106 protein-coding genes, 2 tRNA genes, 1 other RNA gene and 1 pseudogene (2 of these 110 only partly in view) are annotated in these 113,734 nt (G+C 64.9%); 54 read left to right on the top strand and 56 right to left on the bottom strand.

Annotation, left to right across the window (positions count from 1 at the left end):
- The 6 genes from E3O54_RS12150 to aceE form a co-directional block, all read right to left on the bottom strand.
- Positions 1-5, bottom strand: the start of a protein-coding gene (locus tag E3O54_RS12150; protein WP_104101886.1) for a beta-ketoacyl synthase. 1,231 nt of this gene lie to the left of the window's left edge; only the first 5 of its 1,236 coding nucleotides appear in the window; it begins with the start codon at positions 3-5; the stop codon falls past the left edge of the window.
- Between the two features lie 90 nt (positions 6-95).
- Positions 96-344, bottom strand: a complete 249-nt coding sequence (locus tag E3O54_RS12145) for an acyl carrier protein (RefSeq protein WP_104101888.1) — start codon at positions 342-344, stop codon at positions 96-98.
- Positions 345-408: 64 nt separating this feature from the next.
- Complete coding sequence (locus tag E3O54_RS12140) at positions 409-1,413, bottom strand: beta-ketoacyl-ACP synthase III (protein WP_134401680.1); 1,005 nt, start codon at positions 1,411-1,413, stop codon at positions 409-411.
- A gap of 12 nt (positions 1,414-1,425) precedes the next feature.
- Positions 1,426-2,352, bottom strand: a complete 927-nt coding sequence (locus tag E3O54_RS12135) for an ACP S-malonyltransferase (protein WP_104101893.1) — start codon at positions 2,350-2,352, stop codon at positions 1,426-1,428.
- 105 nt (positions 2,353-2,457) lie between these two features.
- Positions 2,458-3,663: a CdaR family transcriptional regulator gene (locus E3O54_RS12130; RefSeq protein WP_104101895.1), complete on the bottom strand. Its 1,206-nt coding sequence runs from the start codon at positions 3,661-3,663 to the stop codon at positions 2,458-2,460.
- 8 nt (positions 3,664-3,671) lie between these two features.
- Complete coding sequence (gene aceE / locus E3O54_RS12125; protein WP_104101897.1) at positions 3,672-6,398, bottom strand: pyruvate dehydrogenase (acetyl-transferring), homodimeric type; 2,727 nt, start codon at positions 6,396-6,398, stop codon at positions 3,672-3,674.
- A 256-nt stretch (positions 6,399-6,654) separates the two neighbouring features.
- Here aceE and E3O54_RS12120 point away from each other — a divergent pair, with 256 nt between their 5' ends.
- From E3O54_RS12120 to E3O54_RS12085, 9 genes are all read left to right on the top strand, one after another.
- On the top strand, positions 6,655-7,122 hold the full coding sequence (locus E3O54_RS12120; protein ID WP_104101900.1) for a peroxiredoxin: 468 nt from the start codon (positions 6,655-6,657) through the stop codon (positions 7,120-7,122).
- A gap of 71 nt (positions 7,123-7,193) precedes the next feature.
- Positions 7,194-7,266: transfer RNA gene (locus E3O54_RS12115), tRNA-Val, on the top strand.
- An 88-nt stretch (positions 7,267-7,354) separates the two neighbouring features.
- Positions 7,355-7,807, top strand: coding sequence for an S-ribosylhomocysteine lyase (locus tag E3O54_RS12110; protein WP_104171090.1), 453 nt, complete (start codon positions 7,355-7,357; stop codon positions 7,805-7,807).
- Positions 7,804-8,529 carry a 5'-methylthioadenosine/S-adenosylhomocysteine nucleosidase gene (mtnN, locus tag E3O54_RS12105; protein WP_134401679.1) on the top strand — a complete coding sequence of 242 codons (726 nt, stop codon included), beginning with the start codon at positions 7,804-7,806 and terminating at the stop codon, positions 8,527-8,529. Before E3O54_RS12110 ends, mtnN begins: the two co-directional genes overlap by 4 nt.
- A gap of 266 nt (positions 8,530-8,795) precedes the next feature.
- Entirely contained in the window at positions 8,796-9,113 is a 318-nt protein-coding gene (locus E3O54_RS12100; protein WP_134401678.1) for a hypothetical protein, read from the top strand.
- Positions 9,114-9,429: 316 nt separating this feature from the next.
- The gene (locus E3O54_RS17000; protein WP_241972948.1) at positions 9,430-9,690 is read left to right on the top strand and encodes a GAF domain-containing protein; all 261 of its coding nucleotides are present in this window, start codon (positions 9,430-9,432) and stop codon (positions 9,688-9,690) included.
- Positions 9,691-9,867, top strand: coding sequence for an ANTAR domain-containing protein (locus E3O54_RS16995; protein WP_347232360.1), 177 nt, complete (start codon positions 9,691-9,693; stop codon positions 9,865-9,867).
- Positions 9,868-9,946: 79 nt separating this feature from the next.
- A complete protein-coding gene (locus E3O54_RS12090; protein ID WP_134401677.1) occupies positions 9,947-10,285 on the top strand; it encodes a hypothetical protein in 339 nt (112 codons plus the stop codon).
- A gap of 103 nt (positions 10,286-10,388) precedes the next feature.
- Positions 10,389-11,267: a universal stress protein gene (locus tag E3O54_RS12085; protein WP_134401676.1), complete on the top strand. Its 879-nt coding sequence runs from the start codon at positions 10,389-10,391 to the stop codon at positions 11,265-11,267.
- A 43-nt stretch (positions 11,268-11,310) separates the two neighbouring features.
- Here E3O54_RS12085 and E3O54_RS16520 read toward each other — a convergent pair whose 3' ends face one another.
- Positions 11,311-11,901, bottom strand: coding sequence for a hypothetical protein (locus tag E3O54_RS16520; protein ID WP_174720219.1), 591 nt, complete (start codon positions 11,899-11,901; stop codon positions 11,311-11,313).
- Positions 11,898-12,812, bottom strand: a complete 915-nt coding sequence (locus tag E3O54_RS12075; RefSeq protein WP_134401675.1) for a universal stress protein — start codon at positions 12,810-12,812, stop codon at positions 11,898-11,900. The genes E3O54_RS16520 and E3O54_RS12075 overlap by 4 nt, the downstream gene beginning before the upstream one ends.
- A 141-nt stretch (positions 12,813-12,953) precedes the next feature.
- On the opposite strand from E3O54_RS12075, the gene E3O54_RS12070 reads away from it, so the two are divergent.
- The 7 genes from E3O54_RS12070 (at position 12,954) to rnpB (ending at position 17,937) form a co-directional block, all read left to right on the top strand.
- On the top strand, positions 12,954-14,189 hold the full coding sequence (locus E3O54_RS12070; RefSeq protein WP_134401674.1) for a sensor histidine kinase: 1,236 nt from the start codon (positions 12,954-12,956) through the stop codon (positions 14,187-14,189).
- On the top strand, positions 14,186-14,869 hold the full coding sequence (locus E3O54_RS12065) for a response regulator transcription factor (protein WP_134401673.1): 684 nt from the start codon (positions 14,186-14,188) through the stop codon (positions 14,867-14,869). The genes E3O54_RS12070 and E3O54_RS12065 overlap by 4 nt, the downstream gene beginning before the upstream one ends.
- On the top strand, positions 14,866-15,369 hold the full coding sequence (locus E3O54_RS12060) for a DUF427 domain-containing protein (protein ID WP_134401672.1): 504 nt from the start codon (positions 14,866-14,868) through the stop codon (positions 15,367-15,369). The genes E3O54_RS12065 and E3O54_RS12060 overlap by 4 nt, the downstream gene beginning before the upstream one ends.
- Entirely contained in the window at positions 15,366-15,884 is a 519-nt protein-coding gene (locus tag E3O54_RS12055; RefSeq protein WP_241976888.1) for a DMT family transporter, read from the top strand. Before E3O54_RS12060 ends, E3O54_RS12055 begins: the two co-directional genes overlap by 4 nt.
- 4 nt (positions 15,885-15,888) lie before the next feature.
- On the top strand, positions 15,889-16,710 hold the full coding sequence (locus E3O54_RS12050) for a Nif3-like dinuclear metal center hexameric protein (RefSeq protein WP_134342909.1): 822 nt from the start codon (positions 15,889-15,891) through the stop codon (positions 16,708-16,710).
- 68 nt (positions 16,711-16,778) lie between these two features.
- Positions 16,779-17,516, top strand: coding sequence for a zinc ribbon domain-containing protein (locus E3O54_RS12045; RefSeq protein WP_104101937.1), 738 nt, complete (start codon positions 16,779-16,781; stop codon positions 17,514-17,516).
- Positions 17,517-17,560: 44 nt separating this feature from the next.
- Positions 17,561-17,937, top strand: an RNA gene (gene rnpB, locus E3O54_RS12040) — RNase P RNA component class A.
- Between the two features lie 51 nt (positions 17,938-17,988).
- On the opposite strand, the gene ppgK is transcribed toward rnpB, so the two are convergent.
- Both ppgK and map read right to left on the bottom strand, forming a co-directional pair.
- On the bottom strand, positions 17,989-18,741 hold the full coding sequence (ppgK, locus tag E3O54_RS12035) for a polyphosphate--glucose phosphotransferase (RefSeq protein ID WP_304466200.1): 753 nt from the start codon (positions 18,739-18,741) through the stop codon (positions 17,989-17,991).
- 31 nt (positions 18,742-18,772) lie between these two features.
- Entirely contained in the window at positions 18,773-19,639 is an 867-nt protein-coding gene (gene map / locus E3O54_RS12030) for a type I methionyl aminopeptidase (RefSeq protein WP_134401671.1), read from the bottom strand.
- Positions 19,640-19,651: 12 nt separating this feature from the next.
- Between map and E3O54_RS12025 the strand changes: the two genes are divergently transcribed.
- On the top strand, positions 19,652-19,840 hold the full coding sequence (locus E3O54_RS12025; protein ID WP_104101945.1) for an SPOR domain-containing protein: 189 nt from the start codon (positions 19,652-19,654) through the stop codon (positions 19,838-19,840).
- A gap of 18 nt (positions 19,841-19,858) precedes the next feature.
- Here the strand turns inward: E3O54_RS12025 and panB are convergent, their stop codons facing one another.
- Positions 19,859-20,731, bottom strand: a complete 873-nt coding sequence (panB, locus tag E3O54_RS12020; protein ID WP_104101948.1) for a 3-methyl-2-oxobutanoate hydroxymethyltransferase — start codon at positions 20,729-20,731, stop codon at positions 19,859-19,861.
- A 101-nt stretch (positions 20,732-20,832) separates the two neighbouring features.
- Between panB and E3O54_RS12015 the strand changes: the two genes are divergently transcribed.
- Both E3O54_RS12015 and E3O54_RS12010 read left to right on the top strand, forming a co-directional pair.
- The gene (locus E3O54_RS12015; RefSeq protein ID WP_104101951.1) at positions 20,833-22,170 is read left to right on the top strand and encodes a glutamine synthetase family protein; all 1,338 of its coding nucleotides are present in this window, start codon (positions 20,833-20,835) and stop codon (positions 22,168-22,170) included.
- 19 nt (positions 22,171-22,189) lie between these two features.
- Positions 22,190-25,225 (top strand): bifunctional [glutamine synthetase] adenylyltransferase/[glutamine synthetase]-adenylyl-L-tyrosine phosphorylase, encoded by a 3,036-nt coding sequence (locus tag E3O54_RS12010; protein ID WP_134401670.1) that lies wholly within the window; start codon positions 22,190-22,192, stop codon positions 25,223-25,225.
- An 81-nt stretch (positions 25,226-25,306) separates the two neighbouring features.
- On the opposite strand, the gene glnA is transcribed toward E3O54_RS12010, so the two are convergent.
- A complete protein-coding gene (glnA, locus tag E3O54_RS12005; RefSeq protein ID WP_104101957.1) occupies positions 25,307-26,731 on the bottom strand; it encodes a type I glutamate--ammonia ligase in 1,425 nt (474 codons plus the stop codon).
- A gap of 144 nt (positions 26,732-26,875) precedes the next feature.
- On the opposite strand from glnA, the gene E3O54_RS12000 reads away from it, so the two are divergent.
- Positions 26,876-27,316, top strand: coding sequence for an RDD family protein (locus E3O54_RS12000; RefSeq protein WP_134401669.1), 441 nt, complete (start codon positions 26,876-26,878; stop codon positions 27,314-27,316).
- Between the two features lie 22 nt (positions 27,317-27,338).
- On the opposite strand, the gene E3O54_RS11995 is transcribed toward E3O54_RS12000, so the two are convergent.
- The 3 genes from E3O54_RS11995 to lipB are packed head-to-tail and all read right to left on the bottom strand — an operon-like array spanning position 27,339 to position 29,719.
- On the bottom strand, positions 27,339-28,049 hold the full coding sequence (locus tag E3O54_RS11995) for a DUF4191 domain-containing protein (protein ID WP_104101963.1): 711 nt from the start codon (positions 28,047-28,049) through the stop codon (positions 27,339-27,341).
- A 48-nt stretch (positions 28,050-28,097) separates the two neighbouring features.
- A complete protein-coding gene (gene lipA, locus E3O54_RS11990) occupies positions 28,098-29,087 on the bottom strand; it encodes a lipoyl synthase (protein WP_104101966.1) in 990 nt (329 codons plus the stop codon).
- On the bottom strand, positions 29,084-29,719 hold the full coding sequence (gene lipB / locus E3O54_RS11985) for a lipoyl(octanoyl) transferase LipB (RefSeq protein WP_104101969.1): 636 nt from the start codon (positions 29,717-29,719) through the stop codon (positions 29,084-29,086). Before lipB ends, lipA begins: the two co-directional genes overlap by 4 nt.
- Positions 29,720-29,828: 109 nt before the next feature.
- Here lipB and E3O54_RS11980 point away from each other — a divergent pair, with 109 nt between their 5' ends.
- A complete protein-coding gene (locus E3O54_RS11980; protein ID WP_166805250.1) occupies positions 29,829-31,403 on the top strand; it encodes a protein kinase in 1,575 nt (524 codons plus the stop codon).
- Between the two features lie 29 nt (positions 31,404-31,432).
- Here the strand turns inward: E3O54_RS11980 and E3O54_RS11975 are convergent, their stop codons facing one another.
- From E3O54_RS11975 to E3O54_RS11965, 3 genes are all read right to left on the bottom strand, one after another.
- Entirely contained in the window at positions 31,433-32,956 is a 1,524-nt protein-coding gene (locus tag E3O54_RS11975) for a 2-oxo acid dehydrogenase subunit E2 (protein WP_134401667.1), read from the bottom strand.
- A gap of 70 nt (positions 32,957-33,026) precedes the next feature.
- A complete protein-coding gene (gene lpdA, locus E3O54_RS11970; RefSeq protein WP_104101978.1) occupies positions 33,027-34,397 on the bottom strand; it encodes a dihydrolipoyl dehydrogenase in 1,371 nt (456 codons plus the stop codon).
- Positions 34,398-34,496: 99 nt separating this feature from the next.
- Positions 34,497-35,984, bottom strand: a complete 1,488-nt coding sequence (locus E3O54_RS11965; RefSeq protein ID WP_134401666.1) for a leucyl aminopeptidase — start codon at positions 35,982-35,984, stop codon at positions 34,497-34,499.
- Positions 35,985-36,080: 96 nt separating this feature from the next.
- On the opposite strand from E3O54_RS11965, the gene E3O54_RS11960 reads away from it, so the two are divergent.
- The 5 genes from E3O54_RS11960 to E3O54_RS11940 all read left to right on the top strand — a co-directional run bounded on the left by E3O54_RS11960 (position 36,081) and on the right by E3O54_RS11940 (position 41,934).
- Positions 36,081-37,004 carry a proteasome assembly chaperone family protein gene (locus E3O54_RS11960; RefSeq protein ID WP_104101984.1) on the top strand — a complete coding sequence of 308 codons (924 nt, stop codon included), beginning with the start codon at positions 36,081-36,083 and terminating at the stop codon, positions 37,002-37,004.
- Between the two features lie 54 nt (positions 37,005-37,058).
- Entirely contained in the window at positions 37,059-38,393 is a 1,335-nt protein-coding gene (locus E3O54_RS11955) for a nitrate/nitrite transporter (protein ID WP_104101987.1), read from the top strand.
- Positions 38,394-38,624: 231 nt separating this feature from the next.
- A complete protein-coding gene (locus E3O54_RS11950) occupies positions 38,625-39,932 on the top strand; it encodes an RNA polymerase sigma factor (RefSeq protein ID WP_134570218.1) in 1,308 nt (435 codons plus the stop codon).
- 53 nt (positions 39,933-39,985) lie between these two features.
- Positions 39,986-41,209: a MurT ligase domain-containing protein gene (locus E3O54_RS11945; protein ID WP_104101993.1), complete on the top strand. Its 1,224-nt coding sequence runs from the start codon at positions 39,986-39,988 to the stop codon at positions 41,207-41,209.
- Entirely contained in the window at positions 41,206-41,934 is a 729-nt protein-coding gene (locus tag E3O54_RS11940) for a type 1 glutamine amidotransferase (protein WP_134401665.1), read from the top strand. The genes E3O54_RS11945 and E3O54_RS11940 overlap by 4 nt, the downstream gene beginning before the upstream one ends.
- 55 nt (positions 41,935-41,989) lie before the next feature.
- On the opposite strand, the gene E3O54_RS11935 is transcribed toward E3O54_RS11940, so the two are convergent.
- Positions 41,990-42,226: a hypothetical protein gene (locus tag E3O54_RS11935; protein ID WP_104101999.1), complete on the bottom strand. Its 237-nt coding sequence runs from the start codon at positions 42,224-42,226 to the stop codon at positions 41,990-41,992.
- Positions 42,227-42,399: 173 nt separating this feature from the next.
- On the opposite strand from E3O54_RS11935, the gene E3O54_RS11930 reads away from it, so the two are divergent.
- Positions 42,400-44,481 (top strand): type IIA DNA topoisomerase subunit B, encoded by a 2,082-nt coding sequence (locus E3O54_RS11930; RefSeq protein WP_134401664.1) that lies wholly within the window; start codon positions 42,400-42,402, stop codon positions 44,479-44,481.
- Between the two features lie 17 nt (positions 44,482-44,498).
- On the opposite strand, the gene E3O54_RS11925 is transcribed toward E3O54_RS11930, so the two are convergent.
- Positions 44,499-45,197, bottom strand: a complete 699-nt coding sequence (locus E3O54_RS11925; RefSeq protein ID WP_134373796.1) for an SDR family oxidoreductase — start codon at positions 45,195-45,197, stop codon at positions 44,499-44,501.
- Between the two features lie 54 nt (positions 45,198-45,251).
- Positions 45,252-47,735, bottom strand: a complete 2,484-nt coding sequence (locus E3O54_RS11920) for a DNA topoisomerase (ATP-hydrolyzing) subunit A (protein ID WP_134401663.1) — start codon at positions 47,733-47,735, stop codon at positions 45,252-45,254.
- Between the two features lie 91 nt (positions 47,736-47,826).
- Here E3O54_RS11920 and E3O54_RS11915 point away from each other — a divergent pair, with 91 nt between their 5' ends.
- Entirely contained in the window at positions 47,827-48,972 is a 1,146-nt protein-coding gene (locus E3O54_RS11915) for an alkaline phosphatase family protein (RefSeq protein WP_198411485.1), read from the top strand.
- A 20-nt stretch (positions 48,973-48,992) separates the two neighbouring features.
- Here the strand turns inward: E3O54_RS11915 and E3O54_RS11910 are convergent, their stop codons facing one another.
- Complete coding sequence (locus E3O54_RS11910) at positions 48,993-49,589, bottom strand: DUF3043 domain-containing protein (RefSeq protein ID WP_370247836.1); 597 nt, start codon at positions 49,587-49,589, stop codon at positions 48,993-48,995.
- 37 nt (positions 49,590-49,626) lie between these two features.
- Here E3O54_RS11910 and E3O54_RS11905 point away from each other — a divergent pair, with 37 nt between their 5' ends.
- The 5 genes from E3O54_RS11905 (at position 49,627) to E3O54_RS11885 (ending at position 54,777) form a co-directional block, all read left to right on the top strand.
- Positions 49,627-51,048 carry a dipeptidase gene (locus E3O54_RS11905; protein ID WP_134401662.1) on the top strand — a complete coding sequence of 474 codons (1,422 nt, stop codon included), beginning with the start codon at positions 49,627-49,629 and terminating at the stop codon, positions 51,046-51,048.
- A gap of 137 nt (positions 51,049-51,185) precedes the next feature.
- Entirely contained in the window at positions 51,186-51,542 is a 357-nt protein-coding gene (locus E3O54_RS11900) for an iron-sulfur cluster assembly accessory protein (protein ID WP_104102019.1), read from the top strand.
- A 178-nt stretch (positions 51,543-51,720) separates the two neighbouring features.
- Positions 51,721-52,608 (top strand): cytochrome c oxidase subunit II, encoded by an 888-nt coding sequence (gene coxB / locus E3O54_RS11895; protein ID WP_104171124.1) that lies wholly within the window; start codon positions 51,721-51,723, stop codon positions 52,606-52,608.
- A gap of 3 nt (positions 52,609-52,611) precedes the next feature.
- Complete coding sequence (ctaD, locus tag E3O54_RS11890; protein ID WP_104102025.1) at positions 52,612-54,354, top strand: cytochrome c oxidase subunit I; 1,743 nt, start codon at positions 52,612-52,614, stop codon at positions 54,352-54,354.
- Complete coding sequence (locus tag E3O54_RS11885; protein WP_104102028.1) at positions 54,355-54,777, top strand: cytochrome c oxidase subunit 4; 423 nt, start codon at positions 54,355-54,357, stop codon at positions 54,775-54,777. It abuts the gene before it with no gap.
- Between the two features lie 280 nt (positions 54,778-55,057).
- Here E3O54_RS11885 and E3O54_RS11880 read toward each other — a convergent pair whose 3' ends face one another.
- From E3O54_RS11880 to E3O54_RS11860, 5 genes are read right to left on the bottom strand one after another with little or no spacing between them, the layout of a single operon-like run.
- Positions 55,058-55,888, bottom strand: a complete 831-nt coding sequence (locus E3O54_RS11880) for a methyltransferase domain-containing protein (protein WP_134401661.1) — start codon at positions 55,886-55,888, stop codon at positions 55,058-55,060.
- Between the two features lie 30 nt (positions 55,889-55,918).
- Positions 55,919-57,538, bottom strand: coding sequence for a ubiquinol-cytochrome c reductase cytochrome b subunit (locus E3O54_RS11875; protein WP_174720218.1), 1,620 nt, complete (start codon positions 57,536-57,538; stop codon positions 55,919-55,921).
- Positions 57,535-58,608 carry a ubiquinol-cytochrome c reductase iron-sulfur subunit gene (locus tag E3O54_RS11870; protein WP_104102037.1) on the bottom strand — a complete coding sequence of 358 codons (1,074 nt, stop codon included), beginning with the start codon at positions 58,606-58,608 and terminating at the stop codon, positions 57,535-57,537. The genes E3O54_RS11875 and E3O54_RS11870 overlap by 4 nt, the downstream gene beginning before the upstream one ends.
- A 55-nt stretch (positions 58,609-58,663) precedes the next feature.
- Positions 58,664-59,476, bottom strand: a complete 813-nt coding sequence (locus E3O54_RS11865; protein WP_104102040.1) for a cytochrome c — start codon at positions 59,474-59,476, stop codon at positions 58,664-58,666.
- Between the two features lie 22 nt (positions 59,477-59,498).
- Positions 59,499-60,068: a heme-copper oxidase subunit III gene (locus E3O54_RS11860; protein ID WP_241977815.1), complete on the bottom strand. Its 570-nt coding sequence runs from the start codon at positions 60,066-60,068 to the stop codon at positions 59,499-59,501.
- A gap of 204 nt (positions 60,069-60,272) precedes the next feature.
- On the opposite strand from E3O54_RS11860, the gene trpD reads away from it, so the two are divergent.
- The gene (gene trpD, locus E3O54_RS11855) at positions 60,273-61,325 is read left to right on the top strand and encodes an anthranilate phosphoribosyltransferase (protein ID WP_134401660.1); all 1,053 of its coding nucleotides are present in this window, start codon (positions 60,273-60,275) and stop codon (positions 61,323-61,325) included.
- Between the two features lie 32 nt (positions 61,326-61,357).
- Here trpD and E3O54_RS17185 read toward each other — a convergent pair.
- Positions 61,358-62,807, bottom strand: a pseudogene (locus E3O54_RS17185) (FGGY family carbohydrate kinase); the annotation flags it as partial.
- Positions 62,808-62,930: 123 nt separating this feature from the next.
- Positions 62,931-63,695, bottom strand: a complete 765-nt coding sequence (locus E3O54_RS11845) for an MIP/aquaporin family protein (RefSeq protein ID WP_104102049.1) — start codon at positions 63,693-63,695, stop codon at positions 62,931-62,933.
- Between the two features lie 224 nt (positions 63,696-63,919).
- Between E3O54_RS11845 and dhaK the strand changes: the two genes are divergently transcribed.
- Genes dhaK through E3O54_RS11825 form a run of 4 tightly spaced genes read left to right on the top strand, consistent with a single transcriptional unit; the run spans position 63,920 to position 66,613 of the window.
- Positions 63,920-64,921, top strand: a complete 1,002-nt coding sequence (gene dhaK / locus E3O54_RS11840; RefSeq protein WP_134401659.1) for a dihydroxyacetone kinase subunit DhaK — start codon at positions 63,920-63,922, stop codon at positions 64,919-64,921.
- Positions 64,922-64,940: 19 nt separating this feature from the next.
- On the top strand, positions 64,941-65,579 hold the full coding sequence (dhaL, locus tag E3O54_RS11835; RefSeq protein WP_104102053.1) for a dihydroxyacetone kinase subunit DhaL: 639 nt from the start codon (positions 64,941-64,943) through the stop codon (positions 65,577-65,579).
- A gap of 1 nt (position 65,580) precedes the next feature.
- Positions 65,581-66,267 carry a dihydroxyacetone kinase phosphoryl donor subunit DhaM gene (dhaM, locus tag E3O54_RS11830; protein WP_134342891.1) on the top strand — a complete coding sequence of 229 codons (687 nt, stop codon included), beginning with the start codon at positions 65,581-65,583 and terminating at the stop codon, positions 66,265-66,267.
- A 52-nt stretch (positions 66,268-66,319) separates the two neighbouring features.
- Entirely contained in the window at positions 66,320-66,613 is a 294-nt protein-coding gene (locus tag E3O54_RS11825) for a hypothetical protein (protein ID WP_134401658.1), read from the top strand.
- 965 nt (positions 66,614-67,578) lie between these two features.
- Here E3O54_RS11825 and E3O54_RS11820 read toward each other — a convergent pair.
- From E3O54_RS11820 to E3O54_RS11810, 3 genes are all read right to left on the bottom strand, one after another.
- The gene (locus E3O54_RS11820; protein WP_241976887.1) at positions 67,579-69,006 is read right to left on the bottom strand and encodes a site-specific recombinase; all 1,428 of its coding nucleotides are present in this window, start codon (positions 69,004-69,006) and stop codon (positions 67,579-67,581) included.
- A gap of 79 nt (positions 69,007-69,085) precedes the next feature.
- Complete coding sequence (locus E3O54_RS11815; RefSeq protein ID WP_134401657.1) at positions 69,086-69,430, bottom strand: helix-turn-helix transcriptional regulator; 345 nt, start codon at positions 69,428-69,430, stop codon at positions 69,086-69,088.
- Entirely contained in the window at positions 69,427-70,527 is a 1,101-nt protein-coding gene (locus E3O54_RS11810; protein ID WP_241976886.1) for a site-specific integrase, read from the bottom strand. The genes E3O54_RS11815 and E3O54_RS11810 overlap by 4 nt, the downstream gene beginning before the upstream one ends.
- 462 nt (positions 70,528-70,989) lie before the next feature.
- Between E3O54_RS11810 and E3O54_RS11805 the strand changes: the two genes are divergently transcribed.
- Entirely contained in the window at positions 70,990-71,514 is a 525-nt protein-coding gene (locus tag E3O54_RS11805) for an HdeD family acid-resistance protein (protein WP_166805249.1), read from the top strand.
- Positions 71,515-71,572: 58 nt separating this feature from the next.
- Here the strand turns inward: E3O54_RS11805 and E3O54_RS11800 are convergent, their stop codons facing one another.
- Positions 71,573-72,364, bottom strand: coding sequence for an SDR family oxidoreductase (locus E3O54_RS11800; protein WP_233191461.1), 792 nt, complete (start codon positions 72,362-72,364; stop codon positions 71,573-71,575).
- Positions 72,365-72,480: 116 nt separating this feature from the next.
- On the opposite strand from E3O54_RS11800, the gene E3O54_RS11795 reads away from it, so the two are divergent.
- The 4 genes from E3O54_RS11795 (at position 72,481) to E3O54_RS11780 (ending at position 75,137) form a co-directional block, all read left to right on the top strand.
- Positions 72,481-72,951, top strand: coding sequence for an NfeD family protein (locus E3O54_RS11795; RefSeq protein ID WP_174720217.1), 471 nt, complete (start codon positions 72,481-72,483; stop codon positions 72,949-72,951).
- Positions 72,951-73,931 (top strand): SPFH domain-containing protein, encoded by a 981-nt coding sequence (locus E3O54_RS11790; RefSeq protein ID WP_134401654.1) that lies wholly within the window; start codon positions 72,951-72,953, stop codon positions 73,929-73,931. Before E3O54_RS11795 ends, E3O54_RS11790 begins: the two co-directional genes overlap by 1 nt.
- Positions 73,932-73,937: 6 nt before the next feature.
- Positions 73,938-74,681, top strand: a complete 744-nt coding sequence (locus tag E3O54_RS11785) for a glycerophosphodiester phosphodiesterase family protein (RefSeq protein ID WP_134401653.1) — start codon at positions 73,938-73,940, stop codon at positions 74,679-74,681.
- 90 nt (positions 74,682-74,771) lie between these two features.
- Positions 74,772-75,137, top strand: a complete 366-nt coding sequence (locus E3O54_RS11780; RefSeq protein WP_104102069.1) for an RNA polymerase-binding protein RbpA — start codon at positions 74,772-74,774, stop codon at positions 75,135-75,137.
- Between the two features lie 35 nt (positions 75,138-75,172).
- Here the strand turns inward: E3O54_RS11780 and lnt are convergent, their stop codons facing one another.
- The 10 genes from lnt to E3O54_RS11730 form a co-directional block, all read right to left on the bottom strand.
- A complete protein-coding gene (gene lnt, locus E3O54_RS11775; protein ID WP_134401652.1) occupies positions 75,173-76,717 on the bottom strand; it encodes an apolipoprotein N-acyltransferase in 1,545 nt (514 codons plus the stop codon).
- Positions 76,718-76,726: 9 nt separating this feature from the next.
- Positions 76,727-79,180, bottom strand: a complete 2,454-nt coding sequence (locus E3O54_RS11770; protein ID WP_134401651.1) for an RNA helicase — start codon at positions 79,178-79,180, stop codon at positions 76,727-76,729.
- A gap of 9 nt (positions 79,181-79,189) precedes the next feature.
- Positions 79,190-79,942: a twin-arginine translocase subunit TatC gene (gene tatC, locus E3O54_RS11765; protein WP_104102077.1), complete on the bottom strand. Its 753-nt coding sequence runs from the start codon at positions 79,940-79,942 to the stop codon at positions 79,190-79,192.
- Positions 79,943-79,989: 47 nt separating this feature from the next.
- Positions 79,990-80,211: a twin-arginine translocase TatA/TatE family subunit gene (tatA, locus tag E3O54_RS16980; RefSeq protein ID WP_104102079.1), complete on the bottom strand. Its 222-nt coding sequence runs from the start codon at positions 80,209-80,211 to the stop codon at positions 79,990-79,992.
- Entirely contained in the window at positions 80,204-80,551 is a 348-nt protein-coding gene (locus tag E3O54_RS11755; protein WP_134570228.1) for a hypothetical protein, read from the bottom strand. The genes tatA and E3O54_RS11755 overlap by 8 nt, the downstream gene beginning before the upstream one ends.
- Positions 80,552-81,547, bottom strand: a complete 996-nt coding sequence (locus tag E3O54_RS11750) for a YafY family protein (RefSeq protein WP_134401649.1) — start codon at positions 81,545-81,547, stop codon at positions 80,552-80,554. It lies immediately after the preceding gene.
- A complete protein-coding gene (locus tag E3O54_RS11745) occupies positions 81,544-82,605 on the bottom strand; it encodes a YafY family protein (protein ID WP_241976885.1) in 1,062 nt (353 codons plus the stop codon). The genes E3O54_RS11750 and E3O54_RS11745 overlap by 4 nt, the downstream gene beginning before the upstream one ends.
- A gap of 34 nt (positions 82,606-82,639) precedes the next feature.
- Positions 82,640-83,608 carry an FKBP-type peptidyl-prolyl cis-trans isomerase gene (locus E3O54_RS11740; RefSeq protein ID WP_104102087.1) on the bottom strand — a complete coding sequence of 323 codons (969 nt, stop codon included), beginning with the start codon at positions 83,606-83,608 and terminating at the stop codon, positions 82,640-82,642.
- Positions 83,609-83,687: 79 nt separating this feature from the next.
- A complete protein-coding gene (locus tag E3O54_RS11735; RefSeq protein WP_134401648.1) occupies positions 83,688-84,719 on the bottom strand; it encodes a tRNA (adenine-N1)-methyltransferase in 1,032 nt (343 codons plus the stop codon).
- 26 nt (positions 84,720-84,745) lie between these two features.
- Positions 84,746-85,450: an HAD family hydrolase gene (locus E3O54_RS11730; protein ID WP_370247858.1), complete on the bottom strand. Its 705-nt coding sequence runs from the start codon at positions 85,448-85,450 to the stop codon at positions 84,746-84,748.
- A 97-nt stretch (positions 85,451-85,547) separates the two neighbouring features.
- On the opposite strand from E3O54_RS11730, the gene E3O54_RS11725 reads away from it, so the two are divergent.
- Positions 85,548-86,492 carry a proteasome assembly chaperone family protein gene (locus E3O54_RS11725; protein WP_241976884.1) on the top strand — a complete coding sequence of 315 codons (945 nt, stop codon included), beginning with the start codon at positions 85,548-85,550 and terminating at the stop codon, positions 86,490-86,492.
- Here the strand turns inward: E3O54_RS11725 and mshC are convergent.
- Genes mshC through E3O54_RS11710 form a run of 3 tightly spaced genes read right to left on the bottom strand, consistent with a single transcriptional unit; the run spans position 86,489 to position 89,981 of the window.
- The gene (gene mshC, locus E3O54_RS11720) at positions 86,489-87,769 is read right to left on the bottom strand and encodes a cysteine--1-D-myo-inosityl 2-amino-2-deoxy-alpha-D-glucopyranoside ligase (RefSeq protein ID WP_134401646.1); all 1,281 of its coding nucleotides are present in this window, start codon (positions 87,767-87,769) and stop codon (positions 86,489-86,491) included. The two genes, E3O54_RS11725 and mshC, sit on opposite strands and share 4 nt — an antisense overlap.
- A 13-nt stretch (positions 87,770-87,782) precedes the next feature.
- Positions 87,783-88,637: an undecaprenyl-diphosphate phosphatase gene (locus tag E3O54_RS11715; protein ID WP_134373750.1), complete on the bottom strand. Its 855-nt coding sequence runs from the start codon at positions 88,635-88,637 to the stop codon at positions 87,783-87,785.
- An 18-nt stretch (positions 88,638-88,655) separates the two neighbouring features.
- A complete protein-coding gene (locus tag E3O54_RS11710; RefSeq protein WP_134401645.1) occupies positions 88,656-89,981 on the bottom strand; it encodes a M20/M25/M40 family metallo-hydrolase in 1,326 nt (441 codons plus the stop codon).
- Positions 89,982-90,097: 116 nt separating this feature from the next.
- Here E3O54_RS11710 and E3O54_RS11705 point away from each other — a divergent pair.
- Positions 90,098-90,180 (top strand) — tRNA-Leu (locus E3O54_RS11705).
- Positions 90,181-90,406: 226 nt separating this feature from the next.
- Here the strand turns inward: E3O54_RS11705 and E3O54_RS11700 are convergent.
- The gene (locus tag E3O54_RS11700; RefSeq protein WP_134401644.1) at positions 90,407-92,341 is read right to left on the bottom strand and encodes a hypothetical protein; all 1,935 of its coding nucleotides are present in this window, start codon (positions 92,339-92,341) and stop codon (positions 90,407-90,409) included.
- Positions 92,338-93,282 (bottom strand): hypothetical protein, encoded by a 945-nt coding sequence (locus E3O54_RS11695; protein ID WP_134373744.1) that lies wholly within the window; start codon positions 93,280-93,282, stop codon positions 92,338-92,340. The genes E3O54_RS11700 and E3O54_RS11695 overlap by 4 nt, the downstream gene beginning before the upstream one ends.
- A gap of 369 nt (positions 93,283-93,651) precedes the next feature.
- Between E3O54_RS11695 and E3O54_RS11690 the strand changes: the two genes are divergently transcribed.
- Positions 93,652-94,065, top strand: a complete 414-nt coding sequence (locus E3O54_RS11690) for a hypothetical protein (RefSeq protein WP_134401643.1) — start codon at positions 93,652-93,654, stop codon at positions 94,063-94,065.
- A 776-nt stretch (positions 94,066-94,841) separates the two neighbouring features.
- Here the strand turns inward: E3O54_RS11690 and E3O54_RS11685 are convergent.
- The 5 genes from E3O54_RS11685 to E3O54_RS11665 are packed head-to-tail and all read right to left on the bottom strand — an operon-like array spanning position 94,842 to position 104,245.
- A complete protein-coding gene (locus E3O54_RS11685; protein ID WP_174720216.1) occupies positions 94,842-95,963 on the bottom strand; it encodes a DUF3644 domain-containing protein in 1,122 nt (373 codons plus the stop codon).
- Positions 95,964-95,968: 5 nt separating this feature from the next.
- Entirely contained in the window at positions 95,969-99,157 is a 3,189-nt protein-coding gene (locus E3O54_RS11680; protein ID WP_134401642.1) for a type I restriction endonuclease subunit R, read from the bottom strand.
- Complete coding sequence (locus E3O54_RS11675; RefSeq protein ID WP_134373738.1) at positions 99,157-100,464, bottom strand: restriction endonuclease subunit S; 1,308 nt, start codon at positions 100,462-100,464, stop codon at positions 99,157-99,159. The genes E3O54_RS11680 and E3O54_RS11675 overlap by 1 nt, the downstream gene beginning before the upstream one ends.
- Complete coding sequence (locus E3O54_RS11670; protein WP_134373736.1) at positions 100,464-102,077, bottom strand: class I SAM-dependent DNA methyltransferase; 1,614 nt, start codon at positions 102,075-102,077, stop codon at positions 100,464-100,466. Before E3O54_RS11670 ends, E3O54_RS11675 begins: the two co-directional genes overlap by 1 nt.
- A complete protein-coding gene (locus tag E3O54_RS11665; RefSeq protein WP_134401641.1) occupies positions 102,077-104,245 on the bottom strand; it encodes a hypothetical protein in 2,169 nt (722 codons plus the stop codon). The genes E3O54_RS11670 and E3O54_RS11665 overlap by 1 nt, the downstream gene beginning before the upstream one ends.
- A gap of 309 nt (positions 104,246-104,554) precedes the next feature.
- Here E3O54_RS11665 and E3O54_RS11660 point away from each other — a divergent pair, with 309 nt between their 5' ends.
- Positions 104,555-105,100, top strand: a complete 546-nt coding sequence (locus tag E3O54_RS11660; RefSeq protein WP_134373732.1) for a hypothetical protein — start codon at positions 104,555-104,557, stop codon at positions 105,098-105,100.
- Positions 105,101-105,151: 51 nt separating this feature from the next.
- Entirely contained in the window at positions 105,152-106,039 is an 888-nt protein-coding gene (locus E3O54_RS16975; protein WP_241976883.1) for an Ltp family lipoprotein, read from the top strand.
- 250 nt (positions 106,040-106,289) lie between these two features.
- Here the strand turns inward: E3O54_RS16975 and E3O54_RS11650 are convergent, their stop codons facing one another.
- Both E3O54_RS11650 and E3O54_RS11645 read right to left on the bottom strand, forming a co-directional pair.
- Positions 106,290-107,132, bottom strand: coding sequence for a metallophosphoesterase (locus tag E3O54_RS11650; RefSeq protein WP_134373730.1), 843 nt, complete (start codon positions 107,130-107,132; stop codon positions 106,290-106,292).
- Positions 107,133-107,300: 168 nt separating this feature from the next.
- Entirely contained in the window at positions 107,301-107,897 is a 597-nt protein-coding gene (locus E3O54_RS11645) for a helicase associated domain-containing protein (protein ID WP_134373728.1), read from the bottom strand.
- Between the two features lie 304 nt (positions 107,898-108,201).
- On the opposite strand from E3O54_RS11645, the gene E3O54_RS11640 reads away from it, so the two are divergent.
- Complete coding sequence (locus E3O54_RS11640; RefSeq protein WP_134373726.1) at positions 108,202-110,070, top strand: hypothetical protein; 1,869 nt, start codon at positions 108,202-108,204, stop codon at positions 110,068-110,070.
- 95 nt (positions 110,071-110,165) lie between these two features.
- Here the strand turns inward: E3O54_RS11640 and E3O54_RS11635 are convergent, their stop codons facing one another.
- Positions 110,166-110,678 carry a hypothetical protein gene (locus E3O54_RS11635; protein WP_134373724.1) on the bottom strand — a complete coding sequence of 171 codons (513 nt, stop codon included), beginning with the start codon at positions 110,676-110,678 and terminating at the stop codon, positions 110,166-110,168.
- Between the two features lie 204 nt (positions 110,679-110,882).
- On the opposite strand from E3O54_RS11635, the gene E3O54_RS11630 reads away from it, so the two are divergent.
- The 5 genes from E3O54_RS11630 to E3O54_RS11610 form a co-directional block, all read left to right on the top strand.
- The gene (locus E3O54_RS11630) at positions 110,883-111,239 is read left to right on the top strand and encodes a hypothetical protein (RefSeq protein WP_134373722.1); all 357 of its coding nucleotides are present in this window, start codon (positions 110,883-110,885) and stop codon (positions 111,237-111,239) included.
- Positions 111,239-111,538, top strand: a complete 300-nt coding sequence (locus E3O54_RS11625; RefSeq protein WP_134373720.1) for a hypothetical protein — start codon at positions 111,239-111,241, stop codon at positions 111,536-111,538. The genes E3O54_RS11630 and E3O54_RS11625 overlap by 1 nt, the downstream gene beginning before the upstream one ends.
- 39 nt (positions 111,539-111,577) lie before the next feature.
- Positions 111,578-111,880 carry a hypothetical protein gene (locus E3O54_RS11620; protein WP_134373718.1) on the top strand — a complete coding sequence of 101 codons (303 nt, stop codon included), beginning with the start codon at positions 111,578-111,580 and terminating at the stop codon, positions 111,878-111,880.
- 270 nt (positions 111,881-112,150) lie between these two features.
- Positions 112,151-112,729, top strand: a complete 579-nt coding sequence (locus E3O54_RS11615; RefSeq protein WP_134401640.1) for a hypothetical protein — start codon at positions 112,151-112,153, stop codon at positions 112,727-112,729.
- 272 nt (positions 112,730-113,001) lie between these two features.
- Positions 113,002-113,734 carry the 5' portion of a DUF4011 domain-containing protein gene (locus E3O54_RS11610; RefSeq protein WP_166805248.1) on the top strand. 5,693 nt of this gene lie beyond the right edge of the window, so 733 of the gene's 6,426 nt are visible here — the first part of the coding sequence; the start codon lies at positions 113,002-113,004; its stop codon lies off the right edge, out of view.

Here is a 113,734-nt window from a genome sequence, read left to right as displayed (position 1 = left end):
GTCATAACGTTAACTCTCCGTGAGGCGTGCAAACGTGGGCATCACCCACAGATCAGGCCGGTCGGCAGATGCCGACCGGCCTGTTCATTTGTGGACTAGACCTGAGCCTTGACGATGAAGTCGACAGCGTTGCCGACGGTCTTGAGGTTCTTGACCTCTTCGTCGGGGATCTTGACGTCGAACTTTTCTTCCGCGTTGACGACGATGGTCATCATCGAGATGGAATCGATGTCCAGATCATCGGTGAATGACTTCCCCATCTCAACTGTGTCGGTCGCGATGCCAGTCTCGTCGTTGATGAGTTCGGCCAGGCCGGCAAGAACTTCTTCGGTGGACAATGCCATGTTATTTCTCCTTGGGGGTGTCTCGTATGACCGAGATTCAGTTTAGAGGGGAGTTGAGTGAAATCTAGGGAAGCACGACGACCTGCGCGCCGAACACCAGTCCTGCTCCAAAGCCGATCTGGAGGGCGAGGCCACCGCTGAGCTCGGGGTGCTCTACCAGGAGACGGTGGGTGGCCAGCGGGATCGACGCCGACGAGGTGTTCCCGGTGGTGGCGACATCGCGGGCGATGACGACCGAGTCGGGAAGCTTCAGTTGCTTGGCGAACTCGTCGATGATGCGCATATTGGCCTGGTGCGGGATGAAAGCGGCGAGCTGGTCGCTCTCGATTCCCGCGACCTGGAGAGCCTCCTTAGCCACCTTCGCCATGTTCCAGACGGCCCAGCGGAAAACCGTTTGGCCTTCCTGGCGCAGGGTGGGCCATTCGGATTCTCCGCGTCGGTATTCCTGCAGGGTGTGATTCATGGTGATGGCATCGGCCTTGGACCCGTCGGATCCCCACACGGTGGGTGCGATCCCCGGGAAGTCGCTCGGGCCGATGACGACGGCGCCGGCGCCGTCGCCGAGGAGGAACGAGATGCTGCGGTCCGTGGGGTCGACGAGGTCGGATAGCTTCTCGGCGCCGATGACGAGCGCGTAGTGGGCGGTGCCCGTGCGGATCAGGGAATCGGCTTGCGCCACGGCGTAGGTGTATCCGGCGCAGGCGGCGTTGACGTCGTAGGCGGCGGCGGGGTTGGCGCCGACCCGATCGGCGACCACGGCGGCAATGGACGGTGTCTGCCGGCCGTTGCTGATCGTGGCCACGATGACGGCGTCGATCAGGTGTGGCTGGATGCCGGACCTCTCTATGGCTTCGCGGGCGGCATCCGTCGCGAGGTCGACGGCCTGGATGTCCTGGCTCGCTCTTGTGCGGGTGATGATGCCGGTGCGCTGTTGGATCCATTCATCAGACGAATCGATCGGACCGACCAGGTCGTCGTTGGGCACGACCAGGTCCCCGCGGGCGGCGCCGATCGAGAGAATCCGGGTGTACCGGGGACCGTGCGATTGCTGGAGTGTTGGCTTGGACATATTCTCTTTCGGTCAGACTAGGTTCTGCTGGTCGATCAGGTCGAACGCAGCGGGCAGGTCGTCCGGCGTCCTGATCGCTACGCTGGGCACGCCCTTGAGGGCACGTTTGGCGAGGCCGACAAGAGCCCCGGCCGGTGCGACCTCAATGATTCCGGTCACGCCGGCATCCGCGAACGAACGCATGCACATATCCCACCGTACCGGCGAGGACACCTGATCAACCAGCAACTCCACGAACCGGACACCGTTGGACACCGCGCTGCCGTCCCGGTTCGTCCAGATCGAAAGCGTGGGATCGGCGGGCGCGAGCAGCGCGGAGACACGGGTGAGGTGCTTCACCGCCGGGTGCATATACCGCGTGTGGAATGCACCAGCCACCTGCAGCGGAATCACCCGGGTGCGCGGATTGGGGTTCTTGCCGAGAGCGGCCAGAGCCGCGAGTGAGCCGGCGACGACGATCTGTCCGCCACCGTTGAAGTTGGCCGGGGCGAGGTCGAGTTCGTCGAGGCGGGCCAGGAGTTCGGTCTCATCGCCGCCCAGCACGGCGCTCATGCCGGAGGGCTCCAGCGCCGCGGCCTCGGCCATGGCGGTGCCGCGCTCGCGCACGAAACGCACGGCGTCCACCGCGCTGAGGATGCCGGCGCCGGCTGCGGCGGTGATCTCGCCCACCGAGTGACCGGCGATACCGGTGATGCGCTCCCGCCGGCCGTCGGCGAGGAGTGCGTTCAACGTGAGGAGTCCGGCGGCCACGATCAGTGGCTGGGCGATTCGGGTGTCCCGAATGGTGTCGGCGTCGCTCACGGTGCCGTGGCGCATCAGATCAATTCCGCAGGCCGCGGAGATCTCGTCCAGGCCGGCGGCGAAAGTGGGGTTCCGAAGCCAGGGCTCGAGGAAGCCGGGGGTTTGTGAGCCCTGACCGGGGCAGACGACAACAATCATTAATCCAGTCTCCCAACCTCGTTTGTTGCGGGCATGTCGGAGATCCACCAACTATTCGCGGAGTGTTTGTCGAATCTCGTTAGTTCGGCACCTCTGACGCCGCGATTAACGCCGGCGTGTTGAGCCGTCGTGGTCGCTGATCGACCCGATGATCAGGGCGGCCTGCAGGATGAGGGCCTCACGGGCGCCCGTGGCGTCGTAGCCGATGACCTCTGACACCCGCTTCAGGCGGTAGCGCACGGTGTTCGGGTGTACGAACAGTTCCCGGGCGGTGGCTTCCAGGGAGCGACCGTTGTCCAGGTAGCACCAGAGTGTGGTGAGCAGCTCGGTCGAATGCGCCTGCAGCGGGCGGTAGATCCGGTGGATCAGCGTGGCGCGGGCAAGCGGATCGCCGGCCAGCGCCCGCTCGGGGAGCAGATCGTCCGCCTGTACAGGGCGTGGGGCGTTGCGCCAGGAGCGCGCCACGGCGAAGCCGGCCAAGGCGGCCTTAGCGCTCTTGGACGCGTCGACCAGATTCGGCACCTCGTGGCCGAGCACCAGGTGGCCGGCGCCGAAGCTCGGCTCGAGCTGCACCGCGATCTCCATGAAGCTGAGGGCGGAGGCCGTGCCGATCGCGTCATCCGTCTCGGTCGGCGACGGGTGGGCCCGGCCGATGACCAGGACGAGCCGGTTGCCCTGCACCCCGATCAGAACGTCGGCGGCCATGTGGCGGGCCGAGCGACGCAGCTGGTCGACGTCGAGCATCTTGGGTGTCGTGCCCACGAGCACGCAGACCTCGCCGTGCCCGTGCCAGCCGAGGGCCGCGATCCGGCTGGGCAGTTCGTCGTCGTACTCGCCGCTCAGGATCGAGTCGACGACCAGGGCCTCGAGGCGGACATCCCAGAGGCCGCGTGCCTCGGCTGCCCGGGCATAGACATCCGCCGCGCCGAAGGCGATCTCGCGGGAGTACAGCAGGATGGCCTCCCGCAGGATTTCCCCGCCGTCTTTGACCCGCTCCTCCACCACCTCGACGGTGACGCGGATGAGCTGCAGGGTCTGCTGCAGGCTGATTGAGCGCAGCAGTTCTCGCGGAGCGGCACCGAAAACGTCGGCCGCGATCCAGGGGGTGGACCGCGGGTCGTCAAACCACGAGATGAACGACGTGATCCCGGCCTGGGCGACCAGGCCCACGGCGGAACGCCGCCCGGGCGGCATATCGCCGTACCAGGGCAGCGTGTCCTCGAGACGCTTCAGCGTCGCCGTGGAAAGCTCCCCGGATATCGTTCGCAGCCAGCTGAGCGTCTGTTCCTTCGTCTTCGGTGTGGGTGCCACGGGGGCTGTTAGCTCTCGCCCCCGGCGGAACCGGTAGTTCCCGCCGTTACGTCGTGCAACCGGTACTTCGCGATCGCCTGGCCGACGACGCTGCGGTCGACCTCGCCTCGGCGAGCGAGAAGTTCGAGTGCGCGCACCACCATCGACGGTCCGTCGATCTTGAAGTAGCGGCGGGCCGCCGGGCGGGTGTCGGAGAAACCGAACCCGTCGGCGCCGAGGGTCGCGAAGTCGCCGGGCACGAACTGCCGGATCTGATCGGGCACCGCATGCATGAAGTCGGTGACGGCGATGAACGGTCCGGCGGTGCCGGCCAGCTTCTCCGTCACATAGGGGATCTGCGGCGCGTCGTCCGGGTAGAGGAAGTTGTGTTCCTCGACCGCGATGCCATCGCGACGCAGTTCGGCCCAGGAGGTGACCGACCAGACGTCGGCGGACACTCCCCAGTCCTCGGCCAAAAGGGCCTGGGCCTCGAGCGCCCAGGGCACGGAGACGCCGGAGGCCAACAGCTGCGCCTTCGGACCGGACACATCGGACACGCTGACGCGGTGGATGCCGCGCACGATGCCGTCCACGTCCACGTCGTCGGGCTCGCGCGGCTGCACCTGCGGCTCGTTGTAGACCGTGATGTAGTACATGACGTTGGGGTCGGCGTGCGTTCCTCCGTACATCCGCTCGAGTCCCGACCGCACGATGTGCCCGATCTCGTAGCCGTAGGCCGGGTCGTACGAGACCACGGCGGGGTTCGTCGAGGCCAGCAACGGCGAGTGGCCGTCGGCGTGCTGCAGGCCTTCACCGGTGAGGGTGGTGCGTCCGGCGGTTGCGCCGATCATGAACCCGCGGGTCATCTGATCGCCCGCGGCCCACATGGCGTCGCCCGTGCGCTGGAAGCCGAACATCGAGTAGAAGACGTAGATCGGGATGAGCGGCTCACCCTGCGTTGCGTACGACGTGCCCACGTTGGTGAAAGCAGCCATCGCGCCGGCTTCGTTGATCCCCACGTGCAGGATCTGGCCCTGCGGGCTCTCCTTATACGCCAAAAGCTGCGCGTGGTCGACCGAGGTGTACTGCTGGCCGCTGGGGTTGTAGATCTTGGCATTCGGGAAGAACGCGTCGATGCCGAAGGTGCGAGCCTCGTCCGGGATGATCGGCACGATGCGGTGTCCGAAGTCCTTGGCGCGCAGCAGTTCCTTGAGCAGCCGTACGAAGGCCATCGTGGTCGCGATCTCCTGCGTGCCGGAACCCTTCTTGGTGGGGGCGTAGGTCGCGTCGCCCGGCAGGGTGATCTGCGTGTACTTGCTGCGACGCTCCGGCACGTACCCGCCGAGCGCGCGGCGGCGCTCATGCAGGTACTGGATCGCTTCATCGTCCTCGTCCGGCTTGAAGTACGGCGGGAGGTAGGGGTTCTCCTCGAGCTGGGCATCCGTGATCGGCATGTGGGTGCTGTCGCGGAACGTCTTGAGGTTGTCGAGGGTGAACTTCTTCATCTGGTGGGTCGCGTTGCGGCCCTCGAAGCTCGGGCCGAGGGCGTAACCCTTGACCGTCTTGGCCAGGATGACGGTCGGCTGGCCCTTGTGCTCGGATGCGGCCTTGAATGCCGCGTAGACCTTGCGGTAGTCGTGGCCACCGCGCTTGAGGTTCCAGATGTCGTCGTCGGTGTAACCCTCGACGAGCTTGAGCGCGCGGGGGTCGCGGCCGAAGAAGTGCTCACGCACGTACGCACCGCTCTCGGCCTTGTACGTCTGGTAGTCGCCGTCGGGGGTGGCGTTCATTAGGTCGCGCAGGGCGCCATCGGTGTCGCGGGAGAGCAGCTCGTCCCACTCGCGACCCCAGACGACCTTGATGACGTTCCAGCCGGCGCCGCGGAAGAAGCTTTCCAGTTCCTGGATGATCTTGCCGTTGCCGCGTACCGGGCCGTCGAGGCGCTGGAGGTTGCAGTTGACGATGAAATTGAGGTTGTCGAGACCCTCGTTGGCGGCAACCTGCAGCTGCCCGCGGCTCTCGACCTCGTCCATCTCGCCGTCGCCGAGAAACGCCCAGACCTGCTGGTCGCTGGCGTCCTTGATCCCGCGGTTGGTGAGGTACCGGTTGGTTTGCGCCTGGTAGATGGCGTTGATCGGGCCGAGTCCCATGGAGACCGTCGGGAACTGCCAAAATTCCGGCATCAGTCGCGGGTGCGGGTAGGAGGACAGCCCGTTGGGGCCGTGGGACTTCTCCTGGCGGAATCCGTCGAGTTGGTCGGTGCTCAGGCGGCCCTCGAGGAAGGCCCGCGCGTAGGTTCCGGGGGAGGCATGGCCCTGGATGAAAATCTGGTCTCCGCCGCCCGGGTGGTCCTGGCCGCGGAAGAAGTGGTTGAAGCCGACCTCGTAGAGGGCAGCGGAGGATGCATAGGTCGAGATGTGGCCGCCGACGGAGATTCCGGGGCGCTGAGCACGGTGCACGAGAACTGCGGCGTTCCAGCGTATCCAGGCGCGGTAGCGGCGCTCGATGTCTTCGTCGCCGGGGAAGTCGGGTTCATTGCCGGCCGCGATGGTATTGATGTAGTCCGTGGTCGGCACCATGGGCACGCCGAGGTGCAGTTCCTTGGAGCGTTTCAGGAGCGTCAGCATGATCTCCCGACCACGCTGGTGACCGTGGGCCGATACGAGCGCGTCCAGCGATTCCGACCATTCGGCGGTTTCCTCCGGGTCCGCATCCGTGCTGTTAACCGAATACGGGTCCTGGTCGTTGACAGTCACACTCGACCTCTCTCTGTTGGGCAGACCATCGAAGCGAACCTGCCAAGTTAGCGGTGCCGGATGACGGTCGGATCACGACCGATGGCACCACGCAAGCCTACAGATTTTGCCTTCGGTTTGTGCGCGGTCGGTGAGCGCCGTTCGGGCCGGGAATCGAGGGTCCCTTGGGACGCTCATCTTGGTTCCGGCAGAAGGCGGGGCTAGGCTGTGGCGTCGCCTTGCATCGTTCCCGTGGGCGCACGAAAGGAAGCGCTCCATGGCGTTGGAAAATGACACCCAGGCTCCTGATTTCGAGCTCTTCAACCAGTTCGGCGAGCGGGTGCAGCTCAGCGAGTTCCGCGGGAAGAAGTCGGTCGCCCTGGTCTTCTTCCCCCTCGCGTTCTCGGGAATCTGCAGTGGCGAGTTGTGCGAGCTGCGGGACAACCTGTCGTTGTTCGTCGCCAACGAGGTGGAACTGCTCGGCATCTCGGTCGATTCCCGTCACGCCCTGCGTGCCTGGGGGGAACAGGAACGGTACACCTTCGACCTCCTGGCCGACTTCTGGCCGCACGGTGCGGTCGCTAAGGAATACGGGGTGTTCCTCGAGCAAAAGGGCTTTGCGAACCGGGCCACGTTCTTGATCGACCCTGAGGGGATCATCCGGGCCAGCTTCATCACCGCGCCGGGCGAGCCCCGGTCGTTGGAGGCCTACCGGGCTGCGATCGGCGAACTCCAGCCGGCTTGAACCCGGCCGCGGTCCACCCGGCGCGCAGAATCTGTATGATGAAACACGGCCTTCACCGGCCGTTGCGTCAGGGGCCTTTAGCTCAGTTGGTAGAGCGCCACGTTTACACCGTGGATGTCATCGGTTCGAGCCCGGTAGGGCCCACACATAAACCCCTGATCACGTCCGTTGCGAACGAGCTTCAGCCGAGTGCCACGACAGCTTCCAGGGAGAACACGTGAATCAGCCACGCATGAACGTCGAATCGTTCAACCTCGATCACCGCACGGTTGTCGCACCCTACGTGCGCCTGGCCGATACCAAGATGCTGCCGCAGGGGGACACCATCGTGAAGTACGACGTGCGCTTCACCCAGCCCAACGTCCTTCACCTGGAGATGCCGGCAGTGCACTCGATCGAGCACCTCTTCGCCGAGCACTCCCGCAACCATTCCACCCGAGTCATCGACTTCTCGCCGATGGGCTGTCAAACCGGTTTCTACCTCATTCTGCAGGGGCAGCCGGAGTACGCCGAGGTCCTCGAGTTGATCGAGGCCACCATGACCGACATCCTCGGCGCCACCGAGGTGCCCGCCGCCAACGAGGTTCAGTGCGGTTGGGGAGCCAACCACTCGTTGGCAGCCGCCCAGGACGCCGTGAAGGTCTTCCTGGCCGCCCGCGGCGCCTGGGCCACCGTCACCGCATGACGACCGTCGACGCGATCATTCTGGTCGCGATGGAGGAGGAGGCCGCTCCGTTCCTGGCGGCGGCCACCGCTTCCGCGCCGCCGGTCGCCATCGGCAGGGCCCGCCGGCACCGCCTCACCCTGGCCGGGCGTGAAGTGCTGCTCGTGCAGAGCGGCATCGGGCTGGTCAACGCGGCCGGTGGGACGACATCCGCACTCCTCTTTTTGCGCGCCGAGGACCCCGAGGCGTCGCCGCTGGTGATCAGCGCGGGTTCGGCCGGCGGGGTGGGCGCCCAGGTGCGGGTGGGCGAGGTGGTCATCGGGAGCGAATACCTCAACAGCGACGCTGACGCACGCGTCTTCGGGTACGCGCTCGGCCAGGTGCCCGGCATGCCGGCTCGCTACGAGGGCGCGACTGAGGCGCTGCGCGGCGCCGAGTCGGCTGCCCGGATGCCCGACGGATCGGCGCTGGTCGTGCGCCGCGGGCTGCTGGTCTCCAACGACGCCTTCGTGAGCGTGGAGCGCGCAGAGAGCCTCCGCGTGCTGTTCCCCGGGGTTCTCGCCACCGACATGGAATCCGTGGGCGCTGCTCAAACCTGCTTCGCTCATGGCGTACCGTTCGTGGCGGTCCGCGGCATCTCCGACCTGTGCGGACCGGTTGACGATCACCTCACCCACATCGACGACGCGGCCGACCGCTCGGCCGCGGTCGTGCTGGAGATGCTGCGCAGGTTCGCCGACTGACTCGGCCTACGCCCCGTCCGGCCGTGACCGATCCTCGGTGCGTGCAAAGGTCGGACGCAGGTTCTTCAATAGCTCTACGGAGCCGGGTTCCGCGCGATACGCTGGAAACGGCGTGACTGAGAAAGTCGCTGCCCGCCGCGGAATAATCGTTGCTTTCCCGCGGAGCCGAGTGGTCGTGAAGGCACCGTTCACACTCACGCGCGAGCGACTTCGATGCGAGTAATTTCGATCCGAGTAACGGATGCCCGGGGGGGGTGAACGTCGTCATGTCCCGGTCTGACCGTCAATCGTTCGGCCTCGCTGTCGAGGAGTTGCCAAACGCGAACCTGAACAGCACGCACCTGTGTTCGCCGTTCCTGCGGGTGCTGCCCGTCACCGGCGTGGCGATCTCCACCCTCGGCGCACCGTTCGGCGCCGAAACCGTGTGCGCGAGCGACGTCGAAGACGTGTTCGCGTTCCCGATGGTCGTCGGAACGTCGGAACGTTGGACATCGGAGCGGTTGACCTGTACTCCCGCCGCCCCCGCACTCCCACGCGCGCACGGTCCGCGAGGTAGCGGACTATGTTGTGGCGCGAAGGGTTGATGTTTACTTCAGAATTAGACGGGTATTGGGATGGAATTATGGTGACCAGAACACGTGAAGGTCAGTTGGTTGAGACCTTCGTCACGCTGGCCGACCCGCTTGTCGTCGGGTACGACGTCGTCGACCTGCTGCACACACTCGTAGAGACCTGCGCCACGCTCTTCGGGGCGTCCGCGGTCGGGATCATCCTCTCCGCCTACAACGACAACGATCTCGAGGTCGTGGCCTCAACCGACGAACGAAGTCGCCTGATTGAAATATCGCAGCTGCGGGCCGGCAATGGGCCGTGCGTCGAGTGCTACACGACCGGCTACCCGTGGCCATTCCCGACCTCGATGTCCTCGCCCCGGCGTGGCCACGGTTCCGGGCGGGAGCGCTCGAACTTGGCTTCAAGTCGATGCATTCGGTCCCCCTGCGGCTGCGAGCGACGACCATCGGATCGCTCAATGTCTTCTGGGATCACCTCGGCGGTCTGGGAGCGGGGGACCTGCGCACGGTCCAGGCGCTGGCCGACACCGCCACCATCGGCATTCTTCAGGAACGCGCCATCAGGGAGAGCGGCGTGGCTCGGGCGTAGCTGCAACGCGCGCTCAGTAGCCGCGTTCTGATCGAGCAGGCCAAGGGCGTCGTCGCTTTCACCCACACCGTCGACATGGAAGAGGCCTTCGCGACCCTGCGTCAATATGCCCGCGACAACGGCCAGTGGCTGGTCGAGGTTGCCGAACAGGTTGTGAACCGAACTCTCGACCTGTAAACCCCGCACGGTCTAGAATCGGAATATGCCCCAGACCTTGGCTGCACATGTCCATTTCGTGAACAATCAGGGGTCTACCATGAAGCGTCTATTTCACCCCGGCGGATCGGTCATCACGGGCGATGACCTTGCGGATGCCGTCATGCACTATGCCGAGGCGTTGAGTCTCCGTCCCCAGGTCGATGTCGTCGACATCCCGATCGTCAAAGAGACGGGCCTGCTGGGTCGCATCCAGATCCTGATCGGCGGATCCGGCCGATTGGTCTGCGTTACTGCCGGTTCCGCACAGTCAGAGCTGTTGGAGCCGGAGACGGTGGACACTCTCCGCCATAAGGCCCTGGTCGGCACGGCCTCGGGCCGAGCCTCGTGGACGGGCGACGGGCTGGATTCGCCACAGTTCGACGAGTTCGACTACTGACGTCCTGACCGACGCCGGGACTTTCGGCCCTGTTCTGTCGGATCGGCGCGCGACATCGTAGACCCCGTTCTGCCCGCTGTGACGGGGAGCGGAGGAGGTCGTCGTGGACAACCGTGTTGTAGTGGGCGTCAGCGGTCGGCCGCCGGCTCGGGCTGCGCTCCAGTGGGCGCTCGACTATGCGCGTCCCCGGAGCCTGGAGATCGAGTTGGTGCACGTCGTCGACGCGACCTTCGGCACGACCCCGGCCGGGTTTCTGCACTCGGCCCGCGAGCAGGCCGAACTGCTGCTCGCCCGTGAGGGTGAGGAGGCCCGCAGTGTCGCTCCTGACCTGACTTTTCGCACGACGGTCCTCGAGGGCTCGCCCACCGGGGCCCTCACCGACTGGGCCGTCGGCGCGCAACTCCTCGTCGTGGGCTCGCACGCCCTGGGCCGGTTTCGGGACTATGTCTTCAGCACCCAAGCCGCGCAGATCGCTGCTTACGCCGCCGGTTTCGTCGTCGTCGTGCCCGAGCGGGAGGAACAGCGCTGCACCGGCGTCGTCGTCGGGGTGGACGGTTCCGAGGCATCCCTCGCCGCTGTGACATTCGCCGCGGATCAGGCGGACCGCCCGGGCGAACGGTTGACGGCGCTGTACTGCTGGAGTGCGCCGGCCCCTTGGACCGAAGAGCGCGCCATGATCGACTGGCCGATGGTGCCCGATGAGGCGGACCGCCTGGTCCTCTCCGAAGCGCTGGTGGGGCTGGCCGAACGCTATCCGGACCTGGTGCTTGACCTGCGGCTCGACCTCGAGTTGCCGGTGGACGCACTTGTGTCGGCGGCGACCGGTGCGCGGCTTCTCGTTGTGGGCAGCCACGGTCGCCACGGGTTCGCTCGCTTCTGGCTGGGTTCGGTCAGTCATGTGATCGTTTTGACCATGCCCTGCCCAGTCGCCGTGATCAGGGTCGCCGGCACCGAGACCGGACCGGTCAGCGAACCCGTCTAAGTTATCCACAGCGCTCGAATCGGAGCGTGCGAATCGGAGGGTGTCAGTCGGACCGGGCGATCAGCACAGGCACGTTGATGTTCATCAGGACGTCGTTGGTGACTGAATCGATCACCGACTGGGTCACGGGCCTCGGATGTGAAACTCTGAGCACGGTATGGCAGCCTCGCTGCCGACATCGAGCAGAGCCTCGGCCGGCGGCCGGTGCACCAGCCGGGGATTCACGAACGCGCCGGGGGTCGCGGCAGTCGCGAGCTCCGGGCTCCGCACGCAAAGTCGACGGCGCATGCACGAGGATGAGTTCGTGGCCAAGGCGGCGCGCCTCCTGGGCGCCGATAATGACGGCCGAGGTGGATCCCTCGAAACGGTCGACATCCACGACGACTCCGCTTCGGCTGTCTGTGGTCGATTCCGGCACCGCGGCGAGCGTCCAGGCGGGAGACCCGTGCAGGACGAGCGCGCCGATGTCCAGCCCGGGATGCGTCTTCGCCGCGGTGATCTCCTGCGTGAGCAGACTGCTCGCCCGGCGCTCGGCCTCCCGCGCGTAGTCGGGACCCAGCAGCCCCCACTCATCGTCGACGACGTGCACCAGGACCACGGGCGACCCGTCGAATCCGATGTAGGAGGTGTTCACCGCTTCTTCACACCTTCCGTGGAGTCCGGTCGGGACTCGGCGCGTTCACCGGCCGGGCGGGGGACCACAGCGACCGGGCACGGCAGGTTCATCAGCACGTCGTGGCTGACCGAACCGAGAAAGAGGCTGCCGACGGCACCCCGGCCGTGTGTGCCGACGACGACGAGGGACGCCGTTTGGGAGGCATTCACGAGCACGGATGCCGCGGTGCCCTGTTTCAGAACCTCGGCGATATGCAGCGCCGGATGCGCGTCGCGAACCCTCCTCGTTGCCCCCGACTGGATGCGCGCGTGGGCGTCCCGTATCTCCTCGTAGGGCAGGACGGCACCGTATTCGACGGCCACGGTCGCGGGAATGGTCCAGGCGTGGACGATATCGAGAGGGAGTTTGTAACGCTCGGCTTCGCGGGCCGCGAAGTCAACGGCGACCAGGGCCGTGACGTCGTTCTCCATGCCCACGACGATGTGGCCGCCACGTGCCTGCCAGTTGACGGGGACGACGACGACAGGGCAACGGGCGTGGGCCGCGAGGCGAAGGGGAAGGGTGCCGAAGACCGTCCCGGCGAGAACACCGGTCTTGTTCGTGCCGATGACCAGAAGGTCGGCGGTCGCCGATGCCCGCGCCAGCTCATCGACCGGGACGCCATGGCGGATGTAGCTCGTCTTCCGGCAGGAGGGTGCCACCTGTTCGACCCGTCGAAGGGCTTCCGCGAGCGGGCGCTCGTAGGCAGGCTGACTGGAATAGTCCGATCCCTCAGCGGGGTACCAGCCCAGCTCCACCACTGTGGTGAGTTCGAGTTGCACGGGCGTGCCCTGCATCCGTTCGAGCGTCACGACCCGGTCGAGGGCCCAGTCCAGGGCCGCCTTGCTCGCGGCCCCACCGTCAATGGCGACGATCACTTTTTCAACCATGGGTGTGACTCCTGCTCTGGGGTGGAATCGCACCGGACAGACCGCCCCACGTTATGATCGCAGTGCCTGCCGGACCGGGACAGGGCCGAAGGTCCCGTGCGGGTAGTATCCCCGCTACCAGACGAGAGGCGGTCCTCGGTCATGCCCCACGAAACTATCCCGGTCACCCTGAACGAACGTCCCGAGGCTCGCTCGGAGACAGTGATCGACCTGCCGGCGCACCTGCCCCTCCCGCGCCGGTCGCGGTGGGTGGCCGCATCCGCCGATTTCATCGAGGGTTTGCGGGGTGAGCGAACGGGTGACCCACTGATGTTGCTGGCAGACATCTTCGCGTCGGCTGCGGATGCGGACCTAGTCTGCGTCATCGGGCCGCCTGGTGTTGATTCGGGCGTGGGGGACGGTTTTGTCGTCCACGCGGCTCATGGCAGTGCCACTCGACCGTTGGACGGCCTGGCCTTCCCCGTGGCGGGGAGCCTGTGCGGCCGGGCGATGGCAACCGGCCGGCCGGTCCTCGTCGGCCGGGAAGAGCGCGAGGCTGCGGGCCCCGAGTCGCTCCTGATACTCGGGTCGACCCTGGTGGTCCCGCTGGGCAAAGCCGGGGAAACCGGCCCGCCCGCAGTGGTGCTCACGGCCTCCCGGCCCAGCGGGGCGCCCCCGTTCACTGCCGTGGACCTCGATTCGGCCGTCGATTTCGCCCGACTGGCATATGCGGGCCGCCACCTCGAGCAGAACAGCACGGACCGGGCGCGTCTGGCGGTGCTCACCGATCGCGACCGGATCGCACGTGAGCTGCACGACCGGGTCATTCAGCGGGTCTTCGCTGTCGGGCTCGCCGTGCGCGCCCTCGGCGGGATGACCGCCGACCCGGTGTTCGGGCGGCGGCTGGCCGACCAGGTGGGAGCGCTCGACGCGGTCATCGCCGACCTCCGCACCGCGATCTTCGGGCTGTCGACGCAGGCGGACCCCGACCGGCACGGGCTTCGCCGCAGCATCGTCGACCTGCTCGACGAGGTCGGACCTCTCTTTGCGCACCCGCCGCGGGTGGTGTTCTCCGGGGCGATCGATCTGCTCGTTTCCACCTCGCTGGCTGATGATGTCGTGGCGGTCGTGCGCGAGGGGCTGACCAACGTGGTCCGGCACTCCGGAACCCGGGAGGCTGAAGTGCGCGTCTCGGTCGCAGCGCACATCCTCACGGTCGAGATCGGCGACACCGGCGTCGGTCTGACCGGCGCAAGTCGGCGCAGCGGCGTCGCTAATCTGGCGGTCAGAGCCGAACGCTGGCAGGGGATGGTGTCGCTGCGCGACCGGGCGCCGCGCGGTGCCGAACTGCGTTGGACGGCGCGCGTGAGCGACGCTTCCGCAGAGACTTCCCGATGACGCGCGTGTTCGTGGTCGACGACCACGACGTCGTCCGTATCGGCCTGGCTGCCCTGATCAACGCCGAAGCTGACCTGGAAGTGGTAGGGGAGGCGGCAACGAGGCGGCAGGCCGTGGCGAGGGTCGCCGCCACCCGGCCGGACGTCGTGGTCCTTGACGTGCGGCTGCCCGACGGAAGCGGCATCGACGCCTGCCGGGACATCCGGGGGAGGGATCCCGGCATCCGGTGCCTGATGCTCACGGCGTTCGACGACGACATGGCCAGCCGCGCCGCCGTCCTGGCTGGGGCGTCCGGCTATGTCTTGAAGGACATCCGCGGTGATCGCCTGGTGCAGGGAATCCGGCGTGTGGCAGGGGGGGAGTCGCTGCTCACCCCGCTGCTGGCCGGCCGGGTGGCAACCTCGTTGGAGCTGGACCGAGGCGATCCTGCCGTTCGAGCGCTGACGACGCGGGAACGGCAAGTCCTCGATCTGATCTCCCGGGGCCTCACCAACCGCCAGATCGGCGAGCACCTTGACCTGGCGGAGAAGACGGTGAAGAACTATGTGTCGGGGGTGCTCAGCAAACTCGGCATGGAGCGCCGCACCCAGGCCGCCGTCTTCGGGGTGGAGTTGCAGCGCCAGGAGGGTTCGTCCAATGTTCGAATTCACCCGGCCGCTCCCGGTACGCTGGCCGGATGAAGCCGTTTCGCACTAACCGGGTTGTGCCCGGACCCGGCCAGGAATCGGTCTGGGATTACCCGCGACCGCCTCGCGTGGAGACGAGTGCCGACCGGGTCGTCGTCACCCTCGGTGGCCTGGTCCTGGTCGACACCGACGATGCCGTCCGGGTGCTCGAGACCAGCCATCCGCCGGTCTACTACCTGCCGCGCTCCGCGTTCCGGGCCGGGAGCCTCGAACCGGTGACCGGCCGATCGTACTGCGAGTACAAGGGCGAGGCGTCGTACCTGAGCATGGTCACCCCGGGGCGCGTGGAGGAGGCGGCCGGGTGGTACTACCCGTCGCCGACGCGGGGCTTCGAGGATCTGGCGAACCGCGTCGCGCTGTACCCCGGACGGATGGACCTCGTTACCGTGAACGGGGAAGCGGTGCTGCCTCAGCCGGGCGACTTCTACGGCGGCTGGATCACCTCCCGGGTCGTCGGACCGTTCAAGGGGGCTCCCGGCACCCTCGGATGGTGACGCCGCCGCGAACCGTCACGAGCCGGCTCGGCGTGGCCCCCATCTTTCTGGCCGCGCTGCTCTGGGGAACGACGGGCACGGCCGCGCACTTCCTGCCCGTCAGCGCCAGCCCGCTGGCGACCAAGGGCAGTCACACGGCTCTGGACACTGTGCACACTGGTGGCTCTGCTCGGCACGATTCTGCTGATCACCGGCCGGCAGTCGGACCAGGCCGCCGGGTCCGCTCCTCTGGGCGTTCTGCTCGGGCTGCTCGCGCGATCGGGCCCATGTTCGTCGCCTATCTGCTCTTCGGCCGCGGCCCGCGCACGGTCTGCGGCAGCACGGCGACCAGCCTCACCCTCGTCGAACCTCTCGTGGCTACGCTGCTGGCGGTCCTGATCGTCGGCGAGCGGTTGCCACCGTCCGGCTGGGCCGGGCTCGGGCTGGTTCTGGTGGCGGTGACCGCGCTTGCAGTTCCTCGGAATTCCGGTCAACCGTCGTCAGGAGGGCGCACCGCCTCGTCACCGGTAGGCTGACGAGGTGCCCGTCTCACTCGCCGATGTCAGTCGGATCATCCATGAACTGTGGCCGTTGTCCGGTGCCGAAGTCTGGGACGCCCCGGGTCTGGTCTGCGGCAACCCCGGCCAGCCCGTCGAATCGATCCACCTGGCCGTGGACGCCGTCTCCGCGACCGTGGACGAGGCGGTCGGACATGACGCAGACCTGCTCCTGGTGCACCATCCGCTCCTGCTGCGCGGCGTCACGTCGGTCGCCGAAGACCGTTACAAGGGCGCCCTGATCGGTCGTCTGATCCGAGCGAATTGCGCTCTCCTTGCGGCCCACACCAACGCGGATGTCGTCGTAGACGGCGTCTCGGACATCCTCGCCACCCGACTCGGCCTCATTGACGCAACCCCCATCACGGCGGGCGCCGCGGCGGGAACGGGAATCGGCCGGGTCGGCCGGCTCGCGCACCCGACCACCCTGGGCCAACTGGCCCACCGCCTCGCCCAGCTCCTGCCGGCGACCGCCACTGGCGTCCGGGTCTCGGGGGAGTACGGCAGTGTCGTCAAAACCGTCTCGCTCTGCGGTGGTGCAGGCGATTCCCTTCTCCCTCATCCCGCCGTGCAGGCGTCCGACGTCTATATCACCTCCGACCTCCGTCACCACCCGGCGTCGGAGGCCCGTGAGCAGTCCGGGCTGTCGGGGGGCACCCCTGCCCTGATCGACGTGTCGCACTGGGCCAGTGAATGGCTCTGGATCGAGCCGGCCGCCGAACAGCTGCGGGCTCTTCTGCCCGGTGTGCGCATCACCAGCAGTTCCCTGCGCACGGATCCCTGGGACTTCGCGATCGTGCAGTAGCCTGCCGATGAAGTTCGGATCCACCCCCAACGCTCGTTCATATTTCTATTCGCAAAGGTCAGGACATCGTGAAGGCATCCCCAGTAGAACAGAAAGAGCTTCTCCGGCTTCAGGCCCTCGACATCCGGCTGCAGCAGGTCGAGCATCAGACGAAGGCCCTGCCCCAGCACGCCGAGATCCGGGAACTCACCACGCTGTTCGACACCACCCGGATGGCCTTCGGCACCCGCGTCGGCGAACGTGATGACGTGCGCACCGAGCTGGCGCGGATCGAATCCGACGTCGAAGTGGTCGAGAAGCGCATCGCGCGGGACACCGACCGGGTTCAGCACACTTCCTCGGTGAAAGACGTGCAGGCTTTGGAGACGGAGCTTGCGGCGCTGCGCAAGCGCCTCCTGGCGCTCGAGGAGATCGAGATCGCGGTGATGGAACGGCTCGAGGAGAGCGATGCGACCGTCTCCGCGGTGGAGGCGGAGCGGGACGCGATCGCGCTCCGGATCCACGACGCCGAGCAGGCGCGCAACGAAAGCCTCGCCGATCTGAACCGGCAGCTCGGCGAACTCCGCCGGGACCGGGCCGCCGTCGCCGGCAGCGTCGCCGAGGACCTCGCCACGCTGTACGAGAAGCGCTTCGTGACGGGGCGGGGCAACGCCGCCGCCCTGTTGCGGGCGCGCACCTGCAGCGGCTGCACGATGACGCTCACCGGCAGCGACCTCGATGCCGTGCGTTCCTCGCCGGCCGACGAGGTCCTGTTCTGCCCGGACTGCGGGGCGATCCTGGTTCGCACGGAGGAGTCCGGGATCTAGGTGGAGCCGGGCCCCGCCGGCGGCCTGTATTCTGGACTGTGGAATGGGTCGGCAAGACGGTCGCGTCATCCGCTACCTTCGGGTCAGCGGATGCCGAGGAACGTCCGGGCTCCGCAGAGCAGGATGGTGGGTAACGCCCACCCGGGGTAACCCGCGAGACAGTGCCACAGAAAGTAGACCGCCTCCGGTTTCGGCCGGTGGTAAGGGTGAAACGGTGGTGTAAGAGACCACCAGAGGCCAGGGTGACCTGGTCGGCTAGGTAAACCTCGTCCGGAGCAAGGTCAGACAGGAAACGCCAAGGCGGCTCGCCGAGTTTCCGGGTAGACCGCTAGAGGGCTGCGGCAACGTAGTCCCGAGATAGATGGCCGTCCAGGGTGCTACGGCATCGGGACAGAACCCGGCGTAATAGCCGGCCCATTCCACCTTCCGGCCGCCGGGTTCTGCGCCCGGGTGCTCTGCCGCCCCGGGCAGGTCAGTCCTGATGCTTGACGGCGAGTGCGGCGGCCCCGAGGATTCCCGCGTTGTTGCGATGCACGGCCGGGATGATGGCTGTCTTCAGTCGCAGAAGGGGCAGGAAGTCCTGGTGGTGCTTGGACACCCCGCCGCCGACGATGAAGAGGTCCGGCGAGAACAGTGCTTCCAAGGTCGAGTAGTACTTCTGCAGCCGACCGGCCCATTTTTCCCAGCTCATGTTCTCCCGCTCCTTGGCGGAGTACGCGGCCTTGGTTTCGTAGTCGACGCCCTCGATCTGCAGATGGCCGAGTTCGGTGTTCGGCACCAGCAAACCGTCGTTGAGCAGTGCGGTTCCGATTCCGGTGCCGAGGGTCGTCATGATGACCACTCCCTTCACCCCCTTCGCCGCGCCGAACTGCGCCTCCGCGTAGCCGGCGGCATCCGCGTCGTTCACGAAATGAATGGGCTGGCCGAGACCCTTCTGGAAGAGATTCTCGGCGGAGAGGCCGATCCACTTGTCCGAGACGTTGGCGGCCGACATGGTGTGGCCGTTCTTTACGACGGCGGGGAAGCAGATGCCCACCGGCAGCGCGCCGGCACCCTCCTCGGCGGAAACGGTTGTCAGGAGGGTCCTGGTCGTTTCGATGATGTCGGCTGGTCGGCCGCCTTTAGGCGTGGGAAGCTTCATGCGATCGGACAGGAGCTTGCCGGTGGACAGATCGACCACTGCTCCCTTGATCCCGGTGCCGCCAATGTCAATGCCAATGGCCATGGTTGAACTCATAGTCAAAACCTACCGGTTGTCAGGAGAGGGTGAGGATCTCGGCGCCGCGGTCGGTCACCACGAGGGTGTGCTCGAACTGGGCGGTGATGCTCTTGTCCCGGGTCGTCACGGTCCAGTCATCCGCCCACATGTCCCAGTCGGTCCCGCCCAGGGTGAGCATCGGTTCGATCGTGAAGACCATGCCGACCTCCATCACGGTGTCGTAGACGGGAGCGGAGTCGTAGTGCGGGATGATCAGGCCGGAGTGGAAGGCCTCGCCGACGCCGTGTCCGGTGAAGTCCCGAACGACCCCGTAGCCGAACCTCTTGGCGAAGGACTCGATGGTGCGGCCGATCACGTTCACCTGGCGTCCGGGAGCGACGGCCCTGATACCGCGGGCGAGAGCCTCCCGGGTGCGTTCGACGAGAAGCCTGACCTCGTCCCGTGCCTCGCCGACGATGAAGGTGGCGTTCGTGTCGCCGTGCACACCGTTTTTGTAGGCGGTGACGTCTATGTTGACGATGTCGCCGTTCTCAAGAACGGTGTCGTCCGGGATGCCGTGGCAGATGACCTCGTTCACGGAACTACACAGTGATTTGGGGAACCCCCGATAGCCGAGCGTCGACGGGTAGGCGTCACGCTCGATCATGAACTCGTGGCCGATCCGGTCGAGTTCCTCTGTCGTCACGCCGGGGCGGATGGCCTGTGCGACCGCTTCGATGGCCCCGGCCGCAATCCGGCCTGATTCCCGGATCAGCTCGATGCGCTCGGAGGAGTACAGATCCGATCCTGTGTAGGGCGAGGGCATCCCCTTGCCGACGTACTCCGGGCGCACGATGTGGCGGGGAACGGAGCGGAGCGGAGAAACCGCGCCCGGGAGGAGGTGACCAACAGAATCCTTAGGCATAGGATCAAGCTTATGTCCGAAGGCACCGATCATCAGTTCTGGTACAACATGCGCACGGGCGCGGTCGAACAGGGGATGCAGTCCCCCTCCGCGGACCGCGTCGGGCCATTCGCCACCCGGGAGGAGGCCGTCCACGCGCTGGAGAAGCTGCGCGCGAACAGCGCCAAATGGGCCGCGGAAGAGGCCGAGAACGACCGCTAGTCCCGCGAGCGGCGAGTTTTACTCGTAGCTGTGTTCCGGCCCGGGGTACGCGCCGGAGTCGACGTCGTCCTTGAACCGGTGCACAGCATCCGTCAGCACGCCGCGCAGGTTGGCGTACTGCCGAACGAATCGGGGCACCCGCCCCTCGGTCATGCCGGCGAAATCCGTCCATACCAACAGCTGGCCGTCTACGTCGGGCCCAGCACCCACCCCGATCGTGGGGATGTCGAGCCGTGCGGTGACCAGTGCCGCGACCGTCGCCGGGACCATCTCGAGCACGACCGCGAAGGCGCCGGCGTCCTGCACCGCGAGGGCGTCTTCGATCAGCTCATCCGCGGCCTCGCCGCGGCCCTGGATCATGTGTCCGCCCAGCCCGTGCTCGCTCTGAGGGGTGAAGCCGACATGCCCCATCACGGGGATCCCCGATGACACGATGCGCTTGATCTGCTTGTGGCTGCGAACCCCGCCCTCAAGCTTGACCGCGTGGGCCTGCGCTTCCTTCATGAAACGCACGGCGGTGTGCAGGGCCTCGCTCTGGCCGGTCTCGTACGAACCGAAGGGCATGTCCGCGACGACGAGTGCGCGGGTCACGGCGCGCGCGACGGCCCGGGTGAGCGGGATGAGTTCGTCGACCGTCACCGGAAGGGTGGTCTCGTAGCCGAACACGTTGTTACCGGCCGAATCGCCCACGAGCAGGAAGTCGATGCCGGCCTGGTCGAAGATCTGGGCCGTGAGCATGTCGTAGCTGGTGAGCCCCGTTATCGGGATGCCCTGCTGCTTGGCGTTGTGAAAATGGCGCGTGCGCACCCGTTTGGGTCCGGACTGCACGGAAACGAAGGGATTCAGCTCGCTGACGGGCTGGGGTTCATCCGGAACGGTCGACTCTGGCATGCCTCAAGTGTAGTCAGGGCGCGTTCAGGCCGATCGGCGGCCGGTTTCGCCCGAGAGCCGGCGCCAGACAGTAGCCTAGGGAGCGACAAGAAAGGGCGTGAATGGACAAGCAGCGCGACTTCGTTCTTCGGACCATCGAGGAGCGGGGAATCAAGTTCATCCGACTCTGGTTCACGGATGTCGTCGGCACCCTCAAATCGGTGGCCATCGCACCCGCAGAGGTTGAGGGCGCATTCGCCGAGGGTCTCGGTTTCGACGGTTCGGCGATCGAGGGTCTCACCCGGTCGTTCGAGGCGGATGTGCTCGCGCACCCGGACCCGACCACGTTCCAGATCCTGCCCTGGCGCGGTGAGATCGACCCGACCGCCCGCATGTTCTGCGACATCATGACGCCGGACGGTCAGCCGGCCGTCGCCGATCCGCGAAATGTGCTTAAGCGCACGCTGGCCAAGGCAGCCGACCGCGGTTTCACGTTCTACACCCACCCCGAAATTGAGTTCTACCTGCTCAAGTCGTCCAAGTATGGCAAGAACGGCCCCGTGCCGGTGGACCACGCCGGCTACTTCGACAACGTTCCCGGCGGCACAGCCCACGACTTCCGCCGCCGGTCGGTGCGGATGCTCGAAGACCTTGGCATTTCTGTGGAATTCAGCCACCACGAGGCAGGTCCCGGTCAGAACGAGATCGACCTGCGCTACGCGGATGCGCTGACCACGGCGGATAACATCATGACCTTCCGCACGGTCATCAAGGAGGTGGCCATCGAGCAGGGCGTCTACGCGACGTTCATGCCGAAGCCGATGTCGGAGCACCCCGGGTCAGGAATGCACACGCACCTGTCCTTGTTCGAGGGCGACACCAACGCGTTCTTCGAGGCGGGCGCGCAATACCAGCTCTCCAAGACCGGCCGCCAGTTCATCGCCGGGCTGCTCAAGCATGCCCCGGAGATCACCGCCGTCACGAACCAGTTCGTGAACTCCTACAAGCGCCTGTGGGGTGGAGACGAAGCCCCCAGCTTTGTGTGCTGGGGTCACAACAACCGGTCCGCCCTGATCCGGGTGCCACTCTACAAGCCTAATAAGGGGCAGAGCGCCCGCGTCGAGTACCGGGCCATCGACTCGGCAGCGAATCCGTACCTCGCGTACTCCCTCATGCTGGCCGCCGGGCTCAAGGGAATCGAAGAGGGCTACGAGCTTCCCCCCGAGGCCGAGGACAATGTGTGGGGCCTGAGCGACACCGAGCGGCGCGCCCTGGGCTACCGGCAGCTTCCAGCGAGCCTGGACCACGCGATCCAGTACATGGAGGAGTCCGAGTTGGTCGCCGAGACGCTGGGCGAGCACGTGTTCAACTATGTGCTGCTCAACAAGCGCCAGGAGTGGAAGGAGTACCGCTCGCAGGTCACTCCCTTCGAGCTCGACAAGAACCTCGAGATGCTCTAACAGCGGGAGACGAGACCCGATGGCACGGGAACAGCTGACCCTGACCGAGCTCGCCCGGGTAGGCTTCGTCGAGCTACGAGAGGTGCGTTTTCGGCTGGATGAGGTCGGTGACCTGGGCGGACCCGAATCGGCCGCACTGCTGCCGCTGCTCGGCAAGACTGCCAACCCGGATGCCGCCCTCGCGGCCCTCGTTTCGCTGCTGCGCCAGGCACCGCACGAGGTGCGGGCGTTGTTGCTGCACCCGGAGCAGACCCAGCGGCTGCTGCGGGTCGTCGGCGCGTCGAGCGGACTGACCGAGTTCTTCCTGCGTCATCCGGAGGAATTGACGGTTCTCGCCCAGCCGCTCACGACCCTTCCCGACCTGCCGGAACTGATCGAGGACCTGCTGGATGCGGTCGGTACCCGGGACGGGTTCGCCAGCCTCGTCGACGATGAGGGCTGGGTCGCCCTGCGGGTGCGCTATCGGCGCCGCCTGGCGCAGCTGGCCGCCTACGACCTCGAGCAGGCCGACCCGGTCGCGGGCCTGGACGCCGTCGCCCGCACGCTCGCCGACCTGGCGGCCGCCGCGCTGGAGGCCTCCTTGGCTGTCGCGCGGAGCATGTCCACCGGCCTGGTCGCGGGGCGAGGCGTATTCCCGGAGGAAGAGGTGCGCGCCACCCGGCTCGCGGTGATCGGCATGGGCAAGGCCGGCGCCGGCGAACTGAACTACGTCAGTGATGTCGACGTGATCTTCGTCGCCGAGGGTGACCCGGCCGCCGGCCTGGAAGCGCCGCGCGCGGTCGATATCGCCACCCGGCTCGCGATCCTGCTGATGCGGGGCCTGAATCAGCCCGCCGTCGAACCCGAGCTCTGGGAAGTGGACCCGAACCTCCGTCCCGAGGGCAAGTCCGGCGCCCTGGTGCGATCCCTCGAGTCTCACCTGGCCTACTACGACCGTTGGGCGAAGAGCTGGGAGTTCCAGGCGCTGCTGAAGGCCAGACCGCTGGCGGGCGACCTCGAGCTCGGGGGCCGGTATGTGGCGGCGGTGTCCCCGAAGGTGTGGACCAGTGCCAGCCGGGAGAATTTCGTCGAGTCCGTGCAGCGGATGCGCGAGCGCGTCACCAAGAACATTCCGGAGGACGAAGTCGCCGTGCAGCTGAAGCTCGGCCCCGGCGGCCTCCGCGACATCGAGTTCACTGTGCAGCTTCTGCAGCTCGTGCACGGTCAGGCGGATCCGGCGGTTCGGCAGGCCGGCACCCTGCCAGCGCTGACCGCGCTGGCCGAGAGCGGATATGTCGGGCGCGCTGAAGCGGCCGAGTTCGCTCAGGAGTACCGCATCCTGAGGCTGATGGAGCACCGCCTGCAGCTGGAGAAGCTCCGGCGCACCCACCTTGTCCCGCGCGACGAGTCGAGCCTGCGCGTCCTCGCCCGGGCGACCGGGCTCGCCCCGAACGCCGCCCAGCTGAGCGTCCGATGGCTGAACACCAAGCACCGGGTGCGCGGCCTGCATGAGCGCCTGTTCTACCGCCCTCTCCTGTCGGCGGTGGCCGCGCTTCCCGCGGACGGGCTGGGCCTCACCAGCGCCCAGGCCGAGGCCCGGCTGGCCGCGATCGGATTCCGCAACACCAAGGGCGCCCTCGGTCACATCGCGGCCCTCACCGGCGGGGTGTCCCGACGGGCGACGATTCAGCGCAATCTACTGCCTGTGCTGCTGCAATGGTTCTCCGAGGGACCCGACCCCGACTACGGGCTGCTCGCGTTCCGGCGCCTGAGCGACAGTCTCGGTACGACCTACTGGTTCCTGCGCATGCTCCGCGACTCATCCGGGGCCGCCGAGCGACTCACCCGGGTGCTGTCCTCATCCCGTTTCGTCGGCGAGCTCCTGGAGACGATTCCCGAATCCGTGGCCTGGCTGGAAGACGAGGACGACCTGCGGCCCCGCAGCGCGGCCACCCTCCGTGAGGAGGCCCGCGCCGTGCTGGCACGGCACGAGAGCCCGGAGGCGGCCGCCTCGATCCTGCGCACGGCCCGGCGCCGCGAAATGCTGCGGCTGGCGTTCTCGGCGATCCTGGGCCAGGTCAGCATCGACGAGCTGGCGACGGGGCTCACCGACGTCACCGCCACCATCATCGAGGGGGTGCTCGCCGCCATCCGTGGCACCACGCTCGACGGTGCCGAAGACGGTCAGGACGCCGACGGGATCGAATTCGCCGTGATCGGCATGGGCCGGTTCGGCGGCTCGGAACTGGGGTTCGGCTCGGATGCCGACGTGATGTACGTCTTTCGCCCGGGCACCCTCACCGGCGAGGCAGCCCACGACCGGGCGAAGTTCATCGTCAAGGAATTGTCGCGGCTCACCGATGACAACCGCCTGCCTCTGGACCTGGACATCGGGCTGCGCCCTGAGGGGAAGAACGGTTCCGTTGCCAGGTCCCTCGAGTCCTACGAGGCCTACTATCGGCGTTGGTCGCTCACCTGGGAGGCACAGGCGCTGTTGCGGGGGAGAGGAGTCGCCGGCGACGCCCGGCTCCTGGCCGACTTCGAGGCCGTCGCCGACGAGGTGCGGTATCCGTCATCGATCAGCGAACAGGCGATCCGTGAGGTCAAGCGGATCAAGGCCAGAGTCGAAAACGAACGGCTGCCGCAGGGCGCCGATCCCAACCGGCACCTCAAGCTCGGCCGAGGGTCGCTGAGCGACGTGGAGTGGTTCGTGCAGCTGCTTCAGCTGCAGCATGCGGCCGACATCGCCGAGCTGCGTACCTCGTCGACGCTCGGCGCCCTCCGCGCGGCCGTCGCCGCGGGCCTGGTCAACGAGACGGATGCCGAAACTCTCACCACCGCGTGGCTCTTCGCGTCCCGCTGCCGGTCCGCGATCACCCTCTGGACCAACAAGACCGCGGATGTCCTCCCGACCGACCGCGTGCAGCTCGAGGGCGTCGCCCGGGTGATGGAATACCCGCCGGGCTCTGCCAACCAGCTCGAGGAGGAATACCTCTCGGTGACCCGCCGCGCCCGCGCGGTGTTCGAGCGCCTGTTCTACGGGCCGGTGGAGCGCACCGGCCCCTTCGGCGGGTAGGTCCGGTATAGGCAGGAGGACCGCATCCCCGAGGGGATGAGGTCCTCCTGCCTATACCCAGCCGGTTGCCGGGGCTACGGTCTAGACGCCGTAGTAGAGCTCGAACTCGAACGGGTGCGGACGCTGCGCGAGCGGCTTGATTTCCATCTCACGCTTGTAGTCGATCCAGGTTTCGATCAGTTCGGGCGTGAAGACGTTACCGGCAAGCAGGAAGTCGTGGTCGTTCTCGAGGGCTACGAGGGCCTCGCCGAGCGATGCGGGAACCTGCGGGATGTTCTTGGCCTCTTCGGGCGGCAGCTCGTAGAGGTCCTTGTCGACCGGCTCGTGCGGTTCGATCCGGTTCTTGATGCCGTCGAGGCCGGCCATCAGCTGGGCGGCGAAGGCGAGGTATGGGTTGCCCGAGGCATCGGGAGCGCGGAACTCGATGCGCTTCGCCTTCGGGTTGGTGCCCGTGATCGGGATCCGGATGGACGCCGAGCGGTTACCCGCCGAGTAGACGAGGTTGACGGGAGCTTCGAACCCCGGCACCAGACGGTGGTAGGAGTTGACGCTCGGGTTTGTGAAGGCGAGTACGGCCGGTGCGTGCTTGAGCAGACCGCCGATGTACCAGCGGGCGACGTCGGACAGTCCGCCGTAGCCGGACTCGTCGTAGAAAAGGGGCTTGCCGTCCGCCCACAGTGACTGGTGCGTGTGCATGCCGGAGCCGTTGTCGCCGAACAGAGGCTTCGGCATGAAGGTGGCCGTCTTTCCCCACTCGGCCGAGGTGTTCTTGACGATGTACTTGAACTTGAGCAGATCGTCGGCTGCGTGCACCATGGTGTCGAAGCGGTAGTTGATCTCGCCCTGGCCGCCGGTGCCGACCTCGTGGTGGCTGCGTTCCAGGATGAGTCCGGCGTCAATCAGCTTGAGGCAGATGTCGTCGCGCAGGTCGGCGTGCTGGTCGACCGGGCTGACGGGGAAGTAGCCGCCCTTAAAAGGCGTCTTGTTGGCGAGGTTCCCGCCGACCTCTTCCTTGCCCGAATTCCAGGCACCCTCGCTGGAGTCCACGGAGTAGAAGCTGGAGTGCTGGTTCACTTCGTAGCGAACATCGTCGAAGATGTAGAACTCGGCCTCCGGAGCGAAGAATGCGGTGTCCGCGATCCCGGTCGAAGCCAGGTACTTCTCGGCCTTCTTGGCAACCTGACGCGGGTCCTTCGAATAGATCTCGCCGTTGCGCGGGTTGTAGATGTCGAAAAGCATGATGAGGGTGCGCTCGGTGCGGAACGCGTCGATGTAGGCCGTGGTCACGTCCGGGATCAGCTGCATGTCGGATTCGTGGATCGACGCGAAACCGCGGATCGACGAACCGTCGAACATCTGCCCGACCGTGAAGAACTCCTCATCGACGGTCGACGCGGGGATGTTGAAGTGCTGCTGAACACCCGGCAAATCGGTGAAACGGATGTCAAGGAACTTGACGTCCGTGTCTTTGATGAACTTGAGCACTTCTGACGAATCGCGGAACATGCGGTATTTTCTCCAAACGACGTGGGCATAGAACGTGTAAGTCGCGCGCTGCGGCTTCTTTGAGGCTACTGGGATGCCATTACCCGGCAGTGACGCTTATGTTTCACACATGTTACAGCGGGGCCCGATCGGTAGACTCAGCCCGTGTCTGCCGCAGCCTCGAATTCGACCACTTTTGGACAACTTCCACCGAGCCGTTGGCCGGGGGAGCGCCTCGGCCTGCCGAACGAGGGAACCCGTTCCGTGGGGCGCGTCGGCCGCAGGATCGGCGCCCTCGCGTTGGACTGGGCCCTGGCCTACGGGGCGGCGGCACTGTTCTTCAGCACGAGCGGCGTGGTCAACGGCTTCGCTGTGACCGCCATTTTCGTGGGGCTCCAGATCGTGTTCATCCCGACCATTGGCGGCAGCATCGGCCACCGTCTGGTCGGGCTCCGGGTCGTTCCGCTCCAGCCGGGTTGGGTCGGGTTGTGGCGCCCCGTCGTGCGGTCCCTGCTGCTCGGGGTGGCGGTCCCCGCTCTGGTCTGGGACTCGGACCAGCGCGGTTTCCACGACAAGGTCGCGGGAACGGTGCTCATCCGCTCCTAGCCTGAGCCGCGAGGGGAAGAGCCTAGTTTCCGCGCTGCGGACGCGCCTTCATCGGGTCGACGCCCTTGGGGATCGGCAGTTTCTTGGTCATGGAATTCAACCGGTTGTTCACGGCGAGCACCTCGGCCTTGGTCAGGGTGGGCTTGATCCGGGTGAGGCGCCGGGCCAGTTTGTGCAGCGGCACGGCATCGGCGTCGGGGCCGACGCTGATGATGGTGACGGCGATGCTGCCGCCGAGCCTGGTCACCATCCGGCGCTCTTCCTCGAGCATGCGGGCCGTTCGGGTGCGCGGCCCTTCACTGATCAGCACCACGCCGCCGCGGCCGACAGCCCGGTACACGGCATCCTGAGTCTTGCCGTTGACGGCGACGGGCATCTCACTTCCCACCCAACCGCGCTTCAGCGAACCGCGCAGCACCGCGCCGACGGCGCCGGGCTGGCCCTCGATCTGCGTGTATGCGGCTTTCTCGGCCCGCTGGCCCAGGATGATGAGCATGGCGAGGATTCCGGTGAGCACACCCGAAATCGTCCACAAGACGATGTTGAGGATGCTTCCGGGGGACAGAATAAGGGCAAGTCCCAGCGCGACCGCGACGGGCACCACGAAGCCGAGAACCATGAACAACACGATCTTCTTGTCGTAGCGGCGTGTCATCTGGAACACCTGCCACATTTGCTTCATGCGGCCGGGCTTCTTGGGGGGGCGGGGAGTCTTGTCCTTGCTGCGTGCCATGGTTCCAAGACTACCCAGTCACCCGAATGTCTCGTGACCGATTTTTGATCAGGAGACCGCCTGCGCGAACCCGAGGGATGCGTCCGCCAGGTGGCGCAGTTGCGGCGGAACTTCGCGACCGGTCGCCAGCATGGACTGGGCCCAGAGCCGGCCGGCCCGATAGGACGAGCGCACAAGCGGGCCGGAGAGCACACCAAGGAAACCGATGGCCTCGGCTTCCTCCTTGAGTTCGACGAACTCCTCCGGCTTCACCCAGCGGGCCACGGGCAGATGACGCGCGCTCGGCCGCAGATACTGGGTGATCGTGATGATGTCGGTCCCGGCGTCGTGCAGGTCCTGGAGGGCCTGGCTGACCTCCGCGCGCTCCTCGCCCATGCCCAGGATCAGATTCGATTTCGTGATAAGTCCCGCATCGCGGCCCTGGGTGAGGACGTCCAGGGACCGTTCGTAGCGGAATGCCGGCCGGATTCGCTTGAAGATTCTCGGGACGGTCTCCACATTGTGGCCGAAGACCTCGGGCTGGGCGGAGAAAACCTCGCCGAGGTGGTCCGGGTTACCGGAGAAGTCCGGGACCAGAATCTCGACGCCGGTTCCGGGACTCTGCTGATGGATCTGCCGGATGGTCTCCGCGTAGAGCCAGGAGCCCTCGTCTGGCAGGTCGTCGCGGGCGACGCCCGTCACCGTGGCGTAGCGCAGATTCATCTTGACGACGGATTCCGCGACACGGCGCGGCTCATCCGTGTCGTACTCGGCAGGTTTGCCGGTATCGATCTGGCAGAAGTCGCACCGCCTCGTGCACTGTGACCCGCCGATCAGGAAGGTCGCCTCGCGGTCTTCCCAGCATTCGAAGATGTTAGGGCAGCCGGCCTCCTGGCACACGGTGTGCAGGTTTTCGCCCTTCACCAGGTTTTGGAGCTTGCGGTACTCCGGTCCCATCTTCGCCACCGTCTTGATCCAGGCGGGCTTACGTTCGATCGGCGTTTCCATATTGCGGATCTCAAGGCGGAGCATCTTGCGTCCCTCGGGCGCCGCGCTCATGCGGACACCGCCCAGACGGTCTCGAACTGGGCCGTGATGGGGGCGATGAGGTCGGCCGGTTTCACGTCGTGGCCGACCATTCTCGAGATGGTGGTGACGCCGGCGTCCTTGATCCCGCAGGCGATGATGTGGTCGTAGGGTTCGAGCGAGTTGTTGCAGTTGAGGGCGAAGCCGTGCATGGTCACTCCTTCCGCGACGCGGATTCCGATGGCGGCGATTTTGTCTTCCCGGCCCTCCGGGCCGACCCAGACTCCTGAGCGGCCCGAGATTCGGCAGCCGACGATGTCGAAGCCCAGGAGGGCGTCGATGAGGATCCCCTCGAGGAGGCGCACGTAGCCGACGACGTCGACGGGCTCCCGGAGGCGAATAACCGGATACCCGACCAGCTGCCCGGGGCCGTGCCAGGTGATCTTCCCACCGCGGTCCGCGTCGATGACGGGGGTTCCGTTTCGGGGACGCTCCTCAGGAGCTGTGCGCTTCCCGGCGGTATACACACTCGGATGTTCGAGAAAGATGACGGTGTCCGACCTCTCCCCGGAGACGACGGAACGGTGGACTGCGCGTTGGAGCTCAAGGCCCTCAACATACGGCACGGAGTTGGCGCTTAGCCCCGCGACGACAAAGTCGAGCATGCCCTCATCCTAAACCCCGGCGCTCCTCCCCACGGGGTTGGCGGCCCGGTTGTCCCCGAACCGAGTCCGGGTCGGCCGGGAGGGGAGCGGCGAGGCCAGCATGTCCGGTATGAGAACTCGCGGTCCACGCGTCCGCAATCCGGGGACCGCGTCCCCGCCGCACTCGACCGGCTCGGTACCCGGCGGCGGCCCCACATTGGTCGCAGGCTACCGCGCTCTGCGGCGCTTGGCGTCAACCGACCGGGCCGACCTGTATGTGGGCGTGGCGCCGTCCCCGTCGACCTCGACCGGGGACGAGGCGCGGGGGTGGAAGCAGGGTGGCTCCACGACGTCCGTCGTGCTCAAGGTCTTCCATCCGGGAACGGATGACCTCTCGATCGAACGGGAGGTCCAAGCCCTGACCACCCTGACGGTCGGACGGCTGACCACGCTCGTCGATGTCGGCACCCTGGCCGATGGCCGCACCTGCCTCGTACTGGAACAGCTCACGGGCGGGTCGCTGAGCGGCTTTCTGGAGGGCCGCAGCCACTTGCTTCCCGGGGAGGCGGTCACGATCCTGGCGCCGATCGCGGCCGCATTGGCGGAGCTGCAGGCCATCGGCCTGATCCATCCGGCCGTCAGCCTCGCGAGCATTCTCTTCGACTCCAGCGGGCGCCCGGTCCTGACCGGGCTGGGAGAGCTCCGGGCGCTGCCCGAGGCCGGTCGCGGGCGGTCCGAGGCGCTCGCCCTGGTGCACGGCCGGCTCGCGCAGGTCATCCGGACGGTGCTCGACCACGTCGATCCCGTCGTGCCGGTCCCGACGGTCCTCCGCGACCTGGAACGGTGGTGTGCGGTGCCGGCCGCTGGCTCGGCGGCCCGCACCTGGGGGGAGGTCGAGCATCTCCTGTTCGCCTGGGCCGAGGCCAGGCCGGTGAGGCTGGGTCGGAGCCCCGAGGCCGTCAGCGGGCCGCAACCGGCCGTCGACTGGCTCCGGAGACCTCTGAGTGACGATTTCGTCGGATGTGCTCCCACGGAGAAGGTCCGCTTTGCCGCAGAGGATCCCCGGGCCAAACGGATGCTCGGCAGCCGGGTCTCGCGTGCTCGCACGGCGGTTGGCCGGCTGTGGGAAGGTCACCCGGCCGGTGGGCTGAAGTCGCTGCTGGGCCGGCGGTTCCGCCTCCGCCGTGGGCCGCTGCTCCTCGTGGCCCTCGTGGCCCTGTTGAGTGCGGGACTGGCGGTGATGGCGCTGGCCGCGGGTGGATCCGCACACACCGACGGAGCGCGGCCGGAGGGCTCCTCAAAGCCGGCCGAGTCGACCGCCGCTGACGGCGACGAAGTAGGCGGCGACGGGTCTCCCCGAGAGGAAGCCGTGGTGACCGGTGACGACCCGGTGGTCGCGCTTCCGGCCCTGCTGCGGGTCCGCAGCCGGTGCCTTGCGGAGGTTTCGGTGGTCTGCCTCGATGCCGTGCACCAGGCGCAATCGGCGGCTCTGGCGGCCGACAGCTACACCCTGCGCATGATGCAACAGGGCGGCGAGGTCGCCGAATTCGAGGATTGGTCGTCGTGGGCGGCGGTTCTGGTGGAGCGAATGGGGGATGTCGCGCTCGTGTCGCTTCAGGCCCCGGATGCAGAACGACAGCCGGCCTCGGTCCTTGTGGTCAAGGGCGAGGCCGGCTGGCGAATCAGGGATATTTTCGACTACTAGTCAAGGTCCGGTCTCACGGACGACATCGACTAGATGCCGAGGTTTGCTTCGAAGGCACCTGCCTCGAGACGCTGCTTCATGGTGACGAGGAAGCGTGAAGCATCCGCGCCGTCAATGATGCGGTGATCATAGGACAGAGCCAGGAACACGGTCGAGCGGATCGCGATCGCGTCGAGGCCACCCTGGCTGACGACGATGGGCTTCTTGTAGACAACCCCGGTGCCGAGGATGGCGCTCTGCGGCAGGAAGACGACCGGGGTGTCGAAGAGCGCACCGCGCGAACCGGTGTTGGTCAGCGTGAACGTTCCACCAGACAGTTCGTCGGGCTTGAGCTTGTTGTCGCGGGTGCGCTGAGCGAGATCGGCGATCTGAGCGGCGAATCCGGCCAGATCGAGTTCGCCCGCGTTGCGCACGACCGGGGTCAGCAGGCCGCGTTCGGTATCGACCGCAATGCTGATGTTCTCCTGGCTCGGGTACACGATCGTGTCGCCGTTAATGGTGGCGTTGATGATTGGGTTGGCCTGAAGTGCCTCGGCTGCAGCGAGAGCGAAGAACGGCAGAAAGGACAGCTTGTTACCCGTCTTGGCGTGAAAATCGGCCTTGACCTGGTCGCGAAGAATCGCGACCCGGGTCACGTCGACCTCGACCACCGTGGTCAGCTGAGCCGATGACTGCATCGAGATGACGGCGCGTTCGGCGACGACCTTGCGCAGACGCGACATGGGCTGGGTGGTCCCGCGCAGGGCGGAAACCTCCACGGCCGGAGCTGTTGCTGCAGCCGTCCCGACGGGAGCGCTGGCCTGGGCGAGCGCGATGTCCTCCTTGCGGATGCGTCCACCGACACCGGTTCCGACCACGCGAGACAGATCGACGCCGGCCTCGTTCGCGAGTTTGCGGACGATGGGGGTGACGTAGCCGGATGTTCCCGCGTGCGATCCGCGGGAGACGGCCGGCTCCGGCGCGACCACGGGGGCAGCGGCAGGTGCTGGGGCGGCGACGGGGGCAGCGACAGGAGCCGCAGCAGCAACGGGTGCCGCGACCGGTGTGGGCGCGAACACCGGTGCGGGTGCAGCGACGGGTTCGGGAGCGGCGACCGGTGCGGGTGCCGCGACCGGTGCGGGTGCCGCGACCGGTGCGGGTGCTGCAACGGGTGCGGGTGCCGCGACCGGTGCGGGTGCCGCGACCGGTGCGGGTGCTGCAACGGGTGCGGGTGCCGCCACGGGTGCGGGGGCGGCCACCGGTGCCGGCGCTTCCGCGACGGGCTCGGGAGCGTCCACCGGCGCAGGCGCTTCCGCGACGGGAGCGGAGGCACCGGAACCGTCACCGATCGTGACCAGCGGAGTTCCGACCTCGACGGTCTCATCTTCCTGAACCAGGATGGCCTCGATCACGCCGGCAATGGGGGACGGGATTTCCGTGTCCACCTTGTCGGTCGATACTTCCAGCAGCGGCTCGTCGACTTCGACGCGGTCTCCCACGTTCTTCAGCCAGCGGGTGACCGTACCCTCTGTGACACTCTCACCGAGTGCCGGGAGGTTAACGGATTCGCTCATGCGATTGTCTCCTTCAAAACGAATTGTCTGTAATTAGAGTACTGAGTGTCTGAATGCAGAGGTTCGACGGCTACGCGTGAAGCGGCTTGCCGGCCAGCGCCAGGAAGGCCTCGCCGAGTGCCTCGTTCTGGGTGGGGTGCGCGTGCAGGAACGGGGCGATGTCTTCCGGGTAGGCCTCCCAGTTCACCACCAACTGTCCCTCACCGATCAGCTCGCCGACGCGGGCGCCGATCATGTGGACACCGAGGATGGGGCCGTCTTTAACCCGGACGAGCTTGATGGAGCCACTCGTGCCGAGGATGGAGCTCTTGCCGTTTCCACCCAGGTTGTACTCGACGGTGGAGATCTGGTCGGCGCCGAACTTTTCGGCAGCCTTGGCCTCCGAGTAGCCAACGGAGGCGATCTCCGGGTCGCTATAGGTGACCTTGGGGATGTTGAGGTCGTCGACGACGATCGGGTTGAGACCGGCGATCTCCTCGGCGACGAAGATGCCTTGCTGGAATCCGCGGTGCGCGAGCTGCAGGCCGGGGACGATGTCGCCCACGGCGAAGACGCCGGGGATGTTGGTCGCGAGGCGCTCGTCGGTCAGGACGAAGCCGCGGTCCATGGTGACGCCGACCTCCTCGAAGCCGAGTCCGGCGGTCGACGGGCCACGCCCGACGGCGACGAGCAGAATCTCAGCCTCGATGACGGTGCCGTCCTCCAGGGTGATGACGACGCCGTTCTCGTGCTGAGTGACGCTCTGGAACCGGATGCCGAGCGAGTATTCGATGCCACGCTTTCGGAAGGCGCGCTCCAGCTGCTTGGAGATGGACTCTTCCTCGTTGGGAACCAGGTGGGGAAGTGCCTCGATGATGGTGACGTCGGCACCGAAGGACTTCCAGACGCTCGCGAATTCGGCGCCGATGACGCCGCCGCCGAGCACGGCGACCTTCTTCGGGACGAACTCGAGCTCGAGGGCGTGCTCGCTGGTCATGACTCGACCGCCGATGGCGAGCCCCGGCAGGGAGCGGGAGTAGGAGCCTGTCGCGAGGACGATGTTCTTACCCACGATGGTGTCGGCACCGACCTGCACGGTGTTCGGCGAAATCAGTCGACCTTCACCTTCGATCACTGTGATGCCGCGCGACTTGATCAGACCCTGCAGCCCCTTGAACTTCGACGCCACAATACTTTTGCGGAACGCGTTCACGGCGGGCATGTCGATGCCCTCGAACTGCGTTTTGACACCATACTTCGCGGCGTCGCGGCTGAAATCGGCCACCTCGGCCGAGTGCAGAAGTGCCTTGGTCGGGATGCAACCGAGGTGCAGACAGGTTCCGCCGAGTTTGCCTTTTTCGATCAGGCCAACGGTGAGCCCCAGCTGAACGGCACGCAATGCGGCCGCGTAGCCACCGCTTCCGCCGCCGAGAACGACAAGGTCAAAATTCTGTTCCGACACCCAGATACTCCCTCATACATCACAACCCGGTCTGCCCGCAGCGAGGATACGCATCCGGGCAGGCGAGAGTGGGCGAGATTTCTCGCCCACTCGACTGTACTACGGGCGCGAAAAGTCCTCGGCCAGTCGGAGCAGAGTCCGAACCGAGATTCCGGTCGGCCCGGCATTCGTGAATCCCCACCCGCTGCCGGTGTTGTGGGCCGGCCCGGCGATGTCCAGGTGGGCCCACGGGATCGTCTCGGTGCCGTCCCCGTTGCCGCGGGTTCCGATGAACTCCTGCAGGAATACTCCGGCGAGCAGCATGCCGCCGTGGGTGCTGCCGATCTTCGCGTTGGCGATGTCGGCGACATCCGAGTTGAGTAGAGGGCGCAGTTCCTCGGGAAGCGGCATCGGCCACACCAGCTCACCCACCGATTTGCCGGCGGTGAGCACCCGGGCGACCAGGGCATCCTCACCCATGGCGGCGTAGTAGCGGGTGCCGAGTGCGACGAGGGCGGCGCCGGTCAGCGTCGCCACGTCCACGATCGCATCCGGGCACTCCTCGCCGGCCGCGACGAGACCGTCCGCAAGAACCAGGCGACCCTCCGCATCCGTGTTCAGCACCTCGACCGTGCGGCCTCCGCGGATCCGCAACACGTCGTTGGGTCGGATGGCCGAGCCGGACGGCATGTTCTCCGCGATGCAGAGCCAGGCGGTGATGCGCACGTTGAGCCCCAGGCGGGCGGCCGCCAGGGTCACGGCCAGCACGGTCGCCGCGCCGGTCATGTCGTATTTCATGCCGACCATGGATGCCGGCGGCTTCAGTGAGAGTCCGCCGGTGTCGAAGGTGATGCCCTTGCCGACCAGGGCAATGTGCTGCGTCGCGCCCTCCGGCGTGTAGCTGACCTTGACCAGGCGCGGCGGCCGGCTGGAACCCTGGCCGACGCCCGCGATGCCGCCGAAACCATCCGCGGCCAGCTCCGCCTCGTCCCAGACGCGCACGGCGACGGGAAGGCCCGCGGCGGCGTCCATGGACAGGCGCGCGAGTGCCTCCGGGTAGAGGTCGGAGGGCGGCATGTTGACCAGGTCCTTGACCAGGTTGACGGCCTCGGCTATGACTCCGACGCGGGTGGAGGCTCCGGCCGCCTCCGCGGCGGTGTGCACCGTGATCTCCTGCGCCGGGATCTTGGTCGCGGCGAGCGAGTTCTGCCGGTACGCGGTGTAATAGTACGCACCGAGCGCGGCACCCTCAAGGACGGCCTCCGCTTGGGCATCCGTGGTCATGGGGAAGGCGAAGGCAACCGAGGTCACGCCGGTCAGCTGGCGAACGGCCGACCCGGCAGCATGGCGCAGCGCATCGACCGTGACCTCCTTGCCGATTCCGACAACGGCGATGCTGCGGGCGTTGCCGATCGACGCAGGCAGTCGCACCACCTGATCGCGACCACCCGTGATACCCAGGGGGGCGAGTTGGTCCGCGAGGCCGGCGAAGGCGGCGTCAGCGAACAGGGCGGCGGTGTCGCCGGACTGGAGCGCCCCGACAATGAGAACGTCCACCTCCGATTCGAGGGCGGGTGCTGCGGATATGGTCAGACGGGGTGCGTTCATCCCCCGATCGTACGCTCCGGGTGTGTTCGCTCTCGGCATCACGGCGGGGTCGTCGATTCCCGCACCGCCCGGAATTTGGCGCTTACAGTTAATGTCATGCGGGATCCTGGTGACATTTACGAGCTGACTGCGGACGCGCAAAACGTCCCGGAGGGGCTCCACCTTGTGGCGGGTCTGACGGGCTTCGCGGATGCCGGTGGCGCCGTCTCGCAATTCACGGAATACCTTCTGGAAACCCTTGACCACACCGTCGTCGCGACCTTCGACGCCGACGTGCTGCTCGACTACCGGGCGCGGCGGCCGATCATCCAGTTCGACCAGGACCACCTCACCGACTATCAGCCTCCCGCCCTGAGGGTGTACCAGGCCCGGGACGAGATCGGCCAGCCGTTCCTGCTTCTGACCGGCTTCGAGCCGGATTTCCGCTGGGAACAGTTCACCGCCGCGGTGCTGCAGCTTGAGCGCCGCTTCAAGGTGGCCTCCACAACCTGGGTGCACGCGATTCCGATGCCGGTCCCGCACACCCGTCCGATCGGCGTGACCGTCAGCGGAAACCGGTCCGATCTGGTCGAGAGCATGTCGGTCTGGCGTCCGAACACCCAGGTTCCGGCGAACGTGCTGCACCTGGTGGAATACCGGCTGCAGGAGGCTGGCGTCTCCGTCGTCGGGTTCGTGCTGCTCATCCCGCACTATCTGGCCGACACGGAATTCCCCCTCGCCGCCCTCGCAGCCCTGGACAGCACGAGTGCCTCCACCGGGCTGATCTTCCCCACCGATCGGGTGCGAGAGAAGAACCGCGAGTTCGTCGCCCGCATCGACGAGCAAGTGCGGGACAACCCCGAGCTGGGCAAGCTCGTCGGCACGCTCGAAGAGCGCTACGACGCCTATATGGAGGGCAGCACGCTGCGCTCCCCACTGACCGACGAGGCCGGCGAATTGCCCAGCGCCGATGAGATCGCCGCCGAACTGGAGAACTTCCTCGCCACCCGGCGCAGCAGAGACGACGGTTCGCCGGCCTGATCCGCCGCGCGTCGCCGTGAATCCGGATGCTTCGGCGCGGGTAAGTTTGGGGCAATGAACTCGCGCCGGTCCTGGTTGATCTTTTACGTCGGATCGTTCGCGTACCTCTCCGCCGTCCTGCAGCGCTCTTCCCTCGGGATCGCCGGTGTCGCCGCCACCGAACGGTTCGGCGGGTCTGCCGCGCTGCTGTCGAGCCTCGCCGTCGTGCAACTCGCCGTCTATGCGGCGGCACAGATTCCGGTGGGCGTCCTGATCGATCGGTACGGGCCTCGCGTGCTGGTGGCCTCCGGGACAGGGCTGATGGTGGTCGGCCAGACCACGCTCGCCTTCGCCCCCGACATCCCGATTGCCGTGCTCGGGCGCATCCTCGTCGGTGCCGGCGACGCCGCCATCTTCATCTCGATGATTCGTCTCATCGCCTCGTGGTTCTCCGGACGCATCGTTCCTCAGCTCTCGCAGTGGCTGGGCAACATCGGTCAGCTCGGCCAGGTGCTGTCCGCCCTACCGCTGGCGTGGGTGCTGCACACCTGGGGGTGGACGCCGACGTTCCTCTCCGCCGCCTCGGTTGCCGTGTTGGCCCTGATCGTGGTCATCGTCGTGGTGACGGACCAGCCGGAGCGCGCATCCATGCAGAACCGGACCACCAGCTGGCGTGGCGCGCTACTGCAGCTCACACACAGTTTCAAGCGGCCTGGAACCCAGCTCGGCTTCTGGTCGCACTACGTCACACAGTCCTCCGGAACCGTCTTCACCCTGCTCTGGGGATTCCCTTTCATGGTGTACGGACTTGGCTACGACCCGTCCCTCGCCGCGGCGATGCTGATGGTCCTGGTGGGTGCCGGCATGGTGTGCGGGCCGATCCTGGGGATCCTGACGGCGCGCTTTCCGCTGCGCCGCAGCACCATCGTGCTCGGCGTCGTCGCGCTGATGGGCGCGGCCTGGGCCGCGGTGCTGCTGTGGCCGGAGCAGCCGCCGTTCTGGTTGATGCTGGTGCTGCTCGTCGCACTTGGCATCGGGGGACCCGGCTCACTGATCGGCTTCGATTTCGCGCGCACCTTCAACCCCCAGCGCAGCCACGGCTCGGCGAACGGCGTCGTGAACGTGGGCGGCTTCACCGCCAGTTTCGTGATGGTCTACCTCATCGGGCTACTGCTTGACCTGCAGGACGGCTGGCGCACCGCCAGGGGGGAGGTGAGCGATCTGTATTCGCTCGACTCCTTTCGGGTTGCGTTTTCTGTGCAGTTCCTGGTTGTGGGACTCGGCGTGATTTTCCTGCTGCACGCCCGGGCCCGCACCCGCAGCCAGCTGTCCCGCGACGAGGGAGTGGAAGTCGCGCCGCTCTGGGTCGCCGTGGCGCGGGCATGGCGCCGGAGGCAGCAGCCTGAATAGCTGCGCGCCTGGCTTGTCTCCTACACAAAGCATGCAATAATTGTCAATAGGGCCCGTTCTGGTCCTGGGAGCAACGACAGCAGTGTCGGTGTGAATAGCCCGGGACTTGACATGGGTCCTAGTACTGCCCAAAATCCAAACTGCCCAGGCTCCTCTCCCGCTAGACCCACCCGGTCGGGACCCGCTTGGCAGCGCCGCAGGCTCCCGCGCCACGGCATGAGAGGTGTTCGAATGGCAACCCGCAAAAAAATCGAGCAGACCGAAGAACTCACCGTGAGCACCACTGAGGTTTCAGACGCAGTTGCGCCGGCAGCCAAGGCCGCCGCGAAGAAGCCGACCAAGGCCGCTCTGGCCAAGGCCGCTACTGCGGCAGCGGCCGCAGTAAGCGGTGAAGAGAAGCCCGCGCCGCGCAAGCGCGCCGCCAGCACGAAGGCGAAGGCCAAGCCGGCATCTGACGAACACGATGAGGCCGCCCGCGGAGATGACGCGGATGCCGACGACGACTCCGACGAGGCCAAAAAGAAGCGCGCAGCATCCACCGAGGCGCTCCCGAGCGGCGCCCTGGTACTGTCACTGGTCGACGACGACGACGAGGTGCCGGTTTACTCCAGTGCAATCACGGGCGCGACGGCCGACCCTGTCAAGGACTACCTGAAGCAGATCGGCAAGGTCGCCCTGCTGAACGCCGCCGAAGAGGTCGAGCTCGCGATGCGAATCGAAGCCGGGCTCTTCGCCGAAGACAAGATGTCCCAGATGAGCGACGCCGAGAAGAAGAGCGCCCTCGGACGCGAGCTCATGTGGGTCGCCAAAGACGGCGCCCGCGCCAAGAGCCACCTCCTGGGGGCAAACCTTCGCCTGGTCGTCTCGCTCGCCAAGCGCTACACGGGCCGCGGCATGCAATTCCTCGACCTGATCCAGGAGGGCAACCTGGGCCTCATCCGTGCCGTCGAAAAATTCGACTACACCAAGGGCTTCAAGTTCTCCACCTACGCGACCTGGTGGATCCGTCAGGCGATCACGCGTGCGATGGCCGACCAGGCCCGCACGATCCGTATTCCAGTGCACATGGTCGAGGTCATCAACAAACTCGCCCGCGTCCAGCGCCAGATGCTTCAGGACCTCGGCCGGGAGCCCACCCCGGAAGAGCTGAGCCGCGAACTGGATATGACCCCGGAGAAGGTCGTCGAAGTCCAGAAGTACGGCCGCGAACCCATCTCCCTGCACACTCCGCTCGGTGAGGACGGCGACAGCGAGTTCGGCGACCTGATCGAGGACACGGAAGCCGTTGTGCCTGCGGACGCCGTCGGGTTCACGATGTTGCAGAAGCAGCTGGAAAGCCTGCTCGACTCGCTCTCCGAACGAGAAGCCGGCGTCATCCGCATGCGCTTCGGCCTCGGGGACGGCATGCCGAAGACCCTCGACCAGATCGGCGACACGTTCGGCGTGACGCGTGAGCGCATCCGTCAGATCGAGTCGAAGACCATGGCCAAACTGCGTCACCCCTCACGGTCGCAGTCCCTACGCGACTACCTCGAGTAGAGCTCGTTTTGCGCTATGCACCGGCGATTCTTCTGGGACGCATCGTACGGAAATTGGCCCGGTGGCGGAAGCCGGGCGGCGGATCCGCGATCCCGGGTCTCGTGGTCAACAGGATCGCACCCGGATTCCTTCCGCGCAGCCTGAACAGCTTTCCGGGCGGCCTGGTCATCGTCACCGGGTCGAGCGGCAAATCAACGACGACCAAGATGCTGGTCGCAGCGCTCCGCGCTCACGGTACCGTTGTCTTCACCAACCAGTCCACGGCCAACATCAGCCAGGGTCTTACCTCCGCGCTGCTCGAGCAGGCCAGCCTGAGCGGTCATATCGCGGGCGACATCGCCGTGTTGGAGATGGATGAGGGCCACGGAGCCCTGATCTCTGGTACGTTGACGCCGCGCGTCGTTGCGCTGACGAACGTCATGGTCGACCAGATCGACCGATTTCATGACTCGAACATGGTCGCGGCCATGCTCGCCAAGATCGCCGCCAGAGCCACCGGAACCGTCGTGGTCAACGCGGACGACCAGTATTTGACCGACCTCGCCGCACGCCTGCCCGTTTCCTCGGCAGTCGCGCGCTACGGCGTGTCCGCCGACGTTCTCGCCGACAATCCGCGGGGCTTAGGCTACAGTGCGACCACCGCCACCAGGCTGGACGCGGGGGAGGGGATGCTCCTCACCTCGGTGCAGGGCCGCCGCGCCACCGTGAGCATTGCGGGTGTGGATTACCCGCTCGGGTTGCCCGCCCGCGGAACGCACTATGCCGTCGACGCCCTGACCGCGCTGTGCACGGCGCAGGCCGCGCTCGGCGACCGCTTCGATCCGGTGCTGGCCATCAACGCCATCTCGGCCATCCCACCGGTCTTCGGCCGTGGTGAGATCGTCACGGTTCGAGGCCAGCAGGTGGAATTCGTACTGGTGCAGAACCCGGCCAGTTTTCAGCTGAACGTCGACAGCCTCGAGCCGAAGACCGAGCAGATCCTCATCGCAATCGGGTCAGACGTGCGCGACCCGTCCTACTTTTGGCCCGTCAACACCTCGGGTCTGGGCCGGGTCCGTATTGCATCCGGTTCGAAGGCGCACGATATTGCCCTTCAGCTGGTATACGACGACGTCGTCGTCGACCGCATCGAGCCGAACCTGGGCCTGGCCCTGGACGATTTCCTGGCCCTGCCCGAACCGCTGGCGGGTTTGAAGACGATCATCTTCTCCGCAGACTCCATGCGACGCACCAGGACGCATCTGGGGCTCGTCACTAACAAGGAGGAGCAGGAATGACCCGTCCGCTCTCGATCGTGTCGCTGCTTCCCGAACTCCTGGGCACCAACGGCGATGCCGCCAACGCCCGCGTTCTCGCCCAGCGGGCCCGATGGGCCGGTGCCGACGCCACGGTCGTGGAGGTGCGCTCCGCGGCCGATCTGCCGGACCAAGTCGATGCCGTCGTCGTCGGATCGGGCTCCGACTTCGACATGGTGCGCGCCAGGGACATCCTCGCGACGATGACCACGGAGCTGCGCACCTGGGCCACCGCGGGTGTCCCCATCCTCCTGGTCGGAACCGGCTGGGAACTTCTGAGCTGGGGAATCGAACTCGCCGACGGATCCGTTGTCGAGGGGCTGGGCATCGTGGCCGGTCGCGCCGTCCCGATGCCGGCACGGGCCACGGATGACATCGTGGTCGCCTCCCGGTTCGGACGTCTGATCGGTTTCGAAAATCATCGGCGCAGCTATGTCGGTGGCGAGGCGGCGCCGCTCGGCCAGGTGCTCTCCGGATCGGGCAATGGCGCGGGTGCGGAGGGACTGGTCATGGGTAGCGTCGTCGGGACCCATCTTCACGGTCCCGTTCTCGCCAAAAACCCCGGACTGGCCGACCACCTGCTGCGTGCGGCCCTCGCTCGTATCGGTCACGAGTATTTGCCCGGTGACGATTCACTGGCTGCCGACGACATGGCACGAGCCGCACGCAATCAGATTGCGGTGCGGCTCGGACTCCCCATGGAATAGAGGCCCATCGGCCGGTCGCAGGACAGCTAGAGCTGCCTGAGGCCGACCGATACCGCTAGGAGCGCTGGTCCTCGAGGAGGCGGCTCGACTCGTCGTGCCAGCTCTCCGCGATGGCGGCGAGCTTCTCCTGGTGCTTACGGCCGTGGTGCGCGCAGAACAGCAGTTCGCTGTTGTTCACCACCACACGAATGTAGGCCTGGGCTCCACATGCATCACAGCGGTCTGCCGCGGTGAGCTGGTGGGGAGCCTTCTCGTTGTTGACGGCACCATTTGCGGCTGCGATCTGGGACATGGTTTCCTCCTCCAGACTGATACCAACTGATACCAATTTAACCTGTACCTAATGGAAACACGGTCTGGCAAGGTTATCGAGTCGGTTGCCCGTTATTTCGCTCACCGCGTAGCGCACTTCAATCGGGTGTTGATGACCGGGGGGAGGGCGTTGGTTCGGTATTCTTGATCGTTGTGAGTTCTTCTGATTATTCTGCCCGCCACCTGTCAGTCCTCGAAGGACTGGAAGCGGTTCGCAAACGCCCGGGCATGTACATCGGGTCCACCGACTCGCGCGGCCTCATGCACTGTCTCTGGGAGATCATCGACAATTCGGTCGACGAGGCACTGGGCGGCTTCGGCACCAGCATCGACATCGTGCTCCATGCTGACGAGAGCGTGGAGGTGCGCGACACGGCTCGGGGCGTTCCGGTTGACATCGAGCCGAAGACGGGACTGACCGGCGTCGAGGTCGTCTTCACCAAACTGCATGCCGGCGGCAAATTCGGCAGCGGATCGTATGCCGCGTCCGGTGGCCTCCACGGCGTGGGCGCATCCGTCGTCAATGCCCTGTCCGAGCGCCTCGATGTCGAGGTCGACCGTGACGGCAAGACCTGGGCCATGTCGTTCCACCGCGGCGAACCCGGGATTTTCGCGGACTCGGGGAAGAAGAGCCCCGACGCGCCGTTCACGCCCTTTGAGAAGCAGAGCGAACTACGCGTCATCGGCAAGGTCAAGCGCGGTGTGACCGGGACGCGGGTGCGCTACTGGGCCGACCGTCAGATCTTCACGAAGGGTGCGTCGTTTCAGACCGAGGAATTGCTCGAGCGAGCGCGTCAGACGGCCTTTCTCGTCCCGGGCCTGGGGATCGAGATCGTAGACGAGCGCACAGACGTGCACGTGCTCGAGTCCTTCATGTTCGAGGGCGGGATCTCGGAGTTCGTCGATCACCTCGCCACCGACAGCCCGATCACCGACACTTGGCGACTGACCGGAAACGGGACCTTCCGGGAGACTGTCCCGGTGCTGACCCCGACGGGTGCCATGGTGCCTACCGAGCTGGTCCGGGACTGTGCCGTGGATATCGCCCTCCGTTGGGGGACAGGTTACGATACGGTCGTCCGCAGCTTCGTGAACATCATCGCCACCCCGAAGGGCGGAACGCACCAGGCCGGGTTCGACGCGGGCCTGCTCAAGTTCTTGCGTGCGCAGGTCGAGCTGAACGCTCGACGGCTCAAAATGGGGTCGGACAAGCTGGAGAAGGACGACGTGATGGCCGGCCTCACAGCAGTGCTCACCGTGCGGCTTCCCGAGCCTCAATTCGAGGGGCAGACCAAGGAGGTGCTCGGCACCCCCGCGGTTCGCGCCATCGTGGCCAACGTAGTCGCTAAAGCCATGAACGAGCGTTTCGTGTCCACGAAGCGCGACGACAAAACGCAGGCCGCGGTGGTGCTGGACAAGATCGTGGCCGAGATGAAATCGCGAATCTCGGCTCGCGCCCACAAGGAAACCCAGCGCCGGAAGAACGCGCTGGAGAGCTCGTCCCTGCCCGCGAAACTGGTCGACTGCCGCAGCAATGATGTCTCGACGAGCGAGCTCTTCATCGTCGAAGGAGATTCCGCCCTGGGCACGGCCAAGCTCGCCCGGGACAGCGAGCACCAGGCACTCCTCCCCATTCGCGGCAAGATCCTGAACGTGCAAAAGGCATCCGTTGCCGACATGCTGTCGAACGTCGAGTGCGCGTCGATCATCCAGGTGATCGGCGCCGGGTCCGGACGAAGTTTCGACCTGTCAGCCGCGCGCTACGGCAAGGTCATCATCATGAGCGACGCGGATGTCGACGGCGCGCACATCCGCACGCTGCTGCTCACTCTGTTCTTCCGCTACATGCGCCCGATGATCACGGAGGGACGCGTTTTCGCGGCCGTACCGCCGCTCCACCGGGTCGTGGTGATGAACCCGGGCACGAAGCCGAACGAGACCATCTACACATATTCGGAGGTGGAGCTTCAGGCCGTGCTCGCCGGACTCAAGAAAAGCGGCAAGCGCTACCAGGATCCGATCCAGCGCTACAAGGGCCTCGGCGAAATGGATGCCGACCAGCTCGCGACGACGACGATGGAGCGGGCGCATCGCACGCTGCGCCGCGTGCGGGTCGCCGACGCGGAGATGGCCGGAAACGTCTTCGAGCTCCTGATGGGCAACGACGTCGCGCCGCGCAAGGAATTCATCATCGAGAGCTCGGACAAACTGAGTCGCGACCGTATCGACGTGTGACGCCCCAGACCGGGGGGCTACGAGTGGAACGATGTGCTCGCCAGGTCGCGTTCGCCGTTGATGATGGCGTCGACGACGCGTTGGGCGACGACGACCGGAGGGTAGCCGGCCGGCAGGCGGGGGGCGATTCCGGAGATCGGGTGAGTGGAGAGTTCGGTCTCGGTGTGACCGGGCCGCGCGTCCAGAATGCGGATGCCGCTACGCCGCAGTTCCCGGCCGGCGGCCTGGCCGAAGGCAGCGAGGGCGGCCTTGGACGCCGAGTATGCGGCGAGGTTGGCAGTGGGGCTCTCGCTGACGACGCCGCTGAGGGTGACGATAAAGGGCTCTCGCCCCTGCTCTGCGGATTCGCTCAGCGCGGCCCGAGCCGCACGGAGCAGGCGGATCGGTGCCAGCGTGTTCACGGCGAACAGCTCGGCGAGCGTCTCATCGCTCACCTCGATCGCCGGTCCGAAGGCAACGACCCCCGACGCGTTGACGATGCCGTCGAGCCGTCCGTTCACGCTGATCGCGTCGGCGACGAGAGTCGTGATTGCGTCCGGATCGGTGAGGTCGGCGGCGAGCGGGGTTCCGGGAATCGAGAGCGCCTCAAGTTTCGCCTGGTTGCGCCCGCTCAGGACGAGTCGGGCGCCGCCGGCAGCCAGAAGTCGGGCAATTTCACTTCCCAGACCCCCCGAGGCGCCGAGGACGAGAATGACGGAATCGTCGAGGTGTGTCATCTGGCCACCATAACGCACCACCCTCCGCACATGGCTGGAGATCGCGCTCGGGCGTCAGCCGATCCGGGCGCCGATGGCGCCGATCACGGAGTCGAGCATGGCCCCGGACGCATCACGTCGCGACCCTGATTCAGGAAGCATGCGGGGTGTGCCGTCCGACGCGACCGCCCGGGCCGGCAGAGGCCCCACCCACGCGACGGAGACGGTGTCCTCGCCTTTCAGGAACCGCTGGGAGCGCACCCCACCCGTTCCCCGGCCTTTCGCCGGGTACTCGGAGAAGTCGGACACTTTGGCGCTGCCCGGGTCTGTTCCGGGCAGGGTGTGGCTGCCGGTCGCGACGGTCGCAACCACGAGCGCCGCAGCGCCGTGCGTTTCCACGCTGGTGAAATACACCACGTGCGCGTCCGTGGCCAGTTTGATGCCCGCCATACCGCCGGCGGTGCGCCCCTGCGGGCGCACCGACCCGGCAGGAAAACGCAACAGCTGTGAGTCGGAGGCGATGAAGACGAGTTCGTCGTCTTCCGCACCCTGCGCCGCGCCGACCACCATGTCATTGAGCTTCAGCGCGATGATCTCGAAATCGGGTTTGTTTGCCCAGTCGCCGGGGGTGACGCGCTTCACGATGCCCTGTCTGGTCCCGAGAACGATCGAATGCTTGGAATCGAGCGCGACGAGCGCGACGATCTTCTCCGCCGTGTTGGGCAGGGCCAGGTAGTCGCGCACGCGTACGCCGGCCCCGAGCTGGACCGAGGTCGGCGGCAGCAAGGGGAGGTCGACGGGGGAGAAGCGGATGAGCCGTCCCAGGTTGGTGACCGCTCCGATCTCCGTGCGACTGGTCGTGTCCAGAACGGACAGGACGGCATCATGCTTGCTGCGCCTCTGAGCCGGCGTGACCCGCTCCGGCTGGACAGTGGTGCCGGCCGGAATCTCCACCCGGGCGATCTTGCCCGTCACGCTGAGGTAGACCCGGGTCGGGGTGTCCGTCACCTCGAGGATGGCGGCCTTCCGCTTGGCGGCGGCGCTGTTGGCGCCGGCGACATTCGCCTTGGCCTCGGTCAACAGGGTTCGCCTCGGCGTGCCGAAACGCTCGGCCACCGAGGCCAGTTCGTCGGACACCAGGGTGCGGATGGAGGCCCTGCTGCCGAGAAGCTTCTTCAGCGCCGCGATCTCCGCCAGCAGCTGATCCCGCTCGGTTTCGAGTTCGATGCGTGAGAAGCGGGTCAGGCGCCGCAGGCGGAGCTCGAGAATGTACTCGGCTTGAATCTGGCTCAGGTCGAAAACGTCGATCAGCTTGGCGCGCGCCTGCTCGCTGTCGTCGCTGGCGCGGATGACCTGGATCACCTCGTCGATGTCCAGGATTGCCACCAGTAGGCCTTCGACGAGATGCAGACGCTCCGTTCGTCGGGCCAGTCGGTAGGCCGAGCGCCGGGTCACGACCTCGATTCGGTGTCCGATGTAGACGAGCAGGAGTTCCCGCAGACCCAGTGTCTGCGGGCCGCCGTCGACGAGGGCCACCGCGTTGATGTTGAAGGAGTCCTCGAGCGGGGTCACCCGGTACAACTGCTCGAGCACGGCCTCCGGGCTGAAACCGGTCTTGATCCCGATGACGAGACGGAGTCCCTTGGTGCGGTCCGTCAGATCGGTGACATCGGAGATGCCACTGAGCTTCTTGGAATTGACCCCGTCCTTGATCTTCTCGATGACCCGCTCGGGCCCGACCAGATAGGGAAGTTCGGTGACCACGAGACCGGCCTTGCGGGCGGTGATGGCTTCGACGGATACCCGCGCCCGGGTCTTGAAACTGCCGCGCCCGGTGGCGTAGGCATCCATGATTCCCGTCAGCCCGACGATCGTGCCGCCGGTGGGCAGGTCAGGCCCCGGGACGAACTCCATCAGGTCCTCGAGGGTCGCGTCTGGGTGGGCGAGCAGATGCCGCGCCGCGCCGACGACCTCGATCAGGTTGTGCGGAGCCATGTTGGTGGCCATGCCGACGGCGATACCGCTCGCGCCGTTGACGAGCAGGTTGGGGTAGGCGGCCGGGAGAACGTCCGGCTGGGTGAGCTGGTTGTCGTAGTTGGGTACGAAGTCGACGACGTCTTCGTCGAGGTTTTCCGTCATGGCCAGGGCCGGCGCGGCCAGCCTGGCCTCGGTGTACCGCGGGGCGGCCGGCCCGTCATCGAGCGAGCCAAAGTTGCCGTGGCCGTCGATCAAAGGGACCCGGAGCGTGAACGCCTGCGCCATGCGCACGAGAGCGTCATAGATCGCGGTGTCGCCATGCGGATGCAGCTTTCCCATGACCTCGCCGACGACCCGCGCCGACTTGACGTGGCCGCGATCGGGGCGGAGCCCCATCTCGCTCATCTGATACAGGATGCGCCGTTGCACTGGCTTGAGCCCGTCCCGGGCGTCCGGGAGCGCCCGGGAGTAGATGACCGAGTAGGCGTATTCGAGGAACGAGCCCTGCATCTCGGTGGAGACATCGACGTCTTCGATGCGCTCGGTGAACGTGGCGGGCGTGGTGCTGTCTGAACGGCTCATTCGTGAATTCTGGTGAGGCGTGCGTTGAGGGACGCGCGCTGTCGGGTAGGCGCTGGATCGATCCGGCCCTGTCTATGTCAGACTTGGCACGATGCCCCCCATGCTACCGGCCCGCCAATTCGGCACCCTGCGCCTTGCCGACGTTCTCACAAGTTCCCTGTCATCGATCGAGGGCCTTTCCAACATTCTGGACCTCGGCCAGACGAACAAGGCGGTCGTCCTTCTGGCGGACGGCCTCGGCGTCAGTTCCCTCCGAGCCCGTCCTGGGCACGCCCGATTCCTGAACTCGCTACTGACCAAGTCCAGCGTGGTCGACGGCGTCTTCCCATCCACCACGGCTGCAGGCATCACGACCCTTACCACGGGTGTCGCACCCGGGCAGCACGGACTCGTCGGCTACCGGGTCCGAGACGCCGACCGGGACCGTGTGGTGAACCAGCTGACCGGCTGGGACGACGACATGCGACCGGAGACCTGGCAGCGTGCGCGCACCGTCTTCGAACGGGCCGCGGATGCCGGCATCCGCGGTTTCGCCATCGGACCCCGCCGGTACACCACATCCGGCTTCACCCAGGCGGCGCTTCGCGGCGCGCACTACGTACCCGCGGAGAGCGTGTCCGACAGGTTTGCCGCCGCGCGACACCTTCTGGACACCGAGCCGCGCGCCCTCGTCTACGTCTACGTCCCCGAGCTGGATGTGGCCGCCCACGCGCACGGCTGGGAGTCCGAACGGTGGTTGGCCGCGCTGGAGAACCTCGACGGCGTGGCCGCCCGCTTCGCAGCCGCACTGAAAGCCGATGAGGGTCTCCTGGTCACGGCCGACCACGGAATCATCGACGTCCCGATGACCAGACACGTGCTCTTCGACACGGTCCCCGAACTCATCGGCGGCGTCCGCCACATCGGCGGGGATCCCCGGTGCCTGCACCTCTACCTCGAACCCGAACTCGGTTCCGACTCAGGCGCGGCCCTCGCCGATACGTGGCGCGGTATTGAAGGCCACCGCGCCTGGGTCTTCAGCCGCGCGGAAGCAGTCGATTCCGGGCTGTTCGGCGATGTTGCACCCGAGGTTTTGCCTCGCATCGGCGACGTGATCGTGGCCGCGCGCAAGCTCATCGCCTACTACGACTCCCGCGAGCCGAATCAGTCCGCACGTTCGATGGTCGGTCAGCACGGATCGCTGACGGACGAGGAACTCCGCGTGCCCTTGATCAGGTCGGGGACCTTCTCCGCCTGAGCGCGTGAGAAGTTCCGGCGTCAGGCGGGGTAGCGGCCGCGCTTGACCTGTGGTTTCGGCAGGCGAAGCACACGCAGTTGCAGTGCACGCATCGCTGCGTACCAGCGCACACGCTCGGCTTTCTCAGCGCCGAACTTGGCATTGAGCTTGCGCGTGACGATAAAGCCCAGGATGACGGAGTCGACAACGGCGACGATGACGAAGGCCCACAGGGCCAGGATTCCGTACGTCTGCACGGCCGCGTCGGGGAATACGCTGAGCAGGATGACCAGAAACATCACCGGAATCATGAATTCGCCCACGTTGAAGCGGGCGTCGACAAAGTCGCGCACGAAGCGCTTCTGCATACCGCGGTCGCGCACGGGGAGGAACTTCTCATCTCCGGCAGCCATACCCACCCGGGCACGCTCGCGAGCCTCGGCGGCCTTGCCTCTGGCCTGCTTGGCCGCGAGCTTGCGGTCATCTGGAACAAGCGGGCGCCGATTCAGAGCCTCTTGCTGCTTGCGGCTGGGCGTCGCCTGCCCTTTGCCGACAGGGTGGGTGGCCGCGAGGCGAGACCTGGTCTCGTCCGGGGTCTCCATGGATGGTTGTGCGTCTGGGTTCACAGGCTTAGCCACATCAGTTCCTTGCAATTGGTTGCCTTAAGATTACCTGATGACCGATATTCAAGAAACAGCGCCCCCGGCAATCTCACCGGCCGCCCCGGCTCTTCGTGCGGCAGTCGAACGCGGCCTTCCCACGACCATTGCCGACCTGTGCTCCCTGGTGCGGATTCCCTCCGTCTCCTGGGATGCCTTCGACGCACTTCAGGTGGCCACCAGCGCGGATGCCGTCGCGGTCCTGGTCCGCGACCTCGGGGTGTTCGAATCGGTCGAGATCAAGCGAGCCGGGATCCCGGGCGGTGCCGAACTCGGCCATCCGGCCGTTTTGGCCACGCGCGCGGCACGCAACGGGCGCCCGACGGTTCTGCTCTATGCGCACCACGATGTGCAACCCCCCGGCCAGGATGCGGACTGGGACTCCAACCCGTTCGAACCGACCGTGCGTGGCGACCGCCTCTACGGACGCGGTGCGGCGGACGACAAGGCGGGAGTCATGGCCCACATCGCGTCGATCCGAGCTCTCGTGGAAGCAGAAGGACCCGATTTCGACCTCGGCCTGGCGCTCTTCATCGAAGGCGAGGAAGAGTTCGGCAGCCGGTCCTTCACCACCTTCCTGGAGGAGAACCGGGAGTCCCTGCGCGCGGACGCCATCGTCGTCGCAGATTCGAACAACTGGGACATCAACACCCCCGCACTGACCACGGCGCTGCGCGGCAATGTCACGTTCCGACTGACGGTACGCACCCTTGACCACGCGTCGCACTCGGGCATGTTCGGGGGAGCGGTTCCCGACGCAATGATGGCCGTCGTTCGTCTGCTCGACAGCCTGTACGCCGACGACGGCGCCGTCGCGGTCCGCGGGCTGACGAGCATCGATGTTCCGACTCCGGACTACTCGGTGGAGCAGCTCCGCCTGGAAACCGGGCTCACCGACGGCGTCGGCCCGATCGGTCACGGCTCGGTGCTCAGCCGGATCTGGTCCCAGCCGGCCATCACAATCACCGGGATCGACGCGCCGTCCGTGGCCAACGCGTCGAACACGCTCACCCCGGCCGTCACCGTTCGCTTAAGCACCCGGATCGCTCCCGGTCAGTCGGCGGACGAAGCGTTCCGTGCGCTCGAGGCGCATCTGCACGCCAAGGCTCCATTCGGCGCCCGAATCGACATCGATGACGTCGACACGGGGGAGGCCTTCCTGGTCGACACGGGCGGCTGGGCCGTCGCTGAGACGCGGAGCGCCATGGCCGAAGCCTGGGGCGAAAGCCCGGTGGACATCGGCGTCGGCGGGTCCATCCCCTTCATCGCCGACCTGGTGCGGGTGTTTCCGGAGGCTCAGATCTTGGTCACCGGGGTCGAGGACCCGGATTCCAGGGCGCACAGCCCCAACGAATCTCTGCATCTCGGAGTGTTCAAGCGGGCCATCCTCAGTGAGGCCTTCCTACTCGGCCGTCTGAATCAGCGCACCGGGAGCTGACCCGACCGAGAGCGCAGAAATCCGGGAATGCAGAGGGTGTATTCCCGGTTGTGGTCGGTACAATCTTCGTGGCCACCACCGGACATCCAGCCGCCGCGAAAAACCGTGTGAAAACGACTCGAACACTGAGGAGCACCATGACCGACACAGTCGTCGCCAGCACAGCCGCCCATGGCGTTGGCCTGAGCGCCACCGCCGCTGACAAGGTACGCACCCTGCTCGCCCAGGAAGGCCGCGAGGACCTTCGCCTGCGCGTTGCCGTTCAACCCGGCGGCTGCTCCGGCCTCATCTACCAGCTCTACTTCGACGAGAGGCTACTCGACGGTGACGCTCTCGTCGACTTCGATGGGGTAGAGATCGTCGTTGACAAAATGAGTGTCCCCTACCTGGACGGGGCATCCATCGACTTCGAGGACACCATTCAAAAGCAGGGGTTCACGATCGACAATCCGAACGCCGGCGGAAGCTGCGCATGTGGAGATTCCTTCAGCTGACCCACCGGCGCCAGACAAAGCGCGTCGGGCTCGTATCTCCGCAAATACTATGACTGGCGGCGAATTCGTTATCTCGGAGGCCGGTTCTTGCACAACGGAACGTGCCACCCGCAGTAGGCTGGAAGTCTATAGAAGCACTTCCAGTTAAGTGTCGTCGAGTCTCACCGAAAGGTTACTGGTGCGCAAAAACCATCGTCTCCGATGGGCTGCAATTCCGATCGCAGCGTCGTTGGCCCTCGTTCTCGCAGGTTGCTCGCAAGCCCAGCTTCATGGCTACCTCCCCGGCTTCATCGAGGGTGAGCCGGCGGTAACCAACCAGACGGAGCGCATCTCCGGGCTGTGGACCACGTCGTGGATCGTTCTGATGATTGTGGGGCTCATCACCTGGGGGCTCATCATCTGGGCCGTCGTTGTCTACCGCCGCCGCAAGGGTCAGACCGGCCTTCCGGTGCAGCTTCGTTACAACATGCCGATCGAGATTTTCTACACGGTCGTTCCCCTTATTCTCGTGGTCGGCTTCTTCGCCTTCACCGCGCGGGACCAGGCAGAGATCGAGGCTCGTTTCGATGAGCCGGAGGTCAAAATCCAGGTCATCGGCAAGCAGTGGGCTTGGGACTTCAACTACGTCAACGAAGACGTCTACAGTGCCGGCATTCAAGGCCAGCCCGACGTCGACGGCCCCGCCGGTTCGCTGGTTCAGTCCGAGATCCCCACGCTCGTCCTACCGGTCGGCCAGAAGGTTGAACTGGCGCTCGACGCCCGCGACGTCATCCACTCATTCTGGGTCGTTGACTTCCTGTACAAAAAAGACATGATCCCCGGCAAGACCAACTACATGTCGATCATCCCGGAGCGCATCGGCACCTATGACGGAAAGTGTGCCGAACTGTGCGGCGAGAATCACTCGCTGATGCTCTTCACGGTCGAGGTCGTGTCCGAGGCAGACTACGAGTCGTACATCGACTCCCTGCGTGCTGCAGGCAACGACGGCCAGCTCGGCCTCGATTACGCACGCAACCAAAATCTGCCAGGAACGACAGCACCAACCGAGCAGGAGGGCAACTAGTCCATGACTACTACTACCACTACGGCACCTTCCGCGCCGGCAGCCCCCACTGCCCCGCGTCGGCCCACCGGTGTCGAGCGCAAGGGCAACGTCATCGTCCGGTGGATCACCTCCACTGACCACAAAGTCATCGGGTACATGTACCTGATCACGTCGTTCGTCTACTTCTGTCTTGCCGGTGTCATGGCACTGGTGATCCGCGCACAGCTTTTCGCCCCCGGCCTCGAGGTCGTCCAGACGAAGGAGCAGTACAACCAGCTCTTCACAATGCACGGCACGATCATGCTGCTGATGTTCGCTACGCCTCTGTTCTTCGGGTTCGCCAACTCCCTCATGCCGCTGCAGATCGGCGCCCCCGACGTGGCCTTCCCCCGGTTGAACGCCTTTTCCTTCTGGGCCTTCTTCTTCGGCAGTCTCGTCGCCGTCGGTGGATTCCTCACTCCGCAGGGTGCCGCATCCTTCGGCTGGTTCGCCTATCAGCCTCTGGCCAGTACGACGTTCTCCCCAGGCGTCGGTGGCAACCTGTGGATGGTCGGGCTTGGGCTGAGCGGCTTCGGCACCATTCTCGGCGCCGTGAACTTCATCACCACGGTAATCACGATGCGCGCCCCCGGAATGACCATGTTCCGGATGCCGATCTTCACGTGGAACACCATGGTCACGTCGATCCTCATCCTGATGGCCTTCCCCGTTCTCGCCGCAGCCCTTCTGGCCGCCGCGTCCGACCGCATTTTCCTCTCGCACATCTACGATCCGGCCAACGGTGGAGCCATCCTGTGGCAGCACCTGTTCTGGTTCTTCGGTCACCCTGAGGTGTACATCATCGCGCTGCCGTTCTTCGGCATCGTTTCGGAAGTCTTCCCGGTCTTCAGCCGCAAGCCGATCTTTGGATACAAGACCCTCATCTACGCGACCATCTCCATCGCGGCGCTGTCCGTGGCGGTCTGGGCGCACCACATGTACGTCACCGGCTCTGTCCTGCTGCCGTTCTTCTCCCTGATGACCATGCTGATCGCCGTTCCGACCGGGGTGAAGATCTTCAACTGGATCGGCACCATGTGGCGTGGCTCGCTGACCTTCGAAACGCCCATGTTGTGGGCCCTCGGCTTCCTGGTCACCTTCACCTTCGGTGGCCTCACCGGCGTCATCCTTGCCTCACCGCCGCTCGACTTCCACGTCTCGGACACCTATTTCGTCGTCGCGCACTTCCACTACGTCATCTTTGGAACCGTGGTATTCGCGATGTTCAGCGGGTTCTACTTCTGGTGGCCGAAGTGGACCGGCAAGATGCTCAATGAGAGCCTCGGCAAGTGGCACTTCTGGTTCCTCTTCATCGGTTTCCACACCACCTTCCTGGTGCAGCACTGGCTGGGCGTCGTCGGCATGCCGCGTCGGTACGCGTCGTACCTGCCCGAAGACGGCTTCACCTGGATGAACCAGTTGTCCACGGTCGGTTCGGTCATTCTCGCGATCTCGATGATCCCGTTCTTCCTGAACGTCTATATCACCGCCCGTAAGGCACCGCAGGTCACCGTGAACGACCCGTGGGGCCACGGCGGCTCGCTCGAGTGGGCTACCTCATGCCCGCCGCCGCGCCACAACTTCACCTCCATCCCGCGCATCCGGTCCGAGCGCCCCGCGTTTGACCTGAACCACCCGGAGGCGCCCATGACAGTCGGAATCGGGCCGGCGAAGGACGCCCCGGATGCCCCCACGTACGACGTAGCGTCGAAAAGGACGAAGTAAATGAGAGCCAACGTCAATCTCCTTTGGGTTCTGAGCGGGTTCTTCGTGGTGGTCACGACGGCCTATGTGGTCTGGGGTCTTCTTGACCCTAACCAGAACAAGATCGAGTGGGCGGGGACGTTCACACTCGGCCTGTGCGCGATCTTCTTCAGCTTCGTCGCGTTCTACCTGAGCCGGGTGCACAGTGCTCAGGGTGGCGAGCTTCCTGAAGATCGTCTTGACGCGAATATCGACGACGGCGACCCTGAGGTTGGTTTTTACAGCCCGTGGAGCTGGTGGCCCATCCTCTTGGCTGCCAGTGCTGCTCTGCTCTTCATGGGGCTGGCTGTCGGCGTGTGGATCTCGATCATCGCGTTGGGCATCGGGGTCATCTGCCTCGTCGGCTGGGTATACGAGTACTATCGGGGCAATTTCGCTCGCTGATCCGAACCGAATACGTGCTTCAGGCACAAGCGGCGGCGTCCAGAACCCAGGTTCTGGGCGCCGCCTGTGTTCATGCCCGGCACATCGCTTCGGAGTGACACGTTCGGGCAATTTCCCAGGTCCACGCAGCCTGATCCACAGTTCCCGCCCGCACGGCCTCGAACGAATGCCACGGAGATTCTCCGGTATACGCGTCTTTCCGGCCCGTCGGGGTGCGATTCTGCCAGAATCTCCGTCGAATTCGCTCAGGTCGTGGGACGCTACGCGTGGCTGCCGGGCTTCAGATCGTGATGCGACGGTAGCCGAGTAACTCGAAGGACGCCGTGACGGTCTGCACGCCGCTGAGATGGACCGTTAGCGCGTCGAAATCCGTGTGGTGAGCTGACGGACCCATCCCGATCAGAGCGGATGCCTGGGCCGGGTTGAGGCGCAGCGAAGACGACAACTCGTCCCGTGTTTCCAGTTCGAAGGCGGGGGACAGCGCCTCGGACAGGTGCTCGCCTTTGTTCGCGGGCACGTCCAACGCCAGACCGGACGCCCTGAACTCCTGCAGGTGGGACGCGTGCGGCACGACGACGACGAGCAGACCGTCTTCGCGCAGGACCCGGTGAAATTCAGACGGGTTCCGGGGAGCGAATACGTTAAGGAGTACATCTGCTGATGCGTCCCGCACTGGCAGCGGGGACCAGACATCCGCCACGAGCCCGTCGATGTTGTCCCGGCCGCTCACTGTGCGCCCGACCGCCACGGGGGAAAGGTCTATTCCCAGGGCGCGCGCATCTGGACAGAGCGCGAAAACCCCCTGCAAGTAGTATCCGGTTCCACAGCCGATGTCCATGACCCGGGAGGGGTTCTCAGCCGCCACCCGCTCAGCAAGGCGGCTGCGCAGCGGCTCGTACCAGCCGGTCTCGAGGAAAAGTGCTCTCGCGTCGACCATCGCGACGCTATCGCCGATCAGCCGGCGCGAACCGCCTGCCAGTGACACGTATCCGCGCTTGTTCACGTCGAAGGAGTGACCGGCCCCGCAGCGCAGCGTCAGCGGCTCGGCGGGGGACAGCGGAAGAAAACAGTTCGGGCACCGAAGCCACTCCGACAGGGTCTGGAGGGACATCGATGCCCGTTCTGTGTTCGCGGCCGGAGCCTAGTGGTGGTGGTCGTGCGTCCGTACGAGTTCAGTGGTCGATACCGGTTCGATCCGGTCCTCGAAGAACCAGCGGGACAGTCCGGCACGAGCCTTTTGGCCCACCGTGATTTTGCCCTTGGCGTTCGGGCGGATCATGAGCGGCTTGTAGTCGTTGTAGCTGACCAGCTTCCAGCGCTCGTATTCATCAACGGGCTGGTGAACCTCGATGTACTCGCCACCGGGTAGACGCACGATACGCCCGGACTCGTAACCGTGCAGAACGATCTCACGGTCCTTTTTCTGCAAAGCCAGGCAGATGCGTTTCGTCACGAAGAAGGCGATGAAGGGCCCCACAATCACCAGGAACTGCATGGTGTGGATTACGCCTTCCATCGTCACCTTGAAGTGCGTTGCGATGATGTCCGAGGAGGCCGTGGCCCACAGCGCCGCGTAAAACGTGACCCCGGCGGCACCGATCGCGGTGCGTGTCGGGGCGTTCCGGGGACGGTCGAGGATGTGGTGCTCACGCTTGTCTCCGGTGACCCACCCCTCGATGAACGGGTAGATAAGCACGACCAGGATGAACAGGCCCAGCGAAACCAACGGGATCAGGATGTTGAAGGACCAGGTGCGATCCAGCCAGACCATCTCGAGTCCCGGCGGGATCAGGCGCAGGGCGCCGTCAGCAAAACCGATGTACCAGTCCGGCTGAGTTCCGGCCGAAACGGGGGAGGGATCGTAGGGACCGTAGTTCCAGATGGGGTTGATCGTAAACAGCGACGCCATCAGCATCACGATGCCGAAGACGATGAAGAAGAAGCCACCGGCCTTGGCCGCGTACACGGGAAGAACCGGGTAGCCGACTACATTCTGGTTGGTGCGTCCGGCACCGGGGTACTGCGTGTGCTTGTGTACGACGACGAAGAGCAGGTGCATCGCGATCAAAGCCACGATAATGGCCGGCAGCAGCAGAATGTGGAGGGAGTACAAGCGTCCAACGATCGCCTCGCCCGGGAACTCTCCGCCAAAGAGGAGGAACGAAATCCAGGTTCCGACCAGCGGGATGCCCTTGACCATTCCGTCAATGATACGCAAGCCGTTTCCGGAGAGCAGGTCGTCGGGGAGGGAGTACCCGGTGAATCCTTCGGCCATGGCCAGGATGAACAGAACAAACCCGATGACCCAGTTGAGCTCGCGCGGCTTGCGGAACGCACCGGTGAAGTAGATGCGGAGCATGTGCAAGCCGATTGCAGCCACGAAGAGCAGTGCTGCCCAGTGGTGGACCTGGCGCATGAGGAGCCCGCCACGAATATCAAAGGAGATGTCCAGGGAGGATGCCATCGCGGCAGACATCTCCACACCCTTGAGTGGCATGTACGAACCGTCGTACTCCACCGGCGTCATCGAAGCGCTGAAGAAGAACGTGAGGAACGAACCGGACAACAGGATGATGACGAAGCTGTAGAGGGCAACCTCACCGAGCAGGAAAGACCAGTGGTCGGGGAAGATCTTGCGACCCAGTTCCTTAACCGCGGTCGAAATGCTGGTGCGCTCGTCGATGTAGTTCGCGGCGGCCCCGGTGAGGCCACCGGACTTCTTTGTTTCGACCAAGTCAGTAGTCGTAGTTGTAGTGCTCAATTCCGCTCCCAGAAGCTCGGTCCGACGGGTTCAGTGAAATCGCTTTGTGCAATGAGATATCCCTCGGAGTCTACCGTGATGGGCAGCTGCGGCAACGGGCGCTTGGCCGGTCCGAAGATGACTTCGCACTGGTTCGTCACATCGAACTGCGACTGGTGACAGGGGCACAGGAGCGTGTGGGTCTGCTGTTCATAGAGCGCGACCGGGCATCCGACGTGCGTGCAGATCTTTGAGTAGGCGACAATGCCGTCGTACGACCAGTCCTTCTTGTCGGCGGGCTCATTGATGTCTTCCGGCTTCAGCCTCATCAGAAGAACTGCGGCCTTGGCCTTCTCTTCGAGTTTGCCGTGGCCGAGGTCCTGCAGTCCTTCGGGAATAACGTGGAAGGCCGAGCCGAGGGTGACGTCGGAGGCCTTGATAGGTGTGCCCGTGGGGTCGATCGCGAGCCTGGTGCCCTTCTTCCACATGGTGTGTTCGAGAGCTGCAGCCGGATTGGTGTCCTGCGGGCCCAAGCCGCGGAACAGCACGACGGCCGGCAGCGGAAAGGCGATCAAGGCACCGATGAGGCTGTTTCGGATGAGCGTACGGCGACCGATGCCCGATTCAACATTGGCCTCGTGAAAGATCTCGACCGCGCGTTCGCGGGTCTCGTCCGACCCCCGCACCGGGTGGCGCTCGTCGACGCCTTCGTGGTCGAACATGAGCGCCTTGCCCCAGTGCACGGCGCCGATGCCGATTGCCAGCAGGGCGAGAGTGAGGCCGAGACCAATGAAGAGGTTGTTCAGACGAACCGAATCCGGTTCCTCAGGGATGATCGGGAAGACCATATACGCCACGATCGCGAACACACTGCCCACGATCGACAGGTAAAAGAGCGTGTAGACGGTTCGCTCGGCGCGACGCTCCGCGCTGGGGTTGAGGTCGGTGACGCGCGGTCGGTGTGGGGGGAGACCCGGATTGGCCACGGCATCCCGTACGACGACGGCGGTGCCTGCGGGAGCCCCCTCATGCCCGACGCTCGACGAGTCAGCAGCGGTCAAGTCCTTCCCGCTGTTATCGTCCTTGGCCATTGTTCTCCTTCATCGGAATTCTCATAAAACAGTTTGTGTCAGACCTGGTCGGTGATCAGTTCGACTTGGCGGTGATCCACACCGTCAGGGCAACGATCGATCCAAGACCGAAGATCCAGAGGAAAAGACCTTCCGAGACCGGTCCGAGGGCGCCCAGAGCGAATCCACCGGGGGACGGGTTGTTGTCCAGGTACTTGAGGTACGTAATGATGTCCCGCTTGCTCTCCGGGGAAATGTTCATGTCGTTGAACACGGGCATGTTCTGCGGGCCGGTGACCATGGCCTCGTAGATGTGCTTCTCCGTAACCCCGGCCAGGGCAGGCGCATACTTGCCCTGAGTGAGGGCACCACCGGCGCCGGCGACGTTGTGGCACATTGCGCAGTTGATGCGGAACAACTCGGCGCCCTTGGCGGCATCGCCCTCGGCGTCGAGGAGAGACGGATCCGGAAGTGCCGGACCCGGCGCAAGGGACGCCACGTAAGCGGCGAGCGACACGATCTGCTCGTCTGTGAACTGGACCGCCTTCTTCTCAGCCTGCGGTCCGTTCAACTGCATCGGCATGCGTCCGGTGCCCACCTGGAAGTCGACCGATGCAGCGCCGACGCCGATCAGGCTGGGGCCAGCATTGGTGCCCGCTGCTTCCAATCCGTGACAGGTGGCGCAGTTGGCCGCAAAGAGTTTCTGCCCTTCCCCGACGGTTTGCTGCGACGCAGCGTTCGTCTCCGCACTGGCCGTGCTCGTGCTGAAAGCCGCGTATGCGCCTCCGGTGAAGAGGAGTCCGATCGCGATGAGGGCGACGCTGGCAAGCGGGCTGCGACGGCCGGCTTTGCGACCGTCGGACTGCTTCGGTGTGCTAATCGTGGTCATACGTGGTGTCCACTCCGACTTTCTATTTAAGAACGTAAATGACGAGGAACAGCCCGATCCAGACAACGTCGACGAAGTGCCAGTAGTACGACACGACGATGGCGCTCGTTGCTTCCTTGTGACCGAAGTTCTTGACCGCGAAGGCGCGCCCGATGACGAGCAGGAACGCGATCAGGCCGGCAGTCACGTGAATACCGTGGAAACCGGTGGTGAGGTAGAATGCGGATCCGTACGCGTTGCTGGTAAGCGAGACGCCCTCGGAAACGAGAGTCGCGTACTCGAAGACCTGACCGGACACGAATATGGCGCCGAGGGCGTAGGTGAGGAAGAACCACTCGACCATGCCCCACTGGCTCGGTTTCCATCCGGTCGAACGTGATTGCAGGCGTTCTGCCGCAAACACTCCGAACTGGCAGGTCACCGAAGAGGACACGAGGATCAGTGTGTTCACAAGGGCGAATCCGAAGCCGTGCTTCTCCGTCTCGAATAACCACAATTCAGGCGACGTCGACCGCAGCGTGAAGTAGATGGCGAAGAGCCCGGCGAAGAACATGACTTCGCTGCCCAACCAGACGATAGTGCCAACAGCCACGCTGTTGGGCCGGTTAACAACGGGCGCATTGACCGCGTAAGTAATTGATGGACTCGTCACTCTTCTATTATGGCCGATTTGCGTATCGGTTATTGTCATCGGGGCGGACCTGTCGCTCAATTACCGGAATGACTACCTGATTGGAACAAACGCGCCCCGGGAAGCGAATTCGGGACGGATCGTCGATCTCGCTAAAATCGATCCATGCTTGAAATTCAGTCCTGGCCAAACGTCCTAAGTGCTCTGCTTTCGGGGAAGGACCTCAGCGTCTCCGATGCCGCGTGGAGCATGGAGCAGGTCATGCTGGGGGAGGCAACTCCGGCGCAGCTGGCCGGCTTCCTCGTAGCCCTGCGCGCCAAGGGCGAAACCGTGGACGAAATCGTCGGGTTTCGGGATGCGATCCTCGACCATGCCGTACCGCTGGCGGTGAACCCGATGGCCCTGGACATCGTCGGCACTGGTGGGGATCGGTTCGGCACCGTCAACATCTCGACGATGGCCTCCATCGTCTGCGCCGGGGTCGGCGTTCCCGTGATCAAACACGGCAACCGGGCCTCAAGCTCGGCGTCCGGTTCGTCGGACGTGCTTGCTGCCCTCGGCATTGACCTGTCACTGTCTGCCGACAAGGTTGCTGCCATTCTGGACACGGCCGGGATCACCTTCGCCTTCGCTGCCGCTTTTCACCCGGGGTTCCGCCACGCAGCGCTTGCGCGCAAGGAGCTCGGCATCCCCACGGTGTTCAACTACCTCGGCCCGTTGTGCAATCCGGCCCGTCCCGAGGCGTCAGCAGTGGGAGTCGCAAACCTGGACCGAGTTCCGCTCATCGTGGGTGTATTCCAGACACGCGGGGCGACGGCCCTGGTCTTCCGCGGTGACGACGGTCTCGATGAGCTGACCACGACGGGCCACAGCCATGTCTGGGAGGTGTCGCGGGGCCTGGTGACGGAGCACGACATCGATCCGCGTGACCTAGGAATCCGACGGGCCTCGATCAATGAGCTCGTTGGCGGGGACGCTGAGCACAATGCGGCCGTCGTTCATTCAGTGCTGGCCGGTGAGGTCGGTGCGGTGCGTGACATCGTCCTGCTGAACGCGGCCGCCGGCCTGGTCGCGTTTGACCTTGCAAACGATCCCGCGCAGTCTCAAGTCAATATTATCGAGCGCTTTCGCACTAAAATTACTGTGGCCGCGGAGGCAGTCGACTCCGGTGCGGCCACGGCCAAGCTCGCTGAGTGGGTCGCGGCCAGTCGGGTGTGACCCGGCTGGCCCAGACAAAACGAGACGAGCTTGACGACGTCTTCGTCAACCCAGCCGAACGTCTTGGTAATGGCCTCTTTCCAGTTGCGCATCTGTCGGTTCGGCTCTTCTTCGCCCATTTGCGGGGTCCACCGGCTGTCCTCCCGCCAGTTGGCCCGCAGTTCGTCAAGGTCACCCCAGAACCCGACCGCCAGTCCGGCGGCGTACGCGGCGCCCAGAGCCGTGGTTTCGGCCACGACCGTTCGCACCGCTGGCACGCCGATGATGTCGGCCTGGAACTGCATCAGCGTGTTGTTGCCGATCATGCCCCCGTCAACCTTCAGCTCGGTCAATGGAACACCCGAGTCGGCGTTAACCGCGTCCAGGACCTTCCGGGTCTGAAACGCGGTCGCCTCGAGGGCGGCGCGGTAGATGTGGCCCTTGTCCACGAATCGGGCCAGGCCGACGAGGGCACCACGGGCGTCCGAGCGCCAGTTCGGCGGGAAGAGTCCGGAGAAGGCGGGCACGAAGTAGGCGCCGCCATTGTCATCGACCGTTTTGGCAAGCGTCTCGATTTCCTCGGGGGTACTGATCATTCCCAGATTGTCTCGCAGCCACTGCACGAGGGAGCCGGTGACCGCGATGGAGCCGTCCAGCGCATAGTGGGGTTCGGCGTCGCCGAGCTTGTAGCCGAGCGTGGTGAGCAAACCGTTCTTGGAGTGGATGATATCGGTGCCCGTGTTGAAGATCAGGAAGGCACCGGTGCCGTTGGTATTCTTCGCCTCACCTTGGTCGAAGGCCGGCAGTGGCCGCTCGCGATGCCGTAGACCTCGGACGACGAACGAATCTCGGGCAGCATCGACTTGGGTTCCCCGAAGGCGGCGAGGATGTCGTCGTCCCATTGCAGAATCTCGAGATCCATGAACATGGTGCGGCTGGCGTTGGTCACGTCCGTCGCGTGCACGCCGCCTTCGAGACCGCCGGTCAGGTTCCACAGCACCCAGGAGTCCGTCGTGCCGAACATCAGATCGCCGGCTTCGGCCTTGCGCGCGCGTCATTCACGTCCTCGAGAATCCAGACGATCTTCGTTCCGGAGAAGTACGTCGCCAGGGGAAGCCCCACCTGGGCCTTGAACCGTTCGACTCCGCCGTCGGCGACGAGACGGTCCACGATGGGCTGGGTGCGGGTATCTCACCAGACAATCGCGTTGTGGACGGGCAGCCCGGTGCGGCGGTCCGAGACCACTGCGGTCTCATGCTGGTTGGTGATTCCCACGGCCTCGATGTCATGCCGAGTCAGGTTCAACTTGGACAAAGCCTGGCCGATCACTTCACGGGTGTTGTCCCAAATTTCCATCGGGTCGTGCTCGACCCAGCCGGCCCGAGGGAAGATCTGCTCGTGCTCGTGCTCGTGCTCGTGCTCGAGCTGACCGATCGCGATCACCGAGCCTGCGTTGTCGAAGATGATCGCTCGGGAACTCGTGGTTCCCTGGTCGATTGCGATTACGTACTCAGCCTTGGAATACCTCCTTGGATTGCGAGAATCAGTGCTCGACGCGGCGCACGCCGCTGCGTGAAGCCACACAGCGCGGGCCGATTCAATGACTGAACCGGCCCGCGGGAAGGATTACGTGAGGACGGGCAATAGGAACAGGGAAGCCCATCCGGCGAGCATGCCGCCAATGACCGGACCCACGACAGGAACCCAGGAATAGGCCCAATCAGACGTTCCCTTGCCTTTGATCGGCAGGACGAAGTGCGCGATGCGGGGCCCCAGGTCACGAGCCGGGTTGATGGCGTATCCGGTCGGCCCACCGAGCGAGGTGCCGATGACGATAACTAGCAGCGCGACGGGCAGTGCGCCGAGCGCGGCCAGTCCGCCACTCTCGCCCTGGCGCCCGCCACCGAACGCCAGAACGACGAAGACAAGCACGAATGTGCCGATGATCTCGGTTGTCAGGTTCCATCCGTAGGAGCGGATGGCCGGACCGGTCGAGAAGACGCCGAGTTTGTTGGCGGAGTTGGGCTCAGCGTCGAAGTGCTGTTTGTAGGCCAGCCAGCAAAAGACGGCTCCGATGAAGGCGCCGAGGAGCTGACCCGCGATGTAGGTGAGGACAGACAGGAAGTTCACGGGAACGCCCGAACCGAACTCCGTCGCACCCGATGTCACCAGGCCGAGGGTGACTGCCGGGTTAAGGTGTGCACCAGAGTTGTAGGCGACGATGACACCGGCGAAGACCGCGAAACCCCACCCGATGGTGACCATGAGGAATCCGCCGCCGAGGCCCTTGTTCTTGGCCAGCGCGACGTTGGCGACCACACCGGTTCCGAGGAGGACGAGTATCCCCGTGCCCAGCACTTCCGATAAGAATACGACTCCAATATTGTCCACGTTGACCTTTCTTGGTGAGGCTGAAGATGCCGGAGCGACCCAGAGCGGTGAGCGATCGGCGTTACCATAGCGCGGCGATTAACGCAGCGGAATGGGCCGGTGGACGCGTAATTCACCGCCCCTTACCGGCAGCGAGGGCAGCGCGTAGGTTGAGCCTAAAGTGCATAGCGCTCCACAACAGCCCGTCGACGGGCCGTCCAACCACCTCGATCGAAGGAAGAGACATGAAGAAACTCGTCAATGATCCCAAGAACGTCGTCGCTGAGGCCGTGGCCGGGTTCGGCGCGGCCCACGCCGATATCGTCCGGATTTCGACGGAACCGACCTACATCGTGCGCACGGAAACTCCCGTTGCCGGGAAAGTGGGTCTGGTCAGCGGAGGAGGAAGCGGACACGAGCCACTTCACGGTGGGTTCGTCGGGTTCGGGATGCTGGACGCAGCCGTACCCGGGGCCGTTTTCACCTCACCGACACCCGACCCGATCCTCGCCGCGACGAAGGCGGTCGATGGGGGAGCGGGGGTGCTCCACATCGTCAAGAACTACACCGGGGACGTCTTGAATTTCGAGACCGCCGCCGACCTCGCCGCCGCGGACGGAATCGAGGTCCGCTCGGTGATCGTCAACGACGACGTCGCCGTGAAGGACTCGCTGTACACGGCCGGGCGACGTGGCGTGGCCGGAACGGTCCTGGTCGAGAAGATCGCTGGAGCGTCGGCTGAGCGCGGAGACGCCCTGGAGACCGTCGCCGCGATCGCAGAGAGGGTCATCTCCGGTGTGCGTTCGATGGGTGTGGCGCTGACGCCGTGCGTTGTTCCCCACGCCGGGGAAGGCAGCTTCACGCTCGCCGACGATGAGATCGAGATCGGGATCGGCATCCACGGCGAGCCGGGGCGCGCGCGGATCAAGCTGGAGCCGGCCGACGCCATCGTCGACCGGCTCCTCGGCCCTATCCTTGAGGACATCCCGTTCGTAGCCGGGGACGAGGTGCTGCTCTTCGTCAACGGAATGGGCGGCACACCGCAAATCGAGCTGTACATCGTGTTTCGACGGGCCGCCGAGGTGTTGGCCGAACAGGGGATCGAAGTATCCAGAACACTCGTCGGGAACTTTACGACGTCTCTCGAGATGCAGGGAACATCCATCACCGTGCTGAAACTCGATGACGAACTGACTGCCCTGTGGGATGCGCCGGTCCAGACGGCAGCGCTACGGTGGGGACGATAGGCCGGTAGAAGGAGATCCAATGAAGCTAGACGGCACGTGGGCGAAAGCCTGGATCAGGACCAGCGCGGCGGTAATGAATGAGCACCGTGTGGAATTGATTGATCTGGACCGTGAAATCGGCGATGGTGATCATGGCGAAAACATGGACCGCGGTTTCCAGGCGGTGCTGTTGAAACTCGATGACCTTTCGTCCGAGGCGAACCCCGGGGACGTCTTCAAACTCGTCGCAACCACGTTGATCTCAACCGTGGGCGGTGCGGCGGGTCCACTGTATGGAACAGCGTTCCTTAAGGCGGCCGTGGCCATCACCGGCTCGGCTGATCTTGACGGGGCCGCTCTAGTCGCATTCCTGGCGGCCGCGCGAGACGGCATCGTCCTGCGCGGCAAGGCGGAACCCGGAGACAAGACCATGGTCGATGCCTGGACTCCGGCGGTCGACGCCGCCGAAGCAGCCCGTGCCGACGGTGCGAACGACCTGGCGATTTTGATGGCGGCGGCAGCTGCCGCCGAGGCAGGGGCAGAGGCGACGGAACCCTGGGTTGCGCGCAAGGGACGGGCTAGCTACCTCGGCGAACGGGCCATCGGTCACCGCGACCCGGGAGCGCAGTCTTCGGCCCTGCTGTTGCGAGCAGCTGCCGACACCGCAGCGACCGCCTGAAATGACCGCCACAGAGGGGCTTGTCGGCCTCGTTTTCATCTCCCACAGCTCGAAGATCGCCGACGGTCTCCTCGATCTGGCAACCCAGATGGCACCCCAAACGAGGATGGTCCCGGCCGGTGGGACAGACGACGGGGGTATCGGCACGAGCTTCACGAAGGTGGTCAGCGGCATTGCACAGGCTGACGCCGGCGCCGGCGTCGTGCTCCTCTGCGACCTGGGCTCCGCGATCCTGACGGCCGAAACCGCGTTGGATTTCCTCGGAGACGCGGCGCGTGCCCGAGTACGAATCGTGGATGCGCCTCTGGTCGAGGGGGGTGTGGCTGCGGCCGTCGCCGCCGAGATTGGGGGAGACATCGAGTCTGTCGTGCGGGCCGCGCAATCCGCAGCCGGGGCCGTCTCCGCAGCTGGGGCGGAACCAGCGCTGCCGCCGGTGGTCACGCGAACCGTTACCCTGGTGAACAAGGATGGTCTGCATGCCCGACCGGCTGCTGACTTCGTGAAGCTCGCCAATACGTTCGAGGCACGAGTCACCGTGAACGGCAGGGATGCATCCAGTCTGCTCGCCGTGATGTCACTCGGACTCATCCGCGGCATGACCGCGAAGATCTCCTCCTCGGATGAGGCCGGAGCGGCAGCCGTAGCCGCTCTGGGAGACCTTCTGGAATCGGGCTTCGGAGAAGAATAGACGCAAAGCACACGCATCTGGTCGATTTTGAAACTCGGCGTAGTCTGAGCACATGGACAAAGACAGGGAACTGCCGGTGAGCAGTCCTACTCGCCACTCCGACCGAGTGGATCCGCGATTCGCGGATACGGACGTGCCGACCGATCTGAAGGAATGCCCGGTCTGTGAGCAGACCATGCGTGCACATTTGATCGAGCGCGGCGCCCATGACACTATCCTTACGTGCCCCGTGCCGCATCCGGGCGCGTGGGACCGGGACGCGTTCCTGCCCGTGAACGAATTCGGGATGGTCCTGCGCCCGCGCGAACCGGAGAACACCGACAAGGAAATCGACCGCCCAGAATGAGTCCGGCGGCGGCGGTTCGGCTAACCGTCGCCAAATGTCTGCACAAGGGTCCTAATCCACCGCTGGACACATTCCGGCACGATGCGGGACGCTTCGGAAGTGATCCTATGCCTCACCTGATCAGGCGAAAGCATCGTCTAAGTGGGAACTGGACTTATCTGAAAGGGTCCTAATGGTTCCCGTTGCTGAGCCTGGGGGGGTCTGCGCTGTGGTGATTTGAGGTTGATGTAGTCGGCGTGGGGTGCTCCAGCGGCGGCGGCGGCGTGCTGACTGACAGGGGAGTCGTGGCGCCAGTTACGGAACGACGGCTTATGGAAATCGCGGCGGGCCAGAACCAGTAGGTTGTAGCTATGCGTATCAGGGGGTTTCGAGGGGCGAGTGCGGTTCTGGCGGCGGGTTGTTTGGCGGTGGCGATGATCGGCTGTTCTGGGTCGGTACCGGAAGCTGGTGGACCAATTTCTGCGCCGACGATGACCGTAACCATAACTCCAACCCCGACGCCGATCCCTGAAACCGATACATGCGACAACGCTTTCACCGCTGACCTGAATTCGAAAATGGCGACGGACGGACTCACTTTCCGTGCTGACGGCCCCCGCGAAGAACTGGACTCATTGGTCGGAGCTGACGGTCTGCGATGTGAGTGGACGAAACCGCAGACGGACCTGACCGTTCGGTACGCGAACTGGACCCGGGATATGCCGGCTTGGGATGTTCTGAGAGCTCAGCTTCTGGCTGATGGGTATATCGAGACCGGCCCGCGGTCGGTTAGCCGGCCGATACCGGAGTTCGACTCCGCGTACCGCTACCGCGACGGCGTCATCCACTACGCGAGCCCAGCCCGTTTCATCGGGTGGATAACTGCACTGCAGTAGGCGCTCGCGGATGGTGCCCACGAGCAGAACGAACGTGTTGCGCATGGCGGGTTTCGGCCAAAGCGGGAACTGGACTTATCCGAAAGGGTCCTAATCCTTCACGGAACTGAGCCTGGGCGAGGGCCGGAGCTGTGATGATTTGAGGTTGATGTAGTCGGCGTGTGGTGCTCCGGCGGCGGCGGCGTGCTGGTGGATTATCTCGCTGCGATATCCCAGGGAAATGGCCAAGGCGGTGGGATTGAGCTCTCTGGCGAGGTCTCGCAGGGCGGTGTTTCTGACGCCGTTGAGGTCGATTCCCCAGCTGCGAAGTCGGTTCAGCATGTTTTCTGGATGGGTGTGTTGGCCAGGCAGGTTGCCGGGAAAGAGCCAAGGGCTGTCGGTGTTGACAGTTTGCTGGTTGGGGCGGTTGTGGACGTAGTCCCAGAAGGTTGCCGCGACTTGTGCGGGCAGTAGGGCTGGCACCGATCCCAGACGCAGGTATAGGCCATCGGGTCGCGCTTCGAGGGCGCTGGTTTTCAGGGCTGCGATCTTTCCGACCGGGTGTGCGTAAAGCAGCAGGATAAGTGCGGCGACGCGGTCTGCGGCGGGCATTTCTCCGGTGGTGAGGCAGGCGCGGATGTGGTCGATTCTGGCTGCCTGCGTCAGGATCGGGGTCGATTGTGCTTCACGACGGGGGACCCGGACTTTCGCGATCTCGTGTGATGTGACGAGCGAGGCGATGAAGGTGTTGATGGCATGGCGAGTGGATGGTCCGGAGGCGAGGTAGTCGTCGAGGTGCGATTGACGGATATCGGTGTAGGTGGTGTCGTGCTCGGATAGGAGCCAGGCGAGGAATCGTCCTGACTCGGTGATTTCCTGCTTCGCTGACCGGACGGCGAAGTTCATGTTCGTGCCGGGCAACGACTTCGCCCGGAGTCGTTTCAAGTGATGCCACCGGCCGAAGCGTTCGATCGGTCCTTGGATCTCGCGATGGTCAGCAAGAGACACGATTCTCTTCTCGAGCCAGCGTTCGAACGCCGCCAGTTGGCGGTCCCGGGGCGGCAGCATGCCGTGATGGGTGAGTGTTTCGCGAAGGTGTTCGACGGCGTTGGATGCGGGTAGGGCGTCGAAGGCCTCGTGGCTGATGGCCAGTTCCCTGGTGCCCAGTCGGGTGAGGAGGGCACTGGCGCCGATGCCGCGTTTCCAGGTATAGATGCTCTCGGGGCGCTCGGCATTGGCGAAGACAGCGACGAGGCGTTTGAGCCGGAGGTCCGGGGGAGTGTTGGGTTGGAGGGTTGCGGTGAGGTCGGCGCGGAGGACGCAGCGGATGCAGTTGCCGTTGCGAAATCGTTCGGCTTCATCGCCGCAGTTGTCGCATTGCAGGAGTGTGGTGATGCCGGCGCAGTCACGGCAGGTGTTCGATCCGTCCGCGTCTTTGCCAGGGAGCAGGCGTGTGTCGCCGCAGGTAGCGCAAGGGCCGCGGGTGTGTGTGGCTGTGGTGAAGCAGATCCCGCAGATGGCGCCGTCTGGCCAGTGCACTCGAATCTTCGCGACCAGACCGCCGCAGCGGTCGCAGTGCAGGGTGCCTGGGGTTCGGGGGCGTCCGCGGGTGCGGTGCTCAGTCGTCATCGTCGAGGATGCGGGCGCGGACGGGTTTGTATGCGTCGGCGAAGTTGACGATGTTCTCGCCGGAGGCGATTGTTCGTTCTTGGCGTTGGCTCTTGGCGTTCGCTGCGGTGAAGGTGACGAGCTCGTTCGCCTCAACGTTGAAGATGTCGCAGAGAGCGGTCAGGACTTTGAAGGAGATCCGCTCGGGATCCTGGGCGACGAGTCGATAGATCTGCGACTCCGAGAGGGTGATTCCGCGTTCTCGGAGCGGGGCGACGAGTTCTCGGCTGTTCTTCATGCCGTGGCGCGCCATGAGCTCGCGTGCGCGCCAGCGGTACTCGATTTCTCGTTTCATGATTTTTCCTCCCACGGGGTGCTGTTGGTGGTCGCGTTGATCGTGCGCTCGAGGACGCGGTTCAACGCCCGGGTTTGGTAGTCGCTGGAGACTGCCGTGTAAATGGATGTGGTCGACGAATGGAGGTGGCCAACTTGTTGTTGGACGAACGTGTGCTCGAAGCCATAGAACTCGAACAGGTGGGTGACGTAGGACCGGCGAAGGGAATGCATGTCCAGGCCGGCCGGGAAGCCCAGCTCGTTGACGTAGGCGCGGAAGCGTCGCCGTAGATTCGACTTCGGCACGACGAGGCCCTGGCTGGTGGGGAACAGGTCGGTCGGTTGAGCGGCAAGGTGAGGCAGTCCGGTGCGGATCCACCGGTGAACGGCCTCAGGCGACCACTCGAACACGGTGAGAACGGAGCGGCGCTTGGGCGCATACCCTTTCTGGGCCTTCCCGTAACGGACGTGGAGGACACCGAAGTCGCCGAACTGGGGCGAGTGCGGGTTGCGGGAGAAATCGACCAGCTGCAGGTGGGTCACCTCGTTGGCGCGAAGTCCCCAGGCGTAGGCGGTCTTGAACGCGATGGCATCGCGGTAGGCGGCGATGGCGCCCTTGCGTCCCGAGTTGATGACACGCTCGACCTCGACGTCGGCGAGATCGAAGAAGTCCTGCAGCTCACGACGCGAAAACGGTCGTTTCGTTGCCCGCTGTTCATTCTGTTGCGTGTGGGTGGCCCGGTTGAAGTCGGTGATGATCTGAGTGACGGGCCGGCCAAAGGAACGTCCGCAGACTTCGCTCCAGTCGTAGGCCGGATCGGTGAGGAAGTCGCAAAACAGTTTGAGGTTGGTTTGATACGCCCGGACGGTGGCCTGGGACAGGTTTGATACCGAGCGCGTGTAAGCGAAGTAGTCCTCGACGTCCGCGAACGTCCATTCCCACGGGAAGTGCCCGGTGAAGTCCGCGAACCGACGGATCGTTTGTTCGCGGCCAGAAATGGTCTCGTGCCGGAAATTGCGGGAGAGCTGTTGGCGGCGCCAGCTGTCAACCATCTCGGTGAAAACTGCATCCGGGCTGGTCGCCTCGGGGCGCAGAGGCAGATGGGTTACTCGGCCCAATGCAACGCTCATAAGCCCCCTCAACCTGTCTGCAAATTATGCTCTTTAAAGGCAAAACATGCAAAGCACGCGACGTTAAACCGCGGAAATACGGGGATCCCGAGAGGATATGTGCCGCGAAATTCCCCACGTTGAATCAGAGCGCTCAGACCTTGACCAGTGCAGATATAGCGCCCCACATCTCAGAGAAACAGCAGAAGTCCCTGACGCGACCAGCGCTCCGGCGGATAAATACCAGGGGAGTCCTATTCTGCAATTCCTGCAATAGGTCCATTACGCGCTGACATAATGTGCATTATCGGTCAACCAGTGAAGAGGTCTGGACGTGTTGGCCGGACTCGACTACTTTGTGCGGCACGGCACGTTCCCAGAATCCAAGAGGCAGCTGAAATGCCCACTACCGTTACGGCCTTCGATCTGTCGTTGGATTAGAGAGCGCTCAGCACGTCAGAAATCACCGGTGTGCGCCTGGCCATCGCTGGCACCGGCCTGCTGGCCCTGGTCGTCGGCGTCCTAATCCTGTCCTGGCCGGACGCCACCGTCGGCTCCCTCAAGATCCTGTTCGGCCTGTACTTTTTGATCAGCGGCATCGTTCACGTAGGCCGAGGATTATTCACACAGGGTGCGTCCGGCGGTAGCCGGGTTGTGAACATCCTGCTCGGCGTGCTGCTGATCGTGGGCGGTATCGTGGCAATCAGAAACCCTTTGGACACCCTGGCAGTGCTCGGGATGCTTATCGGGAGCTCCTGGATCGTGGAAGGTGTGGCCGGATTGGTCGAGACGGCCCCGGACTCCAGCAGGTGGTTCGGTGCGGTCTTCGGCGCCATCGCCGTCGTGACCGGCGTCGTGGTGCTCTTCTCCCCCGTCGAGTCGGTCACCATTCTGGTCACGATCGGCGGAGTGTTCCTCGTTCTGTCCGGGATCATCCAACTGGCGCAGGCCTCCATGTTCGGTCAAGGTTGGTCGGCGACACCCGATACGGCGTAGCCGCTCGGCGCGGCCGCACGGCATTCGCCAGGCCGCACTGCACGTGCTGCCCGCGACGTCAGTTTCGACTGGCGGCTTCGCCGACGTAGTCCGCGATGTCCCCGACGTACCTGGTGTTGTTCTCCGGCACGGCCTCGACGGCCGCCAACGCAACCTCGGCGCCGAATTCGCTGACGTTGTACAACCGGCCGGCGGCATCCTTACGCGCGGTCATGGTGCCCGGGCTGGCTCGCTCGAGCAGGACGGCGGTGACCGTGCCCTCAATGATGTCGCCGGAGACAACGACGAAACCGATGCCGGCCTCGGCGAACTCGGGGATGAGGGCGCGCAGTGCGTCCTCGCCGGCGCGCTTGCTCCGGGCGACCGGCTCGTATTCGGCCATGGTGGTCGTGGTCTCGACGAAGTGGGCCTGGTGGCTGGTGACGAACACCACGCGGGCACCCGGAGCGAGCAAGGGCCGTGCCGCGTGCAGCAGGTTGACCTGGGCGTCCCGGTTCAGCTGCATGGCGTAATCCTCGGCCATGCCGCTTTCCATGCCACCGGAGGCGTTCATGACGAGGATGTCGAGGCCGCCGAACTCCGCACGGATGGTTTCGAACATGGACTCGACGGATGCAGCATCCGTCAGATCTGCACCGACCGTGATTGCCGTGCCACCTGCGGCGCGGATCGCATCGGCGACCTTGATCGCCCGTGCCTCCTTGTTACGGAAGTTGATCGCGACGCTGGCGCCCGCCTCGGCGAGGAGGCCGACGGTGGCCGCTCCGACACCACGGGACGACCCCGTGACCAGGGCGCGTTTGCCGATGAGAGAGCCGGCGTCGAGGGGATTTTTGGGTGCAGTAGTCACAACGCCCAACCCTACCAACATGAGCGGCGGGACTCAGCCTCGGCCAGTCTCGACTCCGGCCAACGAGCAGGTGATAGCTTCGATAGGGAAACGTCACGTGAGAGGCTCCAAAATTGATGGCTGACCTGACCGACTACTTGTGGATCGTGTGGCTCGTCTTCATCCTCGTCTGCGTGATCATCGAGCTGCTGTCGCTCGAGTTCACCTTTCTGATGATTGCTGTCGGAAGCCTGGCCGGCCTGGGGGCGAACCTGCTGGGAGCCGTGTGGTGGCTCCAGATCGTCACGGCCGCCGTGGTATCCGTGCTCCTCATCCTGCTCATACGCCCGGTTCTCCTGCGGCTGATGAGGAAGGGTGCCGATCACACACCGAGCAATGTCGCCGCACTGCTCGGCATGACCGCACAAGTACTGTCCACCGTTCGCCCCTCGGGTGGAATGGTCAAACTGGCCAACGGCGAAACCTGGACAGCCCGCCTCTCCCCCGACACCGACACGCAATCCGCCGAACCCGGTGAGATTGTTCGCGTGACCGCGATCGAAGGCTCCACCGCCGTCGTTCATCCCTCGGAAAGGAACATCACATAGTGCTCTCCACCGGTGAATTCATTGGGCAAATCTTCATTGCCGCCCTCCTCTTGGTACTCGGGGTGTTCGTCGTCGTCGTTCTAGTCCGGGCCATCAAGATCATCCCGCAGGCCAACGCCGGCGTCGTCGAGCGTCTGGGCAAGTATCACAAGACGCTCGAGCCGGGCCTGAACATCCTGGTTCCCTTCATCGACCGGGTGCGACCCTTGTTGGACATGCGCGAACAGGTCGTTTCCTTCCCCCCGCAGCCGGTGATCACGGAGGACAATCTCGTGGTGTCCATTGACACCGTGGTCTATTTTCAGGTCACGGATGCACGTGCCGCCACCTACGAAATCGCGAATTACCTGGGCGCGGTCGAGCAGCTCACGACGACGACCCTGCGCAATGTGGTCGGTGGCCTCAACCTTGAAGAGGCGCTGACCAGCCGCGACAATATCAACGGGCAACTACGGATCGTGCTGGACGAGGCGACCGGCAAGTGGGGTATCCGAGTCGGACGGGTGGAGCTGAAGGCGATCGACCCGCCCCTGTCCATCCAGGATTCGATGGAGAAGCAGATGCGCGCCGAGCGTGACCGCCGCGCGGTCATCCTGACCGCCGAGGGCACGAAGCAGTCGGCGATTCTGACGGCCGAGGGAGCTCGGCAGGCCGCCATCCTGTCGGCGGAGGGTGACGCGAAGGCAGCCGTTCTGCGCGCCCAGGGTGAGGCGGAGGCCATCACCACGGTATTCAGGGCGATCCACGACGGTGACCCGGATCCGAAGCTCCTGGCCTATCAGTACCTTCTGACCCTCCCCAAGCTCGCGGAGGGCAGTGCGAACAAGTTGTGGATCGTGCCCAGCGAACTCACCGCCGCGATGAACGGCATCGGGGCGGCGTTCGGCCATGCCGTCGGCGGCTCGGCCGCCCCCGCGCAGACCGCGCAGACCGGGCAGGCCGGGCCGGTCGGCCGGTCCCCCGCCGTCCCGGAGGCGTAGGCGGCGATGTACCTCGAGGGGGTCGGGCCGCGCGTTTTCGCCCATCGCGGCCTCTCCCTTGATGCACCGGAGAACACCCTGCTGGCGTTCCGGCACGCGCTCGCGGTCGGCGCGACCCACATCGAGACGGATGTCCACGCCACGGACGACGGAATCGCCGTGCTCAGCCACGACGCTGAACACGATGTGGCCGGAACCCGCATCCGCCTCGATCAGCTCACCATGGGCGAGCTGCGCCGGGTCGGACTCGGTCAGGGGCAATCCTTCGCGTCCCTTCGCGAGGGACTTGACGTCTTCCCGGAGGCCCGGTTCAACATCGACGTCAAATCATTGGCCGCCGTCGAGGCCACGGCCGCGGCGGTCCGGGACGCCGGCGCCATCGACCGGGTGCTGATCACCTCTTTCTCCGAGAACCGCCGTCGCCGCACGGCTGCGCTGCTCCCCGGGGTGGCCACATCGGCATCCGCGTCGGTCTTGATGCGCGCCGTTTTGGCCGCCGAACTGGGCCTTGCCGCTCCGGTTCGGCACTCCCTGAGGAACTTTGCCGCCGTGCAGGTGCCGGAGTCGGTTCGTTTCCTTCGCATCCTCACTCCCCGCTTCATTCGCGGCATGCACGCGGCCGAGGTGGAGGTGCATGTCTGGACCATCAACGATGCGGAGTCCATGATCCGGCTCCTGGACCTCGGTGTCGACGGGATCGTCACCGACCGGTGCGACCTGGCCGTGGCGATCATCGCGGCGCGAGCCTGAGAGTTCGCTCCGAGAAGTCACATAACGGAAAGATAACGTCCAGCTTGATGGTTTATACCTAGAAGTTGTATCGCGAGAGGAGACCATACGATGGCGGATCGCAGTTTGCGTGGCATGAGGTTAGGCGCACAAAGCCTTCAGAGCGAAGAGGGCGTAACCTTTTCACCACGAGTTAGTCACACGTATCTGTGTGCGACGTGCGCACGGGAGACGGTCATGATCTTCTCGGCAGAGGCGGAAGCTCCTGACGAATGGGAATGTCGCTTCTGTTCACAGACAGCAACCCGGTTGGTTGACTCCAAACCGGTGATAGTGGACCATTCCGACGAGAAAGTACCGCGTACGCATTGGGACATGCTCCTGGAGCGACGCACCCGCGCCGAGCTCGAGGAACTCCTTGAGGAACGGCTGACGTTCCTGCGGGAGCGTCGCGGCCAGCAGAAGATCGGCGCCTGATCGGTCCTTTTTCGTGCCGCCTGAACTGATCAGGATCACATGCTACGCGCCCGATTCCGTCGGGCGCGCAGCGCGTTACGAGAGCACAATACAAACCCGGCAAGGCCGAGGCCGCACACCAGCCACTCGATTACCCGTCCCGCAGCCATCGCCGGGGTGACCGTGTCGCTCAGGGGAACTGACTGCACCATCGCTCCGGGCAGCCAGGTCGGCAGACTGTCGAGCGTGGCACCATCCGGCGTGATGATGGCGCTGGTGCCCACGGTGGAGATATTCACGACCGTGCGCCCGGCTTCGATGGCTCGGAGTCGCGCGATGGCCAACTGCTGCACGCTCTCGTCGGTGCGGCCGAAGTCGGCGTTGTTCGTCTGGGCAAGGATGATCTCGGCTTTGTCGTCGACCATTTCCTGAACGAGCTGGTCGTCGGCGATATCGAAGCAGATGGCGAGTCCCGCCACGATCCCGTTGATGTCGAAAACGTTGTCCCGGGTGCCGATGGAGTAGTCGCGCGCGACCAGGTCGATCAGCTCGGGAGCAAATGGCCGCCAGAACGCACGGTCCGGCATGTACTCCGCGAAGGGCACCGGATGCACCTTGTCGTAGATGTCGACGGCGCCCTCCCCCTCCTGCCACAGCAGAGAACTGTTGTAGATCTTGTTGTTCCGCTGCGTTATCGCTCCCGCGATGATCGGGACGCCCATCCGGCGGCTGAGGAAGTCCAGGTTCTTGGCGGCATCCGCTGAACGAAGGGGGTCGATGTCGCTGGCGTTCTCCGGCCACACGACGAAGTCGACCTCCTCGTCAATGACGGCCAAGGTCGCCGAAGTGTGATCCGCCAGGATCTGCCCCGGTGAGTAGCGCGCGAACAGACCGGCATCCGAAGCACCCTGGATGGCAGCCAGACGCACCTCCCCCGTCTGTACCGTCGGCCAGGCCGGTACGACCAATACGACCGCGATCGCCCCTGCGGCGATGCCTGAGCGCACGGTGAGTCGCACCGGGGTTTCGCGGAGCAACTGCAGAGCCAGGGCGCAAAGCCAGACCAGGACGAAGCTGAGCCCCGACATGCCGACCCAGGCCACCAGTGAATTGAACGGGCTCTCGGACTGGGAGATGGCCACCCTGCCCCAAGCGAATCCGCCATACGGCCATACCGAGGCGAGTGCTTCCCGCGCCGTCCACAGCCCAGCCACGACCACCGGCACCACGCCGAGGCGGCCCAGGCTGGTCGGCCACACCCGCGGCCCCGTTTCGAGCACGACACCGATCAGCGCCAGGCTGATGCAGAAGAATATGGTTTGCAAGCCGGCCAGTGCCAGCCAGGGCACAGGTCCGAGATAGAGCGTCAGCCAGCTGATGTGGATCAACCAGAACGCTGATCCGGCCACCAACCCGATGAGCAGGCCGGACCAGAAACCACGCCCCAGTAGGGCGAAGAGCATCAGGAAGACTCCGACCAGGGCCAGAATCCACCACGACCGATCGGGAAACCCGGCGTCCAGGATCGCGCCGGCCGCCGCGGCGAGCAGAATAGCGGCCGGCAACGGGAGGGCCAATGGCCGAAGGGTCCCCGAGATCACGTCATCAGCCTAGGCGACTGACGAGTAGGCCACGATCCCACGGCGGATCGCATCCATGGCCTTGCGAGCGGTGCGGCCGACGGGGTCGTCGGCCACGACCGAGAGCTGATCCAGAAGGTCGATGGTCTGCTTCGTCCAGCGCACGAAGTCGCCCGCCGCCATCTCGGCCTCATCCAGGACGTCGATGAGCGAACCGGCTCGCGCCCACTTCCATATCGCCAGGCTGAGTCCCACCGCGAGGGGGTTGCTGCCGGGAAGCTTGTGATCGCGTTCGAGATCATCGAGGCGGCTCCACAACTCCTGGGTCTCGTGCAGGGCCTCGCGGAAGGCGCCCTTGGGCAGGTAGCGTTCGTCGATCAAACCCTCTTCGCGGCGGGGTTCGAAAACGAGAGCGCAGGCCATGGCGGCGAGACCCGCTGGGTCGAGGTCGTTCCACAAACCCCGGCGCAGCGATTCCGCTACCAGGAGGTCACGGTCCGCGTAGATGCGCCGCAGGATCAGGCCGCTCGGGCTGAGCGTGACCGTGCCGTCGGGGTTCTCGAGGAGATAGCCGTAGCCCACGAGAACATCGGTCACCCGGTCGAAGACGCGTGCGACGGCGCCGGTGCGTGTCGTAATCTGCTGGGTGAGGGTATCCGTGTCTCGCCTCAGCGTCCACCAGCGCTGTGCCCACCGTGCGTGCTGCTCGCGCTCAGGGCAGCTATGGCACGGATGCTCGCGCATGCGCTTACGCAGGCTGCCGAGTTCGCGCTGGCGGCGCTCGCGCGCCGCACGGGCGCCGGTCTCCCCCGCCGCATTTTGGCGCTCGACGTCGGTGAGATTGCGACGGATGGCGGAGTATTCGGTGAAGTCGCCCAGGTGGCAGACCATGGATTGTGCGAACCCGGTCAGTGACTCTTCCTGTTGGCGCACTCTGCGTGCCAGGTCGACGACCGCCCGATCGGCCTGGAACTGGGCAAACGAGGACTCGAGGACCTCACGCGTGCGTTCCCGACCGAACTGGTCGATCAGGTTGACGGCCATGTTGTAGGTCGGCTTAAAGCTGGAATTGAGCGGGTAGGTGCGTCGAGACGCGAGTGACGCCACCGTCTGAGGGTCGAGTCCGGAAGCCCACTGGATCACCGAGTGGCCCTCGATGTCAATGCCGCGCCGCCCGGCCCGACCGGTCAGCTGGGTGTACTCCCCCGGGGTGACCGGCACTCTCGCCTCGCCGTTGAACTTCTCGAGCTTGTCGAGCACCACCGTACGGGCCGGCATGTTGATGCCGAGCGCCAGGGTTTCCGTGGCGAAGACGGCCTTTAGGAGCTTCTTCTGAAACAGCTCCTCGACGACCTCCTTGAACGCCGGAAGCAGCCCGGCGTGGTGGGCGGCGACACCCCGCTCGAGGCCGTCGAGCCACTCGAAGTAGCCGAGCACGCCGAGGTCTTCGTCGAGCAGCGTACGGCAGCGCTCGTCGACGATCTGCCGGATCTCCTCGCGCTCCTGAGCGTCGGTCAAGCGCACGCCGGCCCGCAGTACCTGGCGGACCGCCTGGTCGCAGCCGACTCGGCTGAAGATGAAGAAGATCGCCGGGAGCAGGTGTTTGCCCTCGAGCAGCCGCACGATGTCGGAGCGGTCCATCCGCCCCGGTTCGAAACCGCCACGCGGCTGGGTCCCCCGGCCGCGGTCGCGGTCGCCGCCCCGGCGTCCGTTCGCCGAGCGGACGCCGGGTGCGCGCCCGCCCGACTGGGCCAGCCGCACCAGCTCCGGGTTCACCCGGTGGGTCCCGGCCAGGCCGGCTGCGTCAAAGAGGTCGATCATTTTGCTCTTGACCAGCACATGTTGTTCGAGCGGAACCGGCCGCTCTTCGGAGACGATGACATCCGTTTCGCCGCGGACGGCCTGCAGCCAGTCGCCGAATTCTTCGGCGTTTGAGACCGTGGCGCTGAGCGAGACCAGACGTACGTCCTGGGGCAGATGGATGATGACCTCTTCCCAGACGGCACCGCGGAACCGGTCGGCCAGGAAGTGGACTTCGTCCAACACGACGAAGGCAAGGTTTGTGAGGAGGTCCGAATCGGCGTAGAGCATGTTGCGCAGCACTTCGGTCGTCATGACCACGATGCGGGCCTGCGGGTTCACGTTCGTGTCGCCGGTGAGCAGGCCCACGGCATCCGCCCCGTATTCTGCGACGAGTTCCTGAAACTTTTGATTGCTCAGCGCCTTCATCGGGGCGGTGTAGAAGACCTTCTTCCGTGAGCTCTGCATTGCCAGATAGATCGCGAACTCGGCGATCAGGGTTTTGCCGGCACCCGTGGGCGCGGCCACAAGCACGCTGTTACCGTCCTCGAGAGACGCGCAAGCGGCCAGCTGGAAGGGATCCAGTCCGAAGCGGAGCCCGGTGCGGAATGACTCCAGGCGGGGCCGGCCGGCGCGGGCTCGGGAGGCGGCATAGCGTTCCGCGGGCGATTCAAGGTTGGTCATCGGATGCGCTCAGAGCGCCAACTCCTGTTCGAGGGAACGGGCGCGGCGGGCGGCACGTCGATCGTGGAGGAACGCGATTCCATAGGCGGCGAAGTAAAGCAGGACCATAGGGATGGCAAGAAGGAACATCGAGATCACGTCGGCAGCGGGGGTGGCGATCGCGGTAAACAGCGTGATCAACAGCACTGCGATCCGCCAGGATTTGATGATCGACTGAGCACTGATCACTCCGGCCAGGTTGAGCAGAACGATGAAGACGGGGAGCACGAATGCCACACCGATCGCGATCATGAGCTTCAACACGAAATCGAGGTAACTTTGCGCGACGATGAGAGCGGCGTCTTCCTTGGGTGCGAAACTCGTCATCAGTCCGACGATGTTCGGCAGAACGAACCATCCCGCAGCGCAGCCCGCCAGGAACAGCGGAATGGCGGTGAAGAGGAAGCCGAAGGTGTACTGCTTTTCGATGCGGGTGAGGCCGGGAACCAGGAACGCGAAGATCTGGAAGAGCCAGACCGGGCTGGACACGACGAGCCCCACGTAGAAGGCGATCTTCAACTTCAGGTCAAAGGCACTAGTGATGTCTGGGTAGTTCAGCTGAGCCGTGCGGTCCTGCGCCTCGATGATGGCGTAGATCGGCTCGCGCAGGGCGTCCCACACGAAATCGGACAGGAACCAGCCGACGATCGCACCAACCAGTATTCCTGCCGCAGCGAGGAAGAGACGCTTGCGCAGCTCTAGCAGATGTTGGCCCAGCGACATTTTTCCATCAGTGGCCGTGCGCCGAGGGATTCGCCCCGCCACGGGACTTACGATTTCGTCGTCGGGTCGGCTGTGCCGGCGGCCTTCGAAGAGTCGTCAGCGCTGCCGGTGGTTTCGGCGTCTTCTTTATCGCTCTTGATCTCGTTCTTGAAAATCTTCATGGACTGCCCGAGGCTGCGGGCGAGGCCGGGAAGCTTGGGCGCACCGAACAGAAGCAGAACGATGACGAGGATGATCAGGAAGTGCCATCCGGTCAGGTTGTTAAGCATCAGTATCTGTCCTCTGGGTCAATGGGCGAGTTATAAACAGTTTACCTCTGGCGATCGAGGAATCCCGCCGCCGCTGTCGACGTTGCGCCCGGTCACGCTGAACCAGTTCGAGAGCGCGGTAGAGGTCGGCGGGCTTTGTGAAGACGGCCGGTTGGAACCGGTCCGACGGCGGCATCTCCTGCCCCCGGGTGACGTCAGCGACAAGATCGCCGAGTTCTTGAAGGGCCTCCAGTGTGGCCATGACCTTCTTGAACAGGGCGAATCCGAACCAGGCCAGCATCGCGAGCAGGCCGAGCACCAGGCCGATCCAGATCAGTGCCCACGACCACCACGGCATCATCTACTCCCCCGCGTCTGTCGGTTCGGACTCGTCGTAGCGGGCCACGCCGGCGGCCGCCCACTCGCGCACGACCGCGCGCGCCTCGGCCGGGTCAACCACTTCCAGGACTCCGGCGAGGCCGGTGACGAGGCGTTTGAGGCCGTGATAGTGAGCCACTTTGAGTGTCCTCCGCACGCGGTCCCCGTGTGCGCCGGGGGCGCCGTATGGTGCGTAGTCTGCGAGCAGCGGAACGGCAGACGTCGGGAGTTCAACCGTCACATCCTGGTCGGACGCGGAGCCCTCGAAGAGGGTCTCGGTCGGCACAGCATCGGCGGACCGGGGGTTGGTCGGCACGTCGGTCACGTGCAGATCGCTCATTCGGTCGAGGCGAAAGGTGCGGGCCGCTTCGCGGAGGTGGCACCAGCCGCGCAGGTACCAGTCCCGGTCCACAGACTGGATGCGCCACGGGTCAACCCGGCGCAGTTCATTCTCGCCGCGGGCATTCAGGTAGTCGAACTCGATCTGTACTCCGCCGCGGACCGCGGCTTGCACGACCGCAATACTGCTGCGGGCATCCGTGCCGGAGACGGCAACTTGGCTGGGAGCCGCTGAGGCGCTGCGGGTGAGTTTCGCCATCAGCGACGCGATCGCGTCGACGTCGGCATTCTCCGGTAGCGACGACAGGTATTGAAGGCCGGCGATCAGCGCGGCGGCTTCTCGGGCGGAGAAGCGCGGCGAGTCGTCGATGGCCACGAGGTGGGTGAGCACGATGAGGTCGTTCGTTTCGAACTCGTCCCAATGGATATCGAACAGGTCGCCGTGCAGGTACTGGCGGGTTTCCCCGGGGATGCCGGAAACCGCGATGAGATTGACCGCGTCGCGCACCCGGTCAGGCGACACCCCGAAGTGCGCGGCGACGTCGGTCACGCTGATGCGGTCATGGTCCATCAGGAAGGGAACCAGCGCCAGGAGGAAGGTCAGCTTGTCGGATGCTCCGAGTGCCGGACCGCCGTTCATTCGTCGGCCGCCGTCGTGGTATCCGGGTGCACATTCAGATCGAAATCGGTGTGGGCATCCCGCACGGTGATCAGGCGGGACCGGACCGCCGTGCGCAGGGCCGCGGGCGAGTGCACCAGAACCTCCGGGCCGTAGCCGGCGAGCTCGTCGGCGAACACGTTGAGATCGGTGAAGTTCAGGTGGAGAGCGGATGCGTCCGCGTTCGTTCGAATCTCTCCCGGGGCGACTCGTTTCGACAGTCTCACCGCGGCATCGCTGCCCGGCCGGGCGGCGATCACGGCAATGTTGGCGGTCCACAGCGCCTCGAGCTCGCTGAGCGCTTCCTGCCCCTGACCGTCACCGTGCGCCACGAACGAGGCTCCGGGGACCGTCACCACCGGGCCCACGATCCGGGAGAGCAGGTACGTGCGGGTTGCCGCAGCATCCTGGTCGGTGCCGAACAGGTGCCATCGTCCGTCGTGCAACACCATGGCGCGGGGCTCGACCTGACGGCGGCGCGCCGCCGCCTCGCCGGGCTTCAGATAGAGGAATGCCACAACCTGACCGCGATCCATTGCCTTGCTGAGCGGTTCGAAGGACGCCTCCCGCACGCGCAGGGACGGCGAGTAACCGAGCACGGGATCGCTCGAGTCGATGCCCAGCGCATGCAGTTTAGTCATCGCACGCCTGGACTCCGCAGACAGGGAGCCCTCCCGCCAGACCGTCGCGGCAAGCTTCAGCAGCATGAGCTCGTCCGGACTGAAAGTCACGTCCACCGGAAGCTCGTAGAGTCCCTTGGGGATGCGGTAGCGCAAATGGTGGTTGCTCCCGGGATCGTCCGGCGGCTCAACCACCTCGAGCGGAATGCCCAGTTCGCGGATGTCGTCTTTGTCTCGTTCGAACTGCCGCTCCAGGCTCGCGTTGTCTCCGCCGGGGAGATAGCGCTGGCGGTACCCCTGCACGGTGGACAGAATATCGGCCTTGGTCAACCCGACTTCCGTTGCGATAAGCGCAAGTACCAGGCTGAACAGGCGTTCTTCTACCGAAACACGGCTGTTCTTTTCAATGGTGGACGGCACGCTGCGAGTCTATCCGCCGCTTGCAGGCCGAGACTTAGTTCACGCCGAGGATATCGACGACGAACACGAGCGTTGAGCCTGCGGGGATCTTCTGCGAGGCCTCATCACCATAAGCCTGATCGGCCGGGATGACGGCGATGACCTGCGAACCGACAGTCTGCCCGATGATGGCCTGGGCGAACCCGGGGATCAGCCCGCCCTCGGTCTTCGAACCGTCCACGATCAGGAACTCGGCCGGTTTCCCGGTCTGCCAGCTGGAATCGAAGACCGTGTTCTCGTTCCAGAGCACGCCCGTGTAGTGCAGGGTCGCAGTGTCGCCTTCCGCGACCTGCTCGCCATCGCCCTTCTTGAGGACGCCGATCTGCAGCTCGGTCGGCGGCTCACTCGACGGAATGGTGAGGCCGGGGGTTCCATCAGTCGCAAGGACAACGGACGGAAGCCCGCTCGCGACCGACTGGTTGGCGCCGTTGGCCCGGAGCAGGTTGGCTCGCACGACGTCGATCACGAAGACCAGCGAGTCGTCGGCGCCGATGCCACTGTTGGGGTCTCCGCCGGCCGGACCGAGCCCGTCGTCCGGGGAGACGATGAGAGCCAGCCGGGATCCGACCTGGGCGCACTCCAGGCCCATCGCCAGGCCCGGGAGCGACTGTTCGTCGTCCAGGACGATGCTGGCCTGGTTAACCCCGTCGTACTCGCCCGCGCTGATCAACGCACCCGTCGTACCGTTGTAGAGGCTGAGGTCGAGCTTGACCAGCTGATCCGGGACGAGACCGGCACCCGTGCCGGCGATGATCTCACTGGCCTGGGTGGAGTCCGTCTTCAACGGGGTCGGGAAGTCCACCGTCGGCGCGGAGCCGAATTCGCCCGACACCGACACGAGCTTCGACGCTGCCCCCTTCGTGACCGGCGCCTGGCAGTCTGCGGCGTCGACGGGGGTGCTGCAGCCGGTGAGGACCGCGACCAGCAGGCCAGCGGAAGCGATGAGTGCAGGAGCTCTACGCACGGGATCTCATTTCAGTGTGGGGCAGGTGATTGTGCGGGACAGGGGCAAATTCGGGGCCGGATGACAGGCCGAAACAATCCTAACGGGCGTTGGGTGCGAGGTCGTCGGGTTCGCCCGCGTCGAGCCCGCGAGCCTTCGAGATGGCCGCGCCTGTCTCGGCCATCCGCACGCGCTTGCGCATGACCTTCGAGCTGACACTGCGTTCGCCGAGGGCGCCCGGCGTCCAGGCCTCCACATCGGCATCGGAGAAGTCGGTCTTCGACGGACGGCGCTTCAATTCGGGAAGAATCGTGTCCGGGGCGAGACGGCGGGCCGTGATCAGGAAACCCGTGTGCCCGATCATCCGGTGATCGGGCCGCACGGCGAGACCCTCGACGTGCCACCCGCGAACCATGGTCTCGTTCGAGTCCGGGTTCGTGTAGAAAGCGGTCGCACGAATGGCCTCGGCCACCCGCGAGAGTTGGGTCACCGTGGCCACGTAGCAGAGCAGCACTCCGCCTGGCTTGAGCGCGTCCGAAACAGAGCCCAGGCACTCCCAGGGCGCGAGCATGTCGAGCACGACCCGGTCCACGCTCTGGGCCGGCATCGTGTCGGGGAGGGTATCGGCGAGGTCGCCGAGCGTGATGCTCCAGTTGGCGGGATCAGACCCGAGAAAGGTCGCGATATTGTCACGGGCGACATCCGCGAACTCGCTGCGGCGTTCGAATGAGGCCAGCCTCCCGGCGGGGCCGATGGCGCGCAGCAGCCAGAGCGACAGGGCGCCGGAACCGACGCCGGCCTCCACCACAGTCGCCCCCGGGAAGATATCGGCCTGCGCGATGATCTGGGCGGCGTCCTTGGGATAGATGATGGCAGCGCCTCGCGGCATCGACATCACGAAGTCGTTCAGCAACGGCCGCAAGGCGAGGTGCTCCACGCCGACGTTGTTCGTGACGACCGAGCCGTCCGGGACACCGATGACGTCATCGTGCGCCAGGATTCCCCGGTGGGTGTGGAAGACCTTGCCTGGTTCCAGGGTGATCGTGTTCAGTTTGTTCTTGGGTCCGGTCAGCTGTACCCGGTCGCCGATCCGGAAGGGTCCACTGTTTTGGATGACCTGATTGTCGCTCATGCGTGCGTTACGTCCTTGCTCTCGGGTCAGTGTGGGTCGGTCGGGGCCGGCTTGCGGCCGAGGGATCCGCGACGGGCGGTGTACAGCGAGGTGAAACCGTGCAGAGTGCGACCGGCGAGGGTCGGCCAGAGCTCGTAGTGCGCACTCTCGGGCAGGGAGACCATGTGCGGGACGCCGACGACGACGGCCCCGGATGCCACGGCGGCCGCGATGCCCGGAATGGAGTCCTCGACCGCGATGCAGTGCTCGGGGTCGACGCCGAGCAGCCCGGCAGCCGTCAGGTACGCCTCTGGATGCGGCTTGCTGTTCGTGACCATATCGCCGGCGATAATGGTGTCGAAGGCGGTGAATCCGACAAGTTCGGCGATCTGTCGTGCCATCCGCTGCTGTGACATGGTGACCAGCGCCATGGGGACGCCGGCGGTCTTGAGCTCGGCGAGCAGCTCGAGCGCGCCGGGCCGCCACGGGGCACCGCAGGTTCTCAGGAGTTCCTGGACACGGCTGGTGAGCCGGTGCACGATGGCGTCGCCGGCCAGATCGACGCCCCGATCCTGCAGGATGACCGCGGAACCCTCGAGGCCGGAGCCGACCAGCAGCATGGCGTCGCTGTGGGACCAGACGCCGCCGAAGGACTCGACCAGTTCCGTCTCGGCCCGCATCCAGTACGGCTCGGAGTCCACGATGGTGCCGTCCATGTCCCAGAGCACGGCCGCAGGCAGGGGGGAATTGATTCGGATCGCGTTCACGGAGTTCAAGTGTAGGGGGCACCGCCTATCCTTGATGGATGGTGCGCCGTGCGGGGCACCCCGTCGAAAGAGGTTTCGGACAGTGACAGAGGCTAATGGGTTCCTCAACGGTCGCCTCCTGGTGGTGGCGTTCGAGGGTTGGAACGACGCCGGCGAGGCGGCGACCGGCGCCGTGGGCACCCTGAAGGATCTGCTGGATGTCTCCCCGTTCGCGGAGATCGACCCAGAGATCTACTTCGACTATCAGTTCAACCGGCCCACCATTTCGGCCGGCGGCGAAGACGGCCGGCGCAAACTGGAGTGGCCGGGTGCGGTGCTCTACGGACCGACGACCCCCGCCGAGGCCGGGGCTCCCCTGGCCGACGACGCCCAGCTGCGCGTCAGCGGCACGAACGCCGGAAACATCTATCTGCTTCTTGGAACGGAACCGTCCCGCAGCTGGAAGGGATTCGCCGCAGAGATTCTCGACGCCGCCCTCGCCGCGGATGTCGGCGGCATCGTCTTCCTCGGGGCGATGCTGGCCGACGTTCCTCACACCCGGCCTATCTCCATCTTCGTCTCCAGCGACAACCCGCAGGTACGGGCCGAACTTCAGGTTGAGCGCAGCACCTACGAAGGCCCCGTCGGCATCCTGAGCGTGCTCGCGATCGCCGCGGAGGAGGTCGGCATTCCGACCCTGTCGATCTGGGCGTCCGTCCCCCACTACGTGCACAATGCGCCGTCGCCGAAGGCGATGCTGGCACTGATCGACAAGCTTGAGGAGATCATCGATGTCGTCATCCCGCGCGGCGACCTGGTGAGCGAGGCCGATGAATGGCAAAGCGGCATCGACACGCTGGCGGCCGAGGACGACGAGATGGCGGCCTATATCGGGCAGCTCGAACAGGCTCGCGACACGGTCGATTCCCCGGAGGCCAGCGGCGAAGCGATCGCCCAGGAATTCGAGAAATACCTGCGCAAGCGCGGCGATGGCCGGGACGGCCCCGGCGAGGGGCGCCCGCCGACCGACTCGCCCCGCCAGCCCTAAAGAGCCACGCCGAGCAGCGCGTCGACCGCGCGGGCCAGCAGTGCCGGATCGTCGACTCTGTCGGAGTCGGCTGCGGCGGCATCCACGACCGCCAGCGCGCTCGGGGTGTCGAGGTCGGCGGCGAGGGCGGCCCGCAGCCGTTCGATGACCGCGTGCGTGTCGAGGGTTCCGGCCGTGCCCGCTGTCCCGAAGGCCGCGGTCCAGGTCGCGAGGCGGGCCACCGCCGCCCGAAGGTGCGCGTTCGTCCACTCCCAATCGGCGCGGTAGTGCTGGTCGAGCAGGGCCAGGCGGATTGCTCGCGGGTCGGTTCCCGCGGTGCGCAGTTTGGACACGAGCACCAGATTTCCGAGCGACTTGCTCATCTTCTCGCCCTGATAGGCCACCATGCCGGTGTGGCTGTAGACGCCGGCCAGCGGATGCCCGGATAGGGCTGCCGCGTGCCCCGCACTCATGTCGTGGTGCGGGAAGATCAGATCGCTGCCGCCGCCCTGCACCGTGAAGTCCGCGCCGAGTTCCTTCAGTGCGATGACCGAACACTCAATGTGCCAGCCCGGACGGCCGGCGCCGACGCGCGACGCCCAGGACGGTTCCCCGGGGCGGGCCGAGCGCCAGAGCAGCGGGTCGAGGACGTCCCGCTTGCCGGGACGGGCCGGGTCTCCCCCGCGTTCGGAGAACAGGGTGAGCATGGCCTCGGAGTCGAGATTGCTCTCGTCGCCGAGCGTCCACGAGGTCGCGCGCTGCGCGGCCTCAATGTCGAAGTAGATGTCGGAACCGGCGGCCTCCGTCGGCTCGGGCGCGCCTGCGGCGGCCGCGTCCACGGGGACCGGGTACGCGAGGCCGGCATCCCAGAGCTGGGCCACGGCATCCGCAATCTCGTCGATGACCTCGGTGACGGCGACATAGTCGTTCGGCGGGATGATCCCCAGTGCCTCCATGTCGGTGCGGAAGAGGTTCACCTGCGACTCGGCGAGAACCTCCCAGTCGACGCCGGTGGCGGCCGCTCGCTCGAGGAGCGGGTCGTCGACATCCGTCACGTTCTGGGCGTAGTGCACCCGATAGCCGCCGTCCAGCCAGACCCGCTGCAGAGTGTCGAAGGCCAGGTAGGTGGCCGCATGGCCGAGGTGCGTGGCGTCGTAGGGGGTGATCCCACACACGTACAGCCGGGCGACGTCAGTGGGTTTGGCCTCGATCAGGGCCGCGGTGGCGGTATCGTGCAGCCAGGGTGCGCCGGACTGACCGGGGAGTTGCGGAATTTCGGGTCGTCGCCAGGCACGCATCTTCTCAGCCTAACTAGGCGGAGATGGTGTTCGTCACCAGCAGGCCGATCAGCACGAGGCCGAGCACGATGCGGTAGATCACGAACGGCAGGAAGCTACGTCTGGAGATGTAGCTCATGAAGAACTTGATCACGAACAGGGCGACGACGAAGCCGATGACCGTGGCCGCCAGGGTGTCCCACGGGCCGAAAATCTCCGGGGTGCAGTTTGTCGCACCCTCCAGGCACGGCTTGACGATCGATTTGTACACCTGGAACAGCCCGCTGCCGAGAACGGCCGGGATGGCGAGCAGGAAAGCGTAGCGGGCGGCGGCGGCGCGCTCGTACCCCATGAACAGGCCGGCGGTGATCGTGCCTCCCGAGCGGGATACGCCGGGGATCAACGCGAGGGCTTGGGCGAAGCCATAGACGATGCCATGGGGCACGGTGAGGTCGCCCAGCCGGCGGCGCTTGGCCCCGACGTAGTCGGCGATGCCGAGCAGGAGGCCGAAGCCGATCAGCACGCTGGCGGTAATCCACAGGTTGCGGAGCGAGGACTCGATCTGGTCCTGGAAGAGCAGGCCGAGCGCCACGATGGGCAGCGATCCGAGGATGATCAGCCAGCCCATCCGCGCGTCCGGGTCGGCGCGCGGAACCTTGCCGACGAGAGACTTGGACCACTGCCCGATGATGCGCACGATATCGCGCCAGAAGTAGATCACCACGGCAGCCTCGGTACCGATCTGGATGATCGCGGTGAAGCGGGCTCCCGGGTCACCTCCGGTTCCTAGGAATTCCCCGACGATACGGATGTGGGCGCTGGAGGAGACCGGGAGGAATTCGGTAAGTCCCTGCACGAGTCCCAGGATGAGTGCGTCGATGAAGTTCACGAAATGCCCTTTTGCTGTTCAGTAGTTCGAGAGCAGGTCGGTCAGGACCTGCCTGCCAAACACTAACGCGTCGAGAGGCACCCGTTCGTCGACCCCGTGGAACATCGCCGGGAAATCGAGGTCGGCGGGGAGCTTGAGCGGGGCAAAACCGTAACCCTTGATCCCGAGGGTGCTGAGGGCCTTGTTGTCCGTGCCGGCGGAGAGCAGGTAGGGCAGCACCGGAGCGCCCGGATCGTGTCGGCCAAGGGTTTCGACGACCGCGTCGACGAGGGGCCCGCCGAATTCTGTTTCGAGACCGATGTCGCGGTGCATGATCACGATCTCGATGTCGGGGCCGACCAGCGCGGCCACTTCGGCGAGTACGGAATCCTCGTCGCCGGGCAGGGTGCGGATGTCGATGAGCGCCTCGGCCCGGTCCGGGATGACGTTGTGCTTGTACCCGGCGTGCAGAACGGTGGGATTGGTCGTGGTACGCAGGCTCGCTTGGATGAAGCCCGATGCCGTGCCAGTGGCGAGGGCCAGCTCGTCGGGACCAACACGTTGGGGGTCGACGTCGAGCACCCGTGCCAGCTCCGCCAACAGCTGGGTGGTGGTCTCGGTCAGACGGATCGGCCACTCGCGTCGGCCGACCTTGGCGACAGCCTCGGCGAGCCGGGTCACGGCGTTCCTACGGATCAGCCGGGACCCGTGGGCCGCCTCGCCCCGCGCCACAAGCTTGATCCAGATCAGCGCCTTCTCGCCCGTCTGGAGCAGGTAGGCACGCTGACCGCCGAGCGTGATCGAGTAGCCCCCGACCTCGCTGATGGCCTCGGTGGCGCCGTGGAAGAGCTCCGGACGGGTGTCGACGAGGTAGTGCGAGCCGAGCACTCCCCCGGCCTCCTCGTCGGCGAAGAACGCCACGATCAGTTCACGGGCCGGTTCCTGGCCGGAGCCAAGGATGTTTTGGAGCGACGCGAGCATCATGGCGTCCATGTTCTTCATGTCAACGGCTCCGCGGCCCCACAGGAGGCCGTCCTTGATCACGCCGGCGAACGGGTCCACCGACCAGGCCTCCGGGTCAGCGGGAACGACGTCGAGGTGGCCGTGGACCACCAGCGCCCCGCGGCTGCTGTCACGACCCGGAACGCGCACGACGACACTCGTGCGGCCCGGTTCTGAATCGAACAGCTGCGGGGCGAGGCCGAGAGACCGCAGGTTCGCCTCGACGTACTCGGCGGCATCCGTTTCGCCGTTCGAACGGCCCTCGCCATAGTTGGTCGTGTCGAAACGGATGAGGTCGCGAGCGATCGTGGCCGTGAGGTCCAGTGCAGCGTCGGCCGGCGTGTTGTCAGCAAAGGAAAGCATGCGTGTCACGCTACCGGGCCTCGCCGCCGGCGGGCGACGGTGGGCGCGGCTGGAGGGCCTCGAAATCCGTGCTAGATTACATATTCGGCGGCCGGGAACGGCCGCTGGAACACTCGGCCCGGGTGGCGGAATGGCAGACGCGCTAGCTTGAGGTGCTAGTGCCCTTATGGGCGTGGGGGTTCAAGTCCCCCCTCGGGCACAGAGAGAGGTTCGGAGTATTCCGGACTTCCGTTTGGGAAATAGGTCGAGACAACCGATATCGGTTGTCCGGCCTATTTTTTTGCCCGAAATCGGGCGCCCAGGGCTCCTCGCTCCTTGTATAGCCGTCGGGTTAATCGCAAAAAAGGCGTACCTGAGAATTTCAGGTACGCCAAATGGAATCGATCTTGCGCGGTAAGCGGGGGTGTGTGTTAAGCGTGCCGTTTCTAGCCCGGCGGTGGCTGCGCCTCGTCGATGATGGGGGCAGGGCCGGTGGTTTGCCAGAAGGTCGCGGGGAGTTCTCGGTTCTTCGCTGTCACTGGCTTGATCGCGAGTTTGCGTTTGTAGAAGCTCAGCATCTGGCGCATGTTCTCGACGACAGAGGCAAGCGCGACGACGATGTACGTGAACGTGTTGCCGCGCACGGCACGTTTGTCCGGGTTGGCGATGTCTTCATACTGGCTTCGTTTCAGGTTCCGGTTGACCGATTCGACCCCATTGCGCATTCCGTGGGTGGTTCGCCACTGTTCGCCTCCGTAGGGGTAATACTGCTCGTGTTTGAGACCGCCGGCGTTGGGAGTCTCGGCGTCTTTGCCGGTCGGCAGCTTCATGAGCACGCTGTCACCCTGGTGGGCGAGCGGCTTCGCCTTCCAGAGCTCATAACCCGGCGCCTCCGTGGGAATCATGTATCGGCGCGTGCCATCCGCGCTCATGCGCCCCTTGCTCTTGAGCCGGAACAGTTCCCGACGCTGCACCTGCTGGGAGTACAGGGTTTCCGCCCCGGACAGGATGCGCGCACTGCTGCCGTACTTCTTTCGAGCCGCCTCGATGGTCAACGTGAGTTCCTCTTGGTCTTCCTCGTTCTCAATCGGGTTGCGGAGAGATCCTTTGAACTGTCCTGACTTCTTCTCGTGAGCCGCTTCAGCTTTGGCAAGCTTGCCCGCATCTTCACCGTGCTTCTTCCGAACTGCGTTGATGATCCTGTCCGCGTTGCAGAGGACTCCCGGGAGCGTGTCCAAGTACCAGGTTCCTGAGACCTGGATGAAGCCGCGCGGGTCAAAGGCCTTAACGCCGAGATCCTCATCCTTGTAGTCGCACACCAATTTCGCCCCCAGACGGCGCGCCGGCACTTGAAACTCGTCAAACTTGGCGCCTGAGTAGGCGCGGTCCATGATGACGAAGTTGATCTTGCGCTGCCGTAGGGCCAGAGCGTTCAGGAGATTCAAGCCTTCCCCGGTGATGGCGCCTGGTATGTGGAATCCGAGAGCTGTTGTCACCAAGGGGAAGGAATCCACTTCACCCGGTGTGTTGGGAGTCAGCCGAGCAACTTCGATTTCCACACCCCAAGAGAGTTTCTCAATGGATCGGCCCTTGTGTTTTTGGCCTGGATCTGACTTCTTGAACGCACGAGCGTCCGCATGGGTGACGGCTCCGTGGCTGCCTTCGCGTTTGTAGAAGCCACCGTCAGGGTTGGCGGTGCGACGGTTGCCTTCGAGGTTCCTGGACGACGGGTTTCCGGTCTTTCCTTGGAGTGGAACAAATGTGCCGTCGATGGCGTGGTTCCCATCGGGCCGGTTGCGAAGTTCCTCGGGAAGAAGTAGCCAAGACCCGTGGACCAGGTCATTGGCCAAGGTCCACATTCGAATGCGACGGATGCGACATTGCTGTGGATCGCGGTTGGCTTTCACTTTTCGGTACTCGGCTTCGGTGAGGACTTTGTCGCGTCGGCCGGGGAATTCGTCGACGAGCGCGATCAGGCGCTGCAGCGCGGCCCAGATCCGTTCGTAGACACGCTCGTCCAGGCCGTCATGGGTGAGCCTGAGCACGGCGCGTTGTCTCGGGCTGAGCTTGAGGAACGTGTGGGAGAGTTCGGTGATCAACGTGGGCTGGTTAATTCGGATCTGAAGCAAGATCAGGCTCAGCACTGCAGTCTCGTCCATGATCGGTTTCCTCCCGGCCGCCGACAAAACGTCCTCTGAGCGCCAGCCCGCCAGCAGTTGCCCGATGCGCGCCTTTTTCAGGACTCGGTCAACCTCAACCACGGCCACACTGAGTGGTGCCGTGCGCCGTTCGCTGAGGTAGTCGCCCATGCGTTGCCCGAACGTTGTCAGCATCCATTCCTCGGCCTGTTCACGCTGGCTGGCACTGGTGGGGCGGGTCACTTCGTACCCCGCAACTGTGCGATGCGTGCGTCGTTGCTCAGGCGTGGAACATAGCTAGCAAGCCTGGAGATCGATTCGAGGGACTGGAGGCCGGCGGCCTCCATCAACGTGAAGACATCAACACGGTCGGTCATCTGCTGCACAAGCCAGGTGTTCCTAAGTCGACGAACCCGAACGGAGGGGCTGCCGGTCGGGCTCGAGGCACGGGCCACGAACGCGCTCACGACGTTGTTCTTCGTGCTCGTTCGCTTGGGCAGAAATACGAAAGACTCGCCCGGCAGATCACGGATGGCCTTGGCCAGAGACTTCTCGTAGCGAGCACGAACGATGACGGTGCGGACGCGACCGTCGTTGGTGACGTTGATGGTGACGACTCGATCGGGGCTCACCATCACGGAGTCGCGTCGAAGCGTCGCAATTTCTACCGACGTAAGGCCAGCCCCAGCGCCAAGGGCGATCAGGGTACTAGCGCCACGACGCATGTACACGGTGCCCTGCCCTGCCGCCCACCGGTCGAGCGCGACGCGCTCGGCCTCGTCGTAGGGGGTGTCGAGGCTTCGCTCGTTGAGCGGCATCGGGTTCCGTGGGTTGGCTTCGGGGTTGACGGCTTCCGCGACTCGAAAGAGCCATGAGCGATAGTTGCGCTGGGTTCCTTGGGTCAGATCGGGGAGATTGTCGCGCACATAGTGCTCGATCAACTCCCGGTTGAAGATGATCGTGGCATCTAATTCGGCGCCGACCACGTACACGGCCCAATACGCGAAATGGATGCAGGGTCCCATGAGCGTCTCGACGGAGTAGGTCGTCTGCGGCAGTGCCAACGCAACAGCATCTTCGACAAAGGGCCGAATGGACTCGAGCTGCTCGGCAGGCAGGTCCGGCACATACTCAGCCATCTTCTTCGCGCTCAGCGCGCTCAGCGCGGCTCGAGCCGCCGCCATCGCTGCCTGATCCTTGTCGTCGGAAACTCCGCCTCGGAGTGTCATCCTGGCGGCCGCCAAACTCGGGTCATCGGACGTCCTCCCGAATCGAAGCACCCGCGCTTCGCTGTCGTACGTAACGTCTGAAAGGGCCTTCATCCCGGCGAGGTGGGCTTTTGAGCGAGCAGAGCCGGCGGGCGCTTTCCGCGTGGCGGTCTTGGGGGTGGGCAGGACGGAAGTGAGGAGTGTGGGGGTCATGCCTATGTGCGTGTGCGGCTACCCCGCACACCGATTTTTCAAAAACGGTGTAAATCAGACAGACATTCTCTATATTCATATTCACGGGGAATATATCCGGTTGGAATGGTGAATAATGCGTATGATTGCGTCATGCCCAGACCTCCTAAACCCGGGGGCGCCGTGTTCGAACCACGCTCCCTCGCCACGAATCGCAAGAAGTTCGGCAACTCCAGTTCCCGGCTGACGTCCACAAATGTCGAGTCGCCGCAACAGGCAGCGGCCGAAGTTCAGCACGCGATCGCAAACCGGATTCGCGAGTACCTCCTGGACCAGAACGCAGATCTCAAGTCCTATTGCGCGAGAGCCACGCTTCCAACGGGCTTGAACTACGAACGCTTCCAGCGCATCAATCGGGGTGAAACCATGATTACCCTGACCGATCTCATGTACTGGGCAAACGTGATTCCCGGCCTCGTCACCTTCATCGGCGCCACGATGGACACCATCACGAGCGACGCGCACTTCGAACCGTCCGACGGCGCAGTAATACGTCAAGTCCCCTAGCTCCATCATTGGCTTCGGTGGGCCGTACTCCGTCTCACTCCCCGGAATGTCAGTGTTTGCCGAGGCAACGTTCGGCTGAGCGGTCAGGCCTGCCGTCTGCGAGTTCCGAGCAAGTCGAGAAAGTCCGCAGGAATCCACCGACATCACCTCCTGTGGTCCGTCTCGGAGTTCCCTCCGGCGGAGGGACCTCCGGAGTCTGCGAATGCCTCTTAGGGTCTACCCGTCGACCTGTGAACGCCAAAGGCTGCCGCAGCCTCGACTGCCACTGACTGCGACCTCTGACGCGGTTTAGCCAACCCTCAGGGGCGCAAGAGCGTGTTTGGCCCCTTCTCACAGGACCAGACCGATGGTTGGCGTGCGTGGGCTCGCCGCAAACGGCGTCTCCATTTCCGATCCACATGTCATACAAATTACGGTCGACGCCAACGAATCGCTGAGCCGGATGCATCTTTGTCGACGAGTCGGTCTTTTGCCCTTCTTTGTTCAGCGCTTCCTGCCGATCGGCGTCAGTTAGTGTCCGCCACGCTTCTTTGGAGTACCAGGAAGGTTGCTAGATGGGTGGCAGGCAGGCTGAGTAACGGTTTGCAGCTGACGAAGCTGCCGCCCAGCCCACAAGCGAGGGCGAACTGGGACTGCCCCGGTTTGGTTGACTCCTTCTCTCGTGGGGTCTCCGTGATGTCCGTGACCCAGAGTCAATGACTCCACGAACTCCTCGCGTGCCAGGCACGGACGGCTTGGCGACTCAATTCAGGAAATGCCCGACCTCCGGACCGCAGCTACGGCAAAAGCGTTCCTGTCGAAGCGCATCCCACCTGCATGCACGACACCAATGTTGTGCCAGCCGGCGCAGCCCTGTGTGAGAGCCAAATCGCGTTCATGTCGAGCGTGTCTCTGGCGTCCCTCATCAAACTCAGGGCATGATCCGAGAAGCCGATGTGGCGCTGCGAGCCGAAGTGGAACGTGTGTGTCACATTGGCGTCGACATCGATTCCGCGGTGTGCCCGCAGTGCCCGGGCTCGCGGGAGAGTGAGACCCGTGGCGGCGGCCAAGTCCGTGGCAGAGCGGTGGTACTTCTTCTGAAGGTCCACAGTGCGAATGGCAGCCACATCGGCGCCAGTTCCGTCCGGGACGTATGTCACCGGTAAGCCGCCCTTCTTCACCATGCGTACCTGAACTTCCGGTCCTTCCCCGGAGATGGTTGCCCCAACGTTGCTGAGACGCGGAAACACTTGATCGCGTTCCTTGCCTGCGCGAATACCTTTCTCCACCCGGATGACGTCGGTATCTGAAACCTTGGTGTCTGGCTCGTTGTGCGCCTCCATCGCCAGCAAAGTTCGAATGCGCGCTCTTGCCTCCGCCCCGGCCCGTCGCCCCGGTTTCAGGAGTTGGGCGATATTCGCATACTCGCGATCGACGAGAATCTGAAAGTCCTGCGGGGGCTCGACAGAGATCGGCAGGACCCGTCGTGGAAGGTGGTCAGCAAGCCGCTCAGCAAACACGCGGTGGATCACGTCATCGAATAGGGTCACCGCCGCTCGCACATGGAGGAACAGAATGCCTTCGTCAACTTCGTTGTACCAGTGCTGTTCGTCGTCGCGCATCGCATCAATCGCTCGAAGGGTGCCTGCCTCTTCGTCCGTGAGCTTGATACTTGAAGCCTGCTGGGCTTGCCTCACTACTGCCTCGAACCCAAGGGATCGACCGGTCTTCGGGTCAAATACCTTGACCTGTGCCTGATTCAGCGCCGCTTTGAGAAGCATTTCGAATGCGTGCTGGACGTGCAACAGGACTGAGGTTGCTCTCCCGTCCTCGCTCATCGAATTGAAAGCCGACACGCTCATCCGCATTGAGAAGAGAGCCTTCTTTTTCAAGATCCGCGCGCTGCTCCGTAGCTTCATTACGCCTACGCCGCCCGCTCTTCGCTGTACCGCGGCGCCATGGACTCCATCTGCTCCATGACGAGCTTGATGGCCACGGGTTGACGGTCCGGCGGATAGCCGTGCTTGACGAGCAGGCGCTTGATCGAGGAACGCAGTTTGGCGCGCACGTCATCACGCACGGTCCAGTCGGTGCGCACATCGCGGCGCATCACGGCAACCAGTTCGCGCGCGATGTCCGCCAGCACGGTCTCGCCCTGCACCTCGACAGCCGATTCGTTCTGCGCCACGGCGTCGTAGAACGCGAGCTCGTCGTGGTTAAGTGGAGGCGCGAAACCAGCGCCGCGGTTCGCCTCCGCGGCGACCTCGCGGGCCAGGGCAACGAGCTCTGCGATCACCTCGGCCGAGGTGAGTTGTTGGTTCGTGTACTTGTTCATCAACTCAGAGATCCGGTCCGAAAACGCGCGCCGCCGCACCAGGTTGTTGCGCGTCGTGCGCACCGCCTCATCGGTCAGCAGCTTGCGCAGCGCCTCGATCGCAAGCTGCGGGTTACGCGCATGCTGCGTCTTGGCCATGAACCCCGGGCTGAGATCGTCAAGCGACGGCTTCGGCATCCCGGCAGCCTCGTAGATGTCGAGCACCCCGCCCGCGCTCGTCGCGGATGCGATCAGCTCGCCGAGCAGGCGCTGCACATCCTCCGGCACCGGCTCGCCCCGCGCCTGACGGTCAGAGGCGTCGAACTTGGCCATCCACACCCGAGCCTCTTCATACAGCTGGATCTCCGGCCGACGCTCCTCCAACTCCTGCGACCCGGCACCCGAGCACAGCGCCCACGCCCGGGACAGCTGCCCCGAGTAGCGGCGATACGCGGCCGCCAGGGTCTCTTCGCCCTCGGTAACTTGGTTGCCCGGCGTCGCCGCATCCCGGAGATAGTTGACCGCACCAGTCACCGCGTTCAGGTAACGCTTCGGGCCACCCTTGGCGAGCTCCGCCTTCCAGTCGTACCCGGCGAGCATCGCACGCAACGTGTCGACCAGCGACAGCGTCAGCACGATGGCGTCGTCGACGTCGCGCCCGATGGGCTTCAGAACCTGGTCGGTCTTCGTGTATTCGCCGAGCGCCTTGGCCAGGTTGTCGGCGAGCGGCGCATACGCCACCAGCAGGCCGTCCTCCTTGCCGCGGAACGTGCGGTTCACCCGCGCGAGCGTCTGCATCAGCAGCGCGCCCTTCAGCGGCCGGTCCAGGTAGAGCGTGTGCAGCGGCGGCGAGTCGTACCCGGTGAGCATCATGTCTTTCACGATCACCAGCTGCAGCTCGTCGTCGACGTCCTTGAGCCGGGCCTTGACCACGGCGTTGGCCGAACTGCGGCGCACGTGGTCGATGACCGGCGGCTTGTCCGACGCGGTGCCCGAGTAGACGACCTTGATGACACCCTTGTCGAGCTCTTCCGAGTGCCATTGCGGCCGCAGCGCCACGATCGCCGAGTACAGGTTCGCGCAGATCTCGCGCGTTCCGCCCACGATCATTGCCTTGCCGGGCGACTCGATGAACTTCGTCATCTGGCCGCTCCGATTCTCCCAGTGCGCCACGATGTCCTCGGCCAGCGCGGCGATGCGGTCCGGTGCGCCATAGACGGCGTTGACCACGGCGACGGATGCCTCGATCCGCGCCCGCTCGGTGTCGTCCAGCCCCACGGTGGCTTCGTCCGCGGCCTCGTCAAGGATCTCTTCCGTAACATCCGTCGCCAGGTTCACCTTGATCAGACGCGGCTCGAAGTAGACCGGCACCGTGGCACCGTCGTCCACGGCGCGGGACAGATCGTAGATGTCGATGTACTCGCCGAACACGTCACGGGTGTTGCGGTCGTCGAAGGAGATCGGTGTGCCGGTGAACGCGATGAGGGTGGCGTGCGGCAGGGCGTCGCGCAGGTGACGGGCGTAGCCGTCGAGGTCGTCGTAGTGGCTGCGGTGCGCTTCGTCGACGACCACGATGATGTTGCGCCGGTCGGAGAGCAGCGGATGCTCCGCACCGGCCTGCTTCTCGGCCTCGCTGCGCCCGAACTTCTGCAGTGTGGTGAAGTAGATGCCGCCCGTGGCGCGGTTGCTGAGCTCATCGCGCAGTTCGCTACGGCGCTTGATCTGACGCGGCTTCTCCGGCAGCAGCAGGCTCGCCGCGAAGGTCTCGTAAAGCTGCCCGTCGAGCTCGTTGCGGTCGGTGATCACCACGACCGTGGGGTTCTTCAGCTTCGGATGCCGCGACACCAGGTTGGCGTAGAGCTCCATCTCCATCGACTTGCCCGAGCCCTGCGTGTGCCAGACCACGCCGGCCTTGCCGTTGCTCTCCACCGCCTGCACCGTGTTACCCACGGCCTTGGTGACGGCGAAGTACTGGTGCGGTTTGGCGATGCGCTTGGCAAGGCCGTCGGCGCCCTCATCGAACGCGGTGAAGGAGCGCATCAGCTGCAGGAACCGCTCCTGGTTGTACAGGCCGAGCAGCGCGATCTCCATCCCGGTGGTCGCGTTCCAGTCGTTCGTGTCGCCGGGCTTCACCGGGGTGCCGTCGTCGTCGACGTTCCACGGCGAGAAGTGGTTAAGCGGCGTGAACGGGGTGCCGTACTTGGCGAGGATCCCGTCGCTGGCCAGCGTGAACACACAGAACCGGAACGCCATCGGGAACTCCCGCAGATACGTCTGCAGCTGGGCGTGCGCCGCGGCGACATCCGCCGACTCACTGCCGGCCTTCTTCAGCTCGATGACGCTCACAGGCATGCCGTTGCAATACAGCACGACGTCGAAGCGCCGCTTGTAGTCGCCGCGGACGAGCGTGACCTGGTTCACCGCGAGCCAGTCATTCTCCGACGGTTCGGCACTGACCAGACGGATGCTCGGATTCACCTCGGTGCCGTCGTCGCCGATGTAGCTCAGGCGGAACCCGTCGATCAGGTAGTCGTGGATGCGCTGGTTCTCGGTGATCGCGTCCTGCGACTTGGGCGAGGCGATCTCGGCGAGCGCCTGTACCAGGTACTCCCCCGGCACCGTCGGGTTCAGACGGCGCAGAGCATCGAGCAGTCGCGGCCGGATGAGCAGGTCATCCCAGCTGTCCCGATGCCCGCTGCCCGGCGCGATCTGCTCGCCTGCTGTCGGCTGCCAGCCGAGCGGCTCACTGAGCAGCTCGAGCGCCACCTGCTCCCACTCCGCTTCCGAAAATCCCGCCATCAGAGCACCCCCTCAAGTACTTTCTCTGCATCCCTCACCCGAAGCTTGCCAGACATGAGCGCAGGGAGGAGTGCGTTGCGGGTGGCGGCCAAGGATTCACTCTCGCTCCTCAGGGAATCACGCATCTCTAGCATTGGCAGAGCCACGGCCGCATATCGCTGCTGGACGTCCACAGACACTCGCGGAGCCCGGAAAGTGGGTATCGCATCCGAGGCAAGGTGCAGCACGGTCGTGCCGCTCGTCCTGCTCTTGCAATGTGCGCGGAAGCCGCCCTGGAGCATCAGACCGAGCATGAATTCGACGGGAACGCCTGAAACCGGACGAACGATGGCAAGATCCAAGCTGGCCACGAGAGTCTCATGGTTCCCGCTTCCAGGTACACGAATAGCCCGACCCACCACTTCGGCGGCCTGAGTGAGATCGGTCTGGGCCACGACAATTTCCCCAGGGTAGATCCGCTGTTCTGGCTTGTAAGGGCCTGCATAGTCTTTGAGACCGCGGGCGGAATAACCACCGTTTCGGTCAAATGACTTGAGAGTGACTAACGCCGTCCGTGATTCCACAAGGTCAACGCTCCGATAGGACACCCCTTTGGTCACAGTGGCAAGCTCGCTGAATGGAATGAAGCCCTCGGACTCCCTCACAATTGCAGTGAACGAAGCCGCGAGGGTCTCGCCTAACAAGGCGACCAGCTTGGTGTTAGCCGCGATCTTGTCGTCGAGTGCCCCGAGGACCTCTGCAGTTGCATCCTGGACGCTGCGCGTGGGCACAAGCACCTGCAGGGCTTTTGCATCTGGGTAATACATCGTCTGGTGCGTTGTTCCATAGGAGAATCGCCGCACACTCTCTTGCTCAGCCATCAGGAGATACCTGAGGTAGCTCGGTGAGAGTCCCGGGCCGCACACCCAGTTGACGAAGTCTTGACTAGTCGCCATTGGAACGCCCATTATGACGACGTAGCCGACGGAGGCAGTCCTCGAGAGACAGACTGTCCCAGCGGGAAGTAACCTCGCTGAAGAATTCAATAGGCCCAACTCAGAAACGTGTTGGTTTGTATCGCTGATGATCTCACCGTGATGTGCCGTCGCATCGCGAATACCTATCCATGGGATTCCGCCTTCCCAATAGTCCGAGCGACTTCGACTCGGAGTGTGACCGCTCTCCAGACGCGCGAGGTCGCTCAAAGCGCGCCAGATAAACCCTGAAGGTTCAGGCAGCGCAGTGCGTCCAATGCTCAGAGCGAAGCGACCAGGCACCACTGCTCCCGTAGCGTCGCGTCCGCCTGTCTTGCTCGCAGAACTGAGCATCAGACTCTCCCCAGCTGCGCACGCACAACCGCCGCGAGCCGTTCCGACTCGTCAAACTGGGTGAACAGTTCCTCGCCAAGCCGAACGATTTTCTGTTCGATTGGCTCCCCATCGTCCTCTATCTTGGCGGCGCCAACGTAACGGCCAGGCGTGAGAGCGTAATCACCGGTCTTGACCTCAGTCAATGATGCGGAGTATGAAAAGCCAGGCTCGTCTTCGTAGATGAGTGCGGCGTCCGTCGCTGACTTCGTGCCGCGCCAGGCGTGGTAGGTGCCGGCGATCTTCGCGATGTCCTCATCGGAGAGAGCGCGCTCGGCGCGGTCGACCATATAGCCGAGGTTGCGGGCGTCGATGAAGAGAACCTGGCCGGTGCGGTCGATGCTGCCGTTCTCTCCCGCGGTCTTGTCCTTGGCGAAGAACCACGTACAGACCGGGATGCCGGTGCTGCGGAACAGCTGCGTTGGCAGCGCGATCATGCAGGAAACTAGGTCCGCCTCGACGAGCTGGGCGCGGATCTCGCCCTCACCGCCGGAGTTCGACGTCATCGAACCATTGGCCATGACCACGCCTGCGCTGCCGCCGGGAGCGAGCTTGGAGATGATGTGCTGGATCCAGGCGTAGTTGGCGTTACCGGCCGGGGGCACACCGTACTTCCAGCGGGGGTCGCTCTCGCTGCGCGCCCAGTCCTTGATGTTGAAGGGTGGGTTGGCGAGCACGTAGTCGGCCTGCAACTCGGGGTGCTGGTCGCGGGCGAAGGTGTCGCCCCAGCGGCTGGCGAGGTTGCCGTTCAGCCCGTGGATGGCGAGGTTCATCTTGGCCATGCGCCAGGTGCGCTCGTTCATCTCCTGGCCGTATACGGAGATGTTCGAGCCCTCTTTGTGGTGGGATTCGAGGAACTTCTCGGTCTGCACGAACATACCGCCCGAACCGCAGCACGGGTCGTAGACGCGGCCGTGGGTGGGTTCGAGCACCTCGACAAGCACGCGCACCACTCCGGCGGGCGTGTAGAACTCGCCGCCGCGCTTGCCCTCGGCGGCCGCGAACTTTTCGAGGAAGTACTCGTAGACCTCGCCCAAGATGTCGCGGGCCTTCGTGGCGCCGTGACCGGTGAAGCGAGCCGAGTTGAGCAGGTCGAGCAGCTCGCCGAGGCGCCGCTGGTCGACCCCGTCGCGGTTGTAGATGCGCGGCAGCGAACCGGCGAGAGCGGCATTGTCGGCGGAGAGCAGGTCCATCGCCTCGTCGATGAGCAGGCCGATCGACTTCGGCGCCTCCCCCGCGATTGCGGGTAGACCCTTCGCGTTCTCGGCGAGGTAGGTCCAGCGGGCGCGGGCACCCACCCAGAAGACGCCGCGGCCGGTGTACTCGTCGACGTCGTCGATGAGCTGGCCGATCTGGTCCTCGTTGAGGCCGTCGGCTTCGAGCTCGGTGCGGATCTGCTCACGGAGCTCATCGAAGGCGTCGGACACGTACTTGAGGAAGACCAGGCCGAGGATGACGTCTTTGTACTGCGAGGCATCCATTGAGCCGCGCAGCTTGTCGGCGGCCTTCCACAGGGTGTCCTTCAGCTCTTTCATGGTCGACGGCAAGGCCGCGACTTTGATCTTGGGTGCCACTAGTTGGTTCCTTCCGATGGAGCGAATGCGTGTGAAATTTGTGGGCCCGCAGTCAGGGAGACCGTGACGCTGCCGGCGGTGACGCCGGTTATGAGCAGGGCGGCGAGCTCGTCGAGGTGGGCGAGGCGCTCGTGAGCGCGTCCCTGTTCCAACCGTAGCGAGGCGAGGACGTCGGTGAGCGCACGGCTCTGCGTGTGGTGCACCTGGCGCAGCGGCCAGCGCTGCCACCGCCGCTGCCCGGGCGGAAGCGCCGTGATGTCCGCGGCGAGCACCTCGCTGAGCAGCCCGTTCGGGTCGTCGGCGCTGATCCGCAGGATGCGCGCGGGGAAGAGCACCACCGAGGTGCCCTCCCGGTCGACGATCGCGGCGGGGTGCGGCACTGTGGTGAACACGACATCGCCCGGCTCCGTCACCCGGCCGGAGGGATAGTCGGCGGCGAAACGCAGCCGGTCGATGCGGCGCTGGCCGAGCGAGATCACGCCGAGCACCTCGGCCGGCCCGATCAGACGGATGCCCTCACCACGCCGCCGACTCCCGCCGGCGCCCTCGGCTAGGCCTTCGGTCACGTCGCTGGCGGCGAGGCGGTTGCCCGGAATGTAGCGCAGGTGCCGGGCGGCCAGGAGTTGCTCCACCGTCTGTACCGCCGGGGTACCGGGCATGTGCCCGCCCGCGGAATGGTCGGCGGGGTCAGGTGCGTGCGCGGAGAAGTGGGCAAGGTGGCTGAGGCCGGGTGCGGCATCCGTTTCGGGGTTTGGGCGTGGCGCGGGTGCCAGCAGCGCGAGCAGTTCGTCGACCCGCACGGCGAGCGCGGCGCCCTGCGTTGCGGGTGCGGATGCGACGGGGCGCGCACCGGCCACCAGCCAGTCCCGGCGGGCGAGCAGGATGCGCGTGAGCACGAAGCGCGCAAACCGGAACGCGTGGGCGCGCACGGTGCCTCGGTCACCGAGGGAGGCAACGAGGTCGCTGACCAGGTCATCGATCACGGCGGCGGTCAGTGGCGTTGCGGTGAGGTCGGCGACCATGGTCCACCGGTCGGCGAGGGGCACCTGCACGTGCGCAGCACCGAGCAACCAGAGCGCCTGGGCCTGCTGCGGCTTGTGGGTGAGGAGTCCGACCGGGAGGCGCACGACCGCGCGCACGCGGCCCGAGCGCAGCAGGGCGGAGCGCAGCTCCTCGCTCTCCCGGGAGAGGCCGGCATCGTTGAGTACCGCCGAGGGGGCAATGACCACGCCGAGCTGGTCGTTGGTCATCTGCAGCACGATCTGGTCGATCGCCGAGAGCATTTCGGCGGGTGCCATCGCGGCTCGGCCGGCGGGAGGCAACTGGGCGATGTGCACGGCGGAACCGGTGACCGCGAACGCCCCGGACTCCGCCACCTCGAGGCCCACGCGGGTGATGCCGTGCACGAGCAGGCGCCGGCGCAGGAGACGCCCGGCCTCGCCGTCGTCGTTCGGCGTGAGCACGGTGAGGTCGCTGTGGTCGGCGTCGGCTTGTGCCAGGGCGAGGAGGATGTCGCCCGCGCTCCCGGCTGCGTCGACGAATAGTGCGTCGCCGTGCTGGGTAGCGGCGAGCGCTGACGCGGAGAGCGCCAGAACCTCGAGTGCCGGGCTGCTCAGTGCGGTCTCGCTGTGGTCGCGCAGGTCGAGCCGGAACCGGTCGGCCAGCAGCCCCTCGAAGGCCGGGCCCTCGCCGTACGCAGCCTCCACCAGCGCATCCACGTATCCGATGAGCGCGGCACGGGCCGGGCCGAGTGCGTCGATTTCGCGGTAGAACAGGGTGTCGTCGGGGTCATGCTCGTCGGCGGCGTCGAGCAGGTCGGCGTCGCTGAGTGTGCTGAGCGGGGTGCCGAGCTGGCTGCGCAGGGCGAGGAGAGCGGTCACCGCGCTGAGGGAGGACTGCGCGCTGCCGGCCGATTCGGCGGGGGCGGCGTGGGCTGCGGCATCCGTTGACGCGTCGGGGTTGTTGCCGCGGCGCGTGTCGGTGAGCCACTGGCCCACTTGGTGGGCGTCGAAGAGTTCCTGGCCGCGCCGGCGGCTCACCGGGGCAGGGAACGGGGTATCGGTCTGAGCGGAGCGGGTGCGCCAGACCGAGACGACCGGGCGCTGCACCCGGGCGAGGGCTGCGATGTCGGACATCGTCATCAGGAGCGCCGGCTCAGACGTGCTCATTCGTGCTCCCCCCTCTGCCTGTTGTGTGTGCTCGTGTGACTTCAGGTTAGGGCAGCGGAGTGAGAACCCATGCAGTTTGCTGATAACCCCTGTTATCAGTCACTTGCGGGCGCACTGGTTGCGGTCGCCCCTAGCGTGACGTTGTGCCTGATCCACCCGAAGTTTCAGGCATAGGCAGGCGGCGCACGGTCACGGGGGAAACGCCCGTGAGCCGCCTGCTCCCACCACTTCAACACTCGGCGCGGTTCGCCGGGATCGCCGCGCTCGGCGCTCAGCGCTTAGCCAGACCATTCATAGGAGATCACGGTCATGACACCACAGGAGAACAGCACCGCGAGCACTGAGGCGCTGGCCGGTTCGACGACGGATGCTGTAGCACCCACGGTTGCAGCAGCACCCTCGACCCCGGCGCCACTTCCCACCTCGCCGCCGGCGTTCAGCCCCCGCGAGGTCAGGGTCGGCGCAGTCGGCCTGGCCATCGGCCTGGTCGTCGGCGTTGTCGGGTCGCTGCTCATGGCATCCGTTGCCGGCGGTCTCGGCTCGATCGCGCTGGGCAACCCGATGGCGGATGCCGCCGCCACCTGTGAGGTCGAGACGAACCCTTGGATCACCGTGGGCGATGAGGGTCGCAGCATCTCGATGCAGAGCGAGGGTGAGGAAGCGGCCGGTGCGAATTTCGACGACCTGGCCTGCGTGCTCCTCGAGCTCGACACCCCGGACAGCGTCATCAACCGGATCGACAGCACCCGGGCCCTCGACGGGCGCCAGACCGGTACCTGGGAGGACTATTCCGCCTCGTGGGGCTACCACCCCGACAACGGCCTCGACATCGTGATCGAGATGCCGGCCTACTAACCGGCCACCCCACTTCCACTCTCACAGCATCAATCGAACAGGAGCCACAGCATGTCCGAGATCAAACCCACCACTTCAGGTGCAGCCGGCGTTCCCGCCGCGCAGCAGGAACAGCCCATCCCTCTCGCTCCTCCGGCACCGCGGCCGGGCTTCCCTGCCGGTTCGGCCGGGCCATCCGGACCGGTGCTCGTCTCGGACAAGTCGTTCGTGGTGACGTGGCTGCTCTCCTTGCTGCTCGGCATGTTTGCCGCCGACCGCTTCTACCTGGGCAAGGTCGGCACCGGCCTGCTCAAGCTGTTCACCTTCGGCGGTCTGGGCGTGTGGGTTCTGGTCGACCTGATCCTGGTTCTCACCGGAGCTCAGCGCGACAAGCAGGGACGGATGCTGGCCGGTTACGACCAGAACAAGAAGATCGCCTGGATCGTCTCCGCCGCCCTGATCGCCCTCTCCATGCTCATCTCGGGTGCGAACGCAGCCACGGCCACCGATGCAACGCCCGCCGCCGTGGCGCCGATCGCCGCGGAGGATTCGGCTGCGACGACGGAACCAAAGCCGGTCGAGACTACGGCACCAGTTGAAGAGGCGGTTCCGGTTGAGGAAACGCAGGCTCCCGAGCCTCCGGCCCCAGCCGTTCCTGCTGACTTCGCTTCCGCGCTAGTCAAGGCCGCGAGCTACTCGAAGACTATGCACATGAGCAAAGCGGGACTCTACGGTCAACTCACCTCGGAGTACGGCGAACAATTCTCGCCGGAGGCCGCTCAGTTCGGGGTGGACAATGTGCAGGCTGATTGGAACGCCAATGCTCTCGCCAAGGCGAAGTCCTACCAGGAGACTATGGCCATGTCGCCGGAGTCGATTCGTGAGCAGCTCACCAGCGAATATGGGGAGCAGTTCACCGTAGAGGAGGCGGACTTCGCCATCCTGCATCTGAACGACTGACCAGTCGCCACAGCGAGAACCCCGCCCAAGCGCGGGGTTCTCGCTGTTCCCGGGCATGGACAGCGGCGACCGCCCTGCACAGCTGCTCGGATGAGGTCATTGCGAGTGTGCGCGGAGAGCGAAGACCTTGGCTGCAAAACTCACCGCGACAGACACCGCTGGCACCAAGATCGAGGAGAAGATGAGGAGGGTTGCCTTGATCGCCAGTAAACGGCGGGGGTGCCTTCGCGGTCATCGAGCGCATCGGTTTTTATTTCGTCGGCCCTTCTCTGCCACCATCCCGGGTGATGAATTCCAGGCCAAGGGTTTGCACGTCGAGGATGGCCTGGCTGCTCGCGGATGCTGAGCCACCCTGATCCAAGATCACAACGCGTGTCTGGAATTCCGCGTCGCCGGAGGCGTGGGTGACCAGTTCGTCGACGTGCAGGTGGTAGTGGCCGCCGAGGTAGAGCCGGGGACGTACTTGCTGGAACCCGCGATGGAACATGGCACGTCCTTCAGCGGAGTACTTGAGGCCGGCTGGCGGCCACCCGTGGTCTGTTGCCGCCAGCCACGCATCTAGGGACGGTAGGTCCAGAGGTGCATCGTGTCCGATGAGCACGTCGGCAACTTCGTGCCCGAGCGTGGTGAGGTCTGCCTCGGTGATTGACTCTTCCGCCCAGACGGAACGCCCCAAAACACGATGGCCGATATCGACCGAGTTGGCGCCGCCGAGGGCAGCAAGGGTGGCGCCGCTTGCAAGTACGGTCCTGTAACCACGCGGGATGTGGACGATGTTCGGTCGGATCCAGCGCAGCCCGTCATCGGCGACCGGGAACTTGTAGAGGAGGTCGAAGTCCTCGTGATTGCCGTCAACGAACGCGAGGGTCTGGGCCGTCATCTTGAGTCGTCGGCTCAACTTGTCAATATCGATGCCCCAGTTGTGCCCCGGCCACAGAAACCCGAAATCGCCCAGGACCACCAGATGTTCGATCCCTCGGGCTGACATCGTTCGTGCCACGGTCAACACGTGTTGCATGTCGCCGTGGGTGTCGCCGAGGAATCCGATGCGATTGGCGGCGGACAGCGTGCCGCGCCCGGTCGCAGTGATCACAGCGCCCTCGCTGACTTGTCCCACGCTCGGCAATCACCGAGCGCGAGACACCCGCATCGGGACTCCGGTTCGTGAATAGCCATGTCACCAAATTACGGTGAGGTGTTCCTCTTGGGGTGCACGCTGGGCATCCGTTGTCGACGAGTCGGTCTTTCGGGTATCCCGTACTCAGCGGGAGTGGCGGAGTCCAGATCCAGTGTTCTGCAGGGCCATGAGCACAGCGAGCTGCGCGGCCCGGCCCGCGGACTGTGTCCCCATCTGCAACTGTCGGAGCTGGCGGCCCAACCATCTGGCCAGCGAGAACTCCACCGTGTCTGCACCGTTGTGGGACGGCAGTTTCCCGGTCAGGTCAACGTGTTGGACACAGGCGTCGAAGTTTTCCTGCCATGCCTGGTCGTGGGGATCCAACTCGAATGCCGGTGAGACGTCGAGCCGAAGGAGCTGGTATCGGCAGAGTTTGTCTTCGAAGCGGCGCTGGTACCGGGCCCACTCGCCCCGGCGCCGTTCTTCCGCGGGGAGGGTGGCAAGGTTTCGGGTGCGCTCGCGCGGGGTTCTCCCGTTTTCACGCCAGTAGTCTTCGTAGCTATAGAGGGCAGAGACCCAGTTGGCTGGGCGTTTGGCTGCGGTCGGTCGGGAAGCGCCGCGGTGTGCACTGTTCCTGTCGGCTTCCGCGTAGCGGACCGAGCGTGGGTCCGGATCTGGATCTTTCAGCCAGAGCGCCTCGGCTTTGGCGTACAGGTTCTCCTGGGGATTCGTGCCGTTCATCGGTAGCCCGTCGTGGCCACCGGGGTGGCGGCCTCGACGAAGTCATGCGCGGGGCAGCCTGAAGATGCGCGATCGCTCGCGGACTCACGGGACTTCGTCCATGAATCGGCGGATTGATCCGCGAATTCTTCCTACGGTTGTGGTGCGAGGCGTTCCAATATCGACAGATCTGAGAATCTCAGAAATTCTTTTGAAATTCTTTTTATGCAATTGATCAGGCATTACCTTCAGGCAAGGGGTTGGAAGGTGACGAATATGGCCGAATTCTGCTCAGTGCCCGAAATCCGCCGCACACATATGTCTTATGACAAACAACCGATTCATCGACAACCTCAACTCCGACACCAACAGCCTCCCCAAGCTGCGGGCAACCATGACTACTGACTCCACCACACCGGACACCACCGATTTCGGCGGCATGAGCGCATCCGAAGTCCACTCCGGTGGTCGCACAGACCATGTCTTCACTTCGCAGCAGGTCGCTCTGGCCCACTCCCGGGTTCTCCAGTCAGGCATCCTTGACAAGCTGGATGCGTGGCGAAGCGAGGACGCTCACGTCACCGGTGCCAGCGCACGACTCCCCCTCATCTCTGACCACGCCACCCTGGTTGGGCTTCTTCTGCTCGCCAGCGAGCACGGTCCGCTCCAGATCAGCTCCCTCGCGGTGGTCCTACAGAACCGACTGACTCAGGAATCCCGCACGCTTCTGCACCTCTCCGATGTGGCACCTGGTTTCGCAGGCGAAACTCGCGAGGCCAAGCGCTGGTTCGACGTCACTCACCGTGCCTTCCACCGCATGCTCCCACTCATGGATCCCTTTCCTCAGGAGAGGAAAACGGCAAACACGTACACGGAGATCCAGGCCGTCCTAGACGCGCACGACTCTGACCTCGAAAAGAAGATGAAGACCCGTCTGGGCGAATTCACGAAGGGGTTCCTGCACATGACATTTATGCAGCAGCCGCGGCGCCTCCGCCAGGCCACCCATCGCATCGAACTCGCCGTCGACCAGACGTTCATCGGGTCGCCGACCACCCGCGGCTTCTCCAAAAACAACTTGGCGAAGAATGTTGCAGACGAAATCGGCACCAGCCCTCTGTCCCTGGATTCTGGACCTGTTGACGCATTCGCCGGCTGGCATGTGCACGGGAAGGGTGTCGGCAGGAGCGACTTCACCTGGGGCTGGATGGCCAATATCGCCGTGCGCGTCGACTCGGAACACCCCGGGGAATCCCGATTCCCCAAGCTGGCGATCAGTGCAACCCTGAGCATGCCCAACATCGGGGTGACCGAAGAAGCCGTTTCGCTGATGCGTTCGGCACTCAGCACCGGCCTCGCACTCGGCATCACGGATGCCGACAAGGCCTACTTCGCCAGCTCCCGCGTCGAGCGTCTCCATGAGCCCACGTTCAACCTCGGGTTCACACCGTCGACCGATTACCGCATCGAGCGACTCGGAGTGCAAGGCGGCCATTTCGGATCAACCTTTATCGAAGGCAAGGCCTACTGCGCCAGCATGCCCACGACACTCCAAAACGCGTCCAGGGATCACGTCAACGGCACCATCGACGCAGAAACATATAGAGGTCGCATTCAGGCACGCGTTCACTTCGAGCTTCGTCCCAAGGGCAAGCCCGATGACCAAGGCCGGGTCCGCATGATGTGCCCCGCCGTCGGGGCCAACCCGACCGTCACCTGCCGCCTACGCGAAAGGCCCGCGAGCGACGTCAGCTCGGCCAGTCCTCGCGTCGCCGAGAACGACCTCCCGGAATATCCCGACAAAATCTGCATCCAGCATTCTGTGACCTTCGGCAAACAGGACGGTCTGCGCGAGCGTCAGGCCTTCACTTACGGCAGCCCGGAGTGGCAGGAATTTCATACTCCACCACGGAACTCCGCTGAAAGCCTGAACGCCGGTGTCAATAGCCCCGTTCTTGAGAGTTTGGACGACGCCTCCCGCCGAAGCGTGCGCGGGTTCGCTGCCGCCCAGGTTTTCGTGACGATCCTGCTCACCAACTACAACCTGCGCTCAATCGCCGCGTACCTACGCGTTGAAGTCCAGGATCAGGCCTCGAACACAGTGGCGGTAGAAACAACCACGAACGCGCGTCGCGGAGACCGTCAGCGGGCAACCCGGTGCACCCCTGAGGATGGTGCTGCGCCTACGACATAGCCGAATCCAAGAAGTCGCTCCTGAAGATTCTCAGGAGCGACTTCTTGTATGGGGTCGCCGAAAGCCCGTGGATTGCACGGGCAGCCTCAACACCGTCACCACCGGGCCTCGAACTGATTCTTGGCCGCACGCAACACTGCATCCGGTTGCTCGAGATGATCGACGGGACGGTCCTCCGCGTCAAATGCCGTCGTCGGAGAGCACAGCCAAAGCAACAAATCCGCCTCGGACCAGTTATTTGCCGCCGCCAGTTCGATGAGCCGCGCCATAACCGGGATGATCGTTCCGCGGGCCCGATCGAATTGGTAACCCGGATACAGGACAGCATTCCGCCGGACGACACCGGCGATCTGATGCGCAGCGCGCCGCCGCGCCGCCAGCTTCCGGTTTGACGGCCTGGCACCCAGGAGTTCGGCGACTTGCCCGCTGGTCAGCAACCCAAACTCTGCGGCGATACTGCGCCACATGTTCTCTGTCGCCTGCAGGCTGCGCGCGAGCTGCGGCGAAACCACATCCGGGCTCGCCGCCATGGCACGCCTGAGCCGCCACACACCGGGCTCGGAAACCCCCGAGGTGTCCGGTTCCCCGGGACGCTCTGCTCCGGCCATGGTCCACCTCCACGTAGCTATTTGCCTCGCAGCCTATTGCTGAAGCCGCTGAAGACTCCCGTGTGTCCTACCTTTCACCACGGGGCTGGCCGGGTTTGTCGCTGAGTCGGCTGATTGAAACCGGCAACTTTCGTAGCGTTGAACTTCAGCAGGCCCGAGAGGTCCGACAAGTGGACACCCGGTCCGAGAGAAACGGGGTGCGGCATGGTTGACATGGCTGAAGGCGCTGCAGGCGACTGCGGGGCGAGTGGACCGGATTTCCTGTGGGGTATCGAAGGCGGATGTTGGCTCATCACGACTGAGGACTCGACCTATCGGATCGACCTGGACGCCATGACCATCGACAGGTTTCGGTTTCCCGATCCCTCGTCCGCCCCCACGGATAATGGGCCCACTCGCCCGCTGAGGGAGATCGTGGAGTGCAGGGTTGGAAAGCTCGGCTACTGGCTCCTAAACCCCGAAGGCCCCGACATTGAGACCGTTGAGTACTACTGGCAACGTTCCAGCACCGTCGTGCGCATTGAACCTGTGCCCGCTCAGCCGGCAGATCGCCCCGAGTGATGGCCAGCGAACGGACGGAGGAGCTGACCGGTGCCGAGGGCGGCCGCTGGATTGTGACGACGCTGAGTTCCACGTATCGATTCGATCTGGACGCGATGACGGTCACCCGAATCCCCGGCGAAGGTGCCAGTCGAACCGTGAACGATCGGACGCGGCCGCTCCGTGAGATCGTGCGCTGCGGGGTCGGCGCACGGGGCTACTGGTTGATGAATCCCGAGGATGACGAGTCGGCCTTCGTCGAGAACTACTGGCAGCTGTCCACCACGATCCAGAGCATCGCACCCGCACCCGCGGAGTGATCGGCGAAATGGGCTAGTCGGGCCCGGAAGGAGCACAGCGTGGATACTTTGACGGATGACGCAACCGGCTGTTACGTCGTAACGACGGCATCCGCCACTCGCTACTGGCTCGACCTCGACCGACGACTGCTTCGGCGCGTGACCAGTCCCGGGGTTCACGCACCCCTTCGCCTGCGCCAGGACGGCGACGACATCGATCTGTTCGAGGTTGTCCGATGCCACATCGGGCAATCCATGGTGTTGCTGATCAACTTGAACGTGCCCGGCGTGTGGCTGACGACCCGCGAATCCACCCCCGTTGTCCGCATTGATTCTGTGCCGAAGACGTTGATCCGACCATGACCGACGCCCAGAAGCGGCCCTATGACTACCGGCCCATCAACGCGCTCCCCTACTGGGACGTAAGAGGTGACTTGATCACCGCAGCCGTGGCCGACACTGTTCGAGATCTCTTGGCATTGATCGCCTCTCCAAGAGTCGCGCGAATTGGGGGTAGCCGAACTCCGCCCCCGCGTGGCCCGATCCTGTTGACTTGTACGAGGCACTCACTCGAGTGGTTCAGTCAAGGATTTCAATGGGGGTTCGATGCGCGCGACAACTGAAGGTGGTGCGATGGTCGTCCTGAACGATGACGGGACTTGGGCCACAGAGCCTTCGCCCATGGCTGGCAACCCAGCTCAACTTGCCCTCGGCTTCAGGAAAGTGCCGTGGGGCGCCACCATGTCGGAGATCAAGGCTTCTGAGGTGCAGCAACCGGATCATGAAGACGAAGACTCGCTGGGGTTCAACACTGTGTTGGCCGGGCTGCAAGCGCAGGTATTCTACATCCTCATTGAGGACCAACTCGTCCGAGCCAAATACATCATCACGCAGGAGTACCAGAACAAGAACAGCTATATCACCGCCTTTTCAACGCTCAAAGAAGCGCTCACAAGCAAGTACGGCGTCTCCGGAGAATCCAACATCTATTGGAACGACGACCTGTACGAAGATGACCCGACCGAATGGGGTATGGCGATCAGTGTGGGCCATCATTCTCGCTTTGAGACATGGGCCAATGAGAACACCAGCATCTGTCTCGCTCTTACTGGAGAGAATTACGACATCCAACTAGTGGTCGAGTACACCGGTATCGCCCTCCGGGACATTGAGTCGGATCACAGAAAAGCTTCACTTCTCGCAGACCTATAGACGCGCCGAGCAACACAATTGCTGGGACAAGCAGCCGATGGTTGGTGAAAGATTCGGAGTCGGCATCGAGGTCGGCCACTACTCCGGCTCGAACCCGTCCATCCGCCCAGAGCGTCTGATGAAGGCCACCTGATGAATCTTCTTGAATCCCTAGCGCCCCTGTTCGGGGGCGACAGGACTGGGAGCCGCGATCCGCTGGTTCTGGTTGTATGGGAGAGCGTTGTCTTGCGCAGCGTTCTGCCCAGCCGGGGTGATGCAGAGGAGCAGTCAACGTGGACCTGACTAACCGCGAGTACGTCGCACGGGCACTTGAACTCGTCGTAGATGGCCTCGGACCTTTCGTCAGCGCTGCCCTCACCCCGATTGTTCCTCAAGGGAAGACTTGGGTGACCCTTCTCGAGGAGAAGGACCGCCACAACCGCATCCTGGGTAAGACCTACTCGCCCAAAGACCTGCAGTCACTTCTCCGGGTCATCACCGAGCGGTTGGATCCGGTGGGGTATCCCTTCGCGGACATGCTTCCGCGCGAAGCGCAGAGGCTCGCCAGCGAATTGCGCGATGTACGGAACAGCTGGGCGCACGGTGGGGAGTTTGATAACAACGACGCCTATCGGGCGATTGACAGTGCTGAGCGACTGCTCGCGCTCGTGGACGCCACGGAACAAGCCGGGGCCGCGGCGGAGCTCAAACTCGCGGTAGCTCCCGCCCGTCCAAATCCGGCGGAGGAAACCGTCGTGATTCCGAAGCACGGCGCCCAGGAAACCCCTGCTGCATCCCAAGTCGCGGGGCCGGCTTCGCCGGTTATGAGTGCCACGTACGAGATTGAGCTTTCCGCGACTCCGATCCTCAGCTACGCTCTGGCCCACAACCGACAGGCCGTCGTCAGCGAACTGACCATCACGAACCATGGCCCGGAGCTTCGTGAGGCTGTACTCCGGCTTGAGGTCACCAGTGCCCTCGGCAGTCTTGGATCCCCCCGGGAGATACTGGTAGAGCTCGGGGCCG

It is taken from the genome of Cryobacterium sp. TMT2-4 (assembly GCF_004402575.1).
GTDB classification, from domain to species: Bacteria; Actinomycetota; Actinomycetes; order Actinomycetales; family Microbacteriaceae; genus Cryobacterium; species Cryobacterium sandaracinum.
The sequence above is the reverse complement of the archived record's forward strand: the minus strand, read 5'-3'. Positions and strand labels throughout refer to the sequence as shown.

What these genes read in the sequence shown, in the direction of transcription:
- E3O54_RS12145 (WP_104101888.1), bottom strand. Translation starts at nt 344, where the DNA reads ATGGCATTGTCCACCGAAGAAGTTCTTGCCGGCCTGGCCGAACTCATC.
- E3O54_RS12140 (WP_134401680.1), bottom strand. Translation starts at nt 1,413, where the DNA reads ATGTCCAAGCCAACACTCCAGCAATCGCACGGTCCCCGGTACACCCGG.
- E3O54_RS12135 (WP_104101893.1), bottom strand. Translation starts at nt 2,352, where the DNA reads ATGATTGTTGTCGTCTGCCCCGGTCAGGGCTCACAAACCCCCGGCTTC.
- E3O54_RS12120 (WP_104101900.1), top strand. Translation starts at nt 6,655, where the DNA reads ATGGCGTTGGAAAATGACACCCAGGCTCCTGATTTCGAGCTCTTCAAC.
- E3O54_RS12110 (WP_104171090.1), top strand. Translation starts at nt 7,355, where the DNA reads ATGAACGTCGAATCGTTCAACCTCGATCACCGCACGGTTGTCGCACCC.
- mtnN (WP_134401679.1), top strand. Translation starts at nt 7,804, where the DNA reads ATGACGACCGTCGACGCGATCATTCTGGTCGCGATGGAGGAGGAGGCC.
- E3O54_RS12100 (WP_134401678.1), top strand. Translation starts at nt 8,796, where the DNA reads ATGTCCCGGTCTGACCGTCAATCGTTCGGCCTCGCTGTCGAGGAGTTG.
- E3O54_RS12090 (WP_134401677.1), top strand. Translation starts at nt 9,947, where the DNA reads ATGAAGCGTCTATTTCACCCCGGCGGATCGGTCATCACGGGCGATGAC.
- E3O54_RS12075 (WP_134401675.1), bottom strand. Translation starts at nt 12,812, where the DNA reads ATGGTTGAAAAAGTGATCGTCGCCATTGACGGTGGGGCCGCGAGCAAG.
- E3O54_RS12070 (WP_134401674.1), top strand. Translation starts at nt 12,954, where the DNA reads ATGCCCCACGAAACTATCCCGGTCACCCTGAACGAACGTCCCGAGGCT.
- E3O54_RS12065 (WP_134401673.1), top strand. Translation starts at nt 14,186, where the DNA reads ATGACGCGCGTGTTCGTGGTCGACGACCACGACGTCGTCCGTATCGGC.
- E3O54_RS12060 (WP_134401672.1), top strand. Translation starts at nt 14,866, where the DNA reads ATGAAGCCGTTTCGCACTAACCGGGTTGTGCCCGGACCCGGCCAGGAA.
- ppgK (WP_304466200.1), bottom strand. Translation starts at nt 18,741, where the DNA reads ATGGCCATTGGCATTGACATTGGCGGCACCGGGATCAAGGGAGCAGTG.
- map (WP_134401671.1), bottom strand. Translation starts at nt 19,639, where the DNA reads ATGCCTAAGGATTCTGTTGGTCACCTCCTCCCGGGCGCGGTTTCTCCG.
- E3O54_RS12025 (WP_104101945.1), top strand. Translation starts at nt 19,652, where the DNA reads ATGTCCGAAGGCACCGATCATCAGTTCTGGTACAACATGCGCACGGGC.
- panB (WP_104101948.1), bottom strand. Translation starts at nt 20,731, where the DNA reads ATGCCAGAGTCGACCGTTCCGGATGAACCCCAGCCCGTCAGCGAGCTG.
- E3O54_RS12015 (WP_104101951.1), top strand. Translation starts at nt 20,833, where the DNA reads ATGGACAAGCAGCGCGACTTCGTTCTTCGGACCATCGAGGAGCGGGGA.
- E3O54_RS12010 (WP_134401670.1), top strand. Translation starts at nt 22,190, where the DNA reads ATGGCACGGGAACAGCTGACCCTGACCGAGCTCGCCCGGGTAGGCTTC.
- glnA (WP_104101957.1), bottom strand. Translation starts at nt 26,731, where the DNA reads ATGTTCCGCGATTCGTCAGAAGTGCTCAAGTTCATCAAAGACACGGAC.
- E3O54_RS11995 (WP_104101963.1), bottom strand. Translation starts at nt 28,049, where the DNA reads ATGGCACGCAGCAAGGACAAGACTCCCCGCCCCCCCAAGAAGCCCGGC.
- lipA (WP_104101966.1), bottom strand. Translation starts at nt 29,087, where the DNA reads ATGAGCGCGGCGCCCGAGGGACGCAAGATGCTCCGCCTTGAGATCCGC.
- lipB (WP_104101969.1), bottom strand. Translation starts at nt 29,719, where the DNA reads ATGCTCGACTTTGTCGTCGCGGGGCTAAGCGCCAACTCCGTGCCGTAT.
- E3O54_RS11980 (WP_166805250.1), top strand. Translation starts at nt 29,829, where the DNA reads ATGAGAACTCGCGGTCCACGCGTCCGCAATCCGGGGACCGCGTCCCCG.
- E3O54_RS11975 (WP_134401667.1), bottom strand. Translation starts at nt 32,956, where the DNA reads ATGAGCGAATCCGTTAACCTCCCGGCACTCGGTGAGAGTGTCACAGAG.
- E3O54_RS11965 (WP_134401666.1), bottom strand. Translation starts at nt 35,984, where the DNA reads ATGAACGCACCCCGTCTGACCATATCCGCAGCACCCGCCCTCGAATCG.
- E3O54_RS11960 (WP_104101984.1), top strand. Translation starts at nt 36,081, where the DNA reads ATGCGGGATCCTGGTGACATTTACGAGCTGACTGCGGACGCGCAAAAC.
- E3O54_RS11955 (WP_104101987.1), top strand. Translation starts at nt 37,059, where the DNA reads ATGAACTCGCGCCGGTCCTGGTTGATCTTTTACGTCGGATCGTTCGCG.
- E3O54_RS11950 (WP_134570218.1), top strand. Translation starts at nt 38,625, where the DNA reads ATGGCAACCCGCAAAAAAATCGAGCAGACCGAAGAACTCACCGTGAGC.
- E3O54_RS11940 (WP_134401665.1), top strand. Translation starts at nt 41,206, where the DNA reads ATGACCCGTCCGCTCTCGATCGTGTCGCTGCTTCCCGAACTCCTGGGC.
- E3O54_RS11935 (WP_104101999.1), bottom strand. Translation starts at nt 42,226, where the DNA reads ATGTCCCAGATCGCAGCCGCAAATGGTGCCGTCAACAACGAGAAGGCT.
- E3O54_RS11925 (WP_134373796.1), bottom strand. Translation starts at nt 45,197, where the DNA reads ATGACACACCTCGACGATTCCGTCATTCTCGTCCTCGGCGCCTCGGGG.
- E3O54_RS11920 (WP_134401663.1), bottom strand. Translation starts at nt 47,735, where the DNA reads ATGAGCCGTTCAGACAGCACCACGCCCGCCACGTTCACCGAGCGCATC.
- E3O54_RS11915 (WP_198411485.1), top strand. Translation starts at nt 47,827, where the DNA reads ATGCCCCCCATGCTACCGGCCCGCCAATTCGGCACCCTGCGCCTTGCC.
- E3O54_RS11905 (WP_134401662.1), top strand. Translation starts at nt 49,627, where the DNA reads ATGACCGATATTCAAGAAACAGCGCCCCCGGCAATCTCACCGGCCGCC.
- E3O54_RS11900 (WP_104102019.1), top strand. Translation starts at nt 51,186, where the DNA reads ATGACCGACACAGTCGTCGCCAGCACAGCCGCCCATGGCGTTGGCCTG.
- ctaD (WP_104102025.1), top strand. Translation starts at nt 52,612, where the DNA reads ATGACTACTACTACCACTACGGCACCTTCCGCGCCGGCAGCCCCCACT.
- E3O54_RS11885 (WP_104102028.1), top strand. Translation starts at nt 54,355, where the DNA reads ATGAGAGCCAACGTCAATCTCCTTTGGGTTCTGAGCGGGTTCTTCGTG.
- E3O54_RS11880 (WP_134401661.1), bottom strand. Translation starts at nt 55,888, where the DNA reads ATGTCCCTCCAGACCCTGTCGGAGTGGCTTCGGTGCCCGAACTGTTTT.
- E3O54_RS11870 (WP_104102037.1), bottom strand. Translation starts at nt 58,608, where the DNA reads ATGGCCAAGGACGATAACAGCGGGAAGGACTTGACCGCTGCTGACTCG.
- E3O54_RS11865 (WP_104102040.1), bottom strand. Translation starts at nt 59,476, where the DNA reads ATGACCACGATTAGCACACCGAAGCAGTCCGACGGTCGCAAAGCCGGC.
- trpD (WP_134401660.1), top strand. Translation starts at nt 60,273, where the DNA reads ATGCTTGAAATTCAGTCCTGGCCAAACGTCCTAAGTGCTCTGCTTTCG.
- dhaK (WP_134401659.1), top strand. Translation starts at nt 63,920, where the DNA reads ATGAAGAAACTCGTCAATGATCCCAAGAACGTCGTCGCTGAGGCCGTG.
- dhaL (WP_104102053.1), top strand. Translation starts at nt 64,941, where the DNA reads ATGAAGCTAGACGGCACGTGGGCGAAAGCCTGGATCAGGACCAGCGCG.
- dhaM (WP_134342891.1), top strand. Translation starts at nt 65,581, where the DNA reads ATGACCGCCACAGAGGGGCTTGTCGGCCTCGTTTTCATCTCCCACAGC.
- E3O54_RS11825 (WP_134401658.1), top strand. Translation starts at nt 66,320, where the DNA reads ATGGACAAAGACAGGGAACTGCCGGTGAGCAGTCCTACTCGCCACTCC.
- E3O54_RS11815 (WP_134401657.1), bottom strand. Translation starts at nt 69,430, where the DNA reads ATGAAACGAGAAATCGAGTACCGCTGGCGCGCACGCGAGCTCATGGCG.
- E3O54_RS11795 (WP_174720217.1), top strand. Translation starts at nt 72,481, where the DNA reads ATGGCTGACCTGACCGACTACTTGTGGATCGTGTGGCTCGTCTTCATC.
- E3O54_RS11785 (WP_134401653.1), top strand. Translation starts at nt 73,938, where the DNA reads ATGTACCTCGAGGGGGTCGGGCCGCGCGTTTTCGCCCATCGCGGCCTC.
- E3O54_RS11780 (WP_104102069.1), top strand. Translation starts at nt 74,772, where the DNA reads ATGGCGGATCGCAGTTTGCGTGGCATGAGGTTAGGCGCACAAAGCCTT.
- E3O54_RS11770 (WP_134401651.1), bottom strand. Translation starts at nt 79,180, where the DNA reads ATGACCAACCTTGAATCGCCCGCGGAACGCTATGCCGCCTCCCGAGCC.
- tatC (WP_104102077.1), bottom strand. Translation starts at nt 79,942, where the DNA reads ATGTCGCTGGGCCAACATCTGCTAGAGCTGCGCAAGCGTCTCTTCCTC.
- tatA (WP_104102079.1), bottom strand. Translation starts at nt 80,211, where the DNA reads ATGCTTAACAACCTGACCGGATGGCACTTCCTGATCATCCTCGTCATC.
- E3O54_RS11755 (WP_134570228.1), bottom strand. Translation starts at nt 80,551, where the DNA reads ATGATGCCGTGGTGGTCGTGGGCACTGATCTGGATCGGCCTGGTGCTC.
- E3O54_RS11750 (WP_134401649.1), bottom strand. Translation starts at nt 81,547, where the DNA reads ATGAACGGCGGTCCGGCACTCGGAGCATCCGACAAGCTGACCTTCCTC.
- E3O54_RS11735 (WP_134401648.1), bottom strand. Translation starts at nt 84,719, where the DNA reads ATGAGCGACAATCAGGTCATCCAAAACAGTGGACCCTTCCGGATCGGC.
- mshC (WP_134401646.1), bottom strand. Translation starts at nt 87,769, where the DNA reads ATGCGTGCCTGGCGACGACCCGAAATTCCGCAACTCCCCGGTCAGTCC.
- E3O54_RS11710 (WP_134401645.1), bottom strand. Translation starts at nt 89,981, where the DNA reads ATGCTTTCCTTTGCTGACAACACGCCGGCCGACGCTGCACTGGACCTC.
- E3O54_RS11695 (WP_134373744.1), bottom strand. Translation starts at nt 93,282, where the DNA reads ATGGCGGCGGCTCGAGCCGCGCTGAGCGCGCTGAGCGCGAAGAAGATG.
- E3O54_RS11690 (WP_134401643.1), top strand. Translation starts at nt 93,652, where the DNA reads ATGCCCAGACCTCCTAAACCCGGGGGCGCCGTGTTCGAACCACGCTCC.
- E3O54_RS11685 (WP_174720216.1), bottom strand. Translation starts at nt 95,963, where the DNA reads ATGAAGCTACGGAGCAGCGCGCGGATCTTGAAAAAGAAGGCTCTCTTC.
- E3O54_RS11680 (WP_134401642.1), bottom strand. Translation starts at nt 99,157, where the DNA reads ATGGCGGGATTTTCGGAAGCGGAGTGGGAGCAGGTGGCGCTCGAGCTG.
- E3O54_RS11675 (WP_134373738.1), bottom strand. Translation starts at nt 100,464, where the DNA reads ATGCTCAGTTCTGCGAGCAAGACAGGCGGACGCGACGCTACGGGAGCA.
- E3O54_RS11665 (WP_134401641.1), bottom strand. Translation starts at nt 104,245, where the DNA reads ATGAGCACGTCTGAGCCGGCGCTCCTGATGACGATGTCCGACATCGCA.
- E3O54_RS11660 (WP_134373732.1), top strand. Translation starts at nt 104,555, where the DNA reads ATGACACCACAGGAGAACAGCACCGCGAGCACTGAGGCGCTGGCCGGT.
- E3O54_RS16975 (WP_241976883.1), top strand. Translation starts at nt 105,152, where the DNA reads ATGTCCGAGATCAAACCCACCACTTCAGGTGCAGCCGGCGTTCCCGCC.
- E3O54_RS11645 (WP_134373728.1), bottom strand. Translation starts at nt 107,897, where the DNA reads ATGAACGGCACGAATCCCCAGGAGAACCTGTACGCCAAAGCCGAGGCG.
- E3O54_RS11640 (WP_134373726.1), top strand. Translation starts at nt 108,202, where the DNA reads ATGACAAACAACCGATTCATCGACAACCTCAACTCCGACACCAACAGC.
- E3O54_RS11635 (WP_134373724.1), bottom strand. Translation starts at nt 110,678, where the DNA reads ATGGCCGGAGCAGAGCGTCCCGGGGAACCGGACACCTCGGGGGTTTCC.
- E3O54_RS11630 (WP_134373722.1), top strand. Translation starts at nt 110,883, where the DNA reads ATGGTTGACATGGCTGAAGGCGCTGCAGGCGACTGCGGGGCGAGTGGA.
- E3O54_RS11625 (WP_134373720.1), top strand. Translation starts at nt 111,239, where the DNA reads ATGGCCAGCGAACGGACGGAGGAGCTGACCGGTGCCGAGGGCGGCCGC.
- E3O54_RS11615 (WP_134401640.1), top strand. Translation starts at nt 112,151, where the DNA reads ATGGTCGTCCTGAACGATGACGGGACTTGGGCCACAGAGCCTTCGCCC.